This window comes from Sphingobacterium sp. (assembly GCF_032065005.1).
Classification (GTDB): domain Bacteria; phylum Bacteroidota; class Bacteroidia; order Sphingobacteriales; family Sphingobacteriaceae; genus Sphingobacterium.
The window spans coordinates 173015-266462 of the sequence record NZ_DAMBMM010000006.1; the positions used below are offsets into that span (position 1 = coordinate 173015).

General features: G+C 41.3%; 82 protein-coding genes and 1 tRNA gene (1 of these 83 only partly in view). 36 read left to right on the forward strand and 47 right to left on the reverse strand.

Annotated features, from left to right (window positions below; translation table 11 throughout):
* Nucleotides 1-378, forward strand: partial view of a YifB family Mg chelatase-like AAA ATPase gene (locus RT138_RS11635; protein ID WP_313190816.1) — the 3' end only. The gene continues 1161 nt to the left of window position 1, outside the view; the window shows 378 of its 1539 coding nt (coding positions 1162-1539); the start codon falls outside the window, past its left edge; its stop codon occupies nucleotides 376-378.
* A gap of 11 nt (nucleotides 379-389) precedes the next feature.
* Here RT138_RS11635 and RT138_RS11640 read toward each other — a convergent pair whose 3' ends face one another.
* Nucleotides 390-812 (reverse strand): SRPBCC domain-containing protein, encoded by a 423-nt coding sequence (locus RT138_RS11640; protein ID WP_313190817.1) that lies wholly within the window; start codon nucleotides 810-812, stop codon nucleotides 390-392.
* A 123-nt stretch (nucleotides 813-935) separates the two neighbouring features.
* On the opposite strand from RT138_RS11640, the gene RT138_RS11645 reads away from it, so the two are divergent.
* On the forward strand, nucleotides 936-1337 hold the full coding sequence (locus RT138_RS11645) for a VOC family protein (protein ID WP_313190818.1): 402 nt from the start codon (nucleotides 936-938) through the stop codon (nucleotides 1335-1337).
* 9 nt (nucleotides 1338-1346) lie between these two features.
* Here the strand turns inward: RT138_RS11645 and RT138_RS11650 are convergent, their stop codons facing one another.
* From RT138_RS11650 to rsfS, 4 genes are read right to left on the reverse strand one after another with little or no spacing between them, the layout of a single operon-like run.
* Nucleotides 1347-1976 (reverse strand): rhomboid family intramembrane serine protease, encoded by a 630-nt coding sequence (locus tag RT138_RS11650; protein WP_185212942.1) that lies wholly within the window; start codon nucleotides 1974-1976, stop codon nucleotides 1347-1349.
* A complete protein-coding gene (locus RT138_RS11655) occupies nucleotides 1977-2624 on the reverse strand; it encodes an LUD domain-containing protein (protein WP_313190819.1) in 648 nt (215 codons plus the stop codon).
* Nucleotides 2625-2679: 55 nt separating this feature from the next.
* Nucleotides 2680-4752, reverse strand: a complete 2073-nt coding sequence (gene ftsH / locus RT138_RS11660) for an ATP-dependent zinc metalloprotease FtsH (RefSeq protein WP_313190820.1) — start codon at nucleotides 4750-4752, stop codon at nucleotides 2680-2682.
* A 33-nt stretch (nucleotides 4753-4785) separates the two neighbouring features.
* Nucleotides 4786-5160: a ribosome silencing factor gene (gene rsfS / locus RT138_RS11665; protein ID WP_093101305.1), complete on the reverse strand. Its 375-nt coding sequence runs from the start codon at nucleotides 5158-5160 to the stop codon at nucleotides 4786-4788.
* A gap of 61 nt (nucleotides 5161-5221) precedes the next feature.
* On the opposite strand from rsfS, the gene RT138_RS11670 reads away from it, so the two are divergent.
* From RT138_RS11670 to RT138_RS11695, 6 genes are all read left to right on the forward strand, one after another.
* On the forward strand, nucleotides 5222-6001 hold the full coding sequence (locus RT138_RS11670; protein ID WP_313190821.1) for a biotin--[acetyl-CoA-carboxylase] ligase: 780 nt from the start codon (nucleotides 5222-5224) through the stop codon (nucleotides 5999-6001).
* A gap of 97 nt (nucleotides 6002-6098) precedes the next feature.
* Entirely contained in the window at nucleotides 6099-6551 is a 453-nt protein-coding gene (locus tag RT138_RS11675; RefSeq protein ID WP_185212938.1) for a protein-disulfide reductase DsbD domain-containing protein, read from the forward strand.
* Nucleotides 6552-6627: 76 nt separating this feature from the next.
* A complete protein-coding gene (locus RT138_RS11680) occupies nucleotides 6628-8349 on the forward strand; it encodes a cytochrome c biogenesis protein CcdA (protein WP_313190822.1) in 1722 nt (573 codons plus the stop codon).
* Between the two features lie 52 nt (nucleotides 8350-8401).
* Entirely contained in the window at nucleotides 8402-9376 is a 975-nt protein-coding gene (gene pfkA / locus RT138_RS11685) for a 6-phosphofructokinase (protein WP_185212936.1), read from the forward strand.
* Between the two features lie 226 nt (nucleotides 9377-9602).
* On the forward strand, nucleotides 9603-10907 hold the full coding sequence (murF, locus tag RT138_RS11690) for a UDP-N-acetylmuramoyl-tripeptide--D-alanyl-D-alanine ligase (RefSeq protein ID WP_313190823.1): 1305 nt from the start codon (nucleotides 9603-9605) through the stop codon (nucleotides 10905-10907).
* Nucleotides 10907-11296 carry a VOC family protein gene (locus RT138_RS11695; protein ID WP_313190824.1) on the forward strand — a complete coding sequence of 130 codons (390 nt, stop codon included), beginning with the start codon at nucleotides 10907-10909 and terminating at the stop codon, nucleotides 11294-11296. Before murF ends, RT138_RS11695 begins: the two co-directional genes overlap by 1 nt.
* Here RT138_RS11695 and RT138_RS11700 read toward each other — a convergent pair.
* The 9 genes from RT138_RS11700 to xseA all read right to left on the reverse strand — a co-directional run bounded on the left by RT138_RS11700 (nucleotide 11293) and on the right by xseA (nucleotide 24590).
* Nucleotides 11293-11739: an RrF2 family transcriptional regulator gene (locus RT138_RS11700; RefSeq protein ID WP_093101291.1), complete on the reverse strand. Its 447-nt coding sequence runs from the start codon at nucleotides 11737-11739 to the stop codon at nucleotides 11293-11295. The two genes, RT138_RS11695 and RT138_RS11700, sit on opposite strands and share 4 nt — an antisense overlap.
* Nucleotides 11740-11784: 45 nt before the next feature.
* On the reverse strand, nucleotides 11785-13425 hold the full coding sequence (gene pafA, locus RT138_RS11705) for an alkaline phosphatase PafA (protein ID WP_313190825.1): 1641 nt from the start codon (nucleotides 13423-13425) through the stop codon (nucleotides 11785-11787).
* A gap of 12 nt (nucleotides 13426-13437) precedes the next feature.
* The gene (gene uvrA / locus RT138_RS11710; protein ID WP_313190826.1) at nucleotides 13438-16245 is read right to left on the reverse strand and encodes an excinuclease ABC subunit UvrA; all 2808 of its coding nucleotides are present in this window, start codon (nucleotides 16243-16245) and stop codon (nucleotides 13438-13440) included.
* 81 nt (nucleotides 16246-16326) lie between these two features.
* Nucleotides 16327-17451 carry a cytochrome-c peroxidase gene (locus RT138_RS11715; protein ID WP_313190827.1) on the reverse strand — a complete coding sequence of 375 codons (1125 nt, stop codon included), beginning with the start codon at nucleotides 17449-17451 and terminating at the stop codon, nucleotides 16327-16329.
* 8 nt (nucleotides 17452-17459) lie between these two features.
* On the reverse strand, nucleotides 17460-18920 hold the full coding sequence (locus tag RT138_RS11720) for a DUF6850 family outer membrane beta-barrel protein (RefSeq protein ID WP_313190828.1): 1461 nt from the start codon (nucleotides 18918-18920) through the stop codon (nucleotides 17460-17462).
* 49 nt (nucleotides 18921-18969) lie between these two features.
* A complete protein-coding gene (locus tag RT138_RS11725; RefSeq protein ID WP_313190829.1) occupies nucleotides 18970-20175 on the reverse strand; it encodes a DUF4876 domain-containing protein in 1206 nt (401 codons plus the stop codon).
* A 15-nt stretch (nucleotides 20176-20190) separates the two neighbouring features.
* Nucleotides 20191-22965 carry a TonB-dependent receptor gene (locus RT138_RS11730; RefSeq protein WP_313190830.1) on the reverse strand — a complete coding sequence of 925 codons (2775 nt, stop codon included), beginning with the start codon at nucleotides 22963-22965 and terminating at the stop codon, nucleotides 20191-20193.
* Nucleotides 22966-23101: 136 nt separating this feature from the next.
* A complete protein-coding gene (xseB, locus tag RT138_RS11735; protein ID WP_313190831.1) occupies nucleotides 23102-23329 on the reverse strand; it encodes an exodeoxyribonuclease VII small subunit in 228 nt (75 codons plus the stop codon).
* Nucleotides 23319-24590: an exodeoxyribonuclease VII large subunit gene (xseA, locus tag RT138_RS11740; RefSeq protein ID WP_313190832.1), complete on the reverse strand. Its 1272-nt coding sequence runs from the start codon at nucleotides 24588-24590 to the stop codon at nucleotides 23319-23321. Before xseA ends, xseB begins: the two co-directional genes overlap by 11 nt.
* Before the next feature lie 88 nt (nucleotides 24591-24678).
* Here xseA and RT138_RS11745 point away from each other — a divergent pair, with 88 nt between their 5' ends.
* Entirely contained in the window at nucleotides 24679-26409 is a 1731-nt protein-coding gene (locus tag RT138_RS11745) for a serine hydrolase domain-containing protein (RefSeq protein ID WP_313190833.1), read from the forward strand.
* Nucleotides 26409-27569, forward strand: coding sequence for a dipeptidase (locus RT138_RS11750; protein WP_313190834.1), 1161 nt, complete (start codon nucleotides 26409-26411; stop codon nucleotides 27567-27569). The genes RT138_RS11745 and RT138_RS11750 overlap by 1 nt, the downstream gene beginning before the upstream one ends.
* A 161-nt stretch (nucleotides 27570-27730) precedes the next feature.
* On the opposite strand, the gene RT138_RS11755 is transcribed toward RT138_RS11750, so the two are convergent.
* Nucleotides 27731-28270, reverse strand: a complete 540-nt coding sequence (locus RT138_RS11755) for a DUF2892 domain-containing protein (protein WP_185212923.1) — start codon at nucleotides 28268-28270, stop codon at nucleotides 27731-27733.
* A gap of 96 nt (nucleotides 28271-28366) precedes the next feature.
* Here RT138_RS11755 and ung point away from each other — a divergent pair, with 96 nt between their 5' ends.
* Nucleotides 28367-29038 carry a uracil-DNA glycosylase gene (gene ung, locus RT138_RS11760; RefSeq protein ID WP_313190835.1) on the forward strand — a complete coding sequence of 224 codons (672 nt, stop codon included), beginning with the start codon at nucleotides 28367-28369 and terminating at the stop codon, nucleotides 29036-29038.
* Nucleotides 29039-29042: 4 nt separating this feature from the next.
* Here the strand turns inward: ung and RT138_RS11765 are convergent, their stop codons facing one another.
* Nucleotides 29043-30107 carry a DUF6695 family protein gene (locus tag RT138_RS11765; RefSeq protein ID WP_313190836.1) on the reverse strand — a complete coding sequence of 355 codons (1065 nt, stop codon included), beginning with the start codon at nucleotides 30105-30107 and terminating at the stop codon, nucleotides 29043-29045.
* A 9-nt stretch (nucleotides 30108-30116) separates the two neighbouring features.
* On the reverse strand, nucleotides 30117-30587 hold the full coding sequence (locus RT138_RS11770) for an Lrp/AsnC family transcriptional regulator (protein ID WP_093101265.1): 471 nt from the start codon (nucleotides 30585-30587) through the stop codon (nucleotides 30117-30119).
* Between the two features lie 327 nt (nucleotides 30588-30914).
* Between RT138_RS11770 and sufB the strand changes: the two genes are divergently transcribed.
* The 4 genes from sufB (at nucleotide 30915) to RT138_RS11790 (ending at nucleotide 36012) form a co-directional block, all read left to right on the forward strand.
* Nucleotides 30915-32366, forward strand: coding sequence for a Fe-S cluster assembly protein SufB (gene sufB / locus RT138_RS11775; protein WP_313190837.1), 1452 nt, complete (start codon nucleotides 30915-30917; stop codon nucleotides 32364-32366).
* Between the two features lie 16 nt (nucleotides 32367-32382).
* Nucleotides 32383-33141 carry a Fe-S cluster assembly ATPase SufC gene (gene sufC / locus RT138_RS11780; RefSeq protein WP_313190838.1) on the forward strand — a complete coding sequence of 253 codons (759 nt, stop codon included), beginning with the start codon at nucleotides 32383-32385 and terminating at the stop codon, nucleotides 33139-33141.
* Nucleotides 33142-33189: 48 nt separating this feature from the next.
* Nucleotides 33190-34497 carry a Fe-S cluster assembly protein SufD gene (gene sufD / locus RT138_RS11785; RefSeq protein WP_313190839.1) on the forward strand — a complete coding sequence of 436 codons (1308 nt, stop codon included), beginning with the start codon at nucleotides 33190-33192 and terminating at the stop codon, nucleotides 34495-34497.
* Between the two features lie 294 nt (nucleotides 34498-34791).
* A complete protein-coding gene (locus RT138_RS11790) occupies nucleotides 34792-36012 on the forward strand; it encodes an MFS transporter (protein ID WP_313190840.1) in 1221 nt (406 codons plus the stop codon).
* 41 nt (nucleotides 36013-36053) lie between these two features.
* Here RT138_RS11790 and RT138_RS11795 read toward each other — a convergent pair whose 3' ends face one another.
* The 4 genes from RT138_RS11795 to RT138_RS11810 form a co-directional block, all read right to left on the reverse strand.
* A complete protein-coding gene (locus tag RT138_RS11795; RefSeq protein WP_313190841.1) occupies nucleotides 36054-36299 on the reverse strand; it encodes a hypothetical protein in 246 nt (81 codons plus the stop codon).
* 657 nt (nucleotides 36300-36956) lie between these two features.
* The gene (locus RT138_RS11800; protein ID WP_313190842.1) at nucleotides 36957-37403 is read right to left on the reverse strand and encodes a PH domain-containing protein; all 447 of its coding nucleotides are present in this window, start codon (nucleotides 37401-37403) and stop codon (nucleotides 36957-36959) included.
* 43 nt (nucleotides 37404-37446) lie between these two features.
* Nucleotides 37447-37522, reverse strand: a tRNA-Gly gene (locus tag RT138_RS11805).
* 77 nt (nucleotides 37523-37599) lie between these two features.
* The gene (locus RT138_RS11810) at nucleotides 37600-39147 is read right to left on the reverse strand and encodes an FAD-dependent oxidoreductase (protein ID WP_313190843.1); all 1548 of its coding nucleotides are present in this window, start codon (nucleotides 39145-39147) and stop codon (nucleotides 37600-37602) included.
* A gap of 150 nt (nucleotides 39148-39297) precedes the next feature.
* On the opposite strand from RT138_RS11810, the gene RT138_RS11815 reads away from it, so the two are divergent.
* The 4 genes from RT138_RS11815 (at nucleotide 39298) to RT138_RS11830 (ending at nucleotide 42400) form a co-directional block, all read left to right on the forward strand.
* A complete protein-coding gene (locus tag RT138_RS11815) occupies nucleotides 39298-39876 on the forward strand; it encodes a LemA family protein (RefSeq protein WP_313190844.1) in 579 nt (192 codons plus the stop codon).
* 85 nt (nucleotides 39877-39961) lie between these two features.
* Nucleotides 39962-40396 (forward strand): TPM domain-containing protein, encoded by a 435-nt coding sequence (locus RT138_RS11820; RefSeq protein ID WP_185212913.1) that lies wholly within the window; start codon nucleotides 39962-39964, stop codon nucleotides 40394-40396.
* A 4-nt stretch (nucleotides 40397-40400) separates the two neighbouring features.
* On the forward strand, nucleotides 40401-41228 hold the full coding sequence (locus RT138_RS11825) for a YgcG family protein (RefSeq protein ID WP_185215784.1): 828 nt from the start codon (nucleotides 40401-40403) through the stop codon (nucleotides 41226-41228).
* Nucleotides 41229-41272: 44 nt separating this feature from the next.
* On the forward strand, nucleotides 41273-42400 hold the full coding sequence (locus tag RT138_RS11830) for a TlpA disulfide reductase family protein (RefSeq protein ID WP_313190845.1): 1128 nt from the start codon (nucleotides 41273-41275) through the stop codon (nucleotides 42398-42400).
* A 62-nt stretch (nucleotides 42401-42462) separates the two neighbouring features.
* On the opposite strand, the gene radA is transcribed toward RT138_RS11830, so the two are convergent.
* Complete coding sequence (gene radA, locus RT138_RS11835) at nucleotides 42463-43851, reverse strand: DNA repair protein RadA (RefSeq protein ID WP_313190846.1); 1389 nt, start codon at nucleotides 43849-43851, stop codon at nucleotides 42463-42465.
* Nucleotides 43852-43920: 69 nt separating this feature from the next.
* Between radA and RT138_RS11840 the strand changes: the two genes are divergently transcribed.
* Both RT138_RS11840 and RT138_RS11845 read left to right on the forward strand, forming a co-directional pair.
* The gene (locus RT138_RS11840) at nucleotides 43921-44427 is read left to right on the forward strand and encodes a sigma-70 family RNA polymerase sigma factor (protein ID WP_313190847.1); all 507 of its coding nucleotides are present in this window, start codon (nucleotides 43921-43923) and stop codon (nucleotides 44425-44427) included.
* Entirely contained in the window at nucleotides 44427-45056 is a 630-nt protein-coding gene (locus RT138_RS11845; RefSeq protein ID WP_313190848.1) for a hypothetical protein, read from the forward strand. Before RT138_RS11840 ends, RT138_RS11845 begins: the two co-directional genes overlap by 1 nt.
* Nucleotides 45057-45438: 382 nt before the next feature.
* On the opposite strand, the gene RT138_RS11850 is transcribed toward RT138_RS11845, so the two are convergent.
* The 4 genes from RT138_RS11850 to RT138_RS11865 all read right to left on the reverse strand — a co-directional run bounded on the left by RT138_RS11850 (nucleotide 45439) and on the right by RT138_RS11865 (nucleotide 49031).
* Entirely contained in the window at nucleotides 45439-45912 is a 474-nt protein-coding gene (locus RT138_RS11850; RefSeq protein ID WP_313190849.1) for a hypothetical protein, read from the reverse strand.
* Nucleotides 45913-45921: 9 nt separating this feature from the next.
* Entirely contained in the window at nucleotides 45922-46395 is a 474-nt protein-coding gene (locus RT138_RS11855) for a DUF4293 domain-containing protein (RefSeq protein ID WP_185212906.1), read from the reverse strand.
* Nucleotides 46396-46494: 99 nt separating this feature from the next.
* Nucleotides 46495-48492, reverse strand: a complete 1998-nt coding sequence (locus tag RT138_RS11860; RefSeq protein WP_313190850.1) for a sensor histidine kinase — start codon at nucleotides 48490-48492, stop codon at nucleotides 46495-46497.
* A gap of 83 nt (nucleotides 48493-48575) precedes the next feature.
* Nucleotides 48576-49031, reverse strand: a complete 456-nt coding sequence (locus tag RT138_RS11865) for a hypothetical protein (RefSeq protein ID WP_313190851.1) — start codon at nucleotides 49029-49031, stop codon at nucleotides 48576-48578.
* A gap of 200 nt (nucleotides 49032-49231) precedes the next feature.
* Here RT138_RS11865 and truA point away from each other — a divergent pair, with 200 nt between their 5' ends.
* The 5 genes from truA to RT138_RS11890 all read left to right on the forward strand — a co-directional run bounded on the left by truA (nucleotide 49232) and on the right by RT138_RS11890 (nucleotide 55119).
* On the forward strand, nucleotides 49232-49990 hold the full coding sequence (gene truA, locus RT138_RS11870; protein WP_313190852.1) for a tRNA pseudouridine(38-40) synthase TruA: 759 nt from the start codon (nucleotides 49232-49234) through the stop codon (nucleotides 49988-49990).
* An 88-nt stretch (nucleotides 49991-50078) separates the two neighbouring features.
* Nucleotides 50079-51764: an ABC transporter ATP-binding protein gene (locus tag RT138_RS11875; protein ID WP_374670342.1), complete on the forward strand. Its 1686-nt coding sequence runs from the start codon at nucleotides 50079-50081 to the stop codon at nucleotides 51762-51764.
* Between the two features lie 484 nt (nucleotides 51765-52248).
* A complete protein-coding gene (locus tag RT138_RS11880) occupies nucleotides 52249-52653 on the forward strand; it encodes a hypothetical protein (protein WP_313190853.1) in 405 nt (134 codons plus the stop codon).
* A gap of 200 nt (nucleotides 52654-52853) precedes the next feature.
* Nucleotides 52854-54659 carry a translational GTPase TypA gene (gene typA / locus RT138_RS11885; protein WP_313190854.1) on the forward strand — a complete coding sequence of 602 codons (1806 nt, stop codon included), beginning with the start codon at nucleotides 52854-52856 and terminating at the stop codon, nucleotides 54657-54659.
* 103 nt (nucleotides 54660-54762) lie between these two features.
* Complete coding sequence (locus RT138_RS11890; protein ID WP_313190855.1) at nucleotides 54763-55119, forward strand: Rieske (2Fe-2S) protein; 357 nt, start codon at nucleotides 54763-54765, stop codon at nucleotides 55117-55119.
* Here the strand turns inward: RT138_RS11890 and RT138_RS11895 are convergent.
* The 6 genes from RT138_RS11895 to RT138_RS11920 form a co-directional block, all read right to left on the reverse strand.
* Nucleotides 55116-56525 carry an aldehyde dehydrogenase family protein gene (locus RT138_RS11895; protein ID WP_313190856.1) on the reverse strand — a complete coding sequence of 470 codons (1410 nt, stop codon included), beginning with the start codon at nucleotides 56523-56525 and terminating at the stop codon, nucleotides 55116-55118. The genes RT138_RS11890 and RT138_RS11895 overlap by 4 nt on opposite strands.
* 90 nt (nucleotides 56526-56615) lie before the next feature.
* Entirely contained in the window at nucleotides 56616-57125 is a 510-nt protein-coding gene (locus tag RT138_RS11900; protein WP_313190857.1) for an ecotin family protein, read from the reverse strand.
* A 43-nt stretch (nucleotides 57126-57168) separates the two neighbouring features.
* Nucleotides 57169-57921, reverse strand: a complete 753-nt coding sequence (locus RT138_RS11905) for an amino acid racemase (RefSeq protein WP_313190858.1) — start codon at nucleotides 57919-57921, stop codon at nucleotides 57169-57171.
* A 13-nt stretch (nucleotides 57922-57934) separates the two neighbouring features.
* Nucleotides 57935-59047, reverse strand: a complete 1113-nt coding sequence (locus RT138_RS11910; RefSeq protein WP_313190859.1) for a serine hydrolase domain-containing protein — start codon at nucleotides 59045-59047, stop codon at nucleotides 57935-57937.
* Entirely contained in the window at nucleotides 59016-60191 is a 1176-nt protein-coding gene (locus RT138_RS11915; protein WP_313190860.1) for a P1 family peptidase, read from the reverse strand. Before RT138_RS11915 ends, RT138_RS11910 begins: the two co-directional genes overlap by 32 nt.
* Before the next feature lie 130 nt (nucleotides 60192-60321).
* Entirely contained in the window at nucleotides 60322-61410 is a 1089-nt protein-coding gene (locus tag RT138_RS11920; protein ID WP_254526657.1) for a DUF4407 domain-containing protein, read from the reverse strand.
* Between the two features lie 160 nt (nucleotides 61411-61570).
* On the opposite strand from RT138_RS11920, the gene RT138_RS11925 reads away from it, so the two are divergent.
* Complete coding sequence (locus tag RT138_RS11925; RefSeq protein WP_313190861.1) at nucleotides 61571-63697, forward strand: M3 family metallopeptidase; 2127 nt, start codon at nucleotides 61571-61573, stop codon at nucleotides 63695-63697.
* A 58-nt stretch (nucleotides 63698-63755) separates the two neighbouring features.
* On the opposite strand, the gene kbl is transcribed toward RT138_RS11925, so the two are convergent.
* Together kbl and RT138_RS11935 are read right to left on the reverse strand one after the other, a co-directional pair.
* Nucleotides 63756-64946, reverse strand: a complete 1191-nt coding sequence (gene kbl / locus RT138_RS11930; RefSeq protein WP_185212893.1) for a glycine C-acetyltransferase — start codon at nucleotides 64944-64946, stop codon at nucleotides 63756-63758.
* Between the two features lie 176 nt (nucleotides 64947-65122).
* A complete protein-coding gene (locus RT138_RS11935) occupies nucleotides 65123-65536 on the reverse strand; it encodes a DUF2147 domain-containing protein (RefSeq protein WP_093100194.1) in 414 nt (137 codons plus the stop codon).
* Between the two features lie 152 nt (nucleotides 65537-65688).
* On the opposite strand from RT138_RS11935, the gene RT138_RS11940 reads away from it, so the two are divergent.
* Entirely contained in the window at nucleotides 65689-66036 is a 348-nt protein-coding gene (locus RT138_RS11940) for a phage holin family protein (protein WP_093100141.1), read from the forward strand.
* A 131-nt stretch (nucleotides 66037-66167) separates the two neighbouring features.
* On the opposite strand, the gene RT138_RS11945 is transcribed toward RT138_RS11940, so the two are convergent.
* The 3 genes from RT138_RS11945 to RT138_RS11955 all read right to left on the reverse strand — a co-directional run bounded on the left by RT138_RS11945 (nucleotide 66168) and on the right by RT138_RS11955 (nucleotide 71442).
* Nucleotides 66168-67541, reverse strand: coding sequence for a PepSY-associated TM helix domain-containing protein (locus RT138_RS11945; protein WP_313190862.1), 1374 nt, complete (start codon nucleotides 67539-67541; stop codon nucleotides 66168-66170).
* Nucleotides 67542-67650: 109 nt separating this feature from the next.
* Nucleotides 67651-68997 carry a hypothetical protein gene (locus RT138_RS11950; protein WP_313190863.1) on the reverse strand — a complete coding sequence of 449 codons (1347 nt, stop codon included), beginning with the start codon at nucleotides 68995-68997 and terminating at the stop codon, nucleotides 67651-67653.
* A gap of 21 nt (nucleotides 68998-69018) precedes the next feature.
* Nucleotides 69019-71442 (reverse strand): TonB-dependent receptor plug domain-containing protein, encoded by a 2424-nt coding sequence (locus RT138_RS11955; protein ID WP_313190864.1) that lies wholly within the window; start codon nucleotides 71440-71442, stop codon nucleotides 69019-69021.
* A gap of 89 nt (nucleotides 71443-71531) precedes the next feature.
* On the opposite strand from RT138_RS11955, the gene RT138_RS11960 reads away from it, so the two are divergent.
* Nucleotides 71532-72476 (forward strand): AraC family transcriptional regulator, encoded by a 945-nt coding sequence (locus RT138_RS11960; protein ID WP_313190865.1) that lies wholly within the window; start codon nucleotides 71532-71534, stop codon nucleotides 72474-72476.
* Between the two features lie 77 nt (nucleotides 72477-72553).
* Here RT138_RS11960 and RT138_RS11965 read toward each other — a convergent pair whose 3' ends face one another.
* Nucleotides 72554-74971 carry a TonB-dependent siderophore receptor gene (locus RT138_RS11965; protein ID WP_313190866.1) on the reverse strand — a complete coding sequence of 806 codons (2418 nt, stop codon included), beginning with the start codon at nucleotides 74969-74971 and terminating at the stop codon, nucleotides 72554-72556.
* Between the two features lie 163 nt (nucleotides 74972-75134).
* Nucleotides 75135-77054 carry a glucosamine-6-phosphate deaminase gene (nagB, locus tag RT138_RS11970; protein ID WP_313190867.1) on the reverse strand — a complete coding sequence of 640 codons (1920 nt, stop codon included), beginning with the start codon at nucleotides 77052-77054 and terminating at the stop codon, nucleotides 75135-75137.
* Between the two features lie 265 nt (nucleotides 77055-77319).
* On the opposite strand from nagB, the gene RT138_RS11975 reads away from it, so the two are divergent.
* Complete coding sequence (locus RT138_RS11975; protein WP_313190868.1) at nucleotides 77320-77985, forward strand: TlpA disulfide reductase family protein; 666 nt, start codon at nucleotides 77320-77322, stop codon at nucleotides 77983-77985.
* A 55-nt stretch (nucleotides 77986-78040) separates the two neighbouring features.
* Here the strand turns inward: RT138_RS11975 and RT138_RS11980 are convergent, their stop codons facing one another.
* Complete coding sequence (locus RT138_RS11980; protein WP_185215770.1) at nucleotides 78041-78862, reverse strand: SMP-30/gluconolactonase/LRE family protein; 822 nt, start codon at nucleotides 78860-78862, stop codon at nucleotides 78041-78043.
* 130 nt (nucleotides 78863-78992) lie between these two features.
* Between RT138_RS11980 and uxaC the strand changes: the two genes are divergently transcribed.
* Nucleotides 78993-80405 (forward strand): glucuronate isomerase, encoded by a 1413-nt coding sequence (gene uxaC / locus RT138_RS11985; protein WP_313190869.1) that lies wholly within the window; start codon nucleotides 78993-78995, stop codon nucleotides 80403-80405.
* Nucleotide 80406: 1 nt separating this feature from the next.
* Here the strand turns inward: uxaC and RT138_RS11990 are convergent, their stop codons facing one another.
* From RT138_RS11990 to RT138_RS12005, 4 genes are all read right to left on the reverse strand, one after another.
* Nucleotides 80407-80994, reverse strand: a complete 588-nt coding sequence (locus RT138_RS11990; RefSeq protein WP_313190870.1) for a TIGR00730 family Rossman fold protein — start codon at nucleotides 80992-80994, stop codon at nucleotides 80407-80409.
* 367 nt (nucleotides 80995-81361) lie between these two features.
* Entirely contained in the window at nucleotides 81362-83788 is a 2427-nt protein-coding gene (locus RT138_RS11995) for a TonB-dependent receptor domain-containing protein (RefSeq protein ID WP_313190871.1), read from the reverse strand.
* A gap of 57 nt (nucleotides 83789-83845) precedes the next feature.
* Entirely contained in the window at nucleotides 83846-85615 is a 1770-nt protein-coding gene (locus RT138_RS12000) for a PspC domain-containing protein (RefSeq protein ID WP_313190872.1), read from the reverse strand.
* Nucleotides 85616-85639: 24 nt separating this feature from the next.
* Complete coding sequence (locus RT138_RS12005) at nucleotides 85640-85975, reverse strand: PadR family transcriptional regulator (RefSeq protein WP_313190873.1); 336 nt, start codon at nucleotides 85973-85975, stop codon at nucleotides 85640-85642.
* Nucleotides 85976-86166: 191 nt separating this feature from the next.
* On the opposite strand from RT138_RS12005, the gene RT138_RS12010 reads away from it, so the two are divergent.
* Complete coding sequence (locus RT138_RS12010) at nucleotides 86167-86553, forward strand: VanZ family protein (RefSeq protein ID WP_313190874.1); 387 nt, start codon at nucleotides 86167-86169, stop codon at nucleotides 86551-86553.
* 39 nt (nucleotides 86554-86592) lie between these two features.
* Here the strand turns inward: RT138_RS12010 and RT138_RS12015 are convergent, their stop codons facing one another.
* The gene (locus RT138_RS12015) at nucleotides 86593-87231 is read right to left on the reverse strand and encodes a phosphoribosyltransferase family protein (protein WP_313190875.1); all 639 of its coding nucleotides are present in this window, start codon (nucleotides 87229-87231) and stop codon (nucleotides 86593-86595) included.
* Nucleotides 87232-87438: 207 nt separating this feature from the next.
* Between RT138_RS12015 and RT138_RS12020 the strand changes: the two genes are divergently transcribed.
* Nucleotides 87439-88470: an LLM class flavin-dependent oxidoreductase gene (locus RT138_RS12020; protein ID WP_313190876.1), complete on the forward strand. Its 1032-nt coding sequence runs from the start codon at nucleotides 87439-87441 to the stop codon at nucleotides 88468-88470.
* A gap of 101 nt (nucleotides 88471-88571) precedes the next feature.
* Nucleotides 88572-89459: a DUF4349 domain-containing protein gene (locus tag RT138_RS12025; RefSeq protein WP_313190877.1), complete on the forward strand. Its 888-nt coding sequence runs from the start codon at nucleotides 88572-88574 to the stop codon at nucleotides 89457-89459.
* Here RT138_RS12025 and RT138_RS12030 read toward each other — a convergent pair.
* Nucleotides 89443-89871: a hypothetical protein gene (locus tag RT138_RS12030; protein ID WP_313190878.1), complete on the reverse strand. Its 429-nt coding sequence runs from the start codon at nucleotides 89869-89871 to the stop codon at nucleotides 89443-89445. The genes RT138_RS12025 and RT138_RS12030 overlap by 17 nt on opposite strands.
* A gap of 148 nt (nucleotides 89872-90019) precedes the next feature.
* Here RT138_RS12030 and rlmN point away from each other — a divergent pair, with 148 nt between their 5' ends.
* Nucleotides 90020-91105, forward strand: a complete 1086-nt coding sequence (gene rlmN / locus RT138_RS12035) for a 23S rRNA (adenine(2503)-C(2))-methyltransferase RlmN (protein WP_313190879.1) — start codon at nucleotides 90020-90022, stop codon at nucleotides 91103-91105.
* Nucleotides 91106-91153: 48 nt separating this feature from the next.
* On the opposite strand, the gene RT138_RS12040 is transcribed toward rlmN, so the two are convergent.
* Nucleotides 91154-91735, reverse strand: a complete 582-nt coding sequence (locus RT138_RS12040) for a tRNA-(ms[2]io[6]A)-hydroxylase (RefSeq protein WP_093100108.1) — start codon at nucleotides 91733-91735, stop codon at nucleotides 91154-91156.
* Nucleotides 91736-91811: 76 nt separating this feature from the next.
* On the opposite strand from RT138_RS12040, the gene RT138_RS12045 reads away from it, so the two are divergent.
* Complete coding sequence (locus tag RT138_RS12045) at nucleotides 91812-93029, forward strand: glycosyltransferase (RefSeq protein WP_313190880.1); 1218 nt, start codon at nucleotides 91812-91814, stop codon at nucleotides 93027-93029.
* Nucleotides 93030-93448: the final 419 nt, after the last annotated feature.

Genomic DNA, 93448 nt, shown 5'->3' on the forward strand with positions numbered 1-93448 from the left:
ATCCATATTGAGGTAACCCCAGTCGAATTTAATGAACTGAGTAGCCATAAATCTTCTGAGAAAAGCGAGGATGTTAGGGAGAGGGTCATCAAAGCACGTAAAATTCAAGAACAGCGTTTTAAAAAGCAACCCAATATCCATAGTAATGCCCAGATGAGAGCTAGGAACATCCAAGAAACCTGCATTATTGACGAAGGCGGTAGACGGCTCCTAAAAATGGCGATGGAAAGGCTCAATCTCTCGGCGAGATCCTATGACCGAATCCTAAAGGTGGCCAGAACCATTGCTGACCTCGAAGGTTCTATCGAAATCAGTAATGAACATCTTGCTGAAGCCATTCAATTAAGAAGTTTGGATAGAGAAAATTGGACGGGCTAGGCCAATCTAACCTATTCCTTTAGATTCCCTTCCGCAAAAGCTTTAAACCTGTTCAAAACGGATTGACAGAATTCTTGTTGCAATCCTAATTCAGTTTTTTCTTCGGGTTCAAATTGCTCGACGATAGTTGTATTCCCGTCCTGCTCCGTGAAATGCACGACCGACTTCCTGCCATCCTCCTGCAAGAGCTCAATCCGAGCAAACGGAATGACCAATGTATAGTTGCCTTTATAATTAAACCCTTCCGAACCATCTTTCTTCTCCATCCGGAAATCAAAAGCCCCACCTGTCCGAACGTCATTGATTACCTTGGGACAATGCCAATCCTGGAATGGAACGTTCCATATCATTACAAACTCTTCTTTTGTCCACATCTCCCATACCTGCTCCTTACTTCCTTGCACCTTTACCTTAGCCTCTAACGTATCTTTCATAACATCTTTTATTTAATGATCTAAATTATCAGATAATTGCTTTCTAAAACTTGCCCTATGGCAAGAATTTAGAAATGTGAAAAACGAAAAAACCTCTCATGTGTTCCTAGATAAAACATAAGCATGAATCCAAAACTTATATGGGCAAATTATAGTGTTAAGTCCGCAAAACGCACACATGAATTCTATACCAGGCTAGGCTTTATATCCAATACCCCTCCCAAAAGCACGGACCTTGAAATGGCCAGCTTCTTTTTCGGAGAGAATAAATTTGTCATACATTTTTTCGAAGAGGGAACCAGTCAAATTGACAAATATATCCCAGAAGGCTCCAATACCGATGGCATTATTTTTACGCTTTCGGCTGATACGGAGAAAGAAGTACAGGAATTTGAAGAGATGGTTAAGGAGGCAGGTGGACAGATCATCCAACCGCTTAAAAGAGATGAAAACAATTATTATGGATTTGCATTCTCAGATCCTGACGGGCACAAGTTCAATGTCCTCCTGATGGACAACATGTAAATGAAACCCTTAGAACTGTGCGATAAAGTGTTTAATGATCCAAGGATAGGCAATAATGGTAAACAGCAATCCCGTTAGAGCTCCAAACAAGTGGGCATCATGGTTGATTCCATCATTAGAATTCTTGGAAGCCCAAATACAGTATCCCAAATACACAAAAGCGAAAATATAGGCTGGCATTGGAATAATCATAAAGATACCCAGCATCATCTTTGGATTGAAAAGGATATAACTGAACAGCACGGCACTGATAGCGCCAGATGCTCCCAAGCTATGGTAGCCATAATTATCTTTTTGGCGAATGACCGTAGGGATATCACTTAAGATCAATGAAATAATGTACAGCAAGGCAAATAACAAGTGCCCCATAGGACCACTTATTTCTACAAAGATCTGCTCAAGTCCAAATCCAAAGTAATAGAAGGTGATCATATTAAAGATCAGGTGCATCCAATCCTTATGGATCAATCCACTGGTCAGGATCAGGTACCATTTACTTTTATCTCGAGAAACAGAATAGGGATGCAACATCAGTTTCCCAAACCACTGCGGATTAGAAAAGACATAAATACTTAAACCGATAGTAAGGGCAAAAATCAAACTAGCCACAGGAGTAGCGGTAAGGGAATGTAGTATCATCTAAAAACGGTCTTCTAGTAAAAATAAATAGAGCTCTTTAGGTCCATGCGCACCCAACACCAATCTCTTCTCGATATCCGCTGTTCGACTTGGCCCTGTAATGGTGGTAATCATGGTTGGCATCTCATCGCCATACTTTTCCTTGATTTGAGCCATGGCATGTTTAACATCCATAACCAATTGGGAAGCTCTGGCAATGACAATATGTACTGGAGGGTATACGCTCAGTCTACGGCCTGACTCTGACGCATTGGAGATCATGATACTTCCATTTCTGGCGATCAAAGACTCACAAGTCGTGATACTTGCTTCAATTTCATCCAAAGCCTGCTGCGACTTCCGGAAAGGGAATCCGTATTGATCCAACATCTGTTGAAGCGGCTTCTCCCAAACAAAGATCTTGCTGATATTGATCTTTTCCACCAGGATAATCAGGTTTTCGATCAGGTTGATCTCCCCATCGCAGTAAATGAATTTACCGGACATCTGGGTAAATTCCCTAGCAAAAGTCACATCCAATGAATCTTCCTCATCTTTGTACAAAGCCGTTTCTTCAAACATAGGGTGTGGGTTCTCCCTTTTTTGAAGAAGTGCCTGCCGAATTTTCTTCAGCATTTTCTCTTTCGCTGTCGTATTCCTGATATTCATAATATAAAAACAAACAGGACTGAAAGTCCTGTCTGTTACTTTATTTTGATAATTTTTATTCTGAATCTAATTGTTTCGGCTCCTCGTTAGACGATTGAACATCTTCTCTATCGGTTGTAGGAATCGGCAAATCAGTCTGTGGAACCCCACCACCATCAGCACCGCCATTGACAAACTCGTCATAGGTCGTTTTATTGCTGAAAGGGCGTTTTCCTAAGATCTCTTCCAAATCAGTCTGGAACAAGATCTCTTTCTCCAATAGTTTCTCGGCAATCTTCACCAAACCGTCTTGTTTATCCAACAACAACTGCTTCGTTCTGTCGTACACTTCGGAGATCAATACCCTTACCTCATCATCGATCAGCTCTGCTGTTTGATCCGAATAAGGTTTCTGGAATTGGCTATCGCCAGAACTGTCCCTGAAAGAAACATTACCAACCTTATGGTTCATACCATAAACAGCAGTCATGGCATAGGCCAATTTCGTAATGCGCTCCAAGTCGTTCTGTGCACCGGTACTGATTCTACCAAATGTGATATCCTCAGCAACACGACCACCCATTGTCATACACATACTGTCAATCAATTGCTCGGTAGTGTACAGGAACTGTTCTTTTGGAAGGTACTGTGCATATCCTAACGCAGCAACACCACGCGGAACGATAGATACCTTAACCAAAGGATCTGCATGTTCCAAGAACCAACCTGCGATCGCATGTCCTGCCTCGTGGTAAGCCACGATTTTCTTCTCTTCAGGAGAGATAATCTTATTCTTTTTCTCCAGACCACCGATGACACGGTCAATCGCGTCTTGGAAATCTTGCATTTCAATTGCTTTTTTGTTCTTACGTGCAGCGATCAAAGCGGCCTCATTACAAACGTTGGCAATTTCAGCACCTGCGAATCCAGGAGTCTGCGCCGATAATTTCTTCGCATCTACCTCTTCGGCAAGTTTCAATGGTTTCAGGTGAACATTAAAGATCTGTTCACGACCTATCAAGTCTGGTTTGTCGATAGAGATCTGCCTATCGAAACGTCCCGGACGCAATAAAGCCGAGTCCAATACATCCAGACGGTTGGTTGCAGCAAGGATAATAACCCCTACGTTGGTACCGAAACCATCCATTTCCACCAATAATTGGTTCAATGTATTCTCACGTTCATCATTTCCACCCATGATGGAATTCTTTCCACGGGCCCTACCAATAGCATCAATCTCATCAATAAAGATGATACATGGAGCCTTTTCCTTCGCCTGTTTGAACAAGTCGCGTACACGAGATGCACCTACTCCGACAAACATTTCTACGAAGTCTGAACCTGACAAGGAGAAGAAAGGTACTTGCGCTTCACCGGCTACTGCTTTCGCCAATAAAGTCTTACCTGTTCCCGGAGGGCCTACCAATAAGGCTCCCTTCGGAATCTTACCTCCCAAATCAGTATATTTTTTAGGATTCTTTAGGAAATCCACGATCTCCATCACCTCTTCCTTAGCCTCTTCTAAGCCGGCTACATCATTAAAAGTGATATTGATCTGCGATTCTTTGTCAAACAATTGGGCTTTGGATTTACCAATATTAAAAATGGCACCTCCACCAGCTCCTGCTCCACCGTTCATACGGCGCATCAGGAATATCCAAATCACAACAATGATCAGCAATGGCAACATGAAGGAAATAAACCATCCCGCCCATGGATTGGTTCTATCTTCATAGGTCACACCAATTTTTGGTTGACCAACTGCCAAACTGTCTTGAGAGGCATTTAACTTCTGCTCAAGAATCTCTGCTGATGGTTCTGTAAATTGAAATTGGGGTCCTGTCGAATTAGAAAAAGATAGGTTGTTGGGACTGCTGGAAATGTTTTTGTATTTCTCTTGGTCTAATCTATCGCTTTTTATATATACTTCGACATCGATCAGGTCATTGCTTTTATAGGCAACGAGCTTCTCAACATCCCCAGGGATAAGCATGGTCTGTTCGAACTCCTTGTAGGTAATTTTCTTCGATGACTCTCCACTAAACAAGTATTGAAGCCCAAAAAACCCTACGATCATCGCAATCCAAAGCCAGATCATATTAAATTTCGGTGGCATTGGCGTAATCTTCTTACTCGGAACTTTCTTCATTTATTACTCTTATTCTACGTTTCACAACAATTATTATGCGCTCTGGTATTTGCTCATGTGCGCATCCCCCCACAGGTCCTCTATCCTATAATGCTCCCGCTTATCTGTTTTAAAGATATGAACTACTACATCGATAAAATCAAGCAGAATCCATTCGCCGTTGCCCTGGCCTTCTTTATGCCATGGGTCTTGGCCAAATGCTTTATAAACTTCATCTTCAACGCTCTTGGCTATCGCGTTTACTTGAACCGTAGAATCAGCATGGCAGATTACAAAATAGTCAGACAAGGTGCCGTTCACCTCTCGCATATCCATCCTCACGATTTCGTTGCCTTTTTTCTCCTGCATCCCATGGATCACCACATCTGCTAGCTTCTCTGACAACAAAGATTTTTTGTTTTTACTCATTAAGATTTATTATACTTTTGACTAATAAATTGTTTCAAACTATTTTTTAATATAATATCTTTTGCAAAATAACACATTTTCGGGAGAATCACTACGCCAAACACTAATTGTTTTGGACGAGATCGGCTCTACCAATGATTATTTGAAATCTCAATTGTCAAATTTCAAGCCACTAGCCGAATGGACTGCCATTATGGCAAAAAACCAGACCCAAGGCCGTGGTCAACGCGAGAACTCTTGGTCATCTGAACCAAACAGCAATATCACCTTCAGTTTCGTCCTGTACCCAACCTTCTTAAATCTTCAAAAACACTTCATACTGAACATGTTAATCAGTCTGGGGATAATCGATTGGCTCAAATCCCTTTCGGTCGACGCCAGTATCAAATGGCCAAATGATATCATGATCGGAGATAAAAAGGTAACAGGGATCTTAATTGAAAACAGCAGCAATAGCCGTGAAATCAAGCAGTCGGTAATAGGCATTGGGGTGAATGTCAACCAAAAGCAATTTTTTGGCGAGCTTGTAAACACTGCCAGTTCAATATTTAATGAGACCGGGCTTTTTATCCCTGACCTAAAAACAGCATGTATTAACCTCTTGTTACAAATTCAGCAAAGAGTGGAAGAGTATCGCTCCAAGAAGATAACAGATGCGGACCTATTGGAAGCCTATAACCAACAGCTGTTCAGACGAGCTGTTCCGGCAAAATATGCGTCCGATAATCAGATTTTTGAGGCCACCTTACTCAGGGTGGAAGAAAACGGTGGATTAATCCTGAAGGTAGACGATGAAGAGCGTCGATATTATTTCAAGGAAGTTGTATTTATAATGCAATAAAATCATTACATCTACATTAAATATTGGAGATAATACTAACTTTGAATTAAACTTTATGGACATAAATTAGTCACACATAAGAATAAAACGGTTATTTATGAAAAAAATAAATCTATTAATTGCATTTTTAGTGTTTGCCGTATCTGGGACATTTGCTCAGGTGGTAAACCCTGTAAAATGGTCAGTAGGCTTTAAGAAACTCCCTAACAACGAAGCTGTCATCTTATTAAAGGCCAATGTAGAACAAGGCTGGCATATTTACGGATTGAACGTACCTTCCGGAGGCCCAATCTCTACCTCCTTTACCTTTACTCCTGCAAATGGAGCAAAGATCACTGGAAAACCAGCAGCTAAAGAGCCAAAAACGAAGTTTGAGGACGTGTTCAAAATGAATGTCCCTTACTATAACGGAGAAGTTGTATTCCAACAAAAAGTTAAATTGGCAAACAACAAACCAACGACGGTTAAAGGTGTAGCAACATTTATGGCTTGTGATAAAGAGCGTTGTTTACCACCAGATGAGTACGAATTTGCAGTTACAATCAAGTAACAAATCAATAAAGAAAGAAACCAAAAGGCAGGATAACCCCTGCCTTTTTCTTAATTTATCCCGATAATAATCAAATATGTTTAGCTTAAAAAATGCCTTAATAGCCTTAAGTTGGCTATTTCTTATAGCAATAACTCCCCTAAAAGGAATTTCCCAAGATACACTTATCAATATTGAAGACGTTGAATTTAGCTCTGGCCAAGAAGAAAGCAGTTCAGGCGATAGCTTGATCACGGACTTTGGCGATGTAGAGTTTTCCGATGGAACCGACACTGCTGCATCAGCGACGGATAGCACAGCTGTAAGTCCAACGGTGGTGTCTTCAGACGGACAATCCGAAAGCACTTCGCTATGGGGGATTTTCATCGAAGGGCTCCTAGGTGGTTTCTTGGCATTCTTGATGCCTTGTATCTTCCCGATGGTTCCTTTGACCGTTAGTTTCTTCACAAAAAAATCAGCCTCTAAATTACAGGCAGTATCCCAAGCCTTAACCTATGGCTTGTTTATCATTGTCATCTATGTGGCCTTAGGAATGTTGATTACCATCGCATTCGGTCCTGAGGCACTCAATGCCCTATCGACCAATGGGGTGTTCAACTTCTTCTTTTTCTTGATGCTCGTCTTCTTTGCAGCATCATTCTTTGGAGCATTTGAAATCACCTTGCCGAGCAAGTTTGTGAATAAGATCGACGAAAAATCCGACAAAGGTGGTATGATCGGCTACTTCTTTATGGCAGCCAGTTTAGCCGTGGTATCCTTTTCTTGTACCGGTCCGATCATCGGAACGGTATTGGTAAATGCTGCCGTTAAAGGCGACCGCTTAGGCCCTGCCATTGCCATGTTTGGATTTTCATTCGCATTAGCGATTCCATTTGTATTATTTGCCATGTTCCCTGCCCTATTGAAATCCATGCCTAAATCCGGCGGTTGGTTAAATAGCGTCAAGGTGGTACTTGGTTTCTTGGAACTTGCCCTAGCATTGAAGTTCTTGTCCAACGTGGATTTGGCTTACAACTGGCAATTCCTTGACCGCGAGGTATTCCTGGCACTTTGGATCGTGATCTTTGGATTGATGGGCCTATACCTGATCGGAAAGATCAAGTTTGCCCATGATAGCGATCTAAAATACATGTCCGTTCCGCGGACAGTCATTTCCATCCTGGTCTTTTCCTTTGTGGTCTATATGATCCCTGGGATGTGGGGAGCACCATTGAAATCCATCGCTGCTTTCTTACCTCCAATCGGTACGCAAGATTTTGACATCTCCGCTGGAACACAAGCTGGAGGCGGACATGCTATTTCAGCAGATGCCACAAGCCGTAAGTATTTCAACCACTTCCATGATCGTGCAACAATCAAGGGAATGGATCCATATTATGATTATGATGAAGCATTAGCCGCAGCAAAAGCACAGGACAAACCTTTATTGGTAGACTTTACAGGCTGGAACTGTGTAAACTGTAGAAAAATGGAAGCAGACGTTTGGTCTGATCCAGGGATCAAGCAAATGATCAATGAAAACTTTATCCTTGCCGAACTCTATGTGGATGACTACGATTTGAAATTACCTGAAGCTGAACAGTTCGTTTCTGAAACTACCGGTAAGAAAATCAACACCGTCGGCAGAAAGAACACAGATTTCCAGATTTCTAAATTTAACTCAAACTCACAACCGTTATACGCAATGTTAGATAACAACGAAGAACTATTGGTTCCTACCAGTGGTGCCAACTATAACATCGAAAGCTACAGGGCATATCTGCAATCGGCAATTGATGCTTATAAGGCAAAGAAATAGGCTTTCTAACAATTTAATACACAAAAAATAAGTATTTCGGTATATTTGAACTATGAGCAACATTAACAACATCGCAGTATTGACGTCCGGAGGAGATTCCCCCGGCATGAATGCAGGAATTCGTGCAGTTATCAGAACAGGAATCTATCACGGTAAAAATATGTTTGGTATCCGCAGAGGATATGACGGAATGGTACAAGGAGATATTACTCCAATGGACGCTAAATCCGTAGCCAACATTATCCAACGTGGTGGTACCATCCTTAAAACTGCAAGAAGCGATGAATTCCGTACCGTAGAGGGTAGGAAGCAAGCTTATGAAAACCTTAAGAAACATAATATCGACGCTTTGGTCGTAATTGGTGGTGACGGCACGTTTACTGGAGCATCCAAATTTATCGAAGAGTTTGACATTCCTATCATCGGGATGCCCGGAACGATCGACAATGACCTAAACGGTACAGATTTTACCATCGGATATGACACAGCGATCAATACGGTGGTAGAGGCTGTGGATAAAATCAGAGATACAGCAGAATCCCATGACCGTCTATTCGTCGTAGAAGTAATGGGTAGAGACTCTGGACTGATCGCTTTGCGTTCAGGTATCAGTACAGGTGCAGAAGCGGTTCTAATCCCTGAGTTGGAGGTGGATTATGATGCGATCATGAAGCGCCTTGACAAAACCAGAAAAAACAAATCTTCCCGTATAATCATTGTTGCTGAAGGGGATAAAGAAGGCGGAATGGTCGTAGCGGAAAAGATCCAAGCGAACTTCCCTGCCTACGATGTACGTCTATCGATCTTAGGTCACATACAGCGTGGTGGTTCACCAACCTGTATGGACCGTGTATTGGCAAGCCGCTTAGGAGTTGCTGCCGTAGAAGGGCTTATTGAAGGCCGTAAAGCTGAAATGGCGGGCTTAATCTGCGGAAACGTCCAATTTACTCCATTCAATAAAGCAATCAAGCATATCGATAAAGTAAACGAGAATCTTACTCGTATCGTAGAGATCCTATCTCTATAAGATATGATTCTAAAAAATAGAGGGGTAGCTTGAACAGCTGCCCCTTCTTTTTTGCACAAACCTGCAATTTTATTTAAGTATTCTTTTGGTCTTATTCGAGACACATTCCGAATTTTCCGAATGTGTCTCGAATTAGACCAAAGTAAATCCCGAAGGCTAATATTCATTTTTAATTCCTTATTTTATTTTAAAACTGCATGCTTACCTTTGTTTAAATTTAAATGTGATGCAAATAACTCAACTCTACCAGATTTATAAAGAATTCCCAAAAGTTTGTACGGACACCCGTCAGATCAGCAAGGACTGTCTGTTTTTTGCGCTGAAGGGCGATAACTTCAATGGCAATAGTTTTGCGGACCAAGCCTTGGCTGCTGGCGCAAAATACGTGATCATTGATGATAGCAGCTATTACAAGGAAGATCCAGCCTATATCTTGGTAGATGATGTGTTGGGTACCTTGCAGGATTTAGCGAGGTTCCACAGGAAACATTTAAAAATGCCTTTCATCGGCATCACAGGCACCAACGGCAAGACAACGAGCAAGGAACTGTTGAACAGTGTTCTTTCACAGAAGTTCAACAGCTATGCCACCAAGGGCAACCTGAACAACCATATAGGCGTGCCTTTGACCATTCTGTCCCTTACCGAAGATATTGAAATCGCCATCGTGGAGATGGGCGCAAATCATGTGGGTGAAATCGCCTTTTTATGTGAGATTTCCCAACCTACCCATGGTTTTATTACCAATGTCGGCAAAGCGCACCTGGAAGGATTCGGCTCATTCGAAGGAGTCATGAAAGCCAAAGGTGAACTCTATGATTTTCTTCGCGACCATCAAGGACAGATCTACGTTCAGGGCGATAATGAATACCTGATGCAGATGGCCGCAGACAGAGGCCTTCAGAACGTCATCCACTATGGTTTTTCCGAGGAGAATGATGTTCAGGGTGGATTGGTAGTGGCCGACCCCTACCTGACCATATTTTGGAACACGAAAGGGGAAGAGGATAGACAGGAAGTAAAGACGCATTTAACCGGAGCATACAATATTGAGAACATGCTGGCCGCTGTAGCGCTTGGAAAGACCTTTGGGTTGAGCACCGAACAGATCAATGATGGTTTGGCAAACTACGTTCCCCAGAATAACCGCTCGCAGATTACCAAAACAGACAAGAATACCATCATTGCCGATTATTACAATGCAAATGCCAGCAGCATGGCTGCAGCATTGGGCAATCTGGATGTTATCCAGGCGGACCGTAAAGTTGCAATCTTAGGTGACATGTTTGAAATGGGGGATCAGAGTGAAATCGAACACCGAAAGGTCATCGAGAAGGCAAAGAGTCTAAAATTAGACCGTTTGATTTTTGTTGGCAAGGCCTTTTATGCTTTGAAGGATGATGAAGCGAGTTACTTTGCTAGCACAGATGAGCTTAAAAAAGATCTTCAGGAACATCCTTTGGAAGACTTCATGATCTTGCTGAAGGCATCAAGAGGCATGGCGTTTGAAAAATTAATGGAGATACTCTAATGCTAGAGCTTAAGGGCGTCCACCATATTGCCATTATCTGTAGCGACTATGCTATTTCCAAGGCATTTTACACCGAAGTGTTAGGCCTGACCATTTTACAGGAAACCTATAGAGAGGCGAGAGATTCCTACAAATTGGATCTAGCTCTTCATGGCGAATATATCATTGAATTGTTCTCTTTCCCCAATCCCGCGGATAGGCCAAGCTACCCAGAAGCAAGAGGACTGAGACATCTCGCTTTCAAAGTGGAGGATATAGAAAAACAGGCGGAAGAATTGAATAAAGCGGGTATAAAAACAGAGCCCATCCGTATTGATGAAACAAGCAATAAGAAATTTACTTTTTTCACCGATCCAGATGGGCTTCCTTTGGAGCTTTATGAAATTTAATCCTTACCTACTTCTAGGTTCAGTTCCTTTTCTTTATTGATTAAATTCGAGATACTGGTATCATTTAAGATCTGCAGCATGGCATTTCTCACTTCGATAAAGGTATCTCTGATGCCACAGGCATGTTCTTCCACACATTCTTCACAAGAACGATAGAAATTCAAGCTGACACATGGCAATAAGGCAATGGGACCATCGATAAGGCGCATGACCTGCGATAGGTAGATGTCTTCAGGAGCTTTGTTCAAGCTGTAGCCACCACCTGCACCTTTTTTGGAATAAAGAATACCTGCATTACGCATTTCCAATAAGATCTGCTCTAGGAACTTTTTGGGGATACGTTCTTCTTCAGCAATCTTGCCGATCTGCATGGGTTCTTTCCCATAGTTTCTGCCTAATACCATTAGGGCTTTTATCGCGTATTTCGTTTTCTTCGATAGCATATCAAACCGATCTGGTCTTACCTTTCAAAAGTATAAAAAATAAAGCTATTTCTGCAATACGTCTACAATCGGCTGGCCGATAGATCCATTGGGCTCCATAACATGAAGCAAAGAGGACAGTGTAGGCGCAATATCCGTAATGTGAACGACTTTATTGGTCTTGCCAGGCGTGATTCCCCAGCCCATAAATACCAATGGTATATGCGAGTCGTAAGGGGTCCATGTACCATGGGTAGTTCCTGTAGAGCGAGGCGTACCGTCATACCATTGCGGTTCGGTGATGATCTGAATGGCACCACTACGTTTGCGGTTATATCCATTGATGATCTTTTCGCGGATTTCGGTAGGTACCATCATGTTTTCCCCACCTTCCATGTCCACGACATAAGCCACACCGTCTTCATGTCTCAGCATCTTGATGATGGATTTCTTGATTTTCTCTTCATCCAACTTCGAGTTTTCAATTTCAGCATAGTTCAAGTGAACTTGGTAGTTCATTAAACTGATGATCAAATTGTCCTTTCCAAATTCCTCTTTCAGCTCATCATTCATGTTCCTTTGCAATTGTCTCGAAAAGAAATAACCCCCATTACCACGCATGTCCATGAAATAACGCGAGTTATAGGAAGCTGCATGGTCTGCTGTCAAGAAAAAAGTATAGTTTCCTTTACCAACGGTTTCATCCAGGTATTTAAAGAATTTTGCCAATTCTTGGTCCAGACGAAGATAGATATCTTCGATTTCCACAGAAGAAAGCGAATAACGGTGACCGACATAATCCGTAGCAGATAGACTTACCGCAAGAAAATCTGTAGCATTCTGAGGGTTTTTACCAAGCTTTTCATTTTTGATGGCTTCCTTCGCAAAATCTAGGGTTAGGGTATTACCATAAGGCGTAGATTTGATCAATTCATAGCCGGCATCCTTCATCAATAAAGAAGTCTTTCTTGGGAAAGCTGCCGTTTCTTCGCCAGCCCATTTACCTTCATATACATTATCATCATCGATGCTATTGGTTTTGTAAGTATCGATAGGATAAAGCGTATTCCAATCTTGTTTCAAATATTTATCCGCCAGCTTTTGTTTATTAAAGCCGTCTACCCACTGAGGAAGTTTTTCCATGTAATAGGTTGAGCTGATCCAGTCTCCAGACTTAGCCTCAAACCAATAAGCAGCATCAGCAAAGTGACCAGCAGGTAGGATTCCGCCCCTATCCTTGATCGCAATACCGATTACCTTAGAATGAAAATTGGTCGCTAATTTCAATTGATCCGTAACTGTAGAAGCCAACAAGTTTCTAGGAGACTGTTTACCTTCTTTTTCCGCTGTTCCCACACCTTCTACCGCATCATCTTGGGTACAATACATGGAAGTACCTGTTTGTTGTTCTATCCAGTCATTTCCTGCGATGCCATGGATGGAAGGAACACTTCCTGTATATACCGAACTATGACCGATAGCCGTGAAGGTCGGGACATAATTGATCATGGCATTTTCACATGAAAAACCATCACGTAGCAGGCGCTTGAAACCATCATTCCCGTATCGATCCGCAAAACGGTACAGATAATCCCAACGCATTTGGTCTACCATCAGGCCTACCACCAACTTCGGACGCTCCACCTGTGCCGAAAGCAGGGTGAAGAAGCATAAGAACAACATAGAAATACTTAACTTTCTATACATTATTATTAAATTTTAGGGTTTAAAATTTAGGTGACGTTTTAAAAAATCACCCGTATAAGAGTCTTTCTCTTTGACCAAATCTTCCGGCGTTCCGGCAAAGACAATGTTTCCGCCCTTGTCTCCACCTTCTGGACCGATATCGATTACCCAATCGGCAGATTTGATCATATCTAAATTATGTTCGATGACCAATACGGTATTTCCTTGTGCAATCAGTGCATTGAAAGCTTTTAACAGCTTGCTGATATCATGGAAATGTAGTCCGGTTGTCGGTTCATCGAAAATAAACATGGTTTTCTTTTGGTTATTTCCTTTGATCAGGAAGGAAGCAAGTTTGATCCTTTGGGCCTCACCACCTGAAAGCGTGCTTGAAGACTGTCCCAATTTCACATAGCCCAATCCTACCTCTTGCAAAGGTCCCAGCTTGTTCAAAATCTTAGGCTGATCTGCAAAGAATTCAATGGCTTCATCCACACTTAAATCCAAGATATCGGAAACCGATTTCTCTTTATACTGTACATCCAGGACATGTTGTTTAAATCGCTTACCGTCACAGGCCTCACATGGCAGGATGATATCCGCCATAAATTGCATCTCGATCTTTACTACACCCTCTCCCTGACAGACTTCACATCTACCGCCTTCCACATTAAAAGAAAAGGCCGAAGGTTTCAAGCCATTGGCTTTGGCCGCAGGCAAAGACGAATACAAAGCCCTGATTTCATCCCAAGCTTTGACATAAGTAACCGGGTTGGAACGTGTGGACCTTCCAATCGGATTTTGATCGACCATTTCTACTTGTTCGATCTGATCTATCGCACCTTCGATTCCATCATACAGACCTGTTTGTTCCCCTGAATAGGAGCCTATGGCTTTCTGTAAGGCTGGATAAAGGATCCTTTTGACCAAGGAGGTCTTACCGGAGCCTGAAACTCCTGAAACCACGGTAAACACATTCAATGGGAAATCTACGCTTATCCCCTTCAGGTTATTTTCTCGGGCACCATTCACTCGGATGGCTTCATTCCATTTCTTCCTTTTTTCAGGAACTACAATGGAAAGGTCGCCGTAAAGATATTCGCCAGTCAAGCTTTTTTTATCCTTCAAGATCTCTTGATAGGTTCCGGCAAACACCAGTTCGCCGCCATTGATCCCTGCTTCAGGACCAATATCGATCAGGTAATCTGCTGCTTCCATCATTTCTTGCTCATGCTCCACCACAATTACGGTATTGCCCGCATCGCGAAGGGACTTCAACACCCCGATTAATTTTTGGGTATCACGAGGGTGCAAACCTATACTAGGTTCATCCAATACATAAATGGACCCCACTAGGGATGACCCCAAAGAAGTGGCAAGGTTGATACGTTGAGATTCACCTCCTGAAAGGCTATTGCTCAAGCGGTTCAGGGTAAGATAGCTCAAGCCTACATCACACAGGAACTGCAGACGATTGACGATCTCGGCCAATAAGCGCTTAGCGATGATGGCTTCGCTCTCTGAAAGTTCCAGGTTTTGGAAAAGCTCCAAAGCTTCACTTAGAGGCAACAAAACCACATCGGTAATGGAATGTCCATTGATCTTTACATAAGATGCATCCTTACGCAGTCTGGTCCCTTTACATTCAGGACAGTCTGTTTTCCCACGGTATCTGGACAGCATCACCCTATATTGGATTTTATAGGTTTGCTCTTCCAATTCCGCAAAGAAATCGTTCAATCCCCTGAAGTATTTATTCCCTTTCCAAAGTAACTCTTGTTGAGCCTTGGTCAGGTCACTATATGCACGGTGGATAGGAAAATCAAATTTTATGGCAGACCGCACCAATTTATCCAACCAAGCGCCCATTTTCTCGCCACGCCACGGAGCAATCGCTCCATCGAATATCGAGCGGCTTTTATCTGGAATGACTAAATCTGGATCGATACCTATGATCTTTCCATAGCCTTCACAACGTTTACATGCCCCATAAGGGTTGTTGAAACTGAAAAAGTTCGGGGTGGGTTCTTCGAAGGTTATTCCATCCAGCTCAAACTTGTCTGAAAAATGAAACAGTTCCTCATCAACCTGGATCTCACATTCGCCCTTTCCTTCGAAATAAGCGGTTTGCACAGAGTCAGCTAGCCGATTGATGGTATCATCGTCATGGTCCAAGCGAACTCTATCGATCACGATATAGACTTCTCCTTCCTTAAAACTAGCGTTGGATACCTCTTTATCTTCTATGATAGTTTCGATCTTTTGGATGGAATCTTGGTGTTTCACACGAACAAAGCCTTTTTGAAGGAGCAGTGAAAGTTCTTCCTTCAGCTTTCTGTTATTACTGGGAATCAGGGGGCTGTAAATCGTAATAGTAGCATCGTCTGGATAAGCTACGAGTTTATCGACAATGGAGCTGACGGTATCTTTACTGACTACTTCTCCAGAAACTGGGGAAATGGTCTTGCCAATCCTTGCGAACAACAATTTAAGGTAATCATAGATCTCGGTCGAGGTTCCCACAGTAGATCTAGGATTGCTGGAGATGACCTTTTGCTCGATCGCGATTGCCGGAGCAATGCCTTTGATGTAGTCTACATCAGGCTTGTTCATACGGCCCATAAACTGTCTGGCATAGGATGACAAGCTTTCTACATACCGGCGTTGGCCTTCAGCATAAAGTGTATCGAATGCGAGGGAAGATTTTCCGGAACCTGACATCCCCGTAATGACAACAAGCTGGTTTTTAGGAATATCGACATCGATATTCTTCAGATTGTTGACACGGGCGCCTTTTATTTGGATATGGGATTTTGGAGTATGAATAGCAGTTTTTTGCATAACCTTCAAAGTTAGGCAAAACTCATGAAAATGAGCCCTCTAATCCAAAGAAAAACGATTTCTTATGAAATAGTTACAATATTATCGTGGTAATTTTTCAGGTCTCGGCATGCGATATTTCGTGGCCGTTATGGCGTCCAAAAATGCGGCAACCTGACGGATTTCCTCTTTGCTCAGGTCGAGTTTCTTCATCAATGGATCAATCCGCGGGTGCATCGGATCCGCCTCCTGTGCTGCATTTCTAGGGTTGTTCATGGCCATTCCAGAGTTATACATATTGATCACACCGATAATATTATCGAACAGACCATTATGCATCCAAGGATTCGTATTCATCACATCTCTCAAGGATGGCGTCCTGAACTTACCGACATCTTTAGGGTCTTTGGTCACTTCATAACGACCTAAATCCTCATATTTTCTTTTGTAATAGGTCAGTCCGATATTATGGAAATCTTCGTCCGTAAAGTACTGCCCATTATGGCAGTTCATACAACGGGCTTTGGTACGGAATAAGTGCAATCCTGCGATCTCATCATCATTCAAGGCCTCGTATTTTCCATCCAAGAATTCGTCAAACCTACTTCTTTTACTGGTAATCGTGCGTTGGAAGGTAGCAAGGGCGCTCATGATTTCGGGCATGGAGAAATCCTCATCGCCAAAAGCCTCTTTGAACAGTTTTTTGTATTCAGGAATGGCTTTCAGTTTAGGGACCAACTTAGTCAGGTCCATGGCCATTTCATTATGTGCTTCAATAGGGCTCAGCGCCTGTTCTTCAAGGGAATGGGCTCTACCATCCCAAAACATGGTTTTGCGCTCGCCAACATTCATCAAGGAAATGGTATTTCTATTTCCTACGAGATGGTCATGCCCTACAGGTACGGTGGAATGGTCTCCAAAGGACGTTTGGGGATTATGGCAAGAGCTACATGAAATCTGGTTAGAACCCGATAGGATAGGGTCAAAGAAAAGGAACTTGCCCAGTTTCACCTTAGGTTGTTCCATTAGGGAGAAATAGCTGGTATCGATTTTCGGAAGTGATTTGAACTCTTCATAGTTCACTCCAGAGTCAATGGTTGGTTTAGGCCACTCACTGATTGGCTTGCTGTAAAGGCTTCGCAAATCTTGAATCCCTTTATCACTCAGAAAAGCTGTGCTCAGAATGCACATTCCCAAAATAAACCCGATCGCTAATACTTTTTTCATCTCTATCTCTAAAACATCAACCCTATGGTCAACGAATAATACTTCTGTTTTATTTCAGTAGCCGAAAGCGCCTCTGCCTGCACAAACGGTTTGATCTGCTTTGCTGCTACAAAATCATACCTTGCACGAGCTCCGATGGAGAAAGGTTCGGCTGTTAGGTAGTTGTAGTTCTGTTGCAGCATATCCGCAATTCCAGTTCCTTGCTTGATACCATTGAACTGGGACCTGCTATTCAACAGTTTCTGCTTCTGCAAATTTAAACTAATTCCAAATAAACCGCTCTTTAAATCCCATAAATACTGTCCTTCAACGCCAATATTCAGCCTATCAGCCAGTTGCTCACGGAAAGGATTGACATATTGTTCCTTAAATTGGATAAAATCCGCATAAGGCTTAATGGTCCAGTCCTCTTTTCCTACAATTGCCTCGAGGTGGTAACTGAAATGATAATAGCGGTAAGAAGATATTTCGGAAATCTTGACAAGTCCTAAGGAAGATCCATCATTATGGAATAGGCTTTCGACTCCTTTTCTGGTTTGTAGCTCCATGGATGCATTTCCACCGTATTTCCAATCTTTTGCTTTATGGAGATAACCGATTTTCCCAGAGATGATCTGGTCAGTCCAATCGTTGGCATTGGAACGGGATACGGCCAATTTGCGGGAACCATTCTTTTGTGACAATCCTGCTTCAATAAAAAAGCCATAATCTGCTTTGGGAATGAAGGAAATTTTTCCATCAAAGCCGTTCATCTCATACAGGATTGCATCATTTTCACTGGATAAACCTGATAGTAATTTATTATATGCCCCTAAGCCATTCATGTAATAGACAGGCGGTTTTCCCAGTTCTCTGAGGAAGCTTAGTTTGTTCCTTTGCTTATAGAACTGATATCCCAGGTTGGCACTCAGCATATACTGCGGTAGGATTTGGTAAGAAACCCCCAATCCGACATGGAGGTTGCTACTGTTGTTCTCTGGTCTTGGGTCTACTTTACGGTGGGAAAGGTTGGCTCTGTAGCCTGCTTCTCCCCCGATGACCCATTTCCCAATCTCTTTGGCCATACCTCCAGAAAACTGGTACAGCTCTGTACTGAGGTCGCCACCGACAGAGTCAGCGGTTAAATACGGGAACACGACTTCAAAATCCGAAGTTTCATTGAACTTGAGGTCTTGGATTTTCTTGCTTTCGTAGCTAGCCTTTCCCCATAGGGTGATATTGGGAAAAGCATCCTTTTGGTAAGACTCGGTATTGAATCTAAATCCTTGCTCTCCGGATCCCCTTTGCAGGGTATATTGATCCTTATTGTCGGAGAAATAAGACAGCTCAATAGGAGTTAACGATTGTTGGTACTGAAAGGGTCTTAATGCAGGACTTTCATATAAAGTATTACGGAAAGTCCTGCTGATATCCATACGTTCCTTGATCCCTAACGAATTTACGCTCAGGGAATCCTGTGCTTGGCTCATAAAAGCAAAACAGCAGCATAAAACAACCGTGGATAAGTACCTTAACATGTTATGGCAGCAATAGTGCTTTTGAGGAAGGTATAAAATCGTCGGTGGAATTATTGGTGTCCTTCAAATAAGGTTTTCCGTTCTCCAAGTTACCGATCGTTTTTCTGATGACCGATTTACCATAACGCGTATCATCGCCTAAACCTTGGCTTGCATAAGTCCAGCCCATATCCAATGAGCTATCGGTAACCAACCATGCAAAAGTAGTTTTTGTAGAAACATTGACCGCATCCGTGATGTAGCTATTTGGAATCTTAAAGGAATCAAAATTCATTTTTCTGCCTGTCTCACTGATATAGCTATAGGAATAAGCATTATCTGTTTTAAATTTCTCAACGGTTACCCCTTCTGGGAATCTTCCCATGACATAGGATTGGTGGCCATTGGAGTGCATCAAAAGATTGCCTGAAACATTGATCGCATTCGGAACGCTAGGGTTATCAATATTGATGGTACCGATCAGTTCGATCTCGAAATCTGCTTTGGAAAGGTCCAAAGATTTCGGGTTGATCTTAGTATGGTCAATCGCATTGTTCGCAATGATCAGATCTGCACCTGGAGCTACTGCGTGCTGCTTTCCTGTTCCCGGAATCATGATGATCTGTTTGGAAGTGAAAGCATCTTTCATGACATCAGGCGTATAGTTTCTTCTCGTCACGGTTAGGAAATCAGATTGAGCGATAAACAGTCCATCAGCATATAGCGTATCTGAGGAGTTGTTATGGAGAATAAAATACTTATCTCCATTGTACAGTTTACCTGCTTCGGTAGAGGTACCGGTGAAGAAAATCTCTTTGAAAACAAAGTTCGCTGTTGGGTCAGAAAGAAAAGTTTCTAAGCTAATGCTCGTATTAGCAGCATTAACGACGATCCCTTCTTTGCGGGCTTTAATCTTCATGGCCTTATCTTTATCGCCAACCTTTATTACGATGTCCCCATCTAGGGTCGCAACATAAGTACCATAAGCCAGGGAAGTCTTTGCGGTATCAGATCCTTCAACCAAAGTAGCGGCCGTAGTGACTTCTGTATTTGTTTCTTGTAAAGTGATCCTCACATTATTGAGTTTGTATTCACCTTGCAAACTTGACTTATCAACTTCGATTAAAACTTCTGATCTAGATTCTAAAAAATCATCTTTCATACAAGAGCTCATTCCGAAAAGCATCAAGCATAAAAGCATCATTTTCAAGTTTGTTAAATTTTTCATTTTCTATTCTATCTATTATATTTTAATATTTACTTCCATTCCAAAATAAGGGCTATCTTCCGCTCTATTACGTCGGATAAACTGATTACCATATTGCGAATAATCAGGCTTGTAGATAAAGAGCCTGTTGACAAACATGGCTACCCTGATCCTATTTTTGATAACCTTTGTCGCTTTAAAATTGACCAGCAGATCAATAGGTTCTTTAAATTCATTGTATAAGTATGGGTCCACCTTGCGGTCCAATAGGCGCAGGATGGGATCGTTTCTATCTGCCTCGGTATAGTTGTGGTAGTTTTGGTCAATGTCCAAATAGCCTACTGGCAGGTTGTCCCTGAACAAGGATTGCTTGGATTTGTACCAGAAGCTCTGCACACTCATGGAAAGGTTCATCCCCAGCTTTGGTAAAAAGGAGTCGGCAGTGAGATTGGTATTGAAACTTTCGTAATGCCCTCCTGTGTTTCCATTGGCATAGACCCCTACATATTGCCTTACTTTTCCATCCGTAATTTCCAATGGACTTATTACCTCCATGACCGGCTGATTGTTGGCATTGTAGGTACGAAACCAAGCCCCGTTTACCGTGAAACGCGTGTTGATTCCCTGGATCCGCTTGGAGCTGAAGTTGTATTCAAGCCCTTGCTTTTCCGTGATGCTCCCGTTTGAGTTTTGAGTGTAAGAATGAAATTCAGCTTGGTCAACATAGGTGAAATCTTCAATTGATGGTTTCGCTGTCAAGGTATTGGGATCAACAGAAGTGACATTATATTTTCTTAGGGAAACGGCATCAAAAATGGAGATATCCCTAAATCCATTATCCAATTTTTCATTGAAGTAATTAATGGAGAAGGTATTCCCTTCGAAATCCAACTGGGTTCCGATTTCCCATTTTATGTTCTTCGCTGCTTCCAAACCATAATTCACCGGATTGACAATATTGGTCGTTGCCCAAGCTAACCTATATGCTGGGTTATTATGATAATATACCAGTTCCGGGATATCACGATAGAAGTTTTGGGGATAGAGTAGATTTTGGTTTGGAGCCAAGGTCTGGATCCCATATCCCGCGAAGACATTGGATTTCAATTGCTTCCCAAATACATTGATTTGTGGAAGATGCAACCTTCCATTGTATCTTGGATCTACAAATACCTTACCTGAGAGAGCATATTCCTTGTCCAGGTTGGTCAAGCTAAAGGCTCTTACCCCCAGATTATTTTCGAACAGAAAATCTCCCATATTGATAAAGAACCTGTCTTCTGCAAAAAGGGAAAGATTGCTCATGGCCGGAATGGACCTTAAAGATCTCGGTCTGGCATTTATGGAAGTGCTGATTGGAAAATCTAGATCATATTGTGGTCCCAAGCCAAGGTTCTTGGCATAGGCATATTCAAGTCCGGCCTTCACCTGTTGTTTGAATAGCTTATTAAAGCTCCAGTTTCCTACAAGCTTAAGGTTGATATCCAATGGGCGGCTATCCGACTTAAATTCTCCAACATAGGATGGGGTCATAAAGATAGCCTCATGGCTTCCTGAAACCATGGAGTTCATCAAAATAGAGGCAGTCCTTGCCTGCACTAGCTTTTGCATGTCTATCTGGTTGGAAGACAGCCTAGCATTGATGCCAAAAGTTACATTCCTGAAAGTTGATTTAGGATTTGAGGAGAATAGCTTGAAGGTATTATTGAATCCGAAGAACTGAACATTGTTCTTGTAGCGATCCGTTAGTTTATAATCATTATCAGGGTCTAATCGTTCATTGTCAATGGTGGTATTGAAGTCCAGTCCATGGTTCCAAATGAAACGATATTTGTTTAAGTTCCAAGTTTTCTCGCCCCTAATGGAGGTATTGACCCTTTTGAAGGTATTATAGATATCCGTAACATTACTTCTGGAATTGAGGTAACCGCCATCTATGTTCAGTTTATAGGAACCGAATTCAAAGCCTTTACCAACTCCGAGCAGTTTACTGAAACCATCAGCTTTAATTCTTGCAGTCCAAGGTTCATAGCCCTTAATTCTATCGATCAGGACAACACCTGAAGTCAGGTTACCATACTCTACGGATGGAATCCCGCGGATAATCTCCACTTTTTCAATATTATCCGTGGCTATGGTCCGCATATCCACACCAATACTGGAAGTGCTACGGCCATTATTCATACTCCCCTGACCTAATTCAAATCCAGCGGTTGGATCAACCATGGATTGGGAATTAAGTTGCATTCCATCCACCGAAAACATGGTCCCCAAGGAACCTGTAGAATAAGCGGACATGGAAGCGCCATTGGCTGTCCTCAGGTTGATACCGTTGACTTGATCAAGGTCTGGATTCTTGGTTTGCCCTCCTGGAAGCAGTTCCAATAAATCGGTAAAGCTCGATGGTTGTAGATGCTGCATGGCATCTCTCGTGATGATTGAACTCGTACCTATATTCTTGGACTCCTTGGCCGTGACATAAACCTCATCGATATTGACTTCATCTTGGTTGAAAACAATGTGGGTCTCACGATTATTGTCGAGCTTTATGGTTCGGGTAATGGGTTTGAAACCAATATGGGAAAACTTAAGTTGATAGCTGCCCTGAGGTAGATTGGGGATGATAAACAGTCCCTGTTCATCACTCAGGCTGCTGAAGTTGGGTTTATCCGCAATCTCGATATTCACATTGCCCAAGGCTTGCCCCTTGCTGTCCTTAATGGAACCAGAAATAGAGAATAACTGAGCAAATGATACAAACGGAAGGCCCAGGAAGATTAGTAATATGTAGATGTTTTTGAGCAAAGACAATTAAGACTAATTCTAAACAGCGCAAAATAACGTAAAAATATTTACTTTTAGAAATAGCTTTTCCTTTAACTCTAGGAGGTTATGTGGGGATTGATTGAACTGAGGCGTTGAAAATTATAAAAAAAGCTTGTTGTGATTATTCAAAATCAACTTCTCCAGCTTTGTTTTCATTCTCCAGTTTCTGTAATAGTTTTTCTACTTCTTCCTCTGAAGCGGTAAGTTTCGCCTTGCAGATAGTCAACAATTCGGATGCCCTATTGATCTTAGCTGTCAACTCATCTACAGCAATATCACCAGATTCGATGTCTGAAACAATATGTTGAAGTTCCTCGAACGCATCCTTATAGCTGTATTTATTTTCCATGGTTTGATTCTTTGTTTATTACTTTAGAAATGATCTTTCCGTCTTCCAGTTGGATTTCCAGGTCAGAACCTATTTCAACTTGATCCAGCTTGTGGACAGATTTACCATCTATCCGTACGATGCTGAATCCTCTTTTTAATATATGAATGGGATTCACGATACCTAGCATTCTTTCCAAATGCTGCAGCTGGGCTTGATTTTCTTTTATGTTCTGTCTACTGAACCTGATCAGGTGGGCCTGTAGACCTTTCAATTCCGCTTTATCTTTTAACAAAAAGGTCTTACTGTTCCAAGAAATGGAAGATACGATATGTTTAAGTTTTAGATTTTCTTCTTCAAAGCTCCTTCTAACTGCCCTCAACATTCTTTCCAACGCATTATCCACAGGGATTGCAAAGTTGTGGAACTTCTGTAGAAGGAAGTCCGCCAATTCACTTGGCGTAATGGCATTCTTATAAGCGACCATTTCACTGACGGTTTCATTAGTGGAGTGACCTATTCCCGTGAGTACAGGAATTGGAAAGATGGCAATGGCCTTGGAAAGGAAGTAGTTGTTATAGGAGCTTAAACCGACATCTCCTCCTCCACCTCTTATAATGGCGACCGCATCAAAATCCTCCAATTTATTGGCAATAACCTCCAATTGCTTAATAATGGAGCTGATTGATTTATCACCCTGCAATAGTGCAGGACATAGGGTGCATTCAATTTTATAGCCCCAAGGGTTACCGTTGATAATTTTAAAGAAATCGGAAAGTCCCTTACTGGTTTCAACAGAGATAATAGCCAAGCGTTTAGGGATGAGAGGGAATGGAAGCCTTTTATTGGCGTCATATATACCTTCTTCGGTCAGTTTCTTGATGCTTTCCCTTTTCTCCTTTTCCAATTCACCAAGCACAAAGGTCGGATCAATATCAACAATCTTCAGACTGAAGCCGTACAGCGGATCGTAGGATATACCCGCCTGGAATAGCATGGTAATACCTTCCCTTAAGGGTTCTCCAAGCACTTCCATGAACTGCCTGTTTATGCGTTCATAATCCATTTTCCATAAAATAGAACGCATTTCAGCAACCACCTTACCTTCTTTTTTCTCTAACAGTTCGGGATAGCAATGCCCTGAATGGGAATAATGGTTCAATTTGTTCATCTCCGCTTTAATCCAATAAAGACTCTTGTATCGCTCAGCAATCGTCTTTTGAATGCTTCGGGACACCTCTAGGAGTGTGAAAACGGTTTTATTGTCCATCAATTCGGGCATTCTCAAATATACAGAATTATTACAGGTCGGGAATGCGTGTTTGTGCGTTTTATTAGTACATTTACAATAAGAAATCCTAAAAACAATTATGATTCGCTTTTTAAACCTCCTTACAATATTCCTGTTATGCGGGTATTCCATTAGTCAAGCGCAGTATAAACAGGTCATCAGCAATCAAACGGTTCTTCTGAACAACCAAAAGAACATCCTGCCCTTCAAGCGTTTGGATGAACGCAGAATAGCGGTCATCAGTACGGATAGCGTAAAATATGCACCCTTTATCCAGCAATTACAGCGATATGGCGAAGTAAAGAGCTTTGGTTTTGACCAATATGATGAACATACGAAATACTACAATACTATAATCGTTGCTGGTACGGAAGACGAGTTTAGGCCGGATCAATTGGCGATGGTCATTCAATCTGCCGTGAATCGAAAGGATGTCATTCTCTGTAAATTCGGGAAGGATATCAATTACATCAATATAGGCTTGTCTTCTGCCAACCTAAGCCGATTTGCCAGCATCTTAACAGCACCTAGCTTAGAAGAAGAAGCCCAGGAGAATGCAGCTATGTCCATCTTCGGGGGATTAGGTATCACTGCTGGAACGAATAAAACAACGCAAACCCGACTACAGTACAGCAAAGGCAGGCAGTCAGGCCTGGACATCGCCAAAATGACCAACCAGATCGATGCAATTGCAAAAGATGCCGTTGAACAGCATGCCGCTCCGGGAATGATGGTCATGGCCATAAAAGATGGTCAGGTGATTTTTGAAAAGGCATACGGCTACCATACTTACGAAAAGAAACAGGCCAATAGCATCTATGATATCTATGACTTAGCATCCATCAGTAAAATCGCCGGCACGACGCCTGTTGTGATGCACTTACAAGAAAACAACATCATCAATCTGGATAGCACCATGGGACATTACCTATGGCAAGCGAAACAGAGCAATAAAGCCAATATTACCCTCAGGACCGTGCTATTACATGAAGCTGGTTTTACCCCTTTTATCCCGTTCTACAGGAACCTGAAACCGGGTGACCTTCAACACACAAAAGATGAAACCCATCAAGTCAAGGTCGCAGACAATGCCTATCTAAAGAATAATTACTATAGGGATGTTATGTGGCCAGAGATGTTGAGTTCTCCGGTTAAGCCTATTGGAAACTATGTCTATTCAGACATCAGCATGTACGTGATGAAGGAAGTCTCTGAACATGAAACTTCCACTCCAATGCAGGACTATGTCCAAGATATTTTGTACAGACCCATTGGAATGAAGACCGCAGGATATCTTCCGAGAGATCGTTTCAACAAAGACCAAATCATTCCTACCCAACAGGATACCGCCTTTCGAAAGGTCCTGTTGCAAGGATATGTGCATGATGAGGGGGCAGCCATGGCCGGTGGAGTGGCTGGACATGCGGGCCTGTTTGCTTCTGCAAATGACCTCGCTATCTACGGACAGCTATTGCTGAATCGAGGCGAATACGGAGGCGTGAGGTATTATAAACCGGAGACCATCGATCTTTTTACCTCCAAACAGTCGAAAACAAGTCGCAGAGGTTTGGGATTCGACCGATATGACCCTAAGAAAGGCGTAGACTATCCTTCTAAATTGGCAAATCCTTCTGTATATGGCCATACTGGTTATACAGGAACTTGTATATGGGTAGATCCGAATAACCAATTGATTTATATATTTTTGTCAAATAGAGTGCATCCGCAGGTATCTACAAAAATCTATGATCTGAACGTTAGGAGTCGTATACAGGATGTCATCTATGAAACCATTTTTAACGCTAAATAATGAAAAAGAAGTTTTTATTGACCTTCCTTCTCGGAGGTTCTATTTTTGCCAGTATGGGGCAGGACTATAAACAGATACACCAAGACCTGATCGTTGTGGATGGCCACAATGATGTGATCGTCGAAAGCATATTGCCTGGCAAGGACATCGGCAAAAGAATCAAAACCGGCCATACCGATCTACCCAGACTGAAAGAAGGCGGAGTGGATGTTCAGGTATTTGCCGTTTGGTCCGATGACAAGAAATGGAACAAGAATGCCTACAAACATGCGAACGACCAAATTGATGCCTTGGAGAAATTGATTGCCAATAACCCTGATAAGATCGAACTAGCAAAGAGTTCTACAGATATAGAACGCATCAACAAAGAGGGAAAGATCGTTGCATTGATTGGAATAGAAGGCGGCAATATGATTGAGGAGCGCCTTGATTACCTAGAAGCGCTTTACGACCGTGGAGCCCGCTATCTGACCCTTACCTGGAACTATAACCTTCCTTGGGTGACGGCTGCCGCCATGGAAGTGAAGACCAAGGACAAAAAAGGAAAAGGCTTGACGGAACATGGCAAGGAAATCATCCGTAAGATGAACGACCTCGGTATGATGGTCGACCTTTCCCATGCAGGCGAACAGACATTTTATGATGTTTTAAGTATCACAAGCAAACCTGTATTGGTTTCCCACAGCAATGCAGCAGCATTGACGCCACATTACCGCAACCTGAAAGATGCGCAATTGGAAGCCCTGAGGAAAAATGGCGGTGTAGTAGGTGTTAATTTTTATTCTGAATTTCTTGATTCCAATTACCCGAAAAGAGTGAAAAAACTCTATTACAAAACCCACAAAAGAGACAGTACAAACAAGGAAATATCTGTAGGCAAGATGTATGGGGCCCTTTCGCCAAAGCTAAAGCATGAAGCTAATGCCCCTTTTGAAAATGTACTTGAGCATATAGACCATCTGGTCGCTAAGGCAGGCATAGACCATGTAGCCATAGGTTCCGACTTTGATGGCATTGAATCTCCGCCCCAGCAACTAGAAGATGTTAGCAAATTCCCAGTCCTCACAAAAGCTTTGTTGGAAAGAGGGTACAGCAAGGATGATGTCGCAAAAATCATGGGACTAAACTTCCTAAGGGTATTAAAGGAGAATGAGAAATAGGTTATAGACTTAAGACATAAGACCCTTTCTAGCTCCCTATCCGAAATGACTGAGATAGTTGGCAGTCTTAACCATTCTAATGACTTGTGTCTGATGCTACTGTCTAAAAAATGAAAGGGTGGATTTTCAAAAATCCACCCTTTCATTTTTTAAATATTTTGTTATCTAGAATAACGGAACTGCTGTTTGTCCATCATTCCCATTTGGTTTTTCATCAATTTGATCTGCTCTTCCAGCAATTTGTTTTTATCAGCTTTCTTGGCTTCGGCCAGAAGCTTTTCAGCTTCGCGCTTATTACGTTTTGCCATAGCGATCCCAGCAAGGCTTAACTTGGCCAATGCCACGTTATGATCCATATGCAAGCCCATTGTCAAAGCTTTCTTGAAATATTTCTCTGATTGCAAAGGTGCTCTTTGAGATTCGATCAAGCCCAAAAGCATATGGTAGTAACCATATTGAGCAGAAATCAATTCCGTTTCGTAGTTCTTGATTTTCTTCAACCAAACTTCAGCTTTGTCCATACGTTCTTTGCGCAAGAACCATTGGGCGATAAGCATCTTTTCGTTGAAGAAAACGGTTACCCAAGCTAAAATAGTAATCAGGATTGCTAAAATCCCCCAGCCCCATTGACCAATCCAGAACAATGCAACCGTTCCGATTACCAATAAACTACAAATTATAATGCGAACTATATTTGACATAATTATGCTTAATACTGTAAGTTTGCAAATATCCGTTAAATTGCCGTAGTATCCAACTTGTTTACAGCAAAATAATGTAAAATTTTATATAAACATATGTCTGACCGTTTTGATTCTTCTTGGGAACCTATCATTAAGCCTTTATTCAACAGCACTGTCCTACAGGATTTATCCGAGTTTGTAATAAGGGAAAGAAGCCTGCACAAGGTTTTCCCTCCGCAGGACCTGGTTTTTAACGCCTTTAAATTGACTCCTTTCCAAAACCTGAAAGTAGTCATATTGGGCCAAGACCCTTATCATAACGATGGTCAGGCACATGGGCTGTCTTTTTCAGTCCCTGCTGGAATGGCCATTCCACCCAGTTTAAGAAACATCTATACTGAATTGGTAACTGACATTCCAGGATTTAAATACCCGAACCATGGCGATCTGACAAAATGGGCCAAACAAGGCGTATTGCTCTTGAACGCAACCTTAACGGTTCGAGCTCACGAAGCCGGCTCGCACCAGAAGAAAGGATGGGAACATTTTACGGATGGGATCATCAAAGCGATATCAGACCAGAGTGAACATGTCGTGTTCTTGCTGTGGGGAAGTTATGCCATCAAGAAATCAGCACTGATCGATAGCAGCAAGCACCTTATCTTGACCACTGTACACCCATCACCGCTATCGGTTTATAGAGGATTCTTCGGATGCGCCCATTTCTCACAGGCCAACAGTTACCTACAACAACATGGGAAACAGGCCATTGATTGGCAAGTTTAGGCACCTAAGCGTATCTTTCCAACAAGTTTTTGAATTTATAATCCTCGGTGGAGAGGACTTCAATATGATTGATCCTAATCTTCTGGTTATGCTGCAGGATATGGGTAAACATCAGATGGCTATCATAGGTAATCTCCCAATCCTCATGAAAATCAACAGGCTGGGACGCCTCGCCCAAAACAACGTATTCCAGGTTGCCTAAGGTCGAATATCGGCTGATCTCAATCTGCGCATCCGGTCTTTCATGGAGATAGTACCATGCTCCATCACCTACGCCGCCAAGATATTTTGCATGTTTTGGAACGGTGATAGGTTTAGACCCAAAATTCACGGCACCGATGATCAAATCATTGGGCAATAGATCCGCCTTGTTCCTGAACACATTATCTCCCAGCTGTTTAACCAGAAAAAAGAACGACTTCCAACGGTCCATCTTGAAGGACTGAAACCCATCCGAAGGGCTATAGCTATTCACCATCCTGCTCTTGCAAACATTGACAATATTGCTGATGGGGCTCGCTTTAATGGTTTCCGGCAGGTTGATCCCATGCCAGAAATGATATTTCTTGGAAGCCTTCATCAACATCCTGGTAATGAAGCGGGAACAGTTGTTATTATTCCTTGCGACAGCGCCATAGGGGTATGTACCCTCCTCTACGCATTTGTCACCATAATCCTTGGCGATCTCAAAGTTGATATCGCTGGCCACGCTGAAAAAGACCCTTCCTTCGCCATACATAGCACCTTTTAAGGGTTCAATTGCAGCAATGATCTCTTGGATATTTTCGATCTGGCCATTCTTGAACTTAGCCTTGACCTTGATCTCCAGCATTGGGTCGGAGTCCTTCGATCGTGCCCTTCCGTAACCTCGAGGGGTTATATAGCGGCCAAAATCATAAAAGAGCAACTCGCCGGTCTGGTGATCCACCAAGACGACACCGGTATGCCCAACCTTGAAGTTTAAATTTTTGACAATACCAATTTTTTTGAAAAACATCATCCATTTTTCATCTCCACGTATGGTAGCATCTGGCCATGTCAATATGATTGCAGAATCTTGATATGCCATCTTTAAAGATTAATATTCTAATGGTACAATTGGTTCTTTTTTACTGGTGGACATAATCATCATGGTCTGGAAAGTTTTCACAAAAGGGATCTTTGAAATCTTCTCCATGATTACCGCCTCATATGCCTTAATGTCTTTAACATATACTTTCAGCATAAAGTCGCAGTTACCTGTCACGTGGTGGCATTCGGTCACTTCGGGAATGGCACGAACGGCTTCCACAAATTCAGGAATGGCATTATGGGTATGGAAATCAAGGGAGATCTGAATGAATGATTTTATTCCTAATCCTAGCTTTTCCTCATCGACAAAAGCATGGTAACTCTTGATGAAACCAGAGTTCTCCAATTTACGGACACGCTCCAACGTAGGGGCAGGCGAGAGACCAATATTGGTCGCCAGCTGTAAATTAGTTATCCTTCCGTTCTCCTGAAGAAGCTTTAGAATCTTCAAGTCCGTTTTATCTGGTTGGTAAGACATAGGCTTTTCAATAAAATTAAAGAATAGTAAATATACAAAATAATATTTGGTTTAACACAAAATGTATTTCTGAATTATTGGCAGGGTCTAATATAGACCGCTTCAATCTTTCAAGGAACATTCAATTGATTTTATTTATATCAATCATTCTATTGTCATAATGTAATCATTCTAAATAGCCTTTAATGCAGAAGAAATGACATTTGTCATTTTTTTTGCGGTTTACTGTGTAGGTTGAACACAAAACAAGCTTTTTTCTGCATTATAAACCGTAACTTTGCAAATCAAAACCAATGGGAAAGAACCCATCATTAAAGTGAAAGAGATATGAGCACAAAAGACGACGATTTATTAAAAGAGTTAGAGCTCGAAGAATATAAGTACGGTTTTACGACCGACATTGAGATGGAGATCGCTCCAAAAGGTCTTAATGAAGATACCATCCGTTTGATTTCGAAGAAGAAGAACGAACCGGAATGGTTATTGGAGTGGAGACTGAAGGCTTTCCAACATTTCTTAAAAATGAGCATGCCGACTTGGCAAAACTTCAAGAACCCTGAAGTAGATTTCCAGGACATTTCCTATTACGCTGCCCCAAAACCAAAAAAACAACTTGATAGTTTGGACGAAGTGGACCCTGAATTATTGGCAACGTTTGCCAAATTGGGTATCCCATTGGACGAACAAAAGGTGCTTGCTGGGGTGGTAGCCGTTGACGCAGTATTTGACTCGGTATCGGTGAAAACCACGTTCCGTGAAAAACTGAAAGAACAAGGGGTTATCTTCTGTTCCTTCGGAGAGGCTGTACAAGAACACCCTGAACTAGTAAAACAATACTTAGGAACCGTAGTTCCTCAAACAGATAACGTATATGCGGCCCTGAATTCAGCTGTTTTCTCGGACGGATCTTTCGTATACATTCCAAAAGGCGTTCGCTGCCCAATGGAACTTTCCACGTACTTCCGTATCAACGCAGAAAACACGGGACAGTTCGAGCGTACATTGATCATCGCTGATGAGGATGCCTATGTATCCTACCTTGAGGGCTGTACAGCACCGATGCGTGATGAAAACCAATTGCACGCTGCAGTTGTTGAACTGATTTCTATGCGCAATGCAGAGATCAAATATTCAACTGTACAGAACTGGTATCCTGGCGACAAAGACGGAAAGGGCGGAATCTACAACTTCGTGACCAAGCGTGGTATCTGTAAAGGCGACCACTCGAAAATCTCTTGGACACAGGTTGAAACCGGATCTGCCATCACTTGGAAGTACCCAGGAGTGATCCTGAAGGGTGACCATTCCGTAGGCGAATTTTACTCTGTGGCGATGACCCGTAACATGCAACTTGCAGATACAGGTACAAAAATGATCCACTTAGGAAAAAATACCCGTTCAAAAATCATTTCCAAAGGTATCTCGGCCGGCAAAAGCCACAACAGCTACCGTGGATTGGTTAAGATCGGACCAAATGCAGACAACTCAAGGAACTTCACCCAATGTGATAGTTTATTGATTGGCGACAGATGTGGAGCACACACTTTCCCATATATCGAGAGCAAGAACAAGACAGCTACCCTAGAGCACGAAGCAACCACTTCCAAAATCGGGGAAGACCAAGTGTTCTACTTGAACCAACGCGGTATTGATTCGGAGAAAGCCGTAGGGCTTATCGTCAATGGTTATGCGAAAGAAGTATTAAATCAATTACCAATGGAATTTGCCGTAGAGGCACAGAAATTATTAGCGATCTCATTAGAAGGATCGGTAGGATAGAAATATAGAATAGAATATGTTAAGCATTAAGAATTTGCATGCGTCAATCGACGATAAACAAATATTAAAAGGACTGAATTTAGAAGTTAAGGCCGGCGAAGTTCATGCCATCATGGGCCCTAACGGAGCTGGAAAGAGTACATTAGGAAATGTATTAGCAGGACGTGACTCTTACGAGGTGACGGAAGGTGAAGCATTCCTAGACGGAGTGGATCTATTGGAGCTTTCTCCGGAAGACCGTGCTCGCGAAGGTTTGTTCTTGGCTTTCCAATATCCTGTTGAAATCCCAGGAGTTTCAAACATCAACTTCCTGAAGACAGCAGTAAATGATATCCGAGAATACAAAGGTTTACCACCAATGGAAGCAAAAGAATTCTTGAAGACGGTAAAAGAAAAACAACAATTGGTAGAGTTCTCTGCTAACCTAGCAAACCGTTCCCTGAACGAAGGTTTCTCAGGTGGTGAGAAAAAACGTAACGAGATCTTCCAATTGGCCATGTTGAATCCAAAGCTTTCTATTTTGGATGAAACGGATTCAGGTCTGGATATCGACGCATTGCGAATCGTAGCGAATGGTGTAAACCAATTGCGCTCAAAGGACAATGCATTTATCGTGATTACACACTACCAACGTTTGTTGGATTATATCGTGCCAGATTATGTACACGTATTGCACAATGGTCGCATTGTAAAATCGGGAACAAAAGAATTGGCACTTGAATTAGAAGAAAAAGGTTACGACTGGTTAAAAGAATTAGATACGCAAAATGCCTAATCAGTTGTATTAAGAAACGAGGTAATGAGCGGATTGACAACAAATAACATGAGTACATTAGTAGCAAACTCCTTATTCCAACAGTTGACTTCAACATTTCAGGAACTGGAAACAAGCAATGATACGGCAGCGGTAAAGGCTCTTCGCGAAGAGGCTTATACCCGCTTTCATGATCTTGGATTCCCTACTGTAAAGAATGAGGACTGGAAATACACGAATATCCATGCTTTGATCAACAGAAACTACCTGTTGAACGAGGATGTGGATGTTTCAAATTTAGATCTAAGCGCAGCGGACATCCCTGGATTGGATGCACACCGCATAGTGCTGATCAATGGTCAATATGTTTTGGCCTTCTCTTCCTTGGAAGATGAGATCGGCTTGATCGTAAAACCTATCGAAGAGGCTCAAAATGAGCCGAAATTCCAAGAGCACTTTGCAAAACATGCAGATGCAACCGGAAGCACGACGGTAGCCCTTAACACTGCTTTTCACACTTCGGGGATCTTCCTACAGGTGAATCGCAATAAGGTGGTTTCTAAGCCTATCCAAATCGTACATGTCGCTACAGGAAACCAGGATTTCTTTGCACAGACCCGTAATCTATATATCCTTGAGCAGAATGCTGAAGTCGAAATCATCGAATCCTTTATCACATTGGATGGTTCGGCCTTCAACCTGAACAACAAGGTTACCGAGATTGTCGTTGAAGAAAATGCGAAGATGCAACACTATTATTTGCAGTTAGCTTCAAATAACAGCCATTACATCAACCATACCGAGGTTTACCAAACGAAACACAGCTTGTACAACAACTACAACTGTAACTTCCCAGGTGTAGCCTTTGTACGCAACGATCTAAACGTTCGATTGGATGCTGAACAGGTTGAATCACACCTTTATGGAATCAACCTATTAGCTGACAATCAATTTGTAGACAACCATACCATCGTGGATCACATGAAACCTCATTGTGAATCATACGAATGGTACAAAAATATTCCACAGGACGAATCTACAGCTGTTTTCAACGGTAAGATTTTCGTTCGCGAAGATGCGCAGAAAACAAATGCCTTTCAACAGAACAACAACATGTTGATCGGCGACAAGGCGACTATCTACACCAAGCCACAGCTTGAGATCTTTGCAGATGATGTAAAATGTTCACATGGTTGTACCATGGGACAGTTTGATGATGATGCATTGTTCTACTTACGTGCTCGCGGTATCGGTGAAGAGAGCGCACGTATCCTGTTGGTTCATGCCTTTGCTTTTGACGTTACATCTAGGTTCTCTGATGAAAACGTAAGGAACTTTGTAGAAGCCTTGGTAGCAAAAGGATTAGAAAGAAAATAATAGTAGTGTAGTTTTAGTATAAAGGCGTCTTGGCGAAAGTTAAGACGCTTTTTTTGTGTCATCAGTTTTCACGAATACCTTAATCCCATTTCCATTTTCGCCTCTCTAGGAAAGTATTTTTCTTAAAACGTTTGAACTTCAGCCTCTTTGGTTTATATTTGCGGCATGAGCACTTGCCAATTTGCATTATTCTTTATTGACCCTTGGATTTATTGAGTTAGATAAATCTTACGCGGTTTAATGAATCAGCTAATTTCCTTTTAGCTGGAAGTACAAATATTACAATTTTATTTCATGGAAAAGAAACATTGGTTTAAAACCTATATCTATATATGGGTAGGGCAATTTGTCTCCTTGATAAGTAGCTCCGCCGTCAATTTTGCAATGATTATCTGGCTGAGCCTTGAGTTCAGGTCGGCGGAAGTCCTTGCCTTTGCCGCCATTTCGGGTCTATTGCCCCAGGCCATTATCGGTCCATTTGCCGGCGTGTATATCGACCGTTGGGACAGGAAGAAAGTCATGATTTTCGCAGATGCCTTCATTGCCTGCTGTACTTTCATGATGACTTTCGCCCTGAAGGATGGAAACATCAATCTCTCGCTGATCTATCTGCTGATGGTCTGTCGTTCCATAGGTTCTGCTTTTCACCAGCCAGCAATGCAGGCAATCGCTCCGCTTTTGGTACCTGAGGACCAGCTGTTGCGCGTCTCAGGTGTGAACCAGATTTTGCATTCTGTCAGTGCCATTGCCGGACCTGCATTGGGAGCCTTGGCCATTGCCAACCTACCCATCAACCAGGTCATTTACCTCGATGTGCTGGGTGCAGCAGTAGCGATAACAAGCCTTTTGTTTATCAGCATTCCATATTTCAAATCGGAAAGTAAAGCCTCATTAAGGCAGGTTTGGGGAGACCTGAAGCTGGGTTTCTTGGCCATCCACCAGAATAAAGGCCTAAACCGGATGTTTTTATACTCCATCATTGCCATGATGGGCATCCTGCCAGTTGCCATTATGTTCCCCTTGCTGACCATCGAACATTTCAAAGGAGATAAATTTGAAATGAGCGTGATTGAAGTAATCTGGGGAGTAGGTATGTTGGTGGGAGGGTCTGCATTGAGTGCTTTTAAGGTTTCCTTCAGAAAGATCCTGCTGATCAATTACATGCATATCCTACTGGGATTGACCTTTGTGTTTTCCGGTCTGTTGCCAGCGTCCATGTTTATGGTTTTTGTGGTATTGACAGGAATAGGTGGAGCATCCATGTCCATATTCAATGCCGTATTTATGACCATCATCCAAGAAGAGATTGCTCCGGAAATGCTGGGTCGGGTATTTTCCCTGTATTTCAGTTTTGCGATCATCCCAAGTTTGATCGGTCTATTATTCGCCGGAAACATTGCAGACCATATTGGCGTAGCCAATGCCTTTATTATTGCAGGTGTGCTATGTGTGTTATTGGGGATAATATCATTTATGACGCCTAGTTTGATGAGGTTGGGGACAAAGGAGGAGTAGATGATGTTTGTTAATTTTCCGAACTCCAGAGTGCAATGTCATTAAGTTAAGAAAAAAACAAAATTTAGGTTCTTCGTTACTTTTGAAGCCCAAAAGTAACCAAACCGACGAAGGAGCTCACGGATACCAATTCTATTGTTACTTTTGAAGCCCAAAAGTAACCAAAAGGCTTCGGCCCATTTAAGGTGGCTTTTCGCACGGGCTCCCACACATGGATAGAATGCCTTGTTGTCGGGAATATCTTTCAATAGATCATCCCTTTTAATGGGATGATCTATTGAAAGCATTCCAAGGCCAATCCCATCGCACAAGTCGACGGCATTCTATCCATTTTTCCGCCAAGGAAATGAGCCGGATGCTAAAGGACTTCCTGCGGAAGGATGGTTGTTTGTATAAATTGGGAACCCCTGGCAGGGGTGACATCTTTGTAGAAAATCGGATTGTTAATCGGATAACCCACAGTGCGGGTGAAATATTTTTTAATAATTCCCTCATATTGAGCCAAAGCAATAAAAAATAGTTTCCTCATCTTGCGATTTGGAATGACCGATTTTCCTTAAAAAAAATAAAAATAGATTCTTCGTTGACACTCTGATGCCCTCTATTGCACAACTGCTATTCTGAACGATGAGTGAAGAATCTGTACGGTTCTTCTCTAAACGAACGTGTCATCCTGCACCTAAGGTGCAGGAACTGAAAGCCAATACAATCTATGTTATTTTTGATTTTAAAGGTTTGCATTTTTCCGAGATCCTTCGGATGAACCTCAGTGTGACCCAACTATTTTAGCCAAAATTCCAACCATCTCTCTCACCCCTCTTTTGTCCTTGTTCGAGGCATGTTCGGGATTTACCCAACTATCCTTTCAATAAAATACTGACCACTTCGGAATTTTCCGAATATGTCTCGAATAAGACCCAATAAATACCGCTAAAATCTAACTTCTAATCCTGCTTCTTGTTATAATAAATAACTTCAATCTGGGGATTGATTTTCAGGAGGACATTGACAACTTCCTCATTATCTATTGGCGAGATATAGACCTCTTCATATTTATCATAATAGATAATCAGACCTTTCATGGCGGTTGCTGGTTTCATACCGCTATATAATGTTTTGCCTACCTCAATGCGCCTAATCGATTTGACCTTGACCTTTCCAAAAAACACTAAGCAGCGATATCTTAAATATTCCGAATCGATTTTATAGGAGGTTGTGAAATAAGTAATCAGATAAAAAACGAGAATACAGGCTAGTAAGGTTGGAAGGACTGTCAAATACTCTGATAAGGGTGCTTTCGAAATAGCCAAAATCCCCGTAAACACTGGTATTAAGATCGCAAAAAAGATCAGAAGGTAAAAATTATCCCATTTGGATTTATAAGTAGCCATGCCCTAAAATAACAAAAGCTTCCAATATTTGGAAGCTTTTGTTTGGAGCGAAAGACGAGATTCGAACTCGCGACCCCAACCTTGGCAAGGTTGTGCTCTACCAACTGAGCTACTTTCGCTTGAAGTGCTACAAAAATACAATAATACTTGATTCTTGTCAACATTAAGCATGATATTTTTGCAAATAATTGTGAAATTATAGCGTGGCCTTGATGGCATCCACACAATTCATTCCATCGATCGCTGCAGATACAATTCCACCTGCATATCCTGCACCTTCTGCACATGGGTATAAACCAGCGACTTGCGGATGTTGCAAGCTATCTTTATCTCTTGGAATACGTATCGGTGATGAAGTCCTGGACTCTACCCCTACCAAAATTGCTTCATTACTATAATACCCTTTCATCTTCTTTCCAAAGATCGGTAATGCCCCTTGTAATGCGGAATGCACAAATTTCGGCAACACTTCACGCAGATCTACCGACCGGGTTCCGGGTTTATAGGAATTCTCGGGAAGATCAAGGGAAACTTTGTTCTGTACGAAATCCACCATTCGCTGTGCTGGGGCAACGAGATTGCCTCCGCCCAATTGAAAGGCCTTCTGTTCGATCTGTCGCTGAAATTCCAATAGGGCAAACGGATCTTGATCTGAACCCACCACATCCTCCAGGTTAATCTGGATAACGGTACCTGAATTGGCATGCGGATTATTTCTTTTGGAAGGCGACCAGCCATTCACAACGATTTCATCCTGATCAGTGGCACATGGCGCGATAATACCTCCGGGACACATACAGAATGAAAATACTCCGCGGCCATCCACCTGTTCGACCAGACTGTAATATGCTGGCGGAAGGTTCTCCGGACGGATGGAACAATGGTATTGGGCTGAATCAATGACCGCTTGGGGATGTTCGATGCGAACACCTAGAGCGAAAGGCTTTGCTTCCAACAGCCAATTTCTAGAACGGAACAGTTCAAAGATATCACGTGCGGAATGTCCCGTTGCGACGATCACATGGTCTGCTTTTATGATCCCTTCACTTTCGGTCTTAACCCCCTCTACCTTGCCGAACTGCTCTAATATATCTGTGACCTTACAGTCGAAATGAACCTCACCGCCCATTTCAATGATCCTTTCGCGGATACTCTCGATGATATGTGGCAATTTATTGGTTCCAATATGCGGCCTAGCATCCACCAGAATGTCCTCGGTTGCACCATGTTCCACAAAGATGGAAAGGACCTGCTGCACATCGCCACGTTTATTGGACCTGGTGTACAACTTACCATCTGAATAGGTTCCGGCGCCGCCCTCACCAAAACAATAATTGGATTCCGGATTGACGAAGCCTTCGCGATTGATCTTGGCAAGATCCCTCCTTCTGTCCTGCACCTTTTTCCCTCTTTCCAGCACGATAGGCTTCAGACCCAATTCAATGCAGCGATAGGCAGCAAACAGTCCTGCAGGACCAGCGCCGATGATAATCACGGGCTTAGCGTCCTTTACGTTTTTAAGTGCAGTATGGTAATCTGGGAGCTGTACAGGTTCGTCGATAAAGAATACGACCCGCATACGGAAGAGCACCTGCTTTCCACGAGCGTCTATCGAGCGCTTACGGATATGGAAGCCATTGATTTTATGAGTTGGAATACGAAGTTTTTTGGCTCCTTCAGCAAGGATTCGCTTCTCGTCCTGAACGTAATCAGGGCTTATGGCAATTTCAATTTCTTTTTGCATAGTCTGTTGGGGTTTTATCCCAAAAATCTTGGCAAAGATACCAAAAACTGACAGAATTTCGTGTTTAGGAAGAGTTGGTATGTCATTTGATATTGCTTTTTTGTGAAAACAAATTCTTACTTTTAAATATTACTTGTAAAAACATTACACATGAAAAGATTATTAATCGTATTTGTAGGTTTATTAACTGCTCTTTCTTTCAGTTCTTGTGGGTACAACACCATGGTATCCAAGGACGAAAATGTAAAAGGAAAATGGGCACAAGTTGAAAACGCCTACCAACGTAGAGCGGACTTGATCCCTAACTTAGTAAACACTGTAAAAGGAGCGGCACAGCACGAACAAGGTACATTGACCGCTGTAACAGAGGCTCGTGCTAAAGCGACTTCCGTACAAGTAGATCCAAACAATTTGAGCGAGGAAGCGATTGCTAATTTCCAACAAAACCAAGATGGACTTTCACAGGCCATCGGACGATTATTGGTAAGCGTGGAAGCTTATCCGGACTTGAAAGCGAATGCGAATTTCCAGGAGTTACAGGCACAGTTGGAGGGTACTGAAAACCGTATTTCGGTAGAGCGTAGAGCCTACAATGAAGCGGTTCAGGATTACAACACCACTGTTCGTAGCTTCCCGAACAACATTATGGCAGGAATCTTTGGATTCAAGGCAAAAGGAACATTTAAAGCGACTGAAGGTTCTGACAAAGCGCCTACAGTGCAGTTTTAATGAATTTTTATTGTTGTTGACATAACGTAAAGATGAATGTTGGGGGCTTTCACTTCTGCATTCATCTTTTCTATTTTAAAGCCTCATGGAGATATTCAATCAAGAAGAACAAGAGAAAATTGAACATGCGATCAGCCTAGCGGAGAACCTGACATCGGGAGAGATCCGTCTGGTAGTTGAGCGCAGGGTTCATGACAAGGAAGCGATTGACCTGGCAAAGGATTATTTTGAAAAGCTCAAGATGCATCAGACGGCATTGCGCAATGGGGTATTGATTTACCTGGCGACAGATGACCATCAATTTGCCATTATCGGGGATGCCGGTATTGATCAGAAAGTTCCGGAGGATTTTTGGGAATCTACAAAAGACCTGATGTTAGGTTCTTTTAGAAAGGGAGATTATGTCAGTGGTTTGATTGCTGGCATCGAAAAGGCCGGTGAGCAATTAGGCAGGTATTTCCCGCGGAGATCGGATGATGTGAATGAACTTCCGAATGATATTTATTTCGGTAAATCTTAATTTTATGCAGAAAACATCACAAATTGTGAAATTTTCAACCCGTATATTATTCAGCTTTTTTATAGGCTTAATATTTCATCTACAGGCCTTAGCACAGGATTTCCCTCCTGTAGCGAAGGATTTGGTAACGGATTATACAAATACCCTGAGTTCGAGCCAAAAGAAACAGCTTGAACAGAAGTTATTGGCCTTTGAAGATTCCTCAAGTATTCAGATTGCGGTCGTGGTCATGAATAGCACTGGCGACTATGACATTGCAGACTATGGGGATCGCCTTGCCAAGCAATGGGGCGTAGGAAACAAGAAATATGATAATGGTATCTTGTTTTTGGTTGCCCTTGGAGACCGTGCAGTCACTATCCGTACGGGTTACGGATTGGAAGGTGCTGTTCCCGATGTCATTGCTTACCGCATCATTGAGAACGAGGTCAAACCAGCCTTCCGCCAAGGAGATTATTTCCAAGGCATTGACAATGGAACAAATGCATTGATATCCTATACCAGAGGAGAATATCAGGCTGACCCTCGGGACGGCTATTCGACAGAAGGTGGCGGTGGAGTGCCCATCATATTCATTGTAATCGGTATCATCATATTAATTTCCATTATTTCCAAATCTGGAGGTGGCGGCAAAAATGGCGGTGGTAAGGTAATGGGTGGCCGAGGTTCATCTGACCTGTTCTGGTGGACATTATTGAACTCGTTGGGCCGTGGTGGCGGCGATAATGATGGTGGTGGATTTGGTGGCGGCTTCGGCGGCGGTGGAGGCGGCGGCTTCGGAGGTTTCGGAGGCGGTGGCTTCGGCGGTGGTGGTGCCAGCGGAAGATGGTAATGGAACGATTAATGTACTATAGTAAAAAACGTAAAACAATAGATATGAAAAAAACAATGTTAGCTGTACTGGCAGCAGTCCCTACTTTGCTTTTTGCCCAAGAGGACTTTTCCATCAAAGGAAATATAAAGGATGTGAATGCGCCAGCGAAAGTGTATTTGATGTATGTAGACGGCGGACAACGCCATATTGATTCTGCTAATGTTGATAAAGGACAGTTTACCTACAATGGTATTGTATCAGAACCTACACAGGCACAGATGATATTATCTGCTGATGGCAAACCATTGAACCAGATTGAAACACCCGATATGACCATGCTTTACCTTTCTAAAGGGGTCATCAAGGTTACTGGGGATAAAATGGCAACCGCTGAAATCTCAGGAAATGAGATCAATACTGATTTCAGCAAATACAAGTCAGCAATTAAAGCGGTAACCGATCAGTTTGAAGCATTAAACAAAGAATATCAAGCTGCAAGTCCAGAGCAACAACAGGACGAGCAATTTTTGACGAACCTGCAAGGAAAAGCTGAAGGATTATTCAAACAACAATCGCAGCTGAACGAGCAATTCATCAAAGATAACCCAGGCAGTTATGTGACTTTAGGGTTATTGGATGAAATGGTAAGTGCCCAAACCGTAAATAATGTGGTAGCGCCGGCTTATGAAAAGCTTCCCGCTGCTTTAAAAAATTCTACACGTGGAAAGGCTTTGGCAGCAAAGATCGAGAAACAAAAGAAAGTTGCCATTGGATCAGTAGCTCCAGAAATCGCATTGCCTGATACTACCGGTAAAGTGGTTGCATTATCATCTTTACGCGGTAAATATGTCTTGATTGACTTCTGGGCAAGCTGGTGCGGACCATGTCGTCATGAAAACCCGAATGTAGTTGCTGCATTCAATAAATTTAAGGACAAGAACTTCACTGTCTACGGTGTTTCCCTAGATCGTGAAAATGGCAAAACAGATTGGTTAGAGGCTATTAAAGCTGATAATCTTTCAGGATGGACCCAAGTTTCTGACCTTAAGTTCTGGCATTCTCCAGTTGTGGAACTCTATGGAATTGAGGGTATTCCCCAAAACTTCCTTTTAGATCCAGAAGGTAAGATCATTGCAGTTAACCTTCGTGGTGAAGCTCTTGAGGCTAAACTTGCTGAAGTCATTAAATAAGCAAAAAACATCATAAAAAAACTCCGGGAAATTATCTCGGAGTTTTTTTATTTATGCCTTATCTAACCAAATAATATCCTGAAGACATCTTCTAGGGTGGCGACCGGCCTGACTAGGATCTGATATCTTTTCACATCCAGTCCTTTGGTATTATATTTTGAGATAAAGATCTGTTCAAAACCTAATTTTTCAGCTTCTTGGATTCGCTGTTCGATCCGGTTTACCGCCCTGATTTCTCCAGACAGGCCGACCTCAGCTGCAAAGGTGATATTCGACGGAAGGGCAATATCCTGTTGAGAGGAAATAAGCGCGGCAATCACCGCAAGATCAATTGCTGGGTCTTCCACCCTTAATCCTCCGGCGATATTCAAGAATACGTCCTGAGCACTTAACCGAAATCCAAAGCGTTTTTCAAGTACCGCCAAGAGCATGTTCAACCTTTTCGTGTCAAAGCCGGTAGAGCTTCGCTGTGGCGTTCCGTATGCGGAATTGGACACCAATGCCTGCACCTCGATCATCAGCGGTCTCATACCCTCTAACATCGCTGCTACGGCAATTCCGCTGACCTGTTCCTCCCTTTGAGAAAGCATAATTTCCGATGGATTGGAAACCTCCCTTAGACCTGAGCCTTGCATTTCATAAATCCCTAGTTCTGAAGAAGAACCAAATCTATTCTTTACTGCTCTCAAGATTCTATAAACATGGTTTCTATCTCCTTCAAACTGCAATACGGTATCCACCATGTGTTCCAATACCTTTGGCCCTGCAATAGATCCGTCTTTGGTGATATGGCCCACAATAAATACCGGGGTATTGGTTTCTTTGGCAAATCTAAGCAGTTCAGCTGTACATTCCCTTACCTGAGATACCGAACCGGGAGCCGATTCGATCTGGGCAGTATGTAAAGTCTGTATGGAGTCGATGACCAGCACATTGGGTTCCACTTGATCGATCTGTTTAAAGATGTTCTGCATGGATGTTTCGGTCAGGATATAACAATTCGCATTGGAACTTTGGGCTAGCCGTTCCGCTCGCATCTTGATCTGCTGTTCGCTCTCTTCACCAGATATATAAAGGGTTTTTACCTTAGGAATGGATAGCGCCAATTGCAACATCAAGGTAGATTTCCCGATGCCCGGTTCACCGCCGATCAACACCAAGGAGCCCGGCACAATTCCTCCCCCTAGAACACGGTTGAATTCTTTGTCAGGAGTCAGGATCCGTTGTTCTTCGGAGTACACAATCTCATGGATGACCGCAGCTTTGTTCGTTCTCTTCTGTATTCCAGGCCCCGTACTTGTACTTCGCCATTCCGGGACACGGCTTGAAGCCTTTTCTACGATCTCTTCCACAAAGGTATTCCATTGTTTACAGGAAGGACATTGCCCCAACCACTTTGGGGATTCATATCCACATGATTGACAGAAATATGCTGATTTTGTTTTTGCCATTGAGCGAATTTAAAAAAATGTATCTACATGTTGTAACAATACCTTACTATTGTCGACAAATACCAATAAATGATTGAGAACCTAGAGCAAGAATTTGTAAATCTTTTGGAGGATAATCAGAACATCCTACACAAGATCTGCAAGCTTTACACAGCAGATCTGGCATCCCACCAGGACTTGTTCCAGGAGATGGTCATTCAATTGTGGAAATCGTATCCAAAGTTCAAGGGTGAGTCAAAGTTTTCCACTTGGGCCTATCGGGTTTCCTTGAATACGGCCATATCATTATATCGAAGTAAAAAGACAAAAATAGCCACCGTAGATTGGGATCAATCCCTAGCCAACATCCGCTATGAGGAATACAATTCGGAGACTGAAGACCAATTAAAACACCTATATGATGCCGTACGCCAACTGAATGATATCGACAAAGCATTGGTCTATATGTACCTCGAAGATAAGGACTATACGGAAATCTCAGAGACATTGGGGATCAGTGAAGTTAATGCCCGGGTCAAAATGAATAGAATCAAGAACAAACTGAAAGAAATGCTAACAAAGAAAGGAGTGGTTTAATGGATGAACTAGATTTTCTAAAACAACATTGGCAAAAAGACCAGGGATTTCCTAAAGTAAACAAGGAGGAAATCCGTAATATGTTGCATAAGAGTTCATCCTCCCTTGTGAAATGGATCTTTATTATCAGCATCATCGAATTATTTCTAGGGGTACTATTAAATGTGTTCGTATTTCTTTTTGACACGGACCCAGAAAAAATGCCCTATCCGCTGGAACTGCTCACGAATTTTATCGATGTGGTTTCCTATATCATCATCTTTTATTTTATCTATACCTTTTTCAATTCTTATAGAAAGATAAAGAACACCAATAATACCAAGGAACTCTTGTCCAATATTTTGGTAACCAGGAAAACAGTTACCTATTATATTCGCTTCAATATTTACATGATTTTGGTCGGATTGGGAATAACTGCTCTGGCAATGATTTGGGAAGAGGACGTCATCCATAAATCCGTTGGCCATAACATCTTGTTTTTTACCCTCCTGGGAATCGTCATTTTCCTAATCGGCTGGGCCATGATTACTTTCGTAAAATGGCTCTATAAGCTGATCTATATCAGATTGGTCAAAAAGTTGGAGAAGAACTACGAGGAATTGGAAAGATTGGAAAGAGAAGAAGTATAGGCTTATCCAATAAGTCAAACAGTTTAGTAAAAATTTGGACTAAATTTATCGGAAGGTGATGACAGCAAAGTGGAAGGCAAAAAAAAATATTTTTAATTTTAGTGAAATAACCCCATAGAGGTTCCATTATTTTAGCTGGCATGGCACGTTAGCCTAGAAGTAGCGCAAAAACGATGTTCGATTAATCGAACATCGTTTTTGCATTAACCCTATATTATTCGATACCAATGCTAAAATAATTCTGCCCTTCCAGGGCAGAATGTCGCAAAAAAGAGATTTTTCTAGAAAACAAATATGAGTCTAAATACCTATAAACACAGATTTAGCAATCATGTCATTATTAAAAGGTTATTACAACAAGCCATAAACAAGAAAAGGAGCATTATTGCTCCTTTTCTTGTTCAAGATCTATAAATGCATCGAGGAATTGGCCTTCCTCTTCCAAGGCATTGAAAACGATCTTCACCATTTTGGCGTTCTTAATTTCTTCTGTCATGGGTGTCAATTTCAACTTGATATTGACAGGCTTGTCCTGATGTAACAGGTAATTCAGGTAATTTTCTCTATCAGAAAGCTGCACGATCACCCTATCGATCTGCACAGAGGTCAACATATGTGACTCTTCCTGAGCATCGATCAATGCCGTAGCGAAAACATTCAGCCGAAATTCCCTAGGATTCTTATCATAAGATATGGCAAACAGATCAACAACTAAGGTATCACCAGATGCCGTTACCGACTTTAGATCAAACTGTATATCATCGACAACATTTAAGTTAGGATCTTCTTGGGCCTGCGAAGTTTTTGGTAAAAAAAATGCAAAGGCAAGTCCAAGAAACCATATAATTTGTTTCATACGTTCGAATTAACGAAGCCTTTCGGCAGATTTAATTAATTTATTATCATTTCTGATTCCACGAATAGCAAAGGATAAGCATAGAATGGAAATTGGCAGAAGGAAAAATCCAATACCAATATTGTTAGCTCCAATATGCTGATTGATCAGATCAAGGATGTTGTTTGCCGTGATAAACATCCAAATAGCAAATAAACAGATCAATACCACTTGCACCAAGATCAGATTCAACTGCAGTTTTCGGTTTTTATATTGGAATATGATAAAGATGGGGATCAAAGCTAGGACTACTGTAGCAATGGTCATCAATAAAAAGCCAGTTTCTTTAGTTGTAACGTTATTTGCTGAGGAATATACGCCAGTTACATAGATGTTTTTTCCAAGTCCTACCAAATCAATGTAGCCTACAAAAGGGAACATGAAAAGAGCAAATAAAACTAGGCTTGAAAGCAATAACCAAACGGTTTGAATACGCTGTATCATATTTATAGATTATTTATATCGCAAATATAATACAAACAACTCAAATAGGTTTTGGTTTCTGCATGGTAAATGGTTCATTGATGCGGGTTTCAGATACAGTTACACTAGAATCTCAATATCGATGCTCGTTCCTTTGCCTACTTCGGAGCGGATATCCAATTTACCATGTAAATAATTAACCCTGATTTTTACATTGGTCAAACCAACTCCATCCTTTGAATCATCCATTATTTGATCGGACTTAAAACCCTTGCCATCATCTTCGACCGTAATAAATACCACGTTATCTTCGACACTGCATTGCACCAAGATATGTTTGGCCTCCGAATGTTTCAGGGAGTTATAGATCAATTCTTGAATGATCCTGTAAATATGGGTCTGCTGTTCTTGGCTGAGCACATTAAACAATCCATATAATTGCAGTTCGATCTTGGTATTGGAATTCTGCAGACTCTTACACAGGTCTCCTAAAGAAACCGCTAGACCAAAACGACGCAAGGATTCAGGCATCAGGTTATGCGAAATCCTTCGCATTTCTGTAATGGCAAAATCCATGTCGACTAAAATGGAATTCACCTTATCATTGGGATTGGACAATTGGCTGTCCAAGATCTTATATTTGATAGAAGCCAATATACTGCCCAGACCATCATGCAAATCCCTTGAGAGCCTGTTCCTTTCTTTTTCTTCTCCATGCAACATGGCATCAAGAGACATTAGTTTTTGTTTTTGCTTTTCCTCGAGTAGCTTTTGGTTATTGTTGATTTCTTGTTGCTGCAGCAATCTTTTGTTTTTCTGGTGATTCTTGAACAGGAAATATCCGATCAACAGGAGGATGATTGCCACCAAGGCAATGATGATACGGGTGTTTTTGATATCGCTCTCGGTTTTCTCCCGTTCTGTCTTTAGGGAAAGGATCTCACTTTCTTTTTCAAGGGTCTGATATTTTACTTCATAATCCATAATGGACTCCCTGATCCGCCTGTTATACATGGTATCCTGAAGGACATCCTTCTTTTTCACCCATTCCATGGCTTTTTTATAGTCCTTTAACCCTTCATAGATTTTGACATAGGCGATGGCAATGTTCAAACTGTCCTGAAAGAATGTATATCCTATATCCATCCTTTTTTCGACATATTCATTCAAATCCTTGAATGCAGCCTGAAAATCCTCTTTGTTGAGGTTTATCAGTGCCCTTTGGTAATATAAACTGGTCAATGCCCGAGGGTTTGGCTCTCCTTCTTTTTTGAGGTATTCAATGGATTTATCCATGTGGATGAGCGATACATCATAGTTCTTTTTAAATCGATTGTAGACCGAATGCACAAAATGATAGTCGCTTAAGGGCAATGAACCTTTATGCCTCTTGATGAATTTCTCATAATTTAACATGACCTTTTCAGACATGACACTATCATCCATTGCATTTAAGGAAACGACCAGAAGCTTATAGACCTCATTCATGGTATAGGGGTCATATTTTCCTTTATTCAGGTGTTCCAATGATTCCAATAGATATTTATTGGCTTCCGTATATTGCAGGTTGTTCCAGAAATTCAGTCCGATCTTATAGAGGATATTTCCGGTGATGATATCATCATTGGCTTCTTTGGCCATTGGCAGCGCCCTATTGACCAAGATCTCCAACATCCTGATGTGCTTATCCTGCCATTGGTAGGCCGAAGCCATATTATTCAATAATTTAGCCCTCAACCATTTTGCTTTGTTTCCTTCAATCTTGGCCAGTTCTGCATCAGCTTCTTCGAATAGACGGATCGCTTTTGGCAGGTCATAATCCATATAAAACAGACCTTCATATACTTTGCCCATCCCATTGGCGACGGGAAATTCATTTTTATAAAGGAGACCCTGTTTCAGGTAACTGTGGGCTGTGGCAGAATCAGAATAGGAATAGTAAAAAGACAGTTCAAAGATATTAAAGGCTTTCTCTTCAATATTTAGATCGGTTTTTATGATTTTTTCTAGGCTATCAATTTCTGCTTGATAGGGCCTTTGTACCTGTTCCCCTTTTGCTGAGGAAACAAGTAGGCACAATAGCAGCAGGATTGGCAATATTTTGCACCTAGCTTCCATAAATAATGCTTATCTGTAGGTTTTTATTAAATAGAAATAGGCAGTGAAAATCACTGCCTATGCATGATGTGTATAAAGATAAACTATTTTTCGATTTTAATAGCAATACCTTCATCTTCGATTGCCTGCACCGATTCGTCGGTTATCAAAGGGCTTGTTTTTTTAAGCGCCTCAAAAAGCTCCTCAGCATCTCCTTTGAACTGTACATTTAATGTCGAACCTGATGCTTTATATTTCATTTTCACATCAGAAACCTTTTTATTGGATTCCAATCCCGAGGAAATGGTTTTCAATTCAGCAAGATTTACCCCTTCAATTAAGACCACCAGTTCGCCAGCGGCAGCATTATCGCCTTTTTTACCTAAAAGCCCACCTAATTTACCGCCAATACGTCCGGCCTTATTCGAGGTATTGTCTACCTTGTTGGATGTGTTTTCGACCTTGTTCAATGCTCTGTCGATCTTATCCAAAAATCCCTGAGCAGAAGCTGCATAAGTACAGCCTAAAAATAATGATAGTATGATAATTACCTTTTTCATGATCTATGAGTTTTATTATTGGACTAAGGTAGAGCTAATTAGCGCGCAAAAACATACCCAGATAAGTGGTAAATTTTGTACTTGTATTCAAGTACAAGTTATTCATCTGGAACAGGTACAATCCTGGACCTGCTTTAATTTTTTACCTGATCTTTATAATTGCGCATATGAGCTAATTTGATATTAATTACCTTTGCATCGTGGAAGAACAAATACCTAAATACTTTTTGGAAATAGCATACAATGGAACGGCCTACCATGGTTGGCAGATCCAGGATAACGCTGTCTCTGTTCAGGAAAAACTGAACCAGGCTCTTTCGGTTTTACTTCGCGAAGAAGTAGAAACGATAGGCGCTGGACGTACAGACAGTGGGGTGCATGCCAAACAGCTATTTGTTCATTTCTCCAGCCAAGCTCAGGTTTTGGAGAACAAGGAGAGGTTTGTCCATTCCCTGAATGCACTGATGCCTTTTGACATTTCAGCAAAACGCTTGATTGGAGTATCTGCAGAGGCCCATGCTCGTTTTGATGCCACGCAAAGGAGTTATGAATACCATGTACATTTTGAAAAGGATCCCTTTCAACATGGGTTTTCATGGCAGCTGCGCGACAAACCAAATGTTGAAAAAATGAACATTGCAGCCCTAGATTTGTTAGGTAGGCAAGATTTTTCTTGTTTCAGCAAATCGAACACACAAGTATTCACCAATTATTGCGATATTAAACGTGCAGAATGGTTGTGGGAAGGCGATAGATTGGTATTCCATATTTCTGCAGATCGTTTTCTGCGAAACATGGTTCGGGCAATAGTTGGAACCCTGATGGAAATCGGCCTAGGCAAGAAACCTATAGAACATATTAAAGAGGTAATTCAAAGTATGGATCGCTCTAAAGCTGGCACTTCGGTTCCGGCCTGTGGGCTTTACCTAACAGAGGTTCATTATCCATATATTGATTAAAACGAAGATTTTGGAAAAAGACAAAATTTCAGGAAATGCATACGACAGTAAACTACTGGGAAGGTTAGCTAAATACATCCGTCCCTATATGCCTGTTTTCTGGGTTTCCGTTATACTAACGATATTACTTGCAGCCGTAGCTCCTGCCCTTCCGCTATTGGTGGAATATACCTTGGACCACTATATATTATCCGGAAAAGGGGAAGGATTGACTAACATGCTTTTATTGATGTTTGCCCTGTTGATTGCGCAAACCATCATCCGTTATTTCCATACCCTGATGACCAATACCCTTGGGCAATCCGTTATCCGGGATATACGCATCCAGGTTTTCAACCATATCACCAACCTAAGGTTAAAATATTTCGACAATACTCCGATCGGTAGATTGATCACCAGGACCATCTCTGACCTGGAAACCATTGCCAATATCTTTTCGGAAGGTCTGATCCAAATTATAGGTGACCTCCTGCAATTGGTCGTTATCTTAGGAGTGATGTTCTATACCGATTGGAAATTGACCTTGGTCGTTCTGATCCCTATGCCACTGATGATTGCAGCGACCTATATCTTTAAGGAAGCCATGAAGTCAGCATTCCAAAGTGTCAGGCTATGGGTTTCCAATCTGAATACCTTTCTACAGGAACATATCTCTGGCATGAGCGTCATCCAATATTTTGCCCGGGAAGACCAAGAGATGCGCAAATTCAAGGCTATCAATGCGGAACATAGAAATGCGCATATCCGTGCGAACTGGTATTTCTCGATCTTCTTTCCGGTATTGGAAATTATTGTGGCCATAGCCACAGGTCTATTGGTATGGTACGGGTCCAAACAGATCTTGGCCGATGTCATTTCTCCGGGTGTAGTGGTCGCTTTTATCATGTACATCAATATGATCTTTAGACCAATCCGCGAGTTAATCGATAAGTTCAACACCCTTCAGATGGGAATGGTTTCTGCTGAGCGTATCTTCGATGTACTTGATACCGATGAGTTCACTCCAGATGAAGGAAATTACAAACCGGAACATGTAAAGGGAGAGATTACCTTTAAAAATGTTTGGTTTGCCTATAATGATGAGAAATGGGTATTGAAAGACGTAAGCTTCCATGTGGAGCAGGGTGAGACCCTAGCTTTAGTGGGTGCGACGGGTGCTGGAAAATCATCAATCATCAATATCCTGAGCCGTTTCTATGAGATCCAAAAGGGAGAGATCTTATTGGACGGTGTAAATATCAAGGATTATGACCTGACATTCCTACGTCAGACCATTGCCACTGTACTGCAGGATGTCTTCCTCTTCTCGGACACAGTGCTGAACAACATCAATCTGCACAATCCGAACATTTCCTTTGAATCTATTGAGGATGCCGCTAAGAAAGTCGGTGCTTATGATTTCATCATGCGACTTCCAGGTAATTTCAACTATCAGGTCCAAGAGAGAGGTTCGACACTTTCTGCCGGTCAGGCGCAGCTAATCTCCTTTATCCGAGCATTGGTTCATGACCCTAAAATCTTGATCCTTGATGAGGCGACCTCCTCCATCGACACGGAAACGGAGGAATTGATTCAAAATGCCATCGAAAACCTGATGGAAGGCCGTACTTCTATCGTGATTGCGCATAGGTTATCCACCATCCAGAAAGCGGATAAGATCATAGTTCTGGATAAGGGTGAGATCAAGGAAATCGGTACCCACCATGAGCTATTGGAGCTGGAAGGTTATTATAGGAAATTATATGACCTGCAGTTTAATTCGGCGGGGATTTAGGGGAGAGAGATATGAGAAATGAGACATTTCAAGGCGCTAAATTTTTAGTCTTTTATTCCATAGGCCTGTCCTGTTGAGGAACGAAACATCTCGGAAAATTGCACATCTAAAATCAAATTAACGTAGAATATATTGGCGTACAGTTCTTGCACCTTCGGTGCAAAATGACAGGGACAAATAGGGGAAAACCGTACAGATTCCTCAATGATCGTACAGAATAAAAATGTGCTAAGGAGGGATTCAGAGTGTCAACGAAGAATGATTCCCTATTTTTTGAATGCATGAGTTTTTTGGTATTGACATTCGGTAAAGGGGCCTGAATGAGATAAAAAATTATCTATTTTCGGCTCTCAACATTAATTAATTTACTTAGAAAAACTGCTTTCCTTCATTTTGGGGAATAGACTAGCATTAAGGTCTGTCTTATAAATGAAGTCATAAATGATTTTATGCTAGGAAGGCGAAATCAAACCAATGTAATATTATGAAACTCATTAAAACTAATTTATTAGGATTATTAATCATCCTATTGATTTCAGCATGCAGCAAAAGCAAAATTGACCCAGATGTAGAATATGTATTAGAAAAATACAGGACCCAAGAATATTTCAACGGAAAACTTGAAAGGGAGGTTTGGGACAAGGACTATCCAAATTCCAAATTAGTGTGGAAAGCAGATGGAAGCATAAAATTGACTTACTTAGCTGAAGAATCTAATAAGGAAGAAATATACTATGGCACACGGGATGAGGTAAAAAAAACAATCTTCGTATATGGTGAAACAATACCATATTACTTTGAAGGCAATTATTTGGTTTTGGTATTAGAAGATTATTTAGAGGATGGCACCGGAGACATTACTACTGCCTTCTTTAAAAAAGTGAAGTAGTTTTATCCTTTGATCTTATAAAAAAACAGCTCTTAAGGGCGAATCCAGAATGGCAAATTATGCTTGCTTTTGACCCAACTGTTTGAGAATTAATCATAAATAAACGACATGCTAATAAAATATTAATAGCAATTAGTAAAAAATGAGGTGCAAAATGTATATCTTTGCACCTCTTATTTTTAATAACACATTATTGCTCAATGCAGAATATCAGAAACATAGCGATCATCGCGCACGTTGACCACGGTAAAACTACCCTAGTTGACAAGATCTTACACTTCACCAATCAATTCAGGGACAATGAAACTTCAGGGGAATTAATCCTGGATAACAACGACTTGGAGCGTGAGCGTGGTATTACCATCGTGTCTAAAAACGTATCTGTTAAATACAAAGACACCAAGATCAACATTATTGATACTCCAGGTCACGCCGATTTCGGTGGTGAGGTTGAGCGTGTATTGAAAATGGCTGACGGTGTTGTTCTTTTGGTGGATGCTTTTGAAGGTCCGATGCCTCAAACAAGATTTGTTACCGGTAAGGCTTTGGCTTTAGGGATCAAACCTATTGTTGTGGTAAACAAAGTAGACAAAGAGAACTGTCGTCCAGAAGAGGTATACGAAAATGTATTTGATCTGTTCTTTAGCTTAGGTGCTACTGAAGATCAATTAGATTTCCCTGTATTATACGGTTCTTCAAAACAAGGCTGGATGTCAACTGATTGGACTAAACCAACGACTGACTTCACGGAATTGTTAGAAGCAATCATTGCACATATTCCTGCTCCTAAAATCTCTGAAGGCACATTGCAGATGCAAGTAACTTCATTGGATTACTCTACATTCGTTGGTCGTATCGCGATCGGCCGTGTGGTTAGAGGAACCATCAAAGAGAACCAACCGGTATCATTGGTAAAACGTGATGGCAAGATTGTAAAATCTCGCGTGAAAGAACTTCAATTGTTTGAAGGACTTGGCCGTGTTAAAGTTTCAGAAGTTCATGCAGGTGATATCGTAGCTGTAGTAGGTATCGATGGTTTTGAAATCGGTGATACCATTGCAGACTTCGAAAACCCAGAGCAATTAGAAGTTATGCACATTGATGAGCCAACAATGAACATGTTGTTTACCATCAATAACTCGCCTTTCTTTGGTAAAGAAGGTAAATTCGTAACATCACGTCATATCTATGACCGTCTTCAAAAAGAATTAGAAAAGAACTTAGCATTACGCGTTGTTCCTACTGATTCTCCAGACGCATGGTTGGTATATGGTCGTGGTATTCTTCACTTGTCCGTATTGATCGAAACAATGCGTCGTGAAGGTTATGAATTACAAGTAGGACAACCACAGGTAATCGTAAAAGAAATCAACGGTCAGAAACATGAGCCGATCGAAGAGTTGGTAGTTGATGTACCTGCTGAAGTTTCTGGTAAAGTGATCGAATTGGTAACTCAACGTAAAGGTGAGTTGTTGATTATGGAAACTAAAGGCGAGATGCAACACCTTGAATTCTCTATCCCTTCCCGTGGTATCATCGGATTACGTAACAACGTATTGACTGCTACTGCTGGTGAGGCTGTAATGGCGCACCGTCTGAAAGGATACGAGCCTTGGAAAGGAACAATCCCTGGTCGTATGGCTGGTGTATTGATCTCTTTGGATACAGGTTCTACAACGGCTTATTCAATCGATAAATTACAAGACCGCGGACGTTTCTTTGTGGATCCAGGAGTTGAGATCTATGAAGGACAGGTTTTGGGAGAGCATATCCGTGACAACGATTTAACAATCAACGTGACTAAAGGAAAACAATTGACAAACATGCGTGCATCTGGTTCTGATGACAACACACGTATTGCTCCAGCAATTAAATTCTCTTTGGAAGAATGTATGGAATATATCCAAGCTGACGAATACATCGAGGTTACTCCTCAAAGTATCCGCTTGCGTAAGATCTACCTTACTGAAAACGAACGTAAAGTAAATGCTAAGAAATTCGTTTAGAATTTAACTTTAGCTGAAAATATAAGAGGCATACCCAAGGGTTTGCCTCTTTTTTGTTGATGTCATTTCTTAACTTGCTATAAATTATTAAATCTTGCAGCTGATGGAGAATTTTGAAGATGATGATTTAGAATGGCATAAAGTGCCTATAAAAATTGATGAGAGCCGAAATTATGTGAAGGCTTTGCATGTGGCAGGTAAAAAGCTCTGTTTGATCAAAGAAGGAGATGTCCTATCGGTTACATCAAGCCGCTGTCCGCATGCAGGAGCAGATCTGACAAAAGGATGGTGTGAGGAAGGTAAATTAGTCTGTCCTTTTCATCGGCATCGATTCAATCTGGAGACTGGCAAAGGAGATGAACCTCAACATGACTTTATCCGGGTCTATCCTTTGAAAAAAGAAGACGGGGATTTTTATGTAGGCATCAAGAAGAGCCTATGGAACAAGATATTTGGTTAGAATAAACGTCTGATCCATTGCAACATCCTGCTGGTCTTTTCCGTGTAAGGATACCAGAACATGGACGATAGCGGGAGGATCTTGACATCTGCAACGGCTCTTTCATGGGAGAACGCCTTTAAGCCATACCAACCTGTGGATTGCCCCAAACCAGAATTGTTTACCCCTCCAAAAGGAAGATTAGGTTGCATAATCTGGATGACCGCATCATTTATGCAGGTTGATCCAGCACTTGTATTCCGGATAATATGTTTATTGAAATTCGAATCTTTGCTGAACAGGTACAAGGCTAATGGCTTTTCCTTAGCATTGATAAAGTCAATGGCTTCTTGAATCTGTGCATAATATACAATGGGCAGAATTGGGCCGAAGATCTCGTCGGTCATGAGGGGATTATTGGCGGCCACATTGGTGACTACCGTTGGGGCAATGTACTTGGTCCTTCCATCGGTCTTGCCTCCAGCAATGACATTGGCTCCTAACTGTTTTGCTGAATCTAGGGCTTGGTTAAGCCTTTCAAACTGCTTTTCGTTAATTATTCGGGCATAATCCGGTGAATTAAAGGCATCCTTGCCGAAAGCTTCTTCGATTTCGACCTTAAAGATCTCTTCAAGCTGTTGTTTCTGATGTCTATGGGCAAGGATGTAATCTGGTGCAATACAGGTCTGGCCCGCATTGATAAACTTGGCCCAGATCAGGTTTTTAACGACCTGTCTCAGGTTGACATTTTTATCGATTACCGCTGGTGACTTGCCTCCAAGTTCCAGGGTAATATCCGTCAGGTGCTTACTTGCAGCTTCCATGACGATCTTTCCCACTTTAGACGAACCTGTAAAATGGATATGATCGAACTTTAGGTTCAGGAGATGGGTTGTTTCCTCAACAGCTCCTTCAATGACGGCAATATGATCAGTTGGAAAGACCTCGGCGATTATTTTTTTGAGGACTTGGTTGCTATTCGGAGAAAATTCAGAGAGCTTTAGGATAGCTGTGTTTCCTGCGGCAATACAGGCCGCCAGATGGACTAACGGGAGCTGAAAGGGGTAATTCCATGGCGTGATGATCAAAGCGTTTCCTTTGGGCTCATAATGCAAATAGGCGCTGACATTGGGCATCACCAATGAACGACGAACCTTCTTGTCTTTCATCCAGCCTCGCAGTTTCTTGGCGATATGTTTCAGCTCCAGCTGAACCACCAAGATCTCCGTAATGGCCGTCTCAATTCCGGATTTATGAAAATCTTGATATAGAGCCTGCTCAATGGCCTTTTCTTCCCTATTGATGGTATCTATTAATTTCTTGATCCAACCTATTCTTTTATAAGCGGTACTATGTTTTATAGCCGATTTGTTTTTAAGTTGGGACTGGTAGATTTTGTCTATTTCTGAAAGGGTATTATATGCCATATTATTGCCTGAAGAATAAAAATAAGCAATAAAACAAAAACCCAGGTCAAATTCATGTCTGGGTTTTTAAGTCTTTATTGAATCGGGGTATTACTTTTTGCTAGGTTTGTCTTCCATCGCACGGTAAACCTCGTCTGTACTAGTATAGATCTTGAATCGTACATCATATTCTTCAGGAACATAGACTACGATCGGCATTTTGCCATTGTATTGCACCAAAGTAGGCTGCGCCGATACGAAAAGATTTCTTGCAGGTGCACCAGGACATGCCATTTGGGTAGAAATAACATCTCCGTTGGTTTTGAACACATAGTAATTGTATCCCCAACCTTCCAAATCTTTCGTTTCGATCGTGCCATTTAATCCAAAATGGTTACAACCGTCAACCTCCATCATCTTACCTACGCTGAATTCAATCTTTTTATTGTTGTCTGCTTCAGAGTAAGGTACTTCAATGACCATCCTTTTAAAGCCTTTTTCAGGAGCAGGGAAAATATCGGTATTTATTTTCATTAACATTTCTTGGGCATTAGATGCATTTGGCATTAAAAATAAGCCTAGCATTAAAATCAAAAGAGCTGGTACTTTACTTTGTTTCATGTTTTTCAAATTTTATTATGTCTACATAATACGTAAGCTAGCCCTAATCCGCTACAGGGTTCAATTTCGTAGGGTTTATCGCTTGAATCAATGACCTAGCCAAGATGCGGTTCGGATCAATGACCGGCAAACCATAATAAGTTTTTTCACGTAGGGCCAATGGCAATTCTGTACATCCCAGGATAATCACTTGAGCACCTTGCCCCTTCAGCTCTTGGATGGCCGCGACCAACTGATCATGCGCCCTGTTGGTAACCGGCGAAGAAAATGCCTTGATACCATAGGTTTCATCATAAATGGCCGCATGGACCTTATTTTGCAGCACATCGTTTGGCTCGATACAGGTTAGATCATAGCTTTCAATAACCTGTTTATAGAGACCGGTATTGCGGGTTCCGATGGTAGAAAGCACACCGACCGTTGATCCAGGAAATTTTTCCTGAATGAACTTGGCAGTTTCAGCCACCATATGCAGAAGTTGGATTTTAGAATTATGCTTGGCCAATTCCTCTTGGATTACCTCAAAAATCCGAGGCGAATGGGCTGTATTGCAAGGAATCCCAACAACGGTAGCCCCTGCTCTTTCCAGTTCTAACGCTATTTCAGAAATCGCAAGGCCTGGATTAATAGGTTCTTTACCTAAAAGATAGTCAGTTCTATCAGGTATTCTATGCGATTGCGAAGATAATAATACCGGTAAGTGATCTTGATCCCTTCTTGCATTGGTCTCTTCTATTATTTTTTTTAAGATGTCGACACCAGCCAATGGACCGACACCTCCAACAATTCCAATCATAATCTTATCCTTTTTAGTCTAACTCACCCTGGCGCCATTTGTACATCCAGAATGTCTGATTATTGTTCAAAAATAACGCCAATATATCGGGAATCGCTACAAATCCATTATCAGTATTGGTAAAGGCAACCAGTATTTCCTTGCTTTTGGGATAAGCCAAAAAGAAACAGCGAAATCCTGGGTTTGATCCGGTATGCCAATAGGCAGTCCCTAATTCATTGATCTGTATCCGCATGCCTAATGCACAAGGAACATATTTATCATCCGGACTGATTTCCTTGCCTTTCTTTGCCTCTGCCAATCGGCTCAAAGCCAATTGATGGGTCTTTTTCTTCAGGCCAAAACCATCAAAGATGTATTTGCTAATGAAATTGCTATAATCTTCAGCCGTTGTATATAGGGTATAAGCAGCATTGCTCTTTCTATATTTCCCTAACTTTCTCGGCTTATTATCTTCGTAATGTCCATAGGCGGCATTAGTTTCCAGTTCATCTTTCCATACAATAGCCGAGTTTTTCATTTTCATGGGAATCAGAACTTCCTCTTCGACCAATTGTTGGAAGGACTTGCCTGTGATGTGCTCCATGGTCTCCTGCAGGAAATAAAATCCTTCACCAGAATACATATAATCAGTTCCTGGCTCAAATTGGGAGGTTAAGGGAGACTTTCTCCATGCATCCGAGGGAACATCACCTTCCCAATTCAGAAAGCCGGTGCGGTGGGTCAATACCATCCTTGCCGTAATCTTATCTCTGTTTGGGTTATTTGCTAGGCGATCATATTGGTAATAGCTCCAAAGAGGTTTATCCAGTTCGATCAAGCCTTTGTCCATCAACCTCAGAAAAGTATAGGTCGCAACGACCTTGGTCAGGGATGCAGCCTGAAAAACTGTATTTTGATCAATTGGGGAGTTACTATCCAGTTTCTTTTTGCCATACTGATAGAGGTGGTTTTTTCCATTCTTTTGATAATTGAGCTGTATGGCTGGAATATGATGTTGCTTGGCGATCTGATCCAGCGTTAGAGATTTATCCTGAGCCGAACTGCTAAAACCTACTGAAATAAAAGCAGCACATAAAGTGACGATCTTCGTCTTATTTTTGAACAGCTTTAGGAAGTTTATCATAGTCTAGCGCCTTATACTTTTTCAAAATATTTAGTGTTTCCTTGATTGGGATAGCCTTTACAGTCCGGCCTCTGATTCCCTTCATATCCTCAGCCATAAACATGGAGTTTAAGATTGCTTCTTCGGTTGCTTCCCAAACTGCCATAAACAACGGAGACATATAATCATTGCCTACCTCGGTAGTTTCTAAGGTTATGTTTTTGCTTTCGTGAGGGATTAAGTTTGAAGGGCTCGTGGAGAAAGCGATGGAATAATCACCACTTCCATTGGAGGAGAATGAACCAACATTCCCGAATGCGATATAGGAACGTTTAGCTAATCGCTCCAGATTTCTAGCAGACAGCGGAGCGTCCGTTGCAATAACGATCATACAGGATCCATCCACTTTATTGGCTTCCTTGGGTTCTTGCATGTAATAATTGTGGAGCTCACGACCGACAGGTGCACCATTGATGCTCAGGACCCCACCGAAATTGGTCTGCACCAACACCCCAACAGTATACCCGCCGCGAGATGCAGGAAGTTTCCGGGACGCGGTTCCAATCCCACCTTTATAGCCTAAGCATTCCGTTCCAGTTCCTGCCCCAACATTCCCTTCGGATACTTTTCCTGTACTAGCGCTTTTTATGGCTTCTAATACATCTGCAGCTTCCACATGTCGGCCACGGATGTCATTCAATCCACCATCATTGGTCTCTCCTACAACGGAGTTAACCGATCTTACCTTTTCATTTCCTGGTAAGGATAGCATATAGTCGATAAGGCCATTGGCAACTTTAGGAGCATTCAGGGTATTGGTCAATAATATTGGCGTCTCGATATTCCCAAGTTCTTCAATCTGGGATATCCCCATCATTTTTCCAAAGCCATTGCCTACAAACACAGCTGCTGGAACTTTTTGCTGAAAGATATTTCCTTGATGTGGAATGATCGCGGTCACTCCGGTGCGTACCGAGTCCCCTTTAATGATAGTTTTTTGTCCTACGGTTACACCGGCGACATCGGTAATGGCATTGTTGGTTCCTGTTGGAAGAATACCGATCTGAATGCCGAAGTCCCTGATCCTACCTCTTTTTTCTTGTGCTTGTCCTAGGTTAAAAATGGTCATTAACGCAAGCGTTAATAGCAGATTTCTCTTGCTCATATCAATTGTTGGTTTTTATTGATGGTTTATGTTTCATAGACCAATCAGAACTTTCATAATCCCTTTTAAGGATAGAATTATGAAAGCTTTAATTGAATGGCAAGTATACTGAAATCTTTAGATAGGCGGTTTAATCTTCGACAAATTCTTTCTGGAGTTTGTCCATTCTACGCTTGATGGAGGCATCGATTCGATAATCGTCTATTTTATCGATAGCGGTTTTCTCCACGGTTACTCCTGTATTGGATTCATAGTTGTGCACCTCTTTTTGATTTTTGAGGGCATTGTCATAAGCATCACGACCGCTCATCAATTTGACGAAAACTGGCAAACATTCGAAGAAGATAAATAGCAAAGCGATAAAGATTACCGCATTTTCAGTGGATTTATTCACTGTACCGTCCGGTTTTTTGTGAAGATTGCTCAAGGCGGCATTTCGGTCGGCAAATCCAGCTACATTTACAGCACTATCCAGGGATTTATCCGACAGAATCCGTTGGCTCATCAGACCTTCCGAGGCTTTACGTTGTAACAGCTCCGACTCTTTCGTTTGCAATCGACCTCTCAAGCTATCTAGATAAGCCTGTTGTTTATTGAGGTTTTCTTCCTTCATTTTTGCATATGGACCATAGCCCATCACCCCAGAAGTCTCATCGGTTTTGGTTCCGAAGATCTCATGGTTCAATTGCTGTCTAGAGGTTTTGATACTGGCTTCAAGTGAATCGGCATGGGTGGTCAGATTCTTGAGCTGAGCATATTCAACACGGTATTTATTTTCGAAAGTCTTGTTGAGGGTGTCAATTTTGGCGTTCTGTTGAACCAGATATTCTGCGCGTAGGTGCTCTTTGATTTCTTTGTCAAAGATTTTCAATTCCAGGGGCCTGGAAATGATCATACCGATCAGGATGGCCAACAAGATACGTGGGAGGGCCTGCAATAATTGCATCCAACCACTGCGGCTCTTGTCTATGCTCAATACGATATATCGGTCGAGATTAAAGATGGCCAAACCCCAGATCATCCCGAAAAGGAGGGCGAAAAAGATGGCAAATGAACTACCGCTAAATACGAAATACAGGGCATAGCCTCCTGCCAATGCGGCAAATAGTCCAGTGAAAAATATCGTTGCACCAATGCTTATATATTTATTCTGCTCCTCAGGGAAGCGGTCCAAGGTTTCCTTATGTACCCCAGCACACCAGAAAAAGAAATCCTTCATATGTTAAAGCTTTAGTAATTAGACGCAAACGACTCACTTTTGTTACAGCTAATTAAACAAATATTTTAGAAATTCTTAGTAGTTTGTTGGCTACAAAGAATGGGATACTTAAGTAAAGAATTAGTACCTTTGCACAAAATTTGAAACAAACTAGAAGAGAATGAATAAAAAAGTTTTTTTACCTTACTGCATGGTGATAGCCAGCTTGTTAGTAGGGTGTAACAACGAAACTAAAAAAGAGGAAGCTGTAGATTTGAAAAATCCATTATTAGCCAAGTACGAAACTAACTTTGAAGTCCCTCCTTTTGACCTGATCAAAGATGAACACTTCAGACCTGCTTTTAAAGAGGCTTTGAAAGTACATGAGGCAGAAATTGATTCTATTTTGAAGATCGATGAACCTGCTACTTTCGCCAATACCATCCTAGCATTAGAGAATGCAGGACAACTATTGAACCGTGTATCGACAGTGTTTTACAACTTGAACAGTGCTAACACAAACGACACGATTCAAGCCATTGCAAAGGACCTTGCCCCGGTAATGTCTGCGCATAGGGATGAGATCAATCTGAACCCAGAGCTTTTCAAACGTGTGAAAACCGTTTATGACCAAAGAGCAAATGCTGGTTTAGATGCTGAAGATCAAAAATTATTAGAAGAAACATACAAAGGATTTGTTCGTTCGGGAGCAAACCTAAAAGATGAGGATAAAGAGAAATTAAAGAAAATCAATGCTGAACTTTCTGTTTTATCGACTCAATATGGTCAGAACCTATTGGCTGAAACCAATGCTTTTGAAATGGTTGTTGACAAAGAAGAAGATTTAGCCGGACTACCAAAAGAATTGAAGGCTGCGGCAGCTGCTGAGGCAAAAGCTAAAGGAAAAGACGGTAAATGGTTATTTACTTTACAGAACCCTTCGGTAATGCCTTTCTTGCAATATGCGGATTACCGTGAATTGCGCAAAAAGATTTGGGATGCTTACCAATTGCGCGGTAATAATGGCAATGATGCTGACACAAAAGATATCTTGATCAAGATTGCCAACCTACGTCTGGAAAAAGCAAAATTATTGGGTTATTCTTCTCATGCGGCTTATGTGCTTGAGGAGTCTATGGCAGAGAATCCTGCAAACGTAAATGCCCTGTTGAACAAGATATGGACTCCAGCTTTAGCAAAAGCTAAAACTGAAGCTGCGGATATTCAAAAAGAAATTGAAGCTGCTAAAGATACTTTCAAAGTGGCTCCATATGACTGGAGATATTACCAAGAGAAAATCCGTCAAAAACGTTATGCTCTGAATGAGGAGGAAATTAAACCTTATTTCAGTTTAACCGACGTTCGCGAAGGTGCTTTTGCTACTGCGAACAAATTGTGGGGCATTTCTTTTGTCGCTTTGAACAATGTTCCAGTTTACCACCCAGAGGTTGAGGTTTATGAGGTTCGTGATAAGGATGGTTCTCATTTAGGGTTGTTATATGCTGATTTCTTCCCTCGTGCTTCAAAACGTTCTGGAGCATGGATGACATCTTATAGATCTCAAGCTCGTGAGAACGGAAAACGTCTTGCTCCTGTGATCTCTATCGTATGTAACTTTACTAAACCGGTTGGTGATAGCCCTGCATTGTTGACTTTTGATGAAGCAACAACTTTATTCCATGAATTTGGCCACGCCCTACATGGTTTATTCTCTAACGTAAAATACAGAAGCTTAGCAGGGACTTCAGTTCCTCGTGACTTCGTTGAACTTCCTTCGCAGATCATGGAAAATTGGGCTGCTGATCCTGAAGTATTGAAAACATATGCGAAGCATTTCCAAACAAAAGAAGCAATCCCTGATGCATTGATCGAGAAAATGCAACAAGCTGGTACCTTCGACCAAGGTTTTGCAACCATTGAATATTTAGCAGCATCTATGTTGGATATGAACTACCATAGTGCTACTGCTCCAATCAAAGCCAAAGCAGATGAGTTTGAAAAATCGGCAATGGATAAAATTGGACTGATCGACGCTATTATCCCTCGTTATAGAAGTACTTATTTCCAACACATCTTCAGTGGTGGCTATTCTGCAGGTTATTATAGCTATATCTGGTCTGAGGTATTAGATTCAGATGCATTCGCTGCATTTAAAGAGAAAGGTCTTTACGATCAAAATACAGCAGCTTCCTTCCGTAGCAACATCCTTGAAAGAGGTGGCACAGGAAATCCTGCTGAGATGTACCGCAAATTCCGCGGTGCAGATCCGGACCCAATCCACTTGATGAAAAAGAGAGGATTGAACTAATCAAAAAAAGCGCCTGGGACAACCCAGGCGCTTTTATTATGCTTTAATCAGGTGTGAATTACTTAATCACACCCAATTCCTTACCTACTTTTGTAAAGGCTGCAATAGCTTTATCTAAATGTGCTTTTTCGTGTCCTGCAGAAATCTGCACACGGATACGTGCTTTTCCTTGAGGCACTACCGGATAATAGAATCCAATCACATAAATTCCTTCATCTAACATCTTGGAAGCAAACTCTTGCGCTAATTTAGCGTCATAAAGCATGACTGGGACGATGGGATGGAAGCCTGGTTTGATATCAAATCCAGCTTCGGTCATTTTCTCACGGAAGTATTTGGTATTATCTTCTAGCTTATCACGAAGTTCGGTTGTTTCGCTCAACATATCCAAGACAGCAACAGATGCGCCGGCAATAGCAGGTGCCAATGTGTTGGAGAAAAGGTATGGACGAGAACGCTGGCGAAGCATATCGACAATTTCCTTGCGTCCAGAAGTGAATCCTCCCGATGCACCTCCTAAAGCTTTTCCTAACGTTCCGGTGATAATATCTACACGGTCGATTACATTGAACAATTCATGGGTTCCGCGGCCTGTTTTCCCGATAAAACCAGAACAGTGCGATTCATCGATCATAACTAAAGCCTCGTACTTATCAGCTAGATCACAGATCTTATCCAGTGGCGCTACGGATCCATCCATGGAGAAAGCACCATCCGTTACGATAATCTTATGTCTTGCGCCAGATGCAGCTTTTAATTGTGCTTCTAGATCTTCCATATCGCAGTTTTTGTATCGGAATCTTTGCGCTTTACACAGACGGACTCCATCAATGATGGAAGCATGGTTCAACTCATCGGAGATGATTGCATCATCAGGACCTAACAATGGCTCGAATACACCTCCATTTGCATCAAATGCCGCTGCATATAAAATGGTGTCCTCAGTTCCCAAGAACTTTGAAATCTTAGCTTCTAATTCTTTGTGGACGTCTTGAGTACCACAAATAAAACGTACCGAAGACATTCCATAACCATGGCTATCGATTGCCGCTTTTGCTGCCGCCACAACTTTAGGATGTGAAGACAGTCCCAAGTAGTTATTCGCACAGAAGTTGATTACTTCTTGTCCTGTACTGATTTTGATATCTGCTCCCTGAGGAGTTACAATAATGCGTTCTTCTTTGTACAAACCTGCATCCTTAATCTCTGCAAGTTCTTTTTCAAGGGCTGGTTTTAGAGTTTTATACATAGTATTTCAATTAATCCGCAATAAATATAACCTTTTTTTATATCACCCCCTTACGAAAACGTTTGCCCTAAATTCATTATCCCATGAAAGTCAGAACTATAGCTCCATTATGAAAGGGAAATGCCCCGAATAGTTAGACTATTGGGGGCATTTTCCATTTTGAGTTCTTTTTTTGATTACTTAACTCTCTTCCAGGTTTCAGTACGTCCGATAAGGCTAATTCCGATATAGCCTCGGATATCTAGCTGGTCATCACCCTTTAGGGTCATTTTACAGCTATAGGTTTTTCCTGATTTAGGGTCATAGATCTGACCGTCTACATAGGTTTTACTTTCTTTACTGAAATCGGTTAAGATTTCTAAGCCTTGGATATTCCTGCTCCTCAATTTAGGATCAGGATTTTTCACATCTTTTTTTGAGGCATCTTTAACCCAATAAAGCTTGCCAAAAAACTTGTCGTTCTTCTTGTAGATTTCGATTCTTCCCTCCCCACTTGGATTTTGCCATTTCCCAATAATTGGATCATTATTTTGTGCGAATAATACCATGGAGAATAATAGGGCGCAGAATGTTGCAACTATTTGTCTCATAACCTTTGATGTTTAAAATTGTTGGATGAATATACATATATTTTTCTATGTTAGCATAATATTATTTTTGTTACCCCTAAAAATACCGTCCAATAAACCGCTTTATTGGCATTAATTTTGAACAATTCTTAGCTACACAAATTATTTAAGTTATGAGGTTCATTATTAGTCTATTAGTTACGGGTTTAGTAGTTGCAATTGCATCGTGGATTATTCCTGGAGTAACTGTTGCTGGTTTTGGATGGGCTATCCTAACGGGTTTAGTTATTGGCTTGGTGAATGCGATTGTAGGTGGAATTCTACGTTTATTTACTTTCCCATTGAATTGGTTAACATTTGGTCTGGTATCATTTATCATTACAGTTTTGATGATTATGCTTTCAGATAAAATCATGGGTTCGAAATTTGATGTAGCAGGATTTTGGCCTGCGTTCTTTTTTGCCATCATCGTTGCGATTATCGAAATGTTGATCGGACGTATGGGAAGCGATAATAAATAACTCAAAAAAACCGCTAATTTTAAAACAAACGGAATGCTCAGCTGAATGGTTGGGCATTTCTGTTTTGCACAAAAAAAAATGGGCTTGACCATGCCAGCCAAACCCATTAGATATAAAGAGAAATTTTACTATTACTTTTTCGTTTTTTTCATTTTATTAATCCAGATCATCACGCCAGTTACCGGTAAGGAGGTTGCGATCAGACAGGAAATAAAATAAAGCAATTTTGTAAATGGACCATAGATATCACCGATATGCAATGCTTTTATGGAAGCAGAAGCCCTTTGATTAAATGGTTTCTCTCGGAAGACATCTCTCTCCAGCACTTCTCCACTATACTGGTCCAAGGTTAATTTATCTCCAGCCGAAGGAGCAAAGAAACCTGTTCTGTTTTTACTGACTGAAACTGTCCCTAAGCTATCTTTTGCAAAGTTAATAGTGACATCACCATCATAAGGCAGGACTTTATTAACGGCCAAAATGGTCTCTTCGATGCTCATCGGTTTCTTTCCATCTGCAGGTAATGTGGATAGGATGGCCGCTTTCTCTTCTTTTGGGGCATCTGGAGATTTATAGGTACCCCATGTTTTTTGCCAGCCCGCACGATACCAATCAAATGACCAAAATGGCCCCGTAACGGCCATCAAAAACAGAATGATACAGCTGTAGAATCCCAGCGTATTGTGAAGGTCATGATTGAGCCTTTTCCAATTCGCCGACCAACGGATGTTTAATCCGTTTTTCCAAGCTCTCATTTTATTTGGGAACCAAATGACGATACCTGTAATCACGCCTAACAAAAACAATAAGGTCGCTGTTCCCGTAATCCAAGAACCAAGTTTTCTGTTTTCAACACCTTCAATGATCGGCTCTTCAATTTCATTCAACAATAACCAACGGTGCAAACCGAACATCTTTTGCATAAACGCTGCAGTCTTGGTCTTCACATCCGAAGGATCACCGATTACCTGACCTGTATAAGGATTTACGGCCAACTGGTTGGCTCTTGGTCCACGACCTCCACCAGGACCGCCTGGACCGGCAGGGGCAGCTCTCTGAGGGCCTTTGCTTTCCCCGACTTTTGCCTCTTCGGGTTTCTGAGGTTTTTCAGCTGTTGCACCTTCCTTTACATCCTTCCGGCCTTCAGGTTTTTGTCCTTCTTGACCTTTGGAGTTTTCAGGTTTTCCTTCTTTTCCTTCTTTATCTTTCCCTTCCGCATCCTTTTCTTTTTTATTGTACATGAAGAATGTGGGAGCATTATCGGCATAAGGTACTTTTACACCTACAATTTTACCTTTTACTTCCGGTGTAACGGCGGCCAACAATTGATCTGCATTTTTCTTCTGTCCTTCAACTTTCACTTTATTGAATTCAGGCATTGCCCATGCCCTGATTTCGGTGTTATAGGTATAGATTGTACCGGTGATACAAACGATAAAAACCACGATCCCGGATATCAAACCGCCCCACAAATGGATGTCGTTGAAAAGTTTCCTTACTTTCATCCATGTTGTTTTTTTTTGTACTCTTTTACTCATTTTCTCTTTATACTTCTGTAATGAAAAATCAGGTGAGCAAGATTCTGCACACCTGATATAATATTTTGTTGATATCTTAATAAACTCCGATATACTGGTTACCTGTTTTATTCACAAGTTTTGCACCCACTGACATCTCTCCGGATTTTCTGTTGAACACATAGATGTTTCCATCTTTACCCACTGGAGCGATAGCTATAAATACATCATCCCCTTCCAATGCAATGTTTTGGATCTGACGGAAATTCAATTCGTCTTGGTTTGGAATGTCATATTTTCTAGCGGTATTATTTTTTAGATCTACACGTGCAATATACCCACCCTTACCAGCTACATTGTACACTACGTATCCGATTCCATCACCTACATATCTCCATGTTTCGATGTATGAATCTTTAACTCCTAAAGCCTGATCTAAACTGAATGCGAATGAAGCATCATATTCATTGCTTGCGCCATCGATTCTTAAGATCTTAGAACCACCACCGCCTACTGCTTCACCTGAGGTAGCTTGGTAAACATGACCATCAGTTCCTACATACTGAAGAGTACTACGGTATCCATTGGTATTACCTCTTGTTTTGTTGGAAGTAAGGATTTTAGGATTTGTCAAAGAAGGGTAGTCCAACACCAAAGTTTTAGCCCAGCTTTTCAAACCGTTTCTATCATTTTCCCAAGTTGGTTTTCCATCAGTTCCAAGAGTGAATTTTGAAGTATTATGTTTTGAAACGGCCGCTCCAATAAAGACTTTATTTCCAGCTTTATTGATGACAGGCACATCAATACGGCTTACATAATAACCAGCAGCAACTTCTTCAGCTGTTAATTTCAAGTCGAACTTGGTGGTTTTAGTAATCTTAGGATCATTTAAATCCAATGAAATAACATCCGTTTTTGCCGTTCTTTCTTGGTATACAAAGTTTGGCGCCTGGCCTGTATATACGGCATCATTTGCTGCTGCTCTAACTGCAATACCAACTCCTTCTGCTGCTTTCAACCAACGTGGAGCTGTACTTACATAAGTAGCTGTCTCTACTTCAGGCCCTTCCGAGGTAAAGTTTTTCCCTCCACGAACCCTGTATTTGTTGAAATTACCGCCATCATCACCTGTATATTGGATATTATATAAATATTTTCCATCAGCTGATGCTTGCAGACGCGCTGTCCTTGAAGATTTCACGTGCTGACCATTCGCAAATACATCTACAGAAAATGCTGGACTTTTTGCTTCCTCAGGCTTCATACTGAACACCATGGTTCCTGCATTACCATCGCCTGGCTCCTCATCCATCAATGCACCTGAAACAGTGATCCAACGTATATCGTCTTCAGTTACTTCTTTCGGACCTTCTCCGTCTTTTGAACAACTGCTAAATATCAAACCAGTGGCAAGTATTGCATACTTTAATAGATTCGTTTTCATGTTATTAATTATTAAGAGTAATTATATATTGTTAATTGAGTAGTTCAGTTTCAAATAAAATCCCCTACCAGGCTTCTGAACACCGAAATTATCATACAGCTCAGCATTGAATACATTCTTGACATCCAGTGCCAGAATGATCTTTTTGCTAGGAAAAACATAGCTCATACCCAAATTCTGTGCGTACTGTGCCGGTGTAATAAACCAATCAGAATCTGGCCATACCGTGCTGAAAGGCGCCACATAGCCAATATTGTAGAATAGGTTTAACTGAGAAGATTTTTGAATGATATTATCTAATCGATAATGAACATTTCCATTCATGGTATAGAAAGGCTCATTAGGAATCTGTTTGTTGTAATAGGTCATCGGTTGACCTGATGTCGGATCAAACTCTTGCTTGAACAAGGAATTGAATTTGGAAAAATTGAACAATAGGGTAAGCTTGTCCTTATGGGCATAGGTCAGTTCACCTTCAAAGCCCAGGGATTGAGAAAGCCCCAAATTGACATATTGGGTAAGTTCAATTTCTTGGCTGTTGATCATTTCATTAGCTCTCGGCATGATCCTGTCTTTCGTGTTCCTCCAAAAAACATTGGTTCCAACCGAAAATCTATGGTCACCGAAATCATAGGTTCCTAACCTAAATCCAGCATTATAGTTATCGCTGATTTCAGGTGCGATCCCCGGATTGGCTAGAACATTGTCTTCCGGACTTCCAAAAGTTTCCATATCAACCGGCATTCTTACCGCACGTTCTCCTGAGGCCAGAAGTACCAATCGATTGAACAATTTATAAGATGCCGCTAAGCCATAGCCATAATTTACACGGTGGTCCTTGCTGACATTCTCAACGATCTTTGTCTGCCCGTTTTCAATCACGCCAGTATAAGTATGGCTAGCAATTGATTGTTGATAAATCTTATAAAATAGATTTGTTGTCAACTTATTATTGAAGGTTTGAGCTTCATAATTGAACGACACCACATTCTTCGCAAGATCATTCGAACTGTTGATGCCGCTATTACCATCTTTAATCAACAGGTTTTTGTCTTTTCTATCTACCGTATAAAACACATGGTTCACTGAAAATCGATGTCCAGAAAGAATATCATAACTCAAGTTGGTCCTGATATTGGTTACCTGACGATCAATATCTGTCATCGCAGGTTTCCCCTGCTGTGCACCATCCAGTCGACGAATAGGATCACCATTTAAATCAAGACGGATCTGTCCGTCCCAATTGTAGGCCCAAGGAATAGTATCGAGTATATTGGTGCTTCTAAAACTATGGACAGCATTGGTATTCAAGGATAGGCCTGGCACAAATAAATTCTTCTTATTATAGGTCAAGCTCAGCACATTAGCCGTCGCATCAGAGGTTCTGCCCATATAAGGAGTCCCCATGGTTTGGCCATGTTGAATCTCTTTATGAGAGTCAGAGATATTATATCCTAAAAAGAAAGCATCTGCCCATTTAACATCGGTAAATCCAAACTCAAATCTCCCAGATAATGCCCTATACCCATCAAAGAAACGTTTGGTTCTATAGTTACGACGCACAACGCCATTGGGTTCTATATATTTGGAGAACTTGCCCCAGATTTCATAATCGTTGTCTGAATTCAAGAAACTTCCTGAAACCCTAGTCGTAAAACCTGTCTTCGAGTTTCTATAAAGGCCAGAAATATCTGATTGGGTAGTATTGAATGAGCCATAAGAAACAGAGGCCGATAAGTTATTGCTCGAAGTACCTTTTTTAAGGACAATATTGATTGCCCCTCCAAGTAGGTCCCCAGTTAAATGGGCAGGAAGGACCCCTTTATACACCTCGATGCGATCAATCATCGAAGGAGGGATATTATTTAAGTTAAATGAGGAACCATAGGTCGAAATTTCTATCCCATCGATAAATATCCCGACTGATCGCCCAGTCATTCCATTTAAGTTATACTGCACCTCCGAACCTAGACCACCGCTTTGACGGACCCTTACTCCAACAGTACGGTCCAACAGTTCGTTAGTTTGAATATTTCTGGTGGATGCTTCTTTCGTTTCGATCACATTGACTGCGAACCCCTTGGTCTCAATTTCTCTTTTGACGGAATTTCCTTGAACCCGTACCTCATCAAGACTGATTTCTCCTCTTGGGTCAATATGGATATGTAAATCATAGTTGGGCTTATTGACATCAATTGGAAGTCTCTTTGATTTAATCTCAATGGAGGTCACCAAGATGGTCTGTTTACCATAAGGAACTTGCTCCAATTTATACAAACCTTCATCATCGGATACGCTTGCAATTGAAGTTCCCTCAATTCGAACTGTAGCTTTTGAAACAGGCGTCCCATCTACCAAATGAACTTTACCGGTTATTGTTGAATTTTGGGCAAATACGACAATACAGATAAATAAAAATAATATGGTGAGGTAAAATTGTTTCATTATTCCAGATTAATACAGTAACTTCGACTTTCTTTAGAACAAGTCTAAATAAATACTGCTGCAAATGTAGAATTATTCTAAATAGCAAAATGACGCAATCAGAAAAAAATACTACGCAATCGGAAATTTTACCTGAAACAACCAATGGTATTTCTACCAATATGTTGGAATTAGGCACTTTAATGTATTTTACGGTACTCAAAGGCAGGCAAAAATTCAATTTCACTTCCCCTATTGATGGCTATTTAAATCTATTGTTACTAGAAGATTCTGCGAATTGTTCCATTCAAATCCAACAGGACAATTACCTGTTACAAGCGGGCGACAACATGTTGATCCATATGAATAAAGGTGACCTATTTGATTTGAAGAGCATCTGCCTAGACAACCGCATCCTTCTGATGTTAATCCCCAGTGATAAGCTCTTAGTCTTTCATGACAAGTACATTGCAGACCAAGAACGGTTTCAACATGGATTGCTCACCAAAGCGGATGGCAGGATTGCTCTTGCTTTGCAACAAATTTTCGATCTGTACGAAGCTGATTCCTATATCAATCAATTAAAGATCCAGTCCCTTTTACTGGAAGTCATTATCCATCAGGTGGAGAGCCTCTTTGTGGAAAATGAAAACAAGGAAATCATTGCCAATAAGAACCATTACGAAAAGATCCAAATGGCTAAAAAGCTAATTGATGAAGATCTTTCAAAAAATCATACGATTTCAGAATTGGCAAAATCAGTGGGCACCAATGAGCAATACCTAAAGAAACATTTCAAGCAGTTCTATGGCAAGACCATCATGAACTATATTACTGAAATGAAAATGGAACATGCGAAAAAGCTGATCCTGATGGGCAAATACCGTATTTCTGACGTGGCAAGGATGACAGGCTATAAACATTCCACCCATTTCACCACAGCCTTTAAAAAGTATTTTGGGATTATCCCCAACTCACTTCGATACACTTTCTTAGTGGCTCATGAAGGCGTACAGGCCATCCCCGAGTTGTTGAGCAACTTACCTATATTCTAAGAATTACTCCATCTATTTTATTAAATAAAAAAGCTGTTTACTTCATTGTAAACAGCTTTACTCTTTATAGATATTGGTTAGAATTTATAACTCAATGTACCGGTAAAACTTCTCGGTGGAATCGGGTTTACACTGTAGTTCTCATGCACGTAATAGTTAAAGGCATTTCCGATATTGCTGACCTTCCCTAAGATGCTCCAGTTTTTATAGGTATATCCAGCGGAGAAATCAAAGGTCGTAAATGGATCCACAGCGATCAGTCTGTTTACACCTTCTTTCTCATTTACTTTGCTGTTGTTCCATCCTGCGTTTCTCTTACCTGTATAGAATGTCGAGAACCCTAGTTTCAACCCTTTTAAACTTCCATTTTGAAGGGTATAGAATACAGTTCCATTTGCAGAATGCGCTGTCGTTCCTACCAAGCGGACTCCTTCAACATTTCCATTTTCATTAGTTTCCAAATAACGCATAAAGTTGTAACTATATCCCGCGATAACGTTCAGGCCTTCGGCAATTTTCCCGGTCAGATCTAGTTCAACACCATCAGAGGCCGTCTTTCCGGTAAATTCTTTCATGTTAGGATCCTTTACCGTACCATCAGCTTCAATGATGGTCTGTGCAAACTTATTGTTCTGAATTCTGTACCAGGTCAGGTTTGCAGATAGTCTGCCATTAAAGAAATCATTCTTAACACCAGCTTCGTACTGATCGATCAATGATGGACCCATAGGTTGGAAATTTACATCATATCCAGAGTTTGAAGTAAAGTTGTTCGCATAACTAGCATAGATGCTCATGGTCGATATAGGTTGATAGATCAAGGCCAACTTTGGTGACCATGCTTTATCTACCTTATTTCCCATATCTTCGCCATCCTTGCCTTTGTTAGGCGTTACTGTCGTTTCTCCAGTTGCATAGTCATACACCTCCGCATTCTTGGTTTTTTGATAGGTATATCGGATCCCCGCAAGGATTTTAAACTCCTTGGTCAAGGAAATCAAGTCTTGTGCAAATACTCCATAACGGTTGATATCGGTAGTGGTTCTTGTTTTCAGATCAACACCGGGCATATCGGAACGCATCATAGCGGTATATGGATTAAAAACATTGATGCTATCGTATGCCGTACTTGGTTTATTGTCCAATCCTGCCCCATAGATATTGAAAGCATAGTTTTTGGTATTGGATTGATCTGCATCAGCTCCTATTAAGATCTGATGTTTTATATTTCCCGTTTGGACATTTCCTTTCACGTTCAATTGTTGATTAAAACTTAGTTCATCTTGCTCGGTCCTATTTAAGGCGCGAGCGGCCATTCCTGTAGCTTTGGCTTGTATACGTTCAGATCCATAATAATCGCGACCATATTGTTGGTAACTTGCTATGGCCTGTAAATTCCAGCTATCTGAAAAGACATGCTCAAAATTGATCTGTCCATTCGAAGAATTGGTTTTATTGAATGCCCAAGGCGTATTGATAAAGGTATTTCTACCGACTTCCTTATTGATCTTTCCATCCACTGAACCTATTCCAAAATCAGGGGTATAATCTGATTTCAAGTAATCAAACATAAAGTTCAAACTGGAGTTCTCCGACATCTTATATAATAGGGAAGGATTGATATAATATCTCTTGCTTTCAACATAGTCCCTATAGCTTTCTGCATATTCTCCTGTTCCAACAACCCGAAAAGCTAGTTTGTCTGAAATCGGGCCATACACATCCACGATAGGCTTGTATTGATTATAACTTCCCATACGCATGGATACCTCACCACCATACTCAAATTTTGGTTTTTTTGTCACCAAGTTTACTACTGCCCCTCCAGTAACACCACCATATAGAATTGCGGCACTCCCCTTTAAAATCTCAACAGACTCTAAAGTACTGGCTTCAATGGATCCACCATTGTTCGTACGCGCACCGTTCTTAAAGATATTATTGGACCCTAGGCTATATCCTCGAGCAAAGAAATTCTCACTAACACCACCACGATTAGCCCCCATTGCAACCCCATTGGCATTCTTTAAGGCATCGCTCAACCTATTGATTTGCTGATCTTCGATCACTTGCGCATTGACAATCTGAACTGCTTGTGGTAGATCACGGTCTAGGATTCCAGCCTTTCCAACATTCAGGACTTTATCATTTAAAGAATTATATCCCGTTACTTCCACTTCTTGAATATTGTGATTGGCAGGCTTAATTACGATGGTACCCAGATTCGTGTTTGTTTCCTTTGGATTAACGAATACCGACTCCTTTACATATCCTACCCCAGTTACTTCCAGATTGAAGGTACCTGAATAAGGAACATATAATTCAAAGTGCCCATTCTCATCAGACATGGTAACTTTATCCTTGACCTTGATGTTCAGTCCGGAGATCGATTCATTGTTATTGCTACTAACTTTCCCTTTTACAGTCGTTTGAGCATTGGCGGCAGTGTAGATCGTAGTCGCTCCAAGCAGAGCAAATAGATATGATGTTTTCATGGTGTTTATTTGTACTGATTCTAAATAGTGCTGCAAAAGTAACGTCGGGGTAACATTAAAAAAATAAACAATCCGATAAAAACATTCACAATCCGAAATTTTTACCAAAAAAATAAGCTGTCCCTTTCGAGGACAGCTTATTTAATATCTATTTATACCTGGATTAGAATTTCCAACGAACAAAAGCTTCGATAGCCTCATAGTTCGCCAATCCTAATTGGTGATACAGTCCAGCTGTTTCGCTAGTACGATCTTCAGCACGAACCCAAAACTCTCTTGGATCATCTCCTGGGAATACAGGAAGATCTTTTTGAGATTGGTGTTTGAAGATTGCCAATCTTTTGCGTTTTACCTCTTGTGGAGAAAGTGGAACCGCCATTTCGATATCATGGATCGGATATTCGTGCCATGCACCTCTATATAACCATAACCAACAATCTTTAGTCCATTCGTCGGTTTCTCTCAAACGCAATAAAGCTTCAAGAATAATATCGAAACAAACTTTATGGGTACCATGTGGATCAGCAAAGTCACCGGCAGCAAAAACCTGTTGAGGTTTTACCTGGCGAAGCAATTCCATGGTTTGCTGAATATCATCTTCAAAATCGATCTCTTTAGAGAATTTACCGCGATCATAGAACGGAAGGTCCATAAAGTGGATATTCTCATCAGGAAGCCCTACAAAACGAGCTCCAGCGATCGCTTCACCCTTACGGATAAGTCCTTTGATCGTTCTAATGATTTCAGGGTCTACTTGATTAGGCTTTTTAACTTTAAAGAATTCACGAGCCTCATCATAGATCTTACGTGTTACGCCATTATCATCTTCCACGACTACCGCATAGTCCTGAACGAATTCCAAATAACGTAATACATCATCGTCCCAAACAGCGGTATTACCAGAAGTCTGATAAGCCACATGTACATTATGACCTTGATCAGCCAAACGAATGAAAGTACCTCCCATAGAAATCACATCATCATCAGGATGCGGAGAGAATAAGATTACGTTCTTTTGAGCTGGTTCAGCTCTTTCAGGGCGGTTAGAATCATCAACGCCTGGTTTACCACCTGGCCAACCGGTAATGGTACGTTGTAATTCATTGAAAATACGGATGTTGATGCTATAAGCAGTACCTTGCTCAGTAATCAATTGAGCCATACCATTATTGTTATAGTCGTCATCGGTCAGTTTCAGGATAGCTTTATCCAAATGCAAGGAAAGCCAAACAACTGCTTTTTTAACTAATTTGTCTGTCCATACCACATCATGCGCCAACCAAGGAAGGTTAAAGCGGGTCAAGGCTGAAGCAGCATCTTCATCCAAAACAAACTCAACATGATCAGACATCTGAAGATAAGTCGCAGGAATATCAGAAGAAATTTCACCTTCAACCGCTTTCTTCACGATTTCAGCTTTCTTCTCGTTCCATGCCATCAATACAATTTCCTTGGCTTTGAAAATCGTACCTACACCCATGGTAATCGCTTTTGTTGGTACATTTTCCTTACCACCGAAGTCGCGTGAAGCATCTCTTCTTGTAAGGTCATCTAAGGTGACCAAGCGAGTACCTGAGTTTGGCGCAGACCCTGGCTCATTGAAACCAATGTGTCCTGTACGACCAATACCCAATAATTGGATATCTAAACCTCCTAAGCCGGAGATTTTCTGTTCATAGCCTTCACAGAAAGCCTGAACCTTGTCTTCTGCAAGTGTTCCATCAGGAATGTTGATGTTCTCCTTTGGAATATCAACATGATTGAACAAATGCTTGTTCATGAATGCTACATAACTTTGTTCTGCAGTCGGAAGCATCGGGTAGTACTCATCCAAGTTGAAAGTAACAACGTTTTGGAAGCTCAATCCCTCTTCCTTGTGCATTCTCACAAGTTCTTTGTAGACTTTTACAGGCGTTGCTCCGGTCGCTAGACCCAAAACTGCCTTTTCCCCTTTTGCATGCTTATCTTTAATGATAGCAGCGATGCGCTCAGCAACTTTAACAGAAGCTTCGTCTTGAGAGGGGTATACCGTTACTGGAACTTTCTCAAAGCGGGTTTCCTCTAATAAATTTAATCTTGCCATTTAAATTGAAAAATACCTTAGTGAGCCTCAAATTTAACAATTTATAAGGCTGTACGTGCATAAAATGCAAATCTTTTTGATTTTATAACCCTTTTCAACGAAAATCACAGCTACAGCAATTATTTTAATCAATAATTATTAATGCAGACCGTTATTTATTTATTAATATAATTTTAAATAATTGCCTCTATCTATGAGAATTTTACAAAAAATAATCTACTTGTTTGGTAGATTATTGATAATTTTGGAAATCATAATTCACAAAATGAAGAAATTAATATTATTAATAGCATTTATACCAAGTCTTTTGTTCGCACAAACGAAGGAAGAACTTATTGCACAAGTAAAGGCAAATCCCAAGGAGGTCAGCTCCATCCGCCTAATCCAAAGGGTGGGCGGCTATTTCCCAGAATACCAGGAATTAGCCGATCTGTTCAAGACCCTGGATAAAAAAGTTAAGAAATCCACCGAAGGAAAGATCTTTGACCGCTATTTGGATGCCCTAAAAAATACCCTGCCTGGCAAAAAATCGCCAAGCATCACCCAATTTGATCTAGCAGGTGAACCTTATTCCCTATCGGATCTCAAGGGCAAATATGTACTCATTGATTTTTGGGCCTCTTGGTGTCCTCCCTGCCGTGAAGAAAACCCTAAGTTGGTCAAGACTTACGCAGAATTCAAGGATAAAAACTTCGAAATCTTAGGCGTATCATTCGACAAGGAATTTGAACCTTGGGCAAAAGCTGTAAAAGATGACAACCTGACTTGGAAGCATGTTTCCGATCTGCAGGGCTGGAACAACTCAGCAAGCTTAGCTTATGGCGTGAAAGCCATCCCTCAAAATATCTTGGTGGATCCCGAAGGAAAAGTGGTAGCACGAAACCTGCATGGAGAAGAGCTCAACAATAAACTCAGGGAGATCCTGAAGTAATAAAAAAGGATTCAAGTTATGGCTTGAATCCTTTTTTTATGTCTTAACTATTGTTTTAGTCTAACTTATACGCCACAACGCTATTGTTCAAAAAGGTCGGAACATACAGGATTTTCTCTTTTTGGTTATATCCTAAATCCGCAGTTTTCATCTTATCCCTAACATCCAACAGTTCAGTTACCGTTCCGTTTGCTGCGATATGATAGATTAATCCTCCCCAACAAGTCACTAAATAACTGCCATCACCAACAGGCTCTAAACCATCACCACCCAATTGCAACCCTTTAGCCACAACAGTATGGTTTTTATTGGCGTCAATTTTCCATAATTCAGGACCTGCCATCGCATACAGAACACCATCAATAACACGAAGGCCATTGACATCCTTTACATCTTTCATGAAAAGGGATGGTTTATTATTATGGATCAGGTGAATCTCTCCCTTCCTGGTATCAGAAACATAGACCTTTCCATTGTTGTCCACAGTGACATCATTCAAGAACTGTGCATCAGGGACCTTAATTTGGTTGATGACATTTCCGGTAATCATGTCGATCACCACGACTTCATCAATATCAGCAACATAAAGCAAGTCTTTATGCATGGCCAATCCTTTTGGTGCATTCAGCCCTTGCACCCAAGTCGCATCCTTTAGACTTCCATCCAAATTCAAAATGGCCACCCCGCCCTTTCCATCCTTTGCGACGCCATCTCCATCTATCAATGAAACGTACAAAGCGGATTTCTCTGGCGAATATAATACCGATTCAGGGGTAGGTAGCTGTTCCTTAGACTCCCAAAGTTGAGTCAATTTCGTTTGACTAAAGCCCAGTTGTGAGCAAAAGACTATCAATGTAATTAATAAGGTAGTTTTCATATTCAATGCTTGTGTTTATCCTTTTATTATAAATATAACATTTTTAATAGCTTTTTGTTAGCTTTTTGCGCAGAATTACTTATTTTCAAGCTCTGTCAATTCTAAACTTAAAATCTAACAATTATAGCGTATGAAACCATTCTTGGATGAAAATTTTCTTTTGCAAAGCCGAGTGGCAGAAGAGCTGTACCATGACTATGCAAAAGATCTACCTATTATAGATTATCATAATCACTTGCCACCAAACGAAGTCGCTGCCAATAAACAATTTTCAAACATCACTGAAATTTGGTTACATGGCGACCATTACAAATGGAGAGCTATGCGTGCAAATGGGGTCGACGAAAAATTTATTACAGGTGCCGCAAGTGACCAAGAAAAGTTTCAAAAATGGGCCGAAACCGTCCCTTACACGTTAAGAAACCCTTTATACCATTGGACCCATCTCGAATTGCAGCGATATTTTGGCATAAATGACCTCTTATCTGCCGACAATGCTGATGCTGTGTTCGAAAAAGCCAACCAAGATTTGGCAAATCCCAATATGTCGGTCCATGGATTATTGGAACAGATGAAAGTGGAGACCATCTGTACCACAGATGACCCCATCGACTCCTTGGAATTCCATCAGGCTTATGCCAAAAACCCAGGAAAATTTGATATGTACCCGGCCTTTCGACCTGATAAGGCCATGAGTCCGGAGAACGGAGAAGCTTTCAACCAATATGTAAACCGACTAGGAGAGGTTGCCAACAGCGATATCAATAATCTGCAAGATTACCTCGACGCCGTAAAATCTCGACATGATTTCTTTGCCCAGAACGGCTGTTGCGTTTCTGACCATGGCTTGAGCCATCTGTATGCAGAGGATTTTACAGAGACTGAAATCTCCAATATCTTCACAAAAGTTAGACAGGGCAATGATTTAACCCTTGAGGAAATCAATAAATTTAAATCCGCATTATTGCTCCATTTTGCAGAATGGGACCACGAAAAGAATTGGGTTCAGCAATTCCACGTAGGGGCATTCCGCAACACAAACTCCGGCTCCTTGAAAAAACTGGGGCCTGATACCGGATTTGACAGTATCGGTGATTATTCCCAAGGCTTGGGCCTAGTGAAATTTTTGGACCGCTTGGCTGCCAAAGAAAAATTAGGCAAAACGATCCTATACAATCTGAATGCCTCCGACAATGACCTGTTCGCTGCAATGTGTGGCAATTTCAATGATGGAACTATAGCGGGCAAGATACAGTATGGATCAGCATGGTGGTACCATGACCAAAAAGACGGGATGACAAAACAGATCAATAGCCTTTCAAACATTGGGTTGATCAGCCGGTTTGTAGGGATGTTGACCGACTCCCGTAGTTTCCTGTCATTCCCAAGACATGAATATTTTAGAAGGTTACTCTGCAATATTTTCGCAGAGGATATCGTCAATGGTGAATTACCACATGATATGAAATGGATTGGCAAGATCGTACAGGACATCTGTTATTACAATGCCAAGGCTTATTTCCCTTTCAAGAAACAAGGTTAGATCAGGATTTTTCCAGATTCAACCATTTTGGAACAGGTGGAGCTTCATAGGCCTCCATTTGTTCCAACAAATCTTCGATCTTGTCCGAATACATGATCATCCTTTGGTTTTCCTCTTTCAACAGTCCCGTATCCACCATATGTTGGATAAATGCAATCAAATGATCATAAAAGCCATCTACATTGAGGATACCGATAGGTTTTTTATGCAAGCCCAACTGGCCCCAGGTCGTCATTTCAAACAACTCCTCCAACGTTCCAAAACCACCGGGAAGCGCAATGACCGCATCACATAAGGCGTTCATCTTCGCCTTTCTCTCATGCATGGTGTCTACCTCGATCAACTGCGTAATCTCACTATGACCAATCTCCTTACTGTTCAAAAACTGAGGAATTACCCCAATAACCTGACCTCCGTTTTCCATGACCGCATCCGCAACCGCTCCCATCAAGCCAACTCGACCACCACCATAGACCAAGGTTATCCCACGGTCCACAAAAACTTTCCCAACTTCCTGCGCAGCTTTCACAAAAGTCCCATCAAAGCCCGGACTCGAAGCACAAAAAACAACGATTTGATTTAGTTTCATGGAACAAAAATAGTATTTAGTAGCTAGTATTTAGTATTTAGACAATTTTTCTGAGTAGTATTTAGGGCTTAGTATTTAGTAGCTAGTATTTAGTATTAAGACTGATTTTCAGGGAAGTATTTAGGGATTAGTATTTAGTAGCTAGTATTTAGTATTAAGACTGATTTTCAGGGAAGTATTTAGGGATTAGTATTTAGTAGCTAGTATTTAGTATTTAGATTGATTTTATTGCGTATTAAGTTGGAGTTGGGCTAGTAGCCCCAGGTCTAAATACTTAATACTAAATACTAAATACTACCAAAAAAACCAAGGCCCCAGACTGGGAGTCTAGGACCTCATTAACTAAACATTGAAACAAAGTTCTTTATTAGTTGCCTACTCTGTCTTTTTCCTCGTTTCTCGAGTCACTTTTTCGGATCTGTTGTTTTAGGTTTCCGAATTTGTAAGTGAAAGTAAGGCGTACTGTTTGATTGTCATGGTACTGACGGATCCTCGATTGAAACTCGTGGAAGTCAGTGGACAAGTTATTTCTATTGCTACGGAACACATCGGTTATTGCCAATTTCAATGAGCTTTTCTGGTCTTTGAAGTTATAGTTAGCCCCGATATCTCCTGAAACCCTTCCATGTATCTTAAACAGGTTATAAACAAAAGGAGTATTCCCATTGATGGATGCTTCTAATGACCACTGTGGGTTCAACTTGAAGCTATTGAAACTGTTTGCCTGTACGAAGAACGAACCATTATCCACTTCATGTCCTGCAATCGGTCCCTTGAAGTGCATATAGATACCGGTAATATTGTTGTTCATGGTCCAGATCTTGCCAATTCTGAATGGCAGGTTCAAGTTCAAATAAGAGGTCAAGGATTTACCAAGGTTCTCTCTGGTCACCCAGGTTGTATTCGTAACGGAATCCTGGCCCATACTCTCCACCATCGCATCATTGGTAATATCGGTACCCAATGTGAAGTTGAACATCTTCATCATGGTATAGTTCAATGTAAATCCATGTGTATACTGCGGGTTGATATAAGGGTTACCCTGTTGATAGGTTAACTTATCAATATAATACCTGAACGGATTCAAGAAACGATAATTGGGACGGGTGATTTTCTTGGCATAGCCTAAAGAGAAAATATGATTCTCACTCAGGTTATAACCGATATTTGCAGATGGGAAAAAATCCAGATAATCACGTTTTACCCGATCATTATTGGTCACCGAATTACCATCAGAAATGGTGTATTCTGCACGCAGACCAACCTTCGCAGTCCATTTTCCAAAAGGACGGCTATAATCTAGATATCCAGCAGAGATTTGCTCTGTATAGATAAAGTGGTTAGACTTATTGGCCACATTTTCCCAAGTATCCCCATTCAATTGATCGAAAACCATATTATTGTCCGATTTCACATTACTGTATTTCACACCGGCCTCTAGACTTCCTTTTTTGAATGGCTTTACGTAATCCAATTTACCCACATAGATATCGATATCCGTTGGCATATTGCTTCGCTCATGCTCTTCTGGTTTATAAAGCTCACCATCCAATTTTTCAGTCCTATAGGTATAGTTCATGTTCGAACGGTTCTCAAAGGTACTCCAGTCAAGGTCTAAAGTCAATTTCTGACCCAAGGTGTCCATCTTAAATTCGTTGTTGAAGTTTAGGGACATCCTGTCCAAACTCATCTTATTAAAGGATGGCGACCTCAAAACAGAGTCAATACTTGTCGGAGTAAAGCCAATATCCGTTCTACTTCTGTTTTCAGAATCTTCTGAATATTTGTTTCCAGACAACTGAAGCATCATCGTATTACGCTCAGATGTCTTCTGCTCAATACCTAACCTATAGTTATGGTTGTTGTTGTCCTCGATCATCGACGCATTCTGATCAAAAAATGTGGTTTTGTTACCCCCGCTGATCTCACGCATGATCTGGATCTCATTCTCCTCTTTATTGTTGGTGTAAGCATAGGAACCAAATAAGGTGGTATTGTTCTTTTTATAGTTCAGGTTCAAGGAGCTGTTTCCTCTGAAATGCTTACCATGGGCCGCACTCGCCACAAATGATCCATTGAAACCTTCGGTTCTGTTCTTTTTCAGCACGATATTGATGGTACCTACCGCACCTTCCGCATCGTCTTTAGCAGACCTTGTTGTAGTCACCTCTACGCTTTTGATCTGGCCGGCATCGGTAGACTTTAAGAAGTTCGTCAATTGCTCTCCGGTCATAAAGGTCTGTCTGCCATCAATAGTGACATTTACCCCTTGCTGACCCATCAATTGCAAATTATCATCCTTATCCACACTAACCCCAGGCGCACGCTTTACCACTTCCAAGGCATTGTTACCGGCCGCCAATGTAGAATTCTCTACATTCAACACCAATTTGCCATTTACATTCTGGACCATTGGTAATTGTCCTTGAACGGTAACAGCCTCAATCGCTTGGCTGCTTGTCCCCATCACAATATCCTCTACTTCATAGGTTTTATCGCCTAATTCAAAGACTGCAGATTTGCCCTTGCTGTAGCCTACTGAACTTACTTCGATATAATAGGATCCTTTCGGTGCTTTGATGATGGTATAAACCCCATTTTCATCTGTAACCGCACTCTTGATCAATACATTCGCTGTCGAGGACATTAAATATACCGATGCCGAGGCTAATGGTTGTTTGTCCTGGTTCAGGACCCGCCCCTTGATATCTGTATCCTGCGCCTCTGGGCTGGCTATAGCTTTGCTAGCTACTGCCGCCAAAAAGAGGATCAGTATGGTAATTATTCTTCCCATTTTCTTAGGTATTAATGTAATTTTGATTAGTTTTTTATGTTAGTATTCTATTGCCCCTTATGCATTATTCTCTTCTGAAGACGATTCTTCTTCATCAGAGGTTGCTTTCTTTTCTTCTTTTTTTGTCTTTTCTAATTCTTCTTCAGCTTTCTTCTTAAGCTCTTCTGCTTCCTTGGCTTTCTCCTCTTCTAATTTTAAGATGCATTTCAAGCCATTTTTCGTCATGATCCACTCAGAAAATTTTGATTCTTCTTTTCCGTGACATTCATTAGCCCATATATCGCGTACTTTCCACTCCATATTCTTGTTCAATAGGACCTTTGTCCCAACTGGCAAGTAAAGGTTCATTCTCACATGTTGATCACGGATCAATTGCTTGTCCTCCAATGCAAAATGACTATCGAACATCAGGTTCTCCGCATTTTGGTTGACCTTATAGGCTATCTTGGACGCCCTTGCCGATGCCGCTGCATAAGAAGATCCTTTTGCGATATAGTTATATTGAATATATGGTGTCTTCAACGAGTCAATCGACTCAATGTGAACAGAAATATCATTGCGCAAGTAATTTCCAATCAACATCCCACCCTTTTCCGGATTGATTTTATTCTTGTTAAAGTCCTCATCGGAAGCTTTGATGACGCGAACATCATTCTCTGAAATCACATAGGTGTCTTTTTTATCCAGCGTCTTCTCTACGGAAATGGTGCTCTCTTCCACAAAATCTTGATTGGTCACAACCACGAAGTACAAAATCATGACGATAGATACAATCCAAGCCGCCAATAAGGACATACTTGCATAGTTGTTCATTGGCTTTGTCTTAAAGACAACACGCAATAACAGGAAGAACAGGGCCAATAACGGGATGATGATAGCAAGGGTTCCCGCTAAGATGGCAAACAATGCTGAAGCAGGGTCTAACACCTCAAGAGGAGGGAAAAACATCGGGTTTTGGTAGCCCATGATATTCAACACGTTGAATACAAAGAACACAAAGAGACCGATGATACTCAGGCCTGCCCAGATCAACACCAACACGGCTAAGATTTTTCCAATGACCGAGAAAAAAGATCCTAAAGAGTCTCCAACCGAACGAGCTCCTCGACTAATATGCTCGCCGGCTCCCGAAAAATTTTCGCGAACTCCTTTCATTTCTTCATCGAAAGACTTCTTGAAATTGTGCAGGTTGGCCTGTTCACCACGCATCGCCAATTTATCGGCACGTGTCACTGCCTTCGGCATTACTGCCCAAAGCACGAAGTACAATAGCACTCCTGATCCACCGAATAAGAAGAACAAAATAAAGATGATCCTTACCCACTTCGCTTCAATATTGAAATAATGCGATAATCCACTACAAACCCCGCTCAGCACCTTGTCGTCCATGTCACGCATTAACTTCTTCGAAGTCAGGTATTCTGTGAAACTAGGATCAGCTGCTTGCTCATGCCCAGGTTCTTGCTCAGCTTGTGGCTCAGATTGGAAGTTGCCCGCAGGATCAGCCTGATCTGCAAAAGCAGCCCTTGGTTCGTTTTCTACCCGTGGCTCATCGCCAATTTCAGATTCAAAGTCACTTACCCTTCCCATTTGCGCAATGACCTGATCGACATCCTCACGGTTGATCACTTCTTTGCGACCTGTTTGGATACGTTCAGAAAACATTTCCGCAATACGGTTCTCAATGTCTTCAAGAATCTCTCGGCTATCTTCAGAATTCCCGAAGTGCCTTTTGATTTCGATCATATAGGACCGAAGGATTTCATATGCATCTTCCTCGATATGAAAGACGATACTGTTTATATTGATGATTATTGTTTTGTTCATGACTGTATTTAGTTAATGGTATAGTTAAATTTCTCTGTTCTCTAAGGATGTTTGCACCGCAAAGACCAATTCTTTCCAAGTAACATCCAATCGTTTCAATACTTCCATCCCCTCGGAAGTAATCTGGTAATATTTTCTTGGTGGACCTGAAGTAGACTCCTTCCAGATGTAACTTAATAGACCGTTATTCTTCAATCTGGTAAGTAATGGATATAGTGTTCCCTCAACCACCAACAATTCAGCTTTTTTTAATTCGCTGATAATGTCTGAGGCATATATTTCTCCCCGAGAAATAATTGAAAGAATACAGTATTCCAGTATTCCTTTCCTCATTTGGGTTTGTGTATTTTCAGCTATCATAACAATACAAAGATATATCCTTTGGATGGTACTTTGCAATACATAGTACTATATTTTTTCATAATACCATTATAATCAATTGATTTACAGTGCAATAATTTTTATTCAAAATATCCAACAGCTTGTTGGAAGACAAAAAAAATGATGCAAAAGCTTTTTAATCTGACATTTAAATACGATTTTTATCAACAATGAATTGGATAATAAACTATGCATGGGCAATTATTTGGGCCATTATCATGATGCTCCTCTTATTGTTGCCCGCGAATGACTTTCCAACGGAAGGTTTTTTTCAAGGATTTGACAAGCTGGTCCATACCGGTAGCTTCTATTTATTGACTACATTAATCCTATTTGGGAGAGTGGTCGATACCAAAAGAAGAGCTACAAAAGTTAAAACCTTTATCATCGTTTTCTGTGTCGCATCTTTCTTCGCTTTCTTTACCGAAGGAGCCCAGATGTATTTTACCCAAACCAGACAAGCTGATTGGTGGGATATTTTCGCCGATTATGTAGGAATTGGAATGGCTCTTTTTAGCTATCTGTTATTATACAATAGAAAGTTTCAATATTCCTGATCCTGAAGCGTCCGTGGTCTGGCCTTGCAATAAGCAGATTTAGGCCCGACCGATGCTGACAATATAAATCTTACAATGTGGAATGGCGCTAATCAATGCTTCTGCAGCAGCCGCCATGGTCGCGCCGGTAGTCAATACATCGTCTACCAAAAGGATATGCCTAGCAGCCCATTGTTCTCCATTTTTACAATAAAAGGAATCTGCAACATTGCCTATACGGTCTGATCGGTACATCTTGGTCTGACTTTTTTGATATCTCCCACGATGTAGCAATCGAGAAATCACCGGAACATCCATACCCAGCGACAAACCTGCGGCAATGCATTCACTTTGGTTATACCCCCGTTTCAGCATTCTTTTAGGATGGAGCGGAACCGGCACGATCATATCAATGTTTGCAAAGAAAGGAGATTCCCGTAAGCTCGTTCCATACTTCATCCCCAAATATTTTCCCACTTGAGGGTGGTTATTATACTTCAGGTTATAGATCAATTTTTCAACAATGGAGCCCGATCGCAAATGCAGCATGCAGGTAGCAAATTCGAAAGGAAACTTCCCTTTCAGCAATTGCATGGCTTCATTGTTGGAATCCATATGGAAAGCTGTATAAGGAAGATGATATAAACAGGAAGTACAGATAATCTCTTCTTGTGCTATCAAGCCCGTGTTACAACCCATGCACAACTCTGGATAAAATAGATGGAGAAACGAACGCCAGTACTGGAGCATTTCAAGCAGTTAAGAGCTTAAAAATAAATCCCTTCCATTAAAAAATAACTACAATCAGGTTAAGAATTCATTACACTTTCACTTCTTATCATAAATCAACAGTTAAGAACAATTCAGGTTGTATTTTTGTAGACTAATATAAGAAAGGAAAAACAGATGGAATTAGGAATAGGCATGTTTGGGGACTTGCAAATTGACTCTCAAACTGGGAAAATACAAGCGCCTCAACAAAGGCTACAGGAAATAATAGAAGAAATCAAATTGATGGATGAAGTGGGTGTTGATTTCTTTGGAATGGGTGAACACCACCGTGCAGATTACGCCGTTGCAGCACCTGAAATTGTGCTTGCTGCAGCAGCAACCGTGACCAAAAGGATCAAATTAGGATCAGCAGTTTCTGTATTGAGCTCGTCTGACCCTGTCAAACTATATCAGGATTTTGCAACCGTGGACTTGATTTCAAACGGTAGGGCAGAAATCATGGCCGGACGTGGGTCTTTCATTGAGTCATTCCCTCTTTTTGGATATGACTTAAAGGACTACAGCTCGCTGTTTGAGGAAAAACTGGATCTTCTGCTTCGCATCAACAACTCACAGAACGTCAACTGGACCGGTAAACACCGTGCCAGCTTGATCAATCAAAGTATCTACCCAAGAGCGGTCAATGATAAATTACCGATCTGGATTGCTGTAGGTGGTACAACCGAATCTGTAATCCGTGCAGGTAGATTGGGCTTACCGGTCATGTTTGCCATTATTGGCGGCTCGCCGATCAATTTCAAACCTCTTTTTGAAATCTACGAGCAAGCCTATCAGGATAATGGTCACGACATGAGCAAATATCAGGTCGGTGTACACATGCACTCTTTCTTTGGAGAGAACTCTAAAGAAATCGCAGATTGGTATTACCCGTATTATTCTGCACAGATGAACCGAATCGGAGCATCAAGAGGATGGCCTCCATACCAAAGAACGCAATATGACTATGGTCGTTCTAACCACGGACACCTGATCGTGGCCGATGTCAATGAATCCGTTGACAAAATCTTGCAGATCCAAGAAACCTTTGGGTTGACCAGGTTCTCTGCACATACCGATGTGGGTAGCCCAGATCACAGTAAAATGATGAAAGCCATTGAACTTTATGGAAACCAAATCATTCCAAAAGTGAAAGCTGCATTGAAATAAACTATTGTTGAAACAAATAAAAAAAGGGCCATGGCCCTTTTTTTATTTGTTTCAATTTATGGAATTTCCAAACTTCCTGCATCACCGTATAAACTTACAATATGAAAAGAAACCATTTATGGCTTCTCCTTATGCTAGTAGCAATGGGAGCATGCTCAAATAAACAGAGAGAATCTCAAGCTAACCCTGCGAATGTAGAAATTGTAACCCTTGAAGATAACATACCTGCTCCAGAAGCCAGAATGTTGAAAGGTACTTCCGCTGATAGAAATGAAGCAGCACAAAACGAGCCACTTCAGAATCAACAAAATTCAAAATCCAAGATCATCCGTACAGGGAACATATCCCTAGAATCCAAAAAAATTGAGCAAAGCAAAGCCAATCTGGATGCGCTGTTAAAAAAACACAATGCTTATTACGAACAAGAAATCACAAACAACAACAATGATTTCACCTCCTATAACCTCAGCATCCGTGTCCCAGCAAATGCCTTTGACCAATTCTTGAATGAACTGGAAAAAGGAGAGGATAAAGTAACCGAGAAAAACATCAGTGCAAGAGATGTTTCTATTGAATACTATGATATAGAGTCAAGGCTAAAAAGCAAAAGAGCATTCCTTGAACGCTATCAGAATATGGTCAGCAATGCGAAAAGTGTAAAGGACCTTCTTGAAATCCAAGAACAGATCAGACAATTGCAGGAAGATATTGAGAGTAGTGAAGCGACCATGCGTAATCTGAGCAATCAGGTAAACTATAGCACCATCACCATCAATCTTTTTGAATACCAAGCTAATCTCCCAATGGGCAGTAATTCTTTTTGGGTTAAAATCAAGGATTCATTGATTTTTGGCTGGAATATGATCCAAACCATAGCTTTAGGCATTATCAGTTTATGGCCAGTTTGGACTATTGTTATCGTAGTGGTATGGGCAATCCAAAGGATCAGAAAAAACAGAAAAGCAAAAAGAATTAATCCACAAGGCTAATTGAGCTACAATCTTTCCTGTCCATGATCAGGAAACTTGCAGAAAAAGCTTTTTGGCGGATATAGGAAGCTAGATCCAGGTCCCTTTGAGAAATGGGAATGATCCTTTGGATATTTCTCTTTTCCAAGAATACCAAAAAAGCTTTTTCTGCATTTACACTGCTTAAATACCCAGGGATTTCCAGACCTGTTTCTTCTTTGATCTGATCACTGTAATGATAGGGAGCCAAGATCATCAAGCTGTCCCAAGGAAAACAGTTCATCTGCTGCAGGTCAATAATCCCTTCGGATACATTCCGCCTAAATTCTTTCTTAAATTCACGAATACAAAAATTGGTTCTCACCTGCTCACAAGACAGGAAAAAGACGGGAACAATGCACATCAAAACCCTGATAATCTTTCCTTTATCCATCAGCCAATAATTATAGTTTCAATAATAAAGAATCAGGAATAAATCAGCGAATCAAAGAAAAGAGATAACAAATTGATAATGATAATTTATTGCACAATCCCTTGATTAGCCCTACAAGAATATTATTACTTCTAGCTTATAATTTTTGATGTATCTTTGTAACGTGGAAAAAGCAGTAAAAACGGTAGATATCAGGAGCTTGAGTTTAGCTCAATTAAAGGATGCACTTGTTGAAATGGGTGAGCAGGGTTTTCGTGCCAAGCAGATTTACGAATGGCTATGGCAAAAATCCTGTACTGATTTCGATGAAATGAGCAACCTGAGCAAGTCATTGCGCGAAACCCTGAAGACCAATTTTACCATCAACGCCGTTAAGGTAAAACAATCCCAGATAAGCTCGGATAAAACCATAAAAAGTACCTTCAGTTTATACGACAATAACGTAATTGAAGGGGTCTTGATCCCTGCAGATGACCGCATGACGGCCTGCGTGAGTTCTCAGGTGGGCTGTAGCTTAACCTGTAAATTCTGTGCTACCGGTTATATGGACCGTAAGAGAAACCTGAATGCCGATGAGATCTATGATCAAGTCGTCCTGATCGCAAAACAGGCGGAAGAAAAATATGGACATCCATTGACCAATATCGTCTATATGGGCATGGGTGAGCCTTTGTTGAACTACAGCAACATGATGAAATCTGTGGATCGCATCACTTCTCCTGATGGACTGAATATGGCGGCGAAACGAATTACGGTATCCACTGCCGGAATCGCCAAAATGATCAAGAAATTAGGTGACGATGAAGTTCGCTTTAATCTGGCCCTTTCACTGCACGCGGCAAACGATGATAAAAGGAATGAAATCATGCCGATCAACGAACAGAACTCATTGGCAGCTCTGGCTGAGGCATTGAAGTATTTCTATGCTAAAACAAAGAGTCCGATCACCTTCGAATACATTGTTTTCCATAATTTTAATGATGAGTTACAGGATGCCAAAGAGTTGGCAAAATTCTGCAAGAATGTACCTTGTAAAGTTAATATCATCGAATATAACCCAATCGCATTGGCAGATTTCGTGAATGCAGAAGCGGATAAGATCGATCAGTTTGCCACTTACCTGCGTGGCCAAGGTGTGATCACCAATGTGCGCAGAAGTAGAGGAAAAGATATTGATGCGGCCTGTGGTCAATTGGCCATCAAGGATAAAGATAAAGAAGCCAGCGAGGCATAAAAATAGAAAAAGGCATTTCTTTCGAAATGCCTTTTTTAATATCCTTATTTATCCGTGGATCTGCTCCTTCTTTCCGTAGGATTGGATAAGATTCCCCTCAAATTCCAACCATTCTTTCCAACGCTTATCCACATCCACATCTTTTGTGTATTTCTTTGCAAAATTCAGGAAGGTGGTATAGTGGTTCGCCTCCGAAACCATAAGATCATGATAGAACTTCGCCAGATCCTGATCCTTGATATTCTTGGACAATACCCTGAAACGTTCACAGCTCCTTGCTTCGATCATCGCAGCAAACAATAGCCTATCGATAAAAGCTTGGTTTCTGGAACCATCCTTCTTGGCAAATTTCATCAATTGCCCAACATAATCATCCTTCCTTTCGCGGCCTAGTTCATAACCACGCTCCTTGATGATATCGATCACCATCTTGAAATGCTCCATCTCTTCAATGGCTATGGCAGTCAGCTCATGCACCAGATCCTCAAGTTCTGAATTCTGGGTAATCAATGAAATGGCATTCGAAGCCGCCTTCTGTTCACACCAGGCATGATCCGTCAAGATCTCTTCCAAATTAGATTCCGCGATATTGGCCCATCTTGGGTCTGTCAAAAGTTTAAGTCCTAACATAGCATTGAAAATTTCCACAAAGGTAATGAAAACAAAATCATCCCCCTAAATACATGAAATAATGCTAATTTGCAGAATGGGAAAAAGAATGCTTATCATCGGTTTGGTATGGCCTGAACCGACCTCCTCTGCGGCAGGTTGGCGAATGCTGCAACTCATCGATCTATTTAATTCCCAAGGATTTGAAATCACCTTTGCCTCAGCGGCCAGTAAATCTGAACATAGCTTTCCCCTAAATACCAAAGCTGTAGACGAGGTTGAGATCCAACTGAACGACTCCTCCTTTGATGAATTTATAAAAGATCTAAATCCCGACTTTGTTCTTTTCGACCGTTTCATGATCGAAGAACAATATAGCTGGCGGGTGGCACAGGCATGTCCCCATGCCATACGCATTTTGGATACCGAAGACCTGCATTTCGTTAGGCAAGCACGCCAAGAAGCCTACAAAAAAGGGTTAGATTTCAACAATGATATGCTCTATTCCGACCTAGCCAAGCGCGAATTGACCGCCATTTACCGCTCGGATCTCAGTCTGATCATATCCGAATATGAAATGGAACTCCTTCAGGAAGAGTTCGCCATCAATCCCCAAATTTTAAGCTATCTACCTTTCCAGATCCAACATCAAGAACAGGAACGAATAAGATTTGAGGATCGGGAGCATTTTACCTTTATCGGCAATTTCCTGCATGAACCCAACTGGAAAACTGTTCAACGCATCAAGGAAATCTGGCCTTCGATTCGAAAACAGCTGCCTAAAGCAGAAATGCATATCTATGGGGCCTACCCCAGCGATAAGGTTTGGCAACTCAACCAGCCAAAGCAAGGCTTCCGTATTATGGGAAGGGCCGAGCATGCAATTGATACCCTAAAAAAATACCGCATTTTATTGGCTCCAATACCTTTTGGAGCCGGATTGAAAGGCAAATTTATCGATGCATTGTTTGCCGGTATTCCATCCATCAGTAGCAAGGTCGGCGCTGAAGCCATGTTCAAGGATCAGCAATGGCCGGGATATATTGCAGATGCAACCGAAGAAATTGTTGACAAAGCCGTCTCACTGTACCAAGACCAGCATGCCTGGGAAAGTGCAGCAAATAGATCACAGCAGATTTTGGAATCCTTGATCGATCCACACTGGGGTAAAGACTTCATATCCGAACTTGAAAGAATCCAACGAGCACCCGATTCCCACCGTCGAAAAAACATGATCGGCCAGATCCTCTGGTCTAATCAATTCCTTTCCAGCAAGTACCTATCCCAGTGGATTGAAGAAAAGAACAGGAAATAAGATCCGCCGCCGCTATGCCAGTGGGGTTTGAACCAGGATGCAAAGGATAAGAGGATGGACCAAGATCAGGGAATGAACCAGGATGGAAAGGATGGGAGGATGGACCAAGATTATCTTCCCCCTAGGAAGGTATCCATTTTTCGTAGGGGCGTTTCGCAAACGCCCGCCTCATACAATTCTAAATTAACATCAGCCTGCAGGCTGAATGAAACTCAACACGAAATTCATTAAACACAATATGTTCAATAAAAAACCCATAGGGGTTTCATTTTTTTAGTATTGGCGTACAGGTCTTCTTTCTGCAAAAGTTCGTATTGGCGTACAGGTCCATTACCTTCGGTAAAGAATGACAGGCAGTTTGGGGGGAGAACCGTACAGATTCCTCACTGATCGTTCAGAATAAAAATGCGCTAAAGAGG

Coding starts and splice junctions, on each gene's coding strand:
- RT138_RS11640 (WP_313190817.1), bottom strand. CDS start 812: ATGAAAGATACGTTAGAGGCTAAGGTAAAGGTGCAAGGAAGTAAGGAG.
- RT138_RS11645 (WP_313190818.1), top strand. CDS start 936: ATGAATCCAAAACTTATATGGGCAAATTATAGTGTTAAGTCCGCAAAA.
- RT138_RS11650 (WP_185212942.1), bottom strand. CDS start 1,976: ATGATACTACATTCCCTTACCGCTACTCCTGTGGCTAGTTTGATTTTT.
- RT138_RS11655 (WP_313190819.1), bottom strand. CDS start 2,624: ATGAATATCAGGAATACGACAGCGAAAGAGAAAATGCTGAAGAAAATT.
- ftsH (WP_313190820.1), bottom strand. CDS start 4,752: ATGAAGAAAGTTCCGAGTAAGAAGATTACGCCAATGCCACCGAAATTT.
- rsfS (WP_093101305.1), bottom strand. CDS start 5,160: ATGAGTAAAAACAAAAAATCTTTGTTGTCAGAGAAGCTAGCAGATGTG.
- RT138_RS11675 (WP_185212938.1), top strand. CDS start 6,099: ATGAAAAAAATAAATCTATTAATTGCATTTTTAGTGTTTGCCGTATCT.
- RT138_RS11680 (WP_313190822.1), top strand. CDS start 6,628: ATGTTTAGCTTAAAAAATGCCTTAATAGCCTTAAGTTGGCTATTTCTT.
- pfkA (WP_185212936.1), top strand. CDS start 8,402: ATGAGCAACATTAACAACATCGCAGTATTGACGTCCGGAGGAGATTCC.
- murF (WP_313190823.1), top strand. CDS start 9,603: ATGCAAATAACTCAACTCTACCAGATTTATAAAGAATTCCCAAAAGTT.
- RT138_RS11695 (WP_313190824.1), top strand. CDS start 10,907: ATGCTAGAGCTTAAGGGCGTCCACCATATTGCCATTATCTGTAGCGAC.
- RT138_RS11700 (WP_093101291.1), bottom strand. CDS start 11,739: ATGCTATCGAAGAAAACGAAATACGCGATAAAAGCCCTAATGGTATTA.
- pafA (WP_313190825.1), bottom strand. CDS start 13,425: ATGTATAGAAAGTTAAGTATTTCTATGTTGTTCTTATGCTTCTTCACC.
- uvrA (WP_313190826.1), bottom strand. CDS start 16,245: ATGCAAAAAACTGCTATTCATACTCCAAAATCCCATATCCAAATAAAA.
- RT138_RS11715 (WP_313190827.1), bottom strand. CDS start 17,451: ATGAAAAAAGTATTAGCGATCGGGTTTATTTTGGGAATGTGCATTCTG.
- RT138_RS11720 (WP_313190828.1), bottom strand. CDS start 18,920: ATGAGCCAAGCACAGGATTCCCTGAGCGTAAATTCGTTAGGGATCAAG.
- RT138_RS11725 (WP_313190829.1), bottom strand. CDS start 20,175: ATGAAAAATTTAACAAACTTGAAAATGATGCTTTTATGCTTGATGCTT.
- xseB (WP_313190831.1), bottom strand. CDS start 23,329: ATGGAAAATAAATACAGCTATAAGGATGCGTTCGAGGAACTTCAACAT.
- xseA (WP_313190832.1), bottom strand. CDS start 24,590: ATGCCCGAATTGATGGACAATAAAACCGTTTTCACACTCCTAGAGGTG.
- RT138_RS11745 (WP_313190833.1), top strand. CDS start 24,679: ATGATTCGCTTTTTAAACCTCCTTACAATATTCCTGTTATGCGGGTAT.
- RT138_RS11750 (WP_313190834.1), top strand. CDS start 26,409: ATGAAAAAGAAGTTTTTATTGACCTTCCTTCTCGGAGGTTCTATTTTT.
- RT138_RS11755 (WP_185212923.1), bottom strand. CDS start 28,270: ATGTCAAATATAGTTCGCATTATAATTTGTAGTTTATTGGTAATCGGA.
- ung (WP_313190835.1), top strand. CDS start 28,367: ATGTCTGACCGTTTTGATTCTTCTTGGGAACCTATCATTAAGCCTTTA.
- RT138_RS11765 (WP_313190836.1), bottom strand. CDS start 30,107: ATGGCATATCAAGATTCTGCAATCATATTGACATGGCCAGATGCTACC.
- RT138_RS11770 (WP_093101265.1), bottom strand. CDS start 30,587: ATGTCTTACCAACCAGATAAAACGGACTTGAAGATTCTAAAGCTTCTT.
- sufB (WP_313190837.1), top strand. CDS start 30,915: ATGAGCACAAAAGACGACGATTTATTAAAAGAGTTAGAGCTCGAAGAA.
- sufC (WP_313190838.1), top strand. CDS start 32,383: ATGTTAAGCATTAAGAATTTGCATGCGTCAATCGACGATAAACAAATA.
- sufD (WP_313190839.1), top strand. CDS start 33,190: ATGAGTACATTAGTAGCAAACTCCTTATTCCAACAGTTGACTTCAACA.
- RT138_RS11790 (WP_313190840.1), top strand. CDS start 34,792: ATGGAAAAGAAACATTGGTTTAAAACCTATATCTATATATGGGTAGGG.
- RT138_RS11795 (WP_313190841.1), bottom strand. CDS start 36,299: ATGCTTTCAATAGATCATCCCATTAAAAGGGATGATCTATTGAAAGAT.
- RT138_RS11800 (WP_313190842.1), bottom strand. CDS start 37,403: ATGGCTACTTATAAATCCAAATGGGATAATTTTTACCTTCTGATCTTT.
- RT138_RS11810 (WP_313190843.1), bottom strand. CDS start 39,147: ATGCAAAAAGAAATTGAAATTGCCATAAGCCCTGATTACGTTCAGGAC.
- RT138_RS11815 (WP_313190844.1), top strand. CDS start 39,298: ATGAAAAGATTATTAATCGTATTTGTAGGTTTATTAACTGCTCTTTCT.
- RT138_RS11820 (WP_185212913.1), top strand. CDS start 39,962: ATGGAGATATTCAATCAAGAAGAACAAGAGAAAATTGAACATGCGATC.
- RT138_RS11825 (WP_185215784.1), top strand. CDS start 40,401: ATGCAGAAAACATCACAAATTGTGAAATTTTCAACCCGTATATTATTC.
- RT138_RS11830 (WP_313190845.1), top strand. CDS start 41,273: ATGAAAAAAACAATGTTAGCTGTACTGGCAGCAGTCCCTACTTTGCTT.
- radA (WP_313190846.1), bottom strand. CDS start 43,851: ATGGCAAAAACAAAATCAGCATATTTCTGTCAATCATGTGGATATGAA.
- RT138_RS11840 (WP_313190847.1), top strand. CDS start 43,921: ATGATTGAGAACCTAGAGCAAGAATTTGTAAATCTTTTGGAGGATAAT.
- RT138_RS11845 (WP_313190848.1), top strand. CDS start 44,427: ATGGATGAACTAGATTTTCTAAAACAACATTGGCAAAAAGACCAGGGA.
- RT138_RS11850 (WP_313190849.1), bottom strand. CDS start 45,912: ATGAAACAAATTATATGGTTTCTTGGACTTGCCTTTGCATTTTTTTTA.
- RT138_RS11855 (WP_185212906.1), bottom strand. CDS start 46,395: ATGATACAGCGTATTCAAACCGTTTGGTTATTGCTTTCAAGCCTAGTT.
- RT138_RS11860 (WP_313190850.1), bottom strand. CDS start 48,492: ATGGAAGCTAGGTGCAAAATATTGCCAATCCTGCTGCTATTGTGCCTA.
- RT138_RS11865 (WP_313190851.1), bottom strand. CDS start 49,031: ATGAAAAAGGTAATTATCATACTATCATTATTTTTAGGCTGTACTTAT.
- RT138_RS11875 (WP_374670342.1), top strand. CDS start 50,079: ATGCCTGTTTTCTGGGTTTCCGTTATACTAACGATATTACTTGCAGCC.
- RT138_RS11880 (WP_313190853.1), top strand. CDS start 52,249: ATGAAACTCATTAAAACTAATTTATTAGGATTATTAATCATCCTATTG.
- typA (WP_313190854.1), top strand. CDS start 52,854: ATGCAGAATATCAGAAACATAGCGATCATCGCGCACGTTGACCACGGT.
- RT138_RS11890 (WP_313190855.1), top strand. CDS start 54,763: ATGGAGAATTTTGAAGATGATGATTTAGAATGGCATAAAGTGCCTATA.
- RT138_RS11895 (WP_313190856.1), bottom strand. CDS start 56,525: ATGGCATATAATACCCTTTCAGAAATAGACAAAATCTACCAGTCCCAA.
- RT138_RS11900 (WP_313190857.1), bottom strand. CDS start 57,125: ATGAAACAAAGTAAAGTACCAGCTCTTTTGATTTTAATGCTAGGCTTA.
- RT138_RS11905 (WP_313190858.1), bottom strand. CDS start 57,921: ATGATTGGAATTGTTGGAGGTGTCGGTCCATTGGCTGGTGTCGACATC.
- RT138_RS11910 (WP_313190859.1), bottom strand. CDS start 59,047: ATGATAAACTTCCTAAAGCTGTTCAAAAATAAGACGAAGATCGTCACT.
- RT138_RS11915 (WP_313190860.1), bottom strand. CDS start 60,191: ATGAGCAAGAGAAATCTGCTATTAACGCTTGCGTTAATGACCATTTTT.
- RT138_RS11920 (WP_254526657.1), bottom strand. CDS start 61,410: ATGAAGGATTTCTTTTTCTGGTGTGCTGGGGTACATAAGGAAACCTTG.
- RT138_RS11925 (WP_313190861.1), top strand. CDS start 61,571: ATGAATAAAAAAGTTTTTTTACCTTACTGCATGGTGATAGCCAGCTTG.
- kbl (WP_185212893.1), bottom strand. CDS start 64,946: ATGTATAAAACTCTAAAACCAGCCCTTGAAAAAGAACTTGCAGAGATT.
- RT138_RS11935 (WP_093100194.1), bottom strand. CDS start 65,536: ATGAGACAAATAGTTGCAACATTCTGCGCCCTATTATTCTCCATGGTA.
- RT138_RS11940 (WP_093100141.1), top strand. CDS start 65,689: ATGAGGTTCATTATTAGTCTATTAGTTACGGGTTTAGTAGTTGCAATT.
- RT138_RS11945 (WP_313190862.1), bottom strand. CDS start 67,541: ATGAAAGTAAGGAAACTTTTCAACGACATCCATTTGTGGGGCGGTTTG.
- RT138_RS11950 (WP_313190863.1), bottom strand. CDS start 68,997: ATGAAAACGAATCTATTAAAGTATGCAATACTTGCCACTGGTTTGATA.
- RT138_RS11955 (WP_313190864.1), bottom strand. CDS start 71,442: ATGAAACAATTTTACCTCACCATATTATTTTTATTTATCTGTATTGTC.
- RT138_RS11960 (WP_313190865.1), top strand. CDS start 71,532: ATGACGCAATCAGAAAAAAATACTACGCAATCGGAAATTTTACCTGAA.
- RT138_RS11965 (WP_313190866.1), bottom strand. CDS start 74,971: ATGAAAACATCATATCTATTTGCTCTGCTTGGAGCGACTACGATCTAC.
- nagB (WP_313190867.1), bottom strand. CDS start 77,054: ATGGCAAGATTAAATTTATTAGAGGAAACCCGCTTTGAGAAAGTTCCA.
- RT138_RS11975 (WP_313190868.1), top strand. CDS start 77,320: ATGAAGAAATTAATATTATTAATAGCATTTATACCAAGTCTTTTGTTC.
- RT138_RS11980 (WP_185215770.1), bottom strand. CDS start 78,862: ATGAAAACTACCTTATTAATTACATTGATAGTCTTTTGCTCACAACTG.
- uxaC (WP_313190869.1), top strand. CDS start 78,993: ATGAAACCATTCTTGGATGAAAATTTTCTTTTGCAAAGCCGAGTGGCA.
- RT138_RS11990 (WP_313190870.1), bottom strand. CDS start 80,994: ATGAAACTAAATCAAATCGTTGTTTTTTGTGCTTCGAGTCCGGGCTTT.
- RT138_RS11995 (WP_313190871.1), bottom strand. CDS start 83,788: ATGGGAAGAATAATTACCATACTGATCCTCTTTTTGGCGGCAGTAGCT.
- RT138_RS12000 (WP_313190872.1), bottom strand. CDS start 85,615: ATGAACAAAACAATAATCATCAATATAAACAGTATCGTCTTTCATATC.
- RT138_RS12005 (WP_313190873.1), bottom strand. CDS start 85,975: ATGATAGCTGAAAATACACAAACCCAAATGAGGAAAGGAATACTGGAA.
- RT138_RS12010 (WP_313190874.1), top strand. CDS start 86,167: ATGAATTGGATAATAAACTATGCATGGGCAATTATTTGGGCCATTATC.
- RT138_RS12015 (WP_313190875.1), bottom strand. CDS start 87,231: ATGGGTTGTAACACGGGCTTGATAGCACAAGAAGAGATTATCTGTACT.
- RT138_RS12020 (WP_313190876.1), top strand. CDS start 87,439: ATGGAATTAGGAATAGGCATGTTTGGGGACTTGCAAATTGACTCTCAA.
- RT138_RS12025 (WP_313190877.1), top strand. CDS start 88,572: ATGAAAAGAAACCATTTATGGCTTCTCCTTATGCTAGTAGCAATGGGA.
- RT138_RS12030 (WP_313190878.1), bottom strand. CDS start 89,871: ATGGATAAAGGAAAGATTATCAGGGTTTTGATGTGCATTGTTCCCGTC.
- rlmN (WP_313190879.1), top strand. CDS start 90,020: ATGTATCTTTGTAACGTGGAAAAAGCAGTAAAAACGGTAGATATCAGG.
- RT138_RS12040 (WP_093100108.1), bottom strand. CDS start 91,735: ATGTTAGGACTTAAACTTTTGACAGACCCAAGATGGGCCAATATCGCG.
- RT138_RS12045 (WP_313190880.1), top strand. CDS start 91,812: ATGGGAAAAAGAATGCTTATCATCGGTTTGGTATGGCCTGAACCGACC.